This is a genomic window from Streptomyces sp. NPDC048521 (assembly GCF_043199855.1).
Classification (GTDB): domain Bacteria; phylum Actinomycetota; class Actinomycetes; order Streptomycetales; family Streptomycetaceae; genus Streptomyces.
The window spans coordinates 160,924-272,929 of record NZ_JBICWR010000004.1; the positions used below are offsets into that span (position 1 = coordinate 160,924).

Consider the following 112,006-nt stretch of genomic DNA (forward strand, 5'->3'; position numbering starts at 1 on the left):
GCGAGCCCCGCGATGGAAGGGGCCCGGGAGGCGATGGAGGCGGTGCGGGCGGCCGGCGGCCGGACGATGGTGGTCACCGCGAAGTACGAGCCGAACGCCAAGCTGCACCTGGCCCACCTGGGCATCGAGCCGGACGTGGTCGTGGGCGACCTGTGGGCCGAGGGGAAGGCGCGGGCGCTGCGCGAGCACGGCGCCGGCGTGTACGTCGGCGACCACACCGGTGACGTGCGCGGCGCCCGTACGGCCGGGGCGCTGTCGGTGGCCGTGGCGACCGGGCCCTGCCCCGCGGACGAGCTGCGCGCGGCCGGCGCGGACGTGGTCCTGGACGACCTCGCCGCCTTCCCGCGGTGGCTGGCCGGTTACCGGGAGGCGCCCCGCGCCTGATTCCGTCCGGCGACGACCGACCGGAGGACACCCGCGCCGGCGACGAGGAAACCGACGGCCATGAGCATGCTCAGACCGAACATGTACGTCGGAAAAGGCTTCGCACCGAGGAACAGCGGGGCCACCGTGACGAGGGTGGCCACGGCCCCGATGAAGAAGACGACGGCACCGGCGCGGATCAGTCGGTCACCGGGTGCGGCGGAATTCGTTTGGGTTTTGTCACGCACCGGACCAGGGTAGTTCCCTGCGCGAGAGAACAACCGGGGGACGTCTTGTCACCCGCCCCAAGACCGTTAGCCTTGGTAGCGCTTGGTATCGGCGGGTCGTGGTCGACCCGCTCTCGTGCTATCAAGAGCAGTTTCCGAGCAGTTTTCCCGACGAGTACGAGGACGAGGACAGACGTGCCTACCGGCAAGGTCAAGTGGTTCAACAGCGAGAAGGGCTTCGGCTTCCTCTCCCGCGACGACGGCGGTGACGTCTTCGTCCATTCCTCGGTTCTCCCCGCCGGAGTCGAAGCGCTCAAGCCCGGGCAGCGTGTGGAGTTCGGTGTCGTCGCCGGTCAGCGCGGCGACCAGGCGCTCTCGGTGACCGTGCTCGACCCGACGCCGTCGGTCGCCGCCGCCCAGCGCAAGAAGCCGGACGAGCTGGCCTCGATCGTGCAGGACCTGACGACCCTTCTCGAGAACATCACGCCGATGCTCGAGAAGGGCCGCTACCCGGACAAGGCCTCCGGCAAGAAGATCGCCGGTCTGCTCCGCGCGGTCGCCGACCAGCTGGACGTCTGAGGCGCGCGGCACGGGAGAGCGAACGCGTTCGGTCCGTCCTACGGGAAGGCGAGCGCCGTCGGGCCGAGGGGCGGTACGAGCCCCTCGGCCGCCGCACGGGTGAGCAGCCCGCGGACGGCCGCGTACCCGTCCTCGCCGAGGTCGGCGGTGAACTCGTTGACGTACAGCCCGATGTGCTGCTCGGCGACGGCCGGGTCCATCTCCTGCGCGTGCTCCATGACGTACGGCCGGGAGACCTCGGGGTCGTCCCAGGCGGCCCGTACGGAGGCCCGGAGGGACTCGGCGAGCCGGTCCAGGGTGTCGGTGCCCAGCGAGCGCTTGGCGATGATCGCGCCCAGCGGGATCGGCAGCCCGGTGGTCCGCTCCCAGTGCTCGCCCATGTCGGCGAGCTTGTGCAGCCCGTAGTTCTGATAGGTGAACCGGGCCTCGTGGATGACCAGTCCGGCGTCCACCTTGCCGTCCCGCACGGCCGGCATAATCTCGTGGAACGGCATCACGACGATCTCGCCGACCCCGCCCGGCACCATGTCCGCGGCCCAGAGACGGAACAGCAGGTACGCGGTCGACCTCTCGCTCGGTACCGCGACCGTGCGCCCCGTCAGCTCCGCACCGGGCTCCCGGGTGAGCACCAGCGGCCCGCAGCCCCGCCCCAGCGCACCGCCGCACGGCAGCAGCGCGTACTCGTCGAGGACGTACGGCAGGACGGCGTACGACACCTTCAGTACGTCGAACTCGCCGCGCTCGGCCATGCCGTTGGTGAGGTCGATGTCGGCGAAGGTCACGTCCAGCGCGGGGGCGCCGGGGACGCGGCCGTGGGCGAGGGCGTCGAAGACGAAGGTGTCGTTCGGGCAGGGCGAGTACGCGATCTGCAGGGCCTGCTGCTCACTGGTCGTCATGCGGGTTCCAACTCTCCAATGCGGGCGCGAGCTTCCCGAAGGCCTCGGCGAGGGCGGTGAGGGCGTCGCCGATGCGCCAGGCGGCGCGGTCGCGCGGGCCGACCGGGTTGGAGATCGCGCGGATCTCCAGCACGGGCACCCCGTGCGCGGCGGCCGCCTCCGCCACCCCGAACCCCTCCATGCCCTCGGCGAGCGCGCGGGGGTGCCGGGCGCGCAGCCCGGCGGCGCGGGCGGCGGTACCGGTGACGGTGGAGACGGTCAGGACGGTGCCGGTGCGGGCGCCGGTGGCCTCGGACACGACCCGTACGAGTGATTCCGGTGGCCGGTGGGTGACGGTCCCGAAGCCCAGTTCGGTGACCGGGAGGAAGCCCTCGGCGGTCTCGGCGCCCAGATCGGCCACGGTGATCGCGTCGGCGACGACGAGCGAGCCGAGCGGCGCCTCGGGAGCGAAGCCGCCGCCGATCCCGGCCGAGACGACCAGGCCGTACGGCGTGCCGTCCAGCGCGGCGGCGGTGAGGGCTGTGGCGGTGGAGGCGGCGGCGAGGGCCGGGCCGACGCCGGCGGCGAGCAGATCACAGCCCGCGCCGGTACGGCGGAGCAGGACGCCCGGCAGACGCACGTCCTCGGCCGCCCCGGGGAACGCCCGTGCCACCGCGTCCCGTTCGGCGGGGACCGCGGTGGCCACGAGGACCTGCACGGGGGCCGTGATCAGGCCTTCTTCAGCTTGAACGACCAGAAGCCCTTGGCACCCTTCTCACCCATCTGGATGGAGACGGTGTTGCTGTTGCCCTGGGTGCCGTACTGGGCGTTGAAGAAGGCGCTGCCGGGGATGGTGCGGTAGGTCTTCTTGCTGGCGTCGGTGAACTGGCGGCCGTTCACCAGGATGATCCAGCCGCTGTCCGCGATCTTCGGGTCGACACCGAAGCGGACCGTCTCGTCCTGGTCGACCTTGATCGACTTGGCGTCCTCGGCCTTCCCCTGGCACTTCTCCAGCGACTTGGCGTCCAGCTTCTTGCCGTCGTTGTAGCAGAGCGCCTCGGCGTTGACCGAGCTCTGGCCGACGGTGATCGTCGCGACGGGCGTCGGCTTGTCGCAGGCCGACAGGACGAGCAGTCCGGCGGAAACGGCGCCGGCGGCGGCGACGGCGCGGCGGCGTCGCACAGCGGATTGCAGCGTGGTCATGGCCGAAGGCTATCGGGCGCCCGGAGCCGTCGGCCCACGTGGGGTGCGGCGTGCCCGGTTCGTTACGCCAGGTGTGCCCGTGGCGGGGGAGGCGGTGTCCGGTTCGTCACGCCACCCCTGCCCGGGGCCGGCCGCCGTGCCGGGCCGAGGCGAGGAGCCCTCTCAGGGTGGCCAGCCAGCCGACGGCCACGAACACGGCGCCCACCAGCAGGCCGACGGTGCCGTTGAGTGGCATCACGATGCCGACCGCGCCGCCGAACACCCAGGCCATCTGCAGCAGTGTCTCCGAGCGCGCGAAGGCGGAGGTGCGCACCAGCTCCGGCACGTCCCGCTGGATCAGCGCGTCCAGCGCCAGCTTGGCCAGCGCCTGCGCGAATCCGGCGACGGCGGCGAGGCAGGCCACCAGGAACGCGCCGAAGAGCACGGCGGCCACGACCGCCGTCCCGAGCACCACCGCGACGACGGTCGCGATGATGATCTCCGGGGCGCGTGATCTCAGCCACGCCCCCACGGCCGTGCCGAGTGCGTTGCCCGCACCGGCCGCGACACCCACTATCCCCAGCGAGACCGCCGCGCTCTCCCCGGTCAGCGGGTGCTCGCGCAGCAGGAAAGCGAGGAAGAAGATCAGGAAGCCGGACAGGCAGCGCAGGGACGCGTTGGCGCCGAGCGCGTGCGTGACGGCGGGCCCCACGGTCCGCAGCCCCGGCCGCTTGACCTGCTTGCGATGCGGACCGTGCAGATGCTGCTCGTCGGCCGCGAGCAGCGCCACGTCCTCGCCCTTGGCCGAGTCCACCTTGGGGGGCAGGGAGAACGACAGGAACGTTCCCGCCACGAAGATCACGAAGGCGCCGTAGAGCGGCCAGGGATCACCGAGGGCGTGCAGCCCCGCCCCGATCGGCGCGGCGGCACCGGTGGCCAGGAGGCCGGCCAGGGTGACCCGGGAGTTGGCCTTCACCAGCGAGAACCGGGGCGGCAGCAGCCGCGGCACGACGGCACTGCGCACCACCCCGTACGCCTTGGACGCCACGAGCACGCCCAGCGCGGCCGGGTACAGCTGCAGGCTCCCGCTCGCCACGGCCCCCGAGATGATCAGCGCGAGCAGCGCCCGCGCCAGCATCGCCCCGGCCATCGCGGCGCGCCGCCCGTGCGGCAGCCGGTCGAGGAGGGGGCCGATGACGGGGGCGAGGACGGTGAAGGGCGCCATGGTGATGGCGAGGTAGAGGGCGACCCGCCCCCGCGCCTCGTCGGTGGGCACGGAGAAGAACACCGTGGACGCGAGCGCCACGGTGACCATCACGTCCCCCGCGCCGTTCACCGCGTGCAACTCGATCAGCTTGCCCAGCCCCGACTCTCCCGCGCCATGGGCGTGCGTGGCCTTGCGGATGCCCCGCGCGGCACCGGTGACGGGCAGGTGCAGGGCACGGCCGACGGACCGGACGGCACCGCCGACCCGGCTCGCACCGCCCCCCCGAACCTGACGCCTGTCCGTGGTTGCCACGTCGTTCATAGTGCCCCGAGATGCCTCCGGATAGTGCGGATCCGGCACGTATGGCGGCGAACCGTGCGAAGATCCGGGGCTCTCACCGCCCACGGTCCTGGGCGGGTGGGGCGGAAAGAATGCCGCGGGAAGGCAACGAATCGCGTTCGGTGTAGCGTGCGTGTCTCAGCCATAACGCAGAATGGATGGCAGAGGTGCGCCCGAGCGCGCGGAGGCAGACGTCGATGCGGTCCCCAGGTCCGCTCCGTCGGCCAACCCGCCGGAGGCAGCCGCACTCGATGAGACGGCGTAGGAGAGAAGCGATACCTGTGAGCGCAGCGACAACGCGAAGCCGCACCCCCGACCGCCTGTGCGCCGAGGCCGTCGACCTCGCCCGCGCCGCCGCCGAGGAGGCCGCCGCGCCGGGAGTGGTCGGCGAGCACGCCGGCCTGGTCTCGGAGGGCGACCGCGTTGTCACGCACTTCTTCGAGTGCAAGGAGCTGGGCTACCGGGGCTGGCGCTGGGCGGTGACGGTGGCCCGCGCTTCCCGCGCCAAGGTCGTCACCCTCGACGAGGTGGTCCTCCTCCCCGGCCCCGACGCCCTCCTCGCCCCGGAGTGGGTCCCGTGGAGCGAGCGCCTGCGCCCCGGCGACCTCGGCCCCGGTGATCTGCTCCCCACCGACCAGGACGACCTGCGCCTGGAGCCCGGCTACACCGGCGAGGACGAGCCCGCGCCGAACTCGGTGGTGTCCGAGGAGCTGGCGGAGCTGGCGGAGGCGGAGGACGCCGACGTCACCCCCGGCGCTCCCGCCGCCCAGCCGACGACGCCCACCCGGGGCACGATCGCCGCCGTCGCCGAGGAACTCGGCATGCGCCGGGCCCGGGTCCTGTCCCGCTACGGGCTGCACGTCGCCGCCGACCGCTGGGAGGACGCGTTCGGCGCCAAGACCCCGATGGCCCAGGCGGCCCCGGCCACCTGTGTGACCTGCGGCTTCCTCGCCCCGATCGGTGGCTCCCTCGGCCAGGCCTTCGGCGTCTGCGCGAACGAGTTCTCCCCGGCGGACGGCCGCGTGGTCTCGCTCGCCTACGGCTGCGGTGGCCACTCGGAGGCGGCGGTCATGCCGAAGCCGCCCCAGCCGGCCCCGCCGGTCATCGACGAGACGAGGGTCGATCCCTTCCCCCTCCGCCCCGCGCGCGACTCGGGCTCGGTCCCGGAGGCGGGCGACGACGAAACGGCCGAACTCGGACATTCCTAGCTAGGTCTGTCTGGCCATTCGCGTCGTCGCCCGTAGGGGCGGCAGACGGGAATGGTCGGACAGGCCCTGGTCCCGGGCTGTCCTGGCGCGCCGCGCGGAGGGTGTCACGCGCGCCGGCCGGACGCGGCCCCCGCCGTACGCCCGCGCGCGCCGACCGACTGCCAGAACGCGACGAGGGCACCGGCCGTCTCCGCCGGGCGGTCCACGTTCGGTGAGTGGCCGGCGCCGTCGATGACGGCCCGGTCGGCGGCGAGGCGTACGGCCATCTCGTCCTGCCAGGGAACGGGCCAGGCGTAGTCGTCGCTGCCGGACAGGACCAGCTTGGGCAGGGGTACGGCGGCCAGTTCCGCCACCCGGTCCGGTTCCGTGACGAGCCGGCGGCCGGTCGCGGTCAGCTGCTGGGGCACGGTGTTCAGCCAGCGGCGGTGCAGGAACGCGGCTACCTCGGCGGGGAGTTCGCCCGACCCGTGGTCCTCCTTCCGCATCTCCTGCCACAGGGCCTCCTTGCCGAGCAGCGGCAGCCAGTCGATGAGCAACCGGACCCGTTTGCGCTGCTCCGGCCGGACGGCGGCCGGACCCGAACCCATCAAGGTGAGGGAGGTCCAGGGGAGGGGAGGCGCGCTGGAGAGGACGGCCGCGCGGGCGATGAGCGCGCCCATGGAGTGGCCCACCAGGTGCAGCGGCGCCGCCGCGAGCGCCGCCGTCTGAGCCAGCACGTCGGCGGCCAGTTCGTGCTGGGCGTAGGCGTCCTCGTCGGCGGGGCCCGGGGTCTCGTGCTGGCCGCGCCCGTCCACGGCGACCGCCCGGTACCCGGCCGCGCCCAGGTGCCGCAGCAAGGGGAGGAAGTCCTCCTTGCTGCCGAGGAAACCGGGTACGAGCAGCACCGTGCCCGTCCGCTCCACCTCCTCGGGCGGGGCGCAGTCCAGGACCGTGAAGGGGCCGCGGTCGGTCTCCAGGCGGCGCACGCGCGTCCGTGGGGGCAGGCAGAGGCTCGGCGGTCGGCTCATGGGGGCGAGGCTACGGGAGCGGCGGGTTGCGTCCCGCCCCCCGCCGGGTGCTCAACTCCCCTCGCTTTGCCTCTTGTTCGGTTGTCCCGCCGGACCGGGTGCCCGCCGTACCCGGGTGAGGAAGGCCTGTACCGGGCGCAGGTCCTGGTGCGGGACGAGGGCGGTGACCAGCCGGTGGACGTAGTCCCGGGCCCGGCTGGAGTCGACCTGCTGGAGGATGTCCACCGAGCGGTGCCCCAGGGCGAGGCTCTGTTCCAGGTCCCCGGCCGCCAGATGGGCGGTGGCGACCACCGCGAGCCGCATGCCCACCGATCGGGTGAACGCGTTCGGTGCCGTCGCGGACGCCTGTTCGTGCCAGGCGAAGCAGGCCCGGGGGTTGCCGAGGTCGCGGTGGATCTCGGCCGCGTCGGCGGCGAGGCGGGCGTGCGTGAAGAAGTCGATCCACTCGGGTGCGTCGCCGGGAGGAGCCGTGTCGAGCAGGTGCTCGGCGGCCGCGAGCGAGGCCCCGGCGGCCCGTGCGTCGCTGGCGCGGGCATGGGCGCGGGCCTCGACGAGCCGGGTGAACGCGATCACCCGGGTGCTCGCGTGGCGCCCGGCCTCGGCGAGCGCGCCGTGGGCCAGGTCGAGGGCGGTGGCCGGACGGCCGTACAGGGTGGCGTGCAGCGCCATGGTGGTCAGGACGTAGGCCGACGTGTCGGGGTCGTCCGCCGCGCGGGCCCAGTACAGGGCGCGGTCGAGGTGGCGGCGGGCGGCGGTGTGCCGCCCGGTGTCGAGCGCGGCCCACCCGGCCAGGCGGGCCAGTTCGGCGCTGACCGCGCACAGCTCGCGTTCCCGGCTCGCGGTGAGCGGCCGGCCGAACAGCGGCAGCGCCCACTGGTCGAGCAGATGGGCCGCCGCCTGCGCCTGTGCGCTGCCGCCGCCGTGGCGGGAGTCGCCGTGCCGGACGGCCGCGACGGCCCGGTGCAGGGCCGCCACCTCCTCCCGGCCGACCCGTCGGCGGCCCCAGGGCCCGGCCCCGGGGTGCCCGGGGCCCGCGGCGTCGGCGGCGTCGGCGGGGAGGGCGGGGACGGCCGGGGGCAGGGCGGCGGCGAGCAGGCCGCCGCCCGCCGCGGAGAGGATGACTCGGCGGTTCATGGGGTGACCTCCGATCGCAAGCCGTGCTCGCCGGGCACGGAGTGCGGGGCGGCTCAGGCGGCCATGGCCAGATGCTGGGCCAGGTCCCGTACGTCGTTCAGGTACGCCACCACGGCCGGCTCGCGGCGCCAGGGCGCGAGCGACTCGGTGTAGATCTTCAGGTAGTCGAGGCCGCGGACGCTCTGCAGCCGGGTGAACAGCCGCAGCGACTCCCCGCCCAGCCGCAGCGATTGCTCCAGTTCCCCCGCCTGGGCGTGGGCGGTCGCCAGGACGGACAGGCGGATGCCGCGCGAGCGCGCGTAGGCGTCCCCCGGCATCGCGCCCAGTGCGTGCCAGGCGAAGGTGGCCCGGGGCTGCCCCAGATCGCGGAAGATCTCCGTGGCGTCGGTGACGATCCGCTGGCGGGAGAAGAACTCGATCCAGGTGCGCTCCCCGGCCCCCTCGGCCGTGCCGCGCTCCTGGAGGCGTTCGGCCGTGGCCAGGCACGAGGCCGCTGCCCGCGCGTCCTTCTGCCGGGCGTGGGCGCGCGCCTCGATGAGCTTGGCGAACCCCAGCACGCGCGGATCGGCGGCGGGGACGCGCTCGTAGGCGCCCTGGGCCATGTCGATGGCCTGGGAGCTGAAGCCGCGCATCAGCGCCTGCATGGCCATGGTGGTCAGCACGTACGAGCCGAGGTGGATGTCGCTGCCCGCCTTGGCCAGCCGCAGCGCCTGGATGAAGTGCCGCTGGGCGACCTGGTGCTGGCCGGCGTCGAAGGCGGTCCAGCCGGCGAGCCGCGCCATCTCGGCGGTCACCGAGAACAGTTCCCGCCCGTCGCGCTCGGAGTACCGCCCGCCGAGCAGTGGGGTGACCCGTTCGTACAGGTAGGCGGAGAGCGACTGGGACTTCCAGGTCGCCCCGCCGAACCGGGAGTCCCACAGCCGGGCGGAGTCGGCCGCCGCCCGGAGTTCCTGGATGTGCGAGGGGCCCACGACGATGCGGCCGGCCGGGGGTGACAGGGGCTCGGTCGGGTTGACCAGCCACCGGGTCACGGGTCCCGAGAAGGCCGAGACGACGAAGGGCGAGCTGGCGAGGAAGGTCCGCCGGTTCAAGGTGCTCCAATACGACGAGGCTTCGGTGATCGCGTCGCGCTGGCCCCTCGGGAAGTCCAGACCGGAGTCCTGGTCCAGATGGCCGGGCCGGTCCATGCCGATCTCTTCCAGTCCGACCGGCCTGCCCAGCCCTTCGGACAGGACCTCGCACAGGTGCCGTGACACGGGCCAGCGCGGCCGCACACCGCGCCGGCACCAGTTGGCCACGGACGTGTGGGTGTATTCGCTGGTGATTCCGTGTGACTGGCAGATCTGGTTGAGGCGATGGGCGACTCTCTTGTGACTCATTCCGGATTCCATGATCAGGCTTTCCAGCCTGACATTGCGCTGCGGACGTAATTTCTTCTCCGCTGTCACATCGGTCACGCACGCCACCTCCTCCGAGGGCCGACTACGCTCGAACACCAGCATAGTGGCGGGGAGTTGGCATGAGCGTCGACCGCGATGCATGAGCCCCCCCATGAGCCCTGCCGACGGTCGGCCGGTGTCTGATCTCCTGATGAAAAGCCCGCGAAGGCTGACGGGAAATGACCGGCCGAGGAAATGGAGGGAAGGGCGGATGAACGAGCGAAGTGGAGCGTTCCGGGGAGCGCGGAAGAACAGGAAGTGGAATTCCGATCGCATGCGGCGCCGGGCGGTGTGCGCGGCTCGGTGGGCCGCCGCGGTGCTGTGCGCCTTTGTGCCCCTGGCCGGCCAGCTGCCCTCCCCCCTGCTGCCGGCGCCGCTGCTCAACGCCCTGGCCCTGCTCACCGCGCTGCCCGTACTCCTGCCGTCCGGCGGCGAGCGCTCACCGCGTGGCGACCGGGCACCGGAGGGCGACCGGGCGCCGTGCCGAGGGCCCCGCCGGGTACGCCCGATGCACCGCGCGTACCACTCCGGCCGCTGCCCCGGCCCGAGCGCACGGCGCCCCGCGGCCACCCGGCGCCCCCGCCCCGGCCGTCCTCCGCTGCACCGCACCCCCGGCCCCGGGCGGCCCGTGCGCAGGCAGGCGTCCGCGGCCGCCCGCGCTGTACCTTCGTCCTCACGTCGATGAGGAGAGTTAACGTGAGCAGCAAGTTCGTGCGGCCGGCGGCCGAGGGTGCCGATCCCTTCGGGACGGCCCGTCTGCGCCGCGGTGTCCTCGACGCCTGGGCCATCAGCCCCGCCCGGTTCCGCGAGGACGCCAACGCCGAGGAAGACCTGGTCCTGGGCGGCTACCGGGACCGGCTCGTGGTCGAGCTGGCCCAGAACGCCGCCGACGCCGCCGCCCGCGCGGGAACGCCGGGGCGGCTGCGGCTCACCCTCCGCGACGGCGTGCTGGTCGCCGCGAACACCGGTGCCCCGCTGGACGCGGCCGGCGTCGAGTCGCTGTCCACGCTGCGGGCCTCCGCCAAACGGGACACCGAGACCACGCAGGGTGCCGTCGGCCGGTTCGGTGTCGGATTCGCCGCCGTGCTCGCCGTCACCGACGAGCCCGCTGTCGTCGGGCGGCACGGTGGGGTGCGCTGGTCCCTGGCCGAGGCGCGCGAACTGGCCGCCGGCACCGCCCGGCACAGCCCCGGTCTCGGCGACGAGATCCGGCGGCGGGACGGCCATGTGCCGCTGCTCCGGCTGCCGTTCGCCGCCGAGGGCACCGCCCCGGAACCGTACGACACCGCCGTCATCCTGCCGCTGCGGGACGCGGCCGCCACCGACCTCGCCGAGCGGCTGCTGAACGCCGTGGACGACGCCCTGCTCCTCGCCCTGCCGGGACTGGAGGAGGTCGTCGTCGAGGTCGACGGCGAAGCGCCGCGCACCCTTCGGCGCCGGAGCGAGGGCGCCGTCACCGTCGTGCAGGACTCGCGGGACGGGACCACCCGGTGGCGTACCGCCTCCGCGCACGGGCCGCTCACGCCCGACCTGCTCGCCGACCGGCCGGTGGAGGAGCGCCTGCGTCCGCACTGGTCGGTGACCTGGGCCGTGCCGGAGGACGAGGGCGGGCGCCCGCTGCGGCCGCGTACCACCCCGGTCGTGCACGCGCCCACGCCCAGCGACGAGCCGCTCGGCGTTCCCGCTCTCCTCATCGCCTCCTTCCCCCTCGACACCACCCGCCGGCACGCGGCGCCCGGACCGCTCACCGACTTCCTGGTGCAGCGCGCGGCCGACGCCTACACCGAACTGCTCGCCGGCTGGCGGCCGGTGACGGACGGGGCCATCGACCTCGTCCCCGGGCCGCTGGGCAAGGGCGAGCTGGACGGGGCCCTGCGGCAGGCGATCCTGGAGCGGCTGCCGCGTACCGCGTTCCTGCCGCCGGCCGTCGAGGCCAAGGGAGAGGACGAGCTGCCCGAGGCGCTGCGGCCCAGGGACGCGGAGGTCGTGGAGGGCGCCGGGGCGGACACCGTGCGGGTGCTCGCCGAGGTGCTGCCCACCCTCCTGCCCGCCGGCCTCGAGCGGCGCGCCGAATTGCGCACCCTCGGCGTCGCCCGGTTGCCGCTCGCGGACGCCGTCGACCGGCTCGCCGGTCTGGAGAAGGACCCCGGCTGGTGGTGGCGGCTCTACGACAGCCTCGCCGGGGTCGACCCGGACCGGCTGTCCGGGTTGCCGGTGCCGCTCGCGGACGGGAGGACGACCATCGGGCCCCGGCAGGTGCTGCTGCCCATGCCGGACGGCGCCCGCATCGACCTGGACGTCCTCGGGCGGCTCGGGCTGAAGGTCGCCCACGAGGAGGCCACGCACCCGCTGCTGGAGAAGCTGGGGGCGCTGCCCGCGACTCCGCGCGCGGTGCTGACCACCCCGCAGGTGCGGGCCGCCGTGGCCGCCTCCCTGGACGAGGGGGGCGGGATCGGCTGGGAGGAGGACGCACCGGACGCCGAGGAGCTGGCCGACACCGTGCTGTCGCTCGTCCGCGATGCCGGTCTGGAACCCGGTGACGAGCCGTGGCTGGGCGCCCTCGCCCTGCCCGACGAGGACGGGGAGCCGGCCCCGGCGGGTGAACTCGTCCTCCCCGGCAGCCCCTTCGCGCGGGTGATCCGCGAGGGGGAACTGGCCTGCGTGGACGCCGACCTGGCGGAGAAGTGGGGCGAGCAGCCGCTGACCGCCTGCGGGGTGCTCGCCGACTTCGCGCTGGTCCGCGCCACCGACGTCGTCCTCGACCCGGACGAACTGGAGCCCCGGGAGGGCGACTTCGCCGAGCCGGACGACGCGGGGTTGCTGGACGCCGTGGACGTGTGGTGCGAGGACATCCTGGACCGGTTCCCGGACAGCCCGGTACCGCCGGTCGCCACGGAACTCGTCGCCGTCCGCGACCTGGACCTCGTCGACGACGAGCACTGGCCCGAGGCCCTCGCGCTGCTCGCCCGGCCGCCGCTGCGCGACGCCCTCACCCAGACCGTGCGCATCCTGCTGCACGACGGCACGCACGAGGTCGTACGGCCGTACACCGCGTGGTGGCTGCGCGGCCACCCGGTCCTCGACGGCCGTCGTCCCGCCGGTCTCCTCGCGGCCGGCGGCGACCCGCTCCTGCGCGGTCTGTACGACGAGGCCGACGCCACCGGGTTCGAGGACGAGCAGGTGCTGCGGGCGCTCGGGGTGCGCACCTCCGTCGACGCCCTGCTGGACGAGCCGGGCGGCGCGGCCGAGCTGCTGGACCGGCTCGCCGACCCGGAGCGGACGGTCACGCCCGCCCAACTGCACGGCCTGTACGGCGCCTTGGCCGAGCTGGATCCGGAGCGGGTGACCCTGCCGGACGAGCTGCGGGCCGTGGTCGACGGGCGGGTGGAGGTCGTGGACGCCGCCGACGCGGTCGTGGTCGACTCGCCCGATCTGCTGCCGTTCACCGCCGGGGTGGCGCTGCTGCCGGTCCGGCCGTCCCGGGCCGCCGAGCTGGCCGAGCTGTTCCAGGTGCGGCGGCTCAGCGAGTCCGTCACCGGCGAGGTGCACTCCGAGGGCACCGAGCACGACGTACCGGACGCGGTGCGGGTGCTGCTCGGGCCGCGGACGCCGCGGACGTACGTCGAGCACGACGAACTGGTCGTGGACGGTGTGGAGATCGACTGGCGGCTGACCGACGACGGTGTGCTGCACGCGGCCACGCTGGAAGGGGTCGCCGCGGGCCTGGCCTGGGCGGCGGGGCAGTGGCCGCGCCGCTTCGAGGTCGCCGCGCTGCTGGAGGACCCGTCGCGGACGGAGGAGTTGGCGCGGGATCGATGGTTCGACTGAGGACCGTTTCTCCAGAAGTTCATCACTGAATCTTCAAATTCCGTACAACCGTTCCCCTGCGTGCCGCGTCTGATCATCCGGAGTCGGCTGACTCCGCTCTCACTACGCACGCAGGGGAACACATGCGCATCCGAGCCTTCGTCGCCGTCGTCGGCGGCGCTCTGGCCCTGTCCGCCCTCGCCGTGCCGGCCGCGCAGGCCGACGGCAGCCAGGGCGACACCAAGATCACCAAGGTCGTCGTGGACGGTGACAACAAGGTGTCCATCGGCACGACCTACGCGGTGACCGTCAAGGTCAGTGTGACGGCCACGGACAACTCCGGTATCAAGGGTGCCGACGAGTTCGCCCTCTTCGGCCCGGACAACGGGTTCGAGACGACCGGCAAGCCCACCTGCACCACGGTCAACGCCACCACCGCGACCTGCACCGCCTCGGTGAAGATCGACCCGAAGACCGACTACCTCACCAACAAGAGCGCCGGCACCTGGTACGTGGACGCGTGGGTCGACGCCAAGGACGACGACTTCGTCTGGAAGGAGAAGGCCGGCTCCTTCTCGTTCCAGCGCGCCGCCAAGCTCACCACCAACGCCGCGCCCGAGCCGGTGAAGAAGGGCAAGACCGTCACCGTCACCGGTGCCCTCACCCGCGCCAACTGGGAGTCGCTCAAGTACGGCGGCTACGGCTCGCAGTCGGTCAAGCTCCAGTTCAAGAAGAAGGGCGCCGGCGCCTACACCACGCTGAAGACGGTCAAGGCGGACTCCAAGGGCAACCTCAAGACCACGACGACCGCGACGGCCGACGGCTACTACCGCTTCTCCTTCGCGGGCACCTCGACCACCGCGGCGGTCAGCTCCACCGCCGACTTCGTCGACGTGCAGTAAGTGGCACCCCTCGGCCACGGGAGCGCACGCCGCTCCCGTGGCCGGAACGTTTCCTCTCGTTTGCGTCACGAGATCGCCTCACCTGCGCAAGGGAACGGCAATCCGGTTCTAAAATCTGGCCGAGATCGGCTCTTGCCGTACAACCAGCCCCCTGTCTCGCGGATCTGATCGCGGGGGTCGACCGACTCCACGATCACTTCTCCCTCCAGGGGAACGCACATGCGCATACGTGCCACCGTGGCCGCCGTCTCCGGCGCCCTGGCTCTCACCGCCTTCGCCGTCCCGGCCGCGCACGCCACCGGGTCCAGCGGCACGCCGTACACCATGGACGCCAGCTTCTCGAACCTCAAGATCGCCTCGGCGATCAAGGTCGGCACGACCAACAAGGTCAGCACCACGTACAGCTTCACGCTGACCCACGGCTCGGACGTCGACGTCACCGCGTCCGACTTCTACAGCGACGCCTACCTCTACCGCGGCTCCTTCGACGACCCGAGCAAGACGCTCGACGGCGACAACCCCGCCACCTGCAAGGTCGTCACGTCGACCACCGCCACCTGCACCGGCACCGTGGACCTCCACCCGGCCGATGGCCAACTGAAGAACGCCGACACCGGTAGCTGGTCGGTCGCCGCCGAGGCCATCGCCTTCAACGGCCAGGACCCGGAGAACCCCGATTGGAGCAAGATCGGCTTCAAGGACCAGGGCGGCCTGGCCACCACCCGGCTGCAGCGCTACTCCAAGCTGACCGCCAACGCGGGCCCGGAGCCGGTCGCCAAGGGCAAGACCGTCACCACCACCGGAAAGCTGACCCGCGCCAACTGGGAGGACAACCTCTACCACGGCTACACCGGCCAGTCGGTCAAGCTGCAGTTCAAGAAGGCGGGCTCGACGACCGCTTACACCACCGTTAAGACGGTCACCTCCGACTCGTACGGCAATGTGAAGGCCACCGCCACCGCCACGTACGACGGCTACTGGCGCCTGAGCTTCGCGGGCACCTCGACCACCCCGGCGGTCACCTCCACGGCCGACTACGTCGACGTGCGCTGAGGAAGCGCCCTCAGCGCAGCACCCGGCGGTCGACCCGTTTCCACAGGAACTCCAGGGCGGCCGCCGCCACCACGGCCACTCCCACCGCCGTCCACGGCATCGTGACGCCGACCAGCTTGAGCGCGAAGAAGCTCTGCAGGGCCGGTACCGCGAGGACGAGCAGGAAGGCCACGGCCATCGCGGCGACCAGGGCCACCCGCCACCAGGTGTAGGGGCGGGCGATGATCGCCAGGACCCACATGGAGATCAGGAACAGGGTCAGGGTGGCCGCGCTGGTCTCGGCGTCCAGGGCGCCGGGGCCGGTGTAGTGGTGGCGGGCGATCAGGTACGTCGCGAAGGTCGCCGCGCCCGCCACCACTCCGCCGGGGATCGAGTACCGCATCACCCGGCGCACGAAGTGGGGTCTCGCCCGCTCCTTGTTGGGGGCGAGGGCCAGGAAGAAGGCCGGGACGCCGATGGTGAGGGTGGACAGCAGGGTCAGGTGCCGCGGCAGGAAGGGATACTCGACCTGCCAGCACACGACGAGCACCGCCAGCAGCACCGAGTAGACGGTCTTCACCAGGAACAGCGTCGCCACGCGGGTGATGTTGCCGATCACCCGGCGGCCCTCGCCCACCACCGACGGCAGGCTCGTGAAGCTGTTGTCCAGCAGCACGATCTGCGCCACCGCGCGGGTCGCCTCCGAGCCCGAGCCCATGGCCACGCCGATGTCGGCGTCCTTCAGCGCGAGCACGTCGTTCACGCCGTCGCCGGTCATCGCGACGGTGTGCCCGTGCGACTGCAGCGCGCCGACCATCTCCCGCTTCTGCTGCGGGCTGACCCGCCCGAACACCGTCCCCGCGTCCAGCGCGTCCGCCATGCCGGCCCGGTCGGCGGGCAGCCGCCGCGCGTCCACCGGCGTACCGTCCAGGCCCAGCTTCGCGGCGACCGCGCCGACCGACACCGCGTTGTCGCCGGAGATCACCTTGGCGCGGACGTCCTGCTCCGCGAAGTAGCGCAGGGTGTCGGACGCGTCGGGCCGCAGCCGCTGTTCCAGGGCGACGAGGGCGGTGGGGCGGGCGCCCCGGGCCGGCTCGGGGTCGTCCAGGTCGCGGTGCGTGCGGGCCAGCAGCAGGACCCGCAGACCCTGCTCGTTGAGGCGCTCGGTTTCGGCCAGGGCCGGGTCGTCGGGGGTGAGGAGGACGTCGGGGGCGCCCAGCAGCCAGGTGCTGGTCTCGCCGTCGCCCTCGCTGAACGCGGCACCGCTGTACTTGCGGGCGGAGGAGAAGGGGAGCGACTCGACGCAGCGCCAGTCCTCACTGTCGGGGTAGGCGTCGATGATCGCCTGCAGGGAGGCGTTGGGACGCGGGTCCGACTCGCCGAGGGCGCCGAGCACCCGGCGTATGTAGGTCTCGTCGGTGCCGTCCAGCGCGCGCATCTCGGTGACGTCCATGCCGCCCTCGGTGAGCGTGCCGGTCTTGTCCAGGCAGACGGTGTCGACGCGGGCGAGCCCCTCGATCGCCGGCAGCTCCTGCACGAGGCACTGCTGCCGGCCCAGCCGGATGACCCCGATGGCGAAGGCGACGGAGGTGAGGAGCACCAGCCCCTCCGGGACCATCGGGACGATCCCGCCGACGGTGCGGGCCACGGCGTCCTTCAGGTCGTCGTTCTTCACCACGAGCTGGGTGACGACCAGGCCGATCGCGGCCGGGACCATCATCCAGGTGACGTACTTGAGGATCGTGGAGATGCCGGTGCGCAGCTCGGAGTGGACGAGGGTGAAGCGGGAGGCCTCTTCGGCGAGCTGGGCGGCGTAGGCCTCGCGGCCGACCTTGGTGGCCTGGAAGGCGCCGCCGCCCGCGACCACGAAGCTGCCCGACATGACCGGGTCGCCGGGGCGTTTGACGACGGGGTCGGCCTCGCCGGTGAGCAGTGACTCGTCGATCTCCAGGCCCTCGGCCTCCGCGCACACCCCGTCGACGACGATCTTGTCACCGGGGCCGATCTCTATGAGGTCGTCGAGCACGATCTCGCTGGTGGCCACCTCGGTGGCGACCCCGTCGCGCCGTACCGTCGGCCGGGCCTCCCCGATCACCGCGAGCGAGTCGAGGGTCTGCTTGGCGCGCCACTCCTGGACGATGCCGATGCCGGTGTTGGCGAGGATCACGAAGCCGAACAGGCTGTCCTGGATCGGCGCGACGAACAGCATGATCAGCCAGAGGACCCCGATGATCGCGTTGAACCGGGTGAAGACGTTCGCGCGGACGATCTCGCCCAGCGACCGGCTGCTGCGCGCCGGCACGTCGTTGACCTGCCCGCGCGAACGCCGCTCCGCCACTTCGGCGCCGGTGAGCCCTGCCGGCCGGCTCCGGGGCAGGGCCACGGGGTGCACGGGGTCGAGCTCGGCACCCGCGTCGATATGGGTCATGCATTCGACGGTACGTGCGGATCTGCCCGTTCACCTGCCGAGCAGAGCCGATTTCCGACCTGGGGAGGAGGGGAGTCCTGCCCTGGTTGTACGGCTACTTCGCCGACGCCGCCTTCAGTGCCGCGTCGCGCTTGATCGCCGCGTCCCGCTTCCGCACGTACCAGATGCCGATCAGTCCCAGTCCGCCCCCGGCCAGGCAGGTCCACAGCCACCACGCGCGGTCGTGGTCCGCGAACCAGCCGTAGAAGGGGAGCTGGACGAGGAAGAGGACGAACCACACGATCGTGCCGCCGGTGATGGTGGCGACCACGGGGCCCTCCAGGGGCTCCGGCGCCTCGTGCTCGGGGGTCCACTTAGCCATGCGCACAGCTTAAGCGTCCCGCCTGTCTACGCGCGGAGATAGCGATCTGGCACTCATACGTTCATACTGAAACCGTTTGTCTTTGACCACTTCTGATCGTATGAAAGTCCAACGAGGCTCGGGGGAACCCCGTTGGTGATGAGGTCTCGCATGTCCACCTCGGCACCTGCCAAGGTCCCCACCCCCGAAAAGCCGGGCGGGGCGCCCGCCTACGGCGCCCTCGACCGCTTCTTCAAGATCTCCGAGCGCGGCAGCTCCCTCGCCCGTGAGGTCCGCGGCGGTTTCGCGACGTTCTTCGCGATGGCCTACATCATCGTGCTGAACCCGATCATCCTCAGCAGCGCGAAGGACATGTACGGCCACCACCTGGACAACGGCCAGCTGGTGACGGCGACGGCGCTGACGGCCGCGTTCACCACGCTGCTGATGGGCGTCATCGGCAACGTGCCGATCGCGCTCGCCGCCGGACTCGGCGTCAACTCCGTCGTGGCGCTCCAGCTGGCGCCCCGGATGAGCTGGCCGGACGCCATGGGCATGGTCGTGCTGGCCGGTTTCGTGGTGATGCTGCTGGTCGCCACGGGTCTGCGCGAGCGCGTGATGAACGCCGTGCCGTTCGGCCTGCGCAAGGCGATCTCCATCGGTATCGGCCTGTTCATCATGCTGATCGGCCTGGTCGACTCCGGCTTCGTCACCCGTATGCCGGACGCCGCCCAGACCACCGTCCCGCTCCAGCTCGGCGTGGGCGGTCACCTCAACGGCTGGCCTGTGCTGATCTTCGTCCTGGGCGCGCTGCTCACCTTCGCGCTGATCGTCCGCAAGGTGCCGGGCGCCATCCTGATCTCGATCGTCGGCATGACCGTCCTCGCGGTGATCATCAACGCGCTCGCCACGATCCCGTCCTGGGGCCTGACGGTCCCGAAGTGGCCGGGCAACCCGGTGGCCACGCCCGACTTCGGCCTGGTCGGCCAGGTCAGCCTCTTCGGCGGGTTCTCCAAGGTCGGCGTGCTGACCGGCATCCTCTTCGTCTTCACGGTCCTGCTGTCCTGCTTCTTCGACGCCATGGGCACGATCATGGGCATCAGCGACGAGGCCAAGCTGACCGACGCCCAGGGCTACATGCCGGGCATCAACAAGGTCCTCTTCGTCGACGGCCTCGCGGTCGCGGCGGGCGGCGCCAGCTCCTCCTCGGCCACCACCGCGTTCGTGGAGTCCACGGCGGGCGTCGGCGAGGGTGCCCGTACGGGCCTCGCGAACGTCGTCACCGGCGCCCTCTTCGCGGTGGCGCTCTTCCTCACCCCGGTCGCCACGATGGTCCCCTCCCAGGCGGCCACCCCGGCGCTGGTCGCGGTCGGCTTCCTGATCCTGTCGAACTCCATCAAGGAGATCGACTGGGCGGACTACACGATCGCGATCCCGGCCTTCGTGACGATGCTGATGATGCCGTTCACCTACTCGATCACCAACGGCATCGGCATGGGCTTCATCACCTTCACGGTGCTGCGCCTGGCCGCCGGACGGGCCCGGGAGATCCCGGTCGCGATGTACGTCGTCTCGGCGGTCTTCGCCTTCTACTACCTGATGCCGGCCCTGGGCCTGACCTGAGCCGTCTTCGTCCACGGCGTCACGTGACGCCGTAGAACCTCTCCGTCTCCTCGACGGCGGTCTGGAACCGCTCGTCGAAGTCGTCCCGGATGAGCGTGCGGACCACATAGTCCTGCACGCTCATTCCTCTTTTCGCCGCGTGGTGCCGGAGCCTTTCGAGCAGCTCCCCGTCTATCCGCAGGCTGAGCACACTGGTCCCCATGCGTACGAGGGTCGCCACATCCGGCCACCCGACGCGTCACTTTCCGGAACCGACTCACCCATACGGGTGATCAAAGGGTTCAGTGGCCAGGATCACGGGCACCACGCGCGCGTCGACTGGTCTTTAGCGAGGGTAATGAGTTAGGCTAAAGAACATGCCGGACCTTACCCATGGCGACGACGCGGCCGCCGTGAACGCTCTCCGCTCCGCCGTGATGCGGTTGTCCCGTCGGCTCAAGCACCAGCGGGTCGACGAGTCGCTGAGCCCCACCGAGATGTCGGTGCTCGGCACCCTGGCCCGCTGCGGCACCGCCACCCCGGGCGAACTGGCCCGCAAGGAGCACGTCCAGCCGCCGTCGATGACCCGCATCGTCGCGCTGCTCGAAGCCAAGGGGCTGGTCCGGCTGGAGCCGCACCCGGAGGACCGGCGCCAGAAGGTCGTCACCCAGACGGAGCAGGCCGAGGCCATGCTCGAGGAGAGCCGCCGCAAGCGCAACGCGTTCCTGGCGGGCCTCGTCGAGGGCCTCGACGAGGACGAGTGGGCCAAACTGCGCGCCGCCGCCCCCGTGCTGGAGAAGCTCGCACACCTGTAAGCAGGCCACCAGAGGAGGCGAACCCTTTTGAGTACGGGATCCGGAGCACCTTCCGCCCCCGCACCGTCCACTCCTACCACCCCCACCTCCCGCAAGTCCTCGATGTTCAGCTCGCTGAGGATCCGGAACTACCGCCTTTTCTTCCTCGGCCAGGTCGTCTCCAACACCGGCACCTGGATGCAGCGCATCGCCCAGGACTGGCTCGTCCTCAGCCTCACCGGGTCCTCCGCGGCCGTCGGCATCACGACGGCCCTGCAGTTCCTGCCGATGCTGCTGTTCGGCCTCTACGGCGGTGTCCTCGTGGACCGCCTGCCCAAGCGGCCCACGCTGCTGGTCACCCAGGCGTCGATGGCCGTCACGGGCCTCGCCCTCGCCTTCCTGACCCTCTCCGGGCACGTCCAGGTCTGGCACGTCTACGTCGCCGCCTTCGCCGTCGGCCTCGCCACGGTCGTCGACAACCCGGCCCGGCAGTCCTTCGTCTCCGAGATGGTCGGCCCCGAGCAGTTGCAGAACGCGGTCAGCCTGAACTCCGCGAACTTCCAGTCGGCCCGCCTGATCGGCCCCGCCGTCGCCGGTCTGATGATCACCGGCGTGGGCACCGGCTGGGCGTTCCTCGCCAACGGCCTGTCCTTCGCCGCGCCCATCGCCGGCCTGCTCCTGATGCGCGCCCGCGAACTGCACGTGGTCGAGCGCGCGCCGCGCGGCAAGGGCCAGCTCCGCGAGGGCCTGGACTACGTGGCGAAGCGGCCGGAGCTGATCTGGCCGATCGTCCTCGTCGGCTTCATCGGCACCTTCGGCTTCAACTTCCCGGTGTGGCTGTCGGCCTACGCGGACGACGTCTTCCACTCCGGCGCCGGCTCCTACAGCCTCTTCAACACCCTGATGGCCGTCGGCTCCCTGGGCGGTGCCCTGCTGGCCGCCCGGCGCGGCACGGCCCGGCTGCGCGTCCTGATCGCCGCCGCGGTGGCCTTCGGCACGCTGGAGATCGTCGCCGCGGTGGCGCCGTCGTACTGGCTGTTCGCGCTGCTGATGGTCCCGATCGGCGTCTTCGGCCTCACGGTGAACGTCACCGCGAACACCGCCGTGCAGATGGCCACCGACCCGGCCATGCGCGGCCGGGTGATGGCCCTGTTCATGATGGTGTTCATGGGCGGTACGCCGCTGGGCGCACCGGTGGTCGGCTGGATCACCGACACCTATGGAGCCCGGGTCGGGTTCGCCCTGGGCGGCATCGTCTCCGCCGCGGCCGCGGCCGCCATCGGCCTGGTCCTCGCCCGCATCGGCGGCCTGCGCCTGGCGGTGGGCTGGCACCACGGCCACCCGCAGGTCCGCTTCGTGCCGAGGGAACGGGAGCAGCTGGCGACGGCGGCGTGATCCGCCCGGCCGGAGGGTCCGCTACAGGACCCTCCGGGCCAGCACCTGCCCCGGCCACTTGTCCTCGCCGTAGGCGTAGGGCTCGGTCCGGATGAAACCGTTGCGCTCGTAGTACGCGATCAGCTTGCCGTCGTCGCCCGCGTAGCAGTCCACGCGCAGCAGGGAGATTCCCGCCTCCCGGGTCACCTGGGCCACGTGGGCGAGCAGCGCGGCACCGGCGCCCCGGCCCTTGAAACGGCGGTCGGTGGCGAACAGGTGGATGAACCGCTCGGGTTCGTCGGCGGGCTCCAGATAGGGGCCGGGACCCGTGCTGAGGGTGAGCGTGGCCGCCGGGGTGCCGTCTATCTCGGCGAAGTACGGCGTGCCCGAGGCGGCGTACCGGTGCACCAGCTCCACGGCCCGGGGGTTGCCCGACCAGGGCTCCGTGCCCCACTGCCGGGTGCGCCCCTGTGAGACCAGCCACTCCACGGCGCTGTCGAGCATGCCGAGGATCAGGGGGGCGTCGTCGGGGCCGCCTGCGCGGATGGTGATCGTCATGCGGCCCATCATGCCCGCGCCCGTCTGCGAAGGTGAAGGCATGAGACTCTTCGCCGCGGTGCTCCCTCCGGAGCATGCCGTCCACGAACTCGCCGTCGAGGTCGCCGAGTTGAAGAGGTTGCCCGGTGCGGAGCGGCTGCGCTGGACCAACCGCCCGGGCTGGCACTTCACGCTCGCCTTCTTCGGTGAGGTCGCCGACGACCTCGTACCGGACCTCTCCGACCGCCTGGCCCGCGCGGCCCGCCGCACCGCACCCTTCACCCTGGCGCTCTGCGGCGGCGGTCAGTTCGGGCACGGCAAGGCCCTGTGGACGGGGGCCTCGGGCGAGGTCGACACGCTGCGGCTGCTGGCCGACCGGGCGGAGGCGGCCGCGCGGAAGGCCGGGGTGCCGATGGGGGAGCACCGGCGGTACAAGGCCCACCTGACGGTGGCGCGGAGCCGGGACTCGTTCGACGTACGGCCGTATGTCGATCTGCTGCACCGGTTCACCGGCCGGACCTGGACGGTGAGCGAGCTCGTGCTGGTGCGCAGCAATCTGCCGCGGTCCGGCCTGCCCGGCGAGCAGCCCCGCTACGAGGCGGTCGCTCGCTGGGCGCTCGGCGCGGGCAGCTAGGCTCGATGGCGTGGACCCGAAGACGCGGAACCGGATCATGGCCGGTGTGCTTGTGCTGATGTTTGCGGTGGTGGCCTTGGCTGCCGCCGTCAGGTAGCGGTGTGCGGGCTGTGCGCCCGAGGGGCGGGGGCCGTGACCCGAGTGGCGGCCGCGGGCCCGGCCGGCCGGGCCCGCTGTTCCCCGCGCCCCTGAGGGGCGCCGACTCCTCCCGGTGTCACCAGGCGAAGGCCTCCGGGGACGGGCCCGGTCCGGGGAAGATCTCGTCCAGGCCGGCCAGCAGTTCCCCGCTCAGCTCCAGCTCCACGGCCCTGAGTGCCGACTCCAGCTGCTCGGCGGTGCGCGGGCCGACGATCGGGCCGGTCACGCCGGGGCGCGTCAGCAGCCATGCCAGAGCGGCCTCGCCGGGCTCCACGCCGTGCTTGTCGAGCAGATCCTCGTAGGACTGGATCCGCGCGCGGGTGTCGGGGTCGGCGAGGGCGTCGGTGGCCCGCCCGGAGGCGCGGCGACCGCCCTCCACCTGCTTCTTGATCAAACCGCCGAGCACACCTCCGTGCAGCGGCGACCACGGGATGACACCGAGTCCGTAGTCCTGCGCGGCCGGGATGACCTCCATCTCGGCGCGGCGCTCGGCGAGGTTGTACAGGCACTGCTCACTGACCAGGCCGATGGTGCCGCCGCGGCGGGCCGCGGCCTCGTTGGCCTGGGCGATCTTGTAGCCGGGGAAGTTGGAGGACCCGACGTAGAGGATCTTCCCCTGCTGGACGAGGACGTCGATGGCCTGCCAGATCTCCTCGAAGGGGGTGTTCCGGTCGATGTGGTGGAACTGGTAGAGGTCTATGTAGTCGGTCCGCAGCCGCTTCAGGCTGGCGTCCACGGCCCGCCGGATGTTCAGCGCGGAGAGCTTGTCGTGGTTGGGCCAGGCCTCGCCGTCGGCGCCCATGTTGCCGTAGACCTTGGTGGCGAGCACGACCTTGTCGCGCCGCTCGCCGCCCTTGGCGAACCAGTTGCCGATGATGGACTCGGTGCGCCCCTTGTTCTCACCCCAGCCGTACACGTTGGCGGTGTCGAAGAAGTTGATGCCGGCGTCCAGCGCCGCGTCCATGATCGCGTGGCTGTCGGCTTCGTCGGTCTGCGGCCCGAAGTTCATCGTCCCGAGGACGAGTCGACTGACCTTGAGTCCCGTGCGTCCCAGCTGCGTGTACTTCATGGTCCTCTAGCCAACGGCTTGGAGTGCGCTCTATGCAAGCGGTTGCGGGAAGGTGCGCGGTGACCGCCCGACGCCTCGTCAGAGGCGTGTCGTAGGGTTCGCGGAGCTTCATCGGCCCTTGGGAGACTCGCGTGCCTGCTCGTGCCCGGCTCTGTGCCACCGTTCCCGCGCTGCTGCCCTCGTCGGAGGCGGACCTGCCGGAGGTGTTCGGCCTGCCGGGCCGCCGGCTGCTCGCCCAGCGCGGCGACAGCGCACTCGTGGTCCAGGCACTGGACGACGCCCTCGTACCGTCGGGGGGAAGCGTGCGGGTGCCCGCGCCCTGGCCCCGGCGGCGCGGGACGTGGGCGGTGGCACCGGACGCGAGCCTGGCCGTGTTCGCGGGGGTGCACGCGGTGCGGGCGGTGGAGCCGTCGGGGGCGACGCGGTGGGAGGTCCGGCACGGCTGCTGGTACGGCGCCTGCCGGGAACTGCACGAGTCCTACGAGGAGTACGCCGACAGCAAGGACCACCGCTACCCGGAGGGCGGCTCGGCCGGTTTCTCGGTGGACGGCACATTCGTCTGGGCGCATGTGCGCGGACCGCTGGCGGCAGGGGAGTTGGGCCCGGACGTGGTCGACGAGTGGCTGCTGCTGGACGCCACGGACGGGCGGGTGCTCGGGCGGGCCGACGCCGGGGCCGCGGCGGCGGGCAGCTTCCATCTGCCGCACCCGTCGGATCCGCGGCAGATGGGGCTGAGCATCGGGGAGGGGCAGGACGGGGCGCCGCTGCGCTGGGGGCGCTGGGACGGGCGGACCCTGGCCGTCGAGTACGTCGAGGGCGATCTGACGCTGATGAGTGTGAGTCCCTCGGGGGAGCGGCTGATGACCGTGACCCACGACCAGGACGCGCTGGCCGTCCGTGACACCGGCGGTTCGGTCCTGGAGGGTCTGGAGTGGGCCGCCGGGACCGCCGTCCCCCGGCATCCGGACGCCGAGCCCGACAACGACGAGGCGCTGCCCTACTGGGACTGGGCGGGAGGCTTCGTCGACGAGACGACCCTGGTCGGCTCGACCGTCGAGGGCGACGAGGAGTGGGGCGAGGGGCGGCACTGGATCATCGACACGTCGGGGGCGCGTACACCGGTCGAGGTCACCTATCCGGTCACCGTCGGCCCGCAGCCCCCCACCGCCCTGGGCGACGGCACCTGGATCACCCCGGCGAAGTCCGGAGAGGCCCTGTACGTGTGGGCGCTGGACTAGGCCCTGTCGTCACACTCCCGTCCGACCTCGGCGACGAACTCGACGTCCTGGTACCGCCAGTGCCCGGCAGCCGTCTTCTCGGCGCCCTCGGCCATCACCGTGACGTCGGGGGCGAAGCCGTTGAGGTGGCCCGGGTAGTCGCAGCCGCGTACGGCTGTCCGAGCCCCCACGCCTCCCGCATCGCCTCCGCGAACGCCTCCGCGATCCGGTGCTCCCCGCTCGCGTTGGGATGCGTGCCGTCGTAGGTGTCGGTGTGGATGTCGTACGACTGCGGCGGTGAGGCGAGCAGGATCGGGGAGCGGGGCTCGTCCAGGTCGGCCACCGTCTTGGCGAGCAGGATGTTGAAGTGGTCCACCTGGGCGGCGAAGGCCTCGTCCGCCTGGGCCCGGATGTTGGGGATCACCGGCAGTAGCACCATGCGGATGCGCGGCTGGGCCTCCCGGGCGGCGGCGATGAAGGCCCGCACGTTCTCCGCCGTCTGCTCGGCGTTCGTGTAGAAACCCAGGTCGATCAGGCCGAGCGAGACCAGCAGAACATCGACGCGGTGGGCCCGTATCGCGTCGCCGACCAAGGGGGCCATGTGCAGCCAGCCCTCGCCCCAGCCCGCCAGATGGGCGCGCGGGAAGTCGGGGTCGGCGTAGGCGAGGGACGTCGGGGCGTCGGCCGTCTTGTCGTACAGCTCCTCGCGCGGACCGACGAAGGTGAAGGGCCCCCCGTACGTCACGCGCAGGTGCTGCCACAGCCGGTGACGCCAGGTGTGTTCGCCCGCGCTCCCGATCGTCATGGAGTCACCTACGGGCATGAACCTGAGCATCCGCTCATGATGGACGATCACCGGCGCGCATGGGGTGTGAGGCCGACCACGTCCCGCGAACCACCGGCGGTGATGGCAATCTTGGGGGCATGCGTCGATCGTTCGCCGTTCTCGCCGGGGTGCTGCTCGCCGGTGCCTGCGCGCTGCCCGCCTCCGCCGCCGACGGTGACGGCGACCAGGGGTTCGTCATCAAGGACCCGCGGATAACCGAGTCCAGCGGGCTCGCCGCCTCCCACCTCCACCCGGGTGTCTACTGGACGCACAACGACAGTGACGACGGGCCGTACCTCTACGCCGTGGACAGCCGGACCGGCAGGACCGTCGCCCGGCTGACGCTGCGCGGCATCGGGGCCCCGCGCGACGTCGAGGCCATCTCGATCGGGCCGCACAACGAGATCTACGTCGGCGACATCGGCGACAACCTCGGCGGCAGGTGGCCGTACGTGTGGATCTACCGGCTGCCCGAGCCGAAGGTCCTGAAGGACGAGACGGTCACCGCGACGCAGTACGTCGTGAAGTACGAGAACGGGCCGCGGGACGCCGAGTCGCTGCTCGTCCATCCGAAGACCGGGCGCGTCTACATCGTCGACAAGAAGGAGGACGGCGGGCACCTGTACGAGGGCCCGGCGAGCCTGTCCACCTCCGGCGCGAACATCTTCAGGCCGATCGCCGCCGTCGACCTCTGGGCCACCGACGCCGCGTTCTCCCCGGACGGGCAACAGCTCGCCGTACGCGGCTACTTCGGCGGCATCTACTACGACTGGAACGGCGGCCGCATCCAGCGCAAGGGCCGCCTGGACGTGCCGTTGCAGGGGCAGGGGGAGTCCCTGTCGTACTCCGCCGACGGGACGAAGCTGATGTACGGCAGCGAGGGCGCGGGCAGCCCCGTGCAGGCGGAGGAGGCGCCGGACCGGCCCGCCGCACAGTCGCCCTCGGGGGAGGGTGGTGCCGGCTCCGCCGGCGACAAGGCCGGCAGCGCGAGCCTGAAGGTCGGCGCCGTCGTGCTCGCCGTCGGCGCGGCCGCCCTCTTCGGGGTGCGGCGGCTGCGGCGCAGGGGATGACGGGCCCGGCGCGCTCAGTGGGTCACTTCCGGCGCCCGGGCGCCGGGCAGGCCGTCGTGCGGCCACCATGTCCCGCCCGGCGGCGGCCTTGACCGCGACGGGCGTCCGGGTCGGCCGATGCGGTCGCCACCGGCAGGACGACGGTGCCGGCCAGGGCGCTCGCCAGGGCCGCGGTGGCGGAACGCGCGAAGGGCGCCCGGCGAGCACCGGGCGCCCTTCGTGGTCGTGGCGGAGACGACTACAGCTTCTCGATCACGTAGTCGATGCACTTCGTCAGCGCCTCGACGTCCGCCGGGTCGATCGCCGGGAACATCGCGATGCGCAGCTGGTTGCGGCCGAGCTTGCGGTACGGCTCGGTGTCCACGATGCCGTTGGCGCGCAGCACCTTGGCGACGGCGGCCGCGTCGATCTCGTCCGAGAAGTCGATCGTGCCGATGACCTGCGAGCGCTTGGCCGGGTCCGAGACGAACGGGGTCGCGTACTTCGACTCCTCCGCCCAGCTGTACAGGCGGGTCGAGGAGTCCTTCGTGCGGGCCGTGGAGAAGGCCAGACCGCCCTGGCCGTTGAGCCACTCGAGCTGCTCGCCCAGCAGGAAGAGGGTGGCGAGGGCCGGGGTGTTGTACGTCTGGTTCTTGCGGGAGTTGTCGATCGCCGTCGGCAGCGAGAAGAACTCCGGGACGTGCCGGCCGGAGGCGTGGATCCGCTCGGCGCGCTCGATCGCGGCCGGGGAGAAGACGCCGATCCACAGGCCGCCGTCGGAGGCGAAGGACTTCTGCGGGGCGAAGTAGTAGACGTCGGTCTCGGCGACGTCGACCGGGAGGCCGCCCGCGCCCGAGGTGGCGTCCACCAGGACGAGCGCGCCCTCGTCGGCGCCGGCCACGCGCCGGATCGGCATGGCGACACCGGTGGAGGTCTCGTTGTGGGTGAAGGCGTAGACGTCGACACCCGCCTCGGCCTGTGCCTCCGGGTGGGTGCCGGGGTCGGCGGCGATGACGGTGGGCTCGGCCAGCCACGGGGCGAGCTTGGCCGCCTTGGCGAACTTGGAGGAGAACTCGCCGAAGCTGAGGTGCTGGGACTTGTTCTCGATCAGACCGTGGGTGGCGATGTCCCAGAAGGCGGTGGAGCCGCCGTTGCCGAGGATCACCTCGTAGCCCTCGGGCAGGGAGAACAGCTCGGAGATGCCCTCGCGGACCCTGCCGACCAGGTTCTTCACGGGCGCCTGGCGGTGGGAGGTACCCAGGAGGGACGTACCGGTGGCGGCGAGGGCGTCCAGCGCCTCGGTGCGCACCTTGGAGGGGCCCGCGCCGAAGCGTCCGTCGGCGGGCTTGATGTCAGCGGGGATCTGGATGTCGGCCACGGAATGGAGGTTAGCCGGTGGGGTGAACCGGGGTGGACCCGTGTCCGTCCGATGAGACGAGATCGCCGAGCCGTGGACTTGTGAGGTCGTACGACGATATGTGCGGAGCTGTGGAAAAGTCGCTGTGACTGTCCGTGACCGGATGCATCCTGGACGCATGACAGATCTTGCGGGCGAACTGCGCAGGGCCGTCCGGGGTGACGTCGGCTTCGACGTCACCGCCCGGGCGCTGGTCACCATGGACGCGTCCAACTACCGGCGTGTCCCCCTGGGCGTGGTGGCCCCCCGGGACGCCGACGACGTGGCGGCCGCACTCGAGGTGTGCCGGGCGCGCGGGGTGCCGGTGGTGGCGCGCGGCGGGGGCACGTCGATCGCCGGGCAGGCGACCGGCACGGGCGTCGTGCTGGACTTCACCCGGCACATGACCGGCCTGCTGGAGCTGGACCCGGGCACGCGCACGGCCGTCGTGCAGCCCGGACTCGTCCTCGACCGGCTCCAGGAGGCCGCCGCACCGCACGGGCTGCGGTTCGGCCCGGACCCGTCGACGCACAGCCGGTGCACGCTCGGCGGAATGATCGGCAACAACGCGTGCGGCTCCCACTCGGTCGCCTGGGGGACGACCGCGGACAGCGTGCGCGAGCTGTCCGTCGTCACCGCGCGCGGGCAGCGGCTGCGGCTCGGGCAGGGCTGGGCCGGTGCCCCGGACGGCCTGCGCGCACTGGCGGAGGGCGAGCTGGCCCGCCTGCGCACAGGGTTCCCGGACCTGCCCCGCCGCATCTCCGGGTACGCCCTGGACGCCCTGCTCCCCGAGAAGGGCGCGGACGTCGCCCGCTCCTTCTGCGGCTCGGAGGGCACCCTCGGCATCCTGACCGAGGCGGTCGTACGGCTGGTGGAGGCCCCCCGCGCGCGTGCCCTCGCGGTGCTGGCGTACGCCGACGAGAGCGCGGCCGCCGAAGCGGCCGCGGGGCTTCTGGCGCACGGGCCGCTGACGGTGGAGGGCATGGCGGCCGACCTGGTGCGCTCGCCGGCCGGGCTGCCGAGGGGCGGTGCCTGGCTGTTCGTGGAGACCGGCGGGGAGTCGGCCCCGCAGGCACGCGCGCGTGCGGAGCGGATCGTGCGCGCGGCCGATGTCGTCGACTCCCTGGTGGTGACGGACGCGGCCGCCCAGCGGGCGCTGTGGCGCATCCGGGAGGACGCGAGCGGCACGGCGACCCGCATGCCCGACGGCACGGAGGCCTGGCCCGGCTGGGAGGACTGCGCGGTACCGCCCGCCCGGCTCGGTGCCTACCTGCGCGACTTCCGCGCGCTGCTGTCGGCCCACGGCCTGCGGGGCACTCCGTACGGCCACTTCGGCGACGGCTGCATCCACGTCCGCATCGACTTCGACCTGCTCACCGAGGCCGGTGTCGGCCGCTTCCGCCGCTTCTCCGAGGACCTCGCCGACCTGGTGGTGGCGCACGGCGGTTCGCTGTCCGGGGAGCACGGTGACGGGCAGGCCCGCGCGGAGCTGCTGCCCCGCATGTACGGCGCGGAGACGGTGGCCCTCTTCGAGCGCGCCAAGGCGGTCTGGGACCCCGACGACCTGCTCAACCCCGGCATGCTGGTCCGCCCGGCGCCGCTCGACGCCGACCTCCGCTTCTCCGTCCTGCCCCGCCGCCCGGTCGACGTGGCGTTCGGCTACCCGGCCGACGGCGGCGACTTCCGCGCGGCCGTCCGCCGCTGCGTCGGCGTCGCCAAGTGCCGTACGACCACGGCGCCCGGCCCCGCCGTGATGTGCCCCTCCTTCCGGGCGACCGGCGAGGAGGAGCACTCCACCCGCGGCCGGGCCCGGCTGCTGCACGAGATGCTCGCGGGCGACCTGGTCACCGACGGCTGGCGGTCCACGGAGGTCCGCGACGCCCTCGACCTCTGCCTGTCCTGCAAGGGCTGCCGCTCGGACTGCCCGGTCGGCGTCGACATGGCCACCTACAAGGCGGAGTTCCTGCACCACCACTACGCCGGCCGCCGCCGTCCCGCCGCCCACCACAGCATGGGCGGACTGCCGGAGTGGCTGCGCTGGGTGGCCCGCACGCGTACGGCTCCGCTGCTCAACGCCCTCGCCCGGGTGCGGCCGTTGGCGCACGCCGCGAAACACCTGGGCGGAATCGCCCCGGAGCGGCCGCTGCCCCGACTGGCGACCCAGACCTTCACCGGCTGGTGGCGCGGCAGGAAGCCCGTCGACGGCCCCGGGGACCTGGTCGTGCTGTGGCCGGACACCTTTACCGAGCATCTGTCCCCGTCCGTCGGCCGGGCCGCCGTCCGCGTGCTGGAGGCCGCCGGGCTGCGGGTGGCGCTTCCGCCGACGCTGGTCGCGCGCGGGGGAGCGATCGGGGACGGCAGGTCGAGGGCGGCCACCGCGCTGCTGACCGCCCGCCGGGCCCGGGTCTGCTGCGGACTGACCTACGTCTCCACCGGCCGGCTCGACCGCGCCCGTGCGGTCCTGCGCCGCACCCTGGACCTGATGGAGCCGGTGCTGCGCGCCGGGGTCCCGGTCGTCGTCCTGGAGCCGAGCTGTGCCGCGGCCCTGCGCACCGACCTGCCCGAGCTGCTGCACGACGACCCCCGCGCGGCCCGGCTGGCCTCGGCGGTCCTCACCTTCGCCGAAGTCCTGGAGCGGCACGCCCCCGACTGGGTCCCGCCCGCCGTCGACCGCCCGGTCGCCGGCCAGACCCATTGCCACCAGCACGCGGTGCTCGGCGACGCCCCCGACCGGCGACTGCGTGAGTCCGCGGGCCTCACCGGCGACCTGAGCGGAGGCTGCTGCGGACTGGCGGGCAACTTCGGTTTCGAGAAGGGCCACTTCGAGGTGTCACGGGCCTGCGCGGAGGAACACCTCCTGCCGTCGGTCCGGGAAGCACCGGAGGGGGCGGTGGTCCTCGCGGACGGCTTCTCCTGCCGGACACAGCTGGAGCAGTTGGCGGGGGTACGGGGACACCATCTGGCGGAGGTGCTGGCGCAGGCGCTGGACGCGGAAGCACAGCGAGCGGGGGAGTGACGTGACCGAGGAGGCCGAGGCGACGGAGAAGACCGAGGGGCGCGAGCAGCCGCAGGAGCCCTGGAAGCCCCGGGAGCCCGGACAGACCCGGGAGCCCGAGTGGGTCCGGGAGGCCGAGTGGGCTCAGGGGGCCGAGGGATACGCCCGAGTGGCCGTCCTGTCCGACATCCACGGCGTGCTGCCCGCTTTGGAAGCCGTGCTGGCGGAGCCCGAGGTGGTCGCGGCCGACCGGATCGTCCTCACCGGGGACATCACGGCGGGCCCGCAACCGGCCGAGGTGCTCGAGCTGTTGCGGGCGCAGGGCGATCGGGTGCTGTGGGTCGGCGGGAACGCGGACCGGGAGCTGGTGGAGTACCGGCGGGGCGAGCGGATGGAGATCCCCGACCCCATCGGCCCCTTCGCGGCCCGGTCACTCACCGAGGAGCAGGTGGACTTCCTCGCCGCGCTGCCCAAGACGCTCACCCTGCGCGTGCGCGGCCTCGGCACGGTCCTGTTCTGCCACGCCACCCCGCGCGACGACGAGGAGCTGGTGCTGGTCGACTCCCGCCCCGACCGCTGGGCCGAGGTCTTCACCGGCCTGGCCCCCGGCGTCGGCACGGTGGTCTGCGGCCACACCCACATGCCCTACGTCCGGCTGGCCCACGGCCGCCTGGTGGTCAACCCCGGCAGCGTCGGCATGCCCTACGGCCGGCCGGGCGCCCACTGGTGCCTCCTCGGGCCCGGCGCCGATCTGCGCGTGACGTCCTACGACCGAGCGGCGGCGGTCGCCCGGCTGGTCAGGGAGAGCGGTTACCCGGACATCGCCGAGTGGGCCGACTACTTCCTGCACGCGCGGGCGACCGACACGGAGGTGCTGGCGGCGTGGGGGCCGAAGGACGGGCGGGGGTGATTCGTAGGGTGAGATGACCCACGATCACCAAGGAGACCCGCGTATGAGCCTCACCCTCCGGCCGATCAGCCGTGCCGAGCATCTCGCCTTCGTGGACAGCCGTCCCTCGGCCAGCCATCTGCAAGTGCCGTCGTGGGGGGATGTGAAGCCCGACTGGCAGGCGGAGAGCCTGGGGTGGTTCGAGGCGGACGGGCGGCTCGTCGGGGTGGGGCTGGTGCTGCTGCGGCCGGTGCCGAAGCTGAAGCGGTACCTGGCCTATCTGCCCGAGGGCCCGGTCATCGACTGGGACGCCCCCGGCCTGGAGCGCTGGCTCGAGCCGATGCTGGCCCATCTCAAGAGCCGGGGCGCCTTCTCGGTGAAGATGGGGCCGCCGGTGGTGGCGCGGCGGTGGAGCCCCGAGACGGTCAAGGCCGCGATCGCCGATCCGGACGCGCACCGGTTGGGGGACGTGCCGCCGACGTCGTACGAGCAGGGGGCCCTCGACCTGGCCGACCGGCTGCGCCGGATGGGCTGGCGGCAGAGCGACTCCGGCGGGGAGGACGGCTTCGCCGCCGGACAGCCCCGGTACGTGTGCCAGGTGCCGCTCGCCGGACGGTCGTCGGAGGACCTGCGGCGCGGGCTCAACCAGCAGTGGCGGCGCAACATCAAGAAGGCCGAGAAGGCGGGCGTGAAGATCGTCCGCGGCGGTCACGAGGATCTGCCGGTCTTCTACGACCTCTACACCGAGACCGCCGAGCGGGACCGGTTCATCCCGCGTCCGCTGCCGTACTTCCAGCGGATGTGGACCGCGCTCACCGCCGAACACCCCGACCGGATGCGGCTGTACCTCGCCCACCACGACGGGGAGGTGCTCGCCGCGGCCACGATGCTGATCGTCGGCGGGCACGTCTGGTACTCCTACGGGGCCTCCACCGACCGCAAGCGCGAGGTGCAGCCCAACAACGCGATGCAGTGGCGCATGATGTGCGACGCCCATGAGCTGGGCGCCCACGTCTACGACTTCCGGGGCATCACCGACACCCTGGAGGAGTCGAACCACCTGCTCGGCCTGCTCCGCTTCAAGGTGGGCGCGGGCGGTGAGGCCGTGGAGTACGTGGGGGAGTGGGACTTCCCGCTGAACCGGTTGCTGCACAAGGCACTCGACCTCTACATGGCCCGCCGCTAAGGCCGTACCGGCCCGAGCGGCGCGGGCAGGTCCACGTCTCCGAGTTCCTCCTGCGCTTCTACGACCCGGACGAGGGCGCGGGGCGTCTCACCATCCAGGACAGCTACATAATGGGTTCACACTCCTGACGGGGTCTACTACCCTGGACTCGGAAGTACATCTAGATGAACATGACCTGATCCCGAGCCAGCCCCAGGACCGCCTCGTGAGCACCCCCAGCCCCGCCGCACCCTCGACGCAGCACGCACCCGCATCCCCGGAGGGTGCCCCGCGCGGCCTCGGCTCGCTCGGCCCCGTCGGGCTGGTGCTGGCCGGTGGTGTGTCGGTGCAGTTCGGTGGGGCCCTCGCGGTGACGCTGATGCCCCGGGCCGGCGCGCTCGGGGTGGTGGCCCTGCGGCTGCTCGCGGCGGCCGTGGTCCTCCTGCTGGTGTGCCGTCCCAAGCTGCGTGGGCACTCCCGCACCGACTGGGGCACGGTGATCGTGTTCGGCATCGCCATGGGCGCGATGAACGGCCTCTTCTACGAGGCGGTCGCCCGTATCCCGCTGGGCCTCGCGGTCACCCTCGAGGTCCTCGGCCCGCTGGCTCTGTCCGTCCTGGCCTCGCGCCGTGCCATCAACGCGCTCTGGGCCGGCCTCGCGCTCGCGGGCGTCTTCCTGCTCGGCGGCGGAGGCTTCAGCGACCTCGATCCCGTCGGTGTCGCCTGTGCCCTGGGGGCCGGCGCCATGTGGGCGGCCTATATCGTCTTCAGCGCCCGTACGGGCCGCCGCTTCCCGCAGGCGGACGGCCTGGCGTTGGCCATGGCGATCGCGGCCCTGCTCTTCCTCCCCATCGGCATCGCCGCGGCGGGCACCCGCTTGCTGAACCCCACCACCGTCGCCCTCGGCTCGGCGGTGGCCCTGCTCTCCTCGGTCCTGCCCTACACCCTCGAGCTCCTGGCACTGCGCCGGCTGCCCGCCTCCACCTTCGCCGTCCTGATGAGCCTGGAGCCGGCTCTCGCGGCGACGGCCGGTTTCCTGATCCTCGGCCAGGCCCTGTCCATGACGGAGGCCGCCGCGATCGCTCTGGTCATCATGGCGAGCATCGGCGCGGTGCGGACGCAGGTGGGGCGGGGGAAGGTGCCGGCCCAGGCCCCGGAGGCCTGACGCACGCGCGACGGGGCGGGACCAGCCGACGGGCCGCGGCCGAGATCAATCCCCCGGCTTCTCCCACACCGACACGTGCTGCCGGCTCTCGCTCGTGAAGGGTTCCCGGCTCCAGCCGCCCCACCGCTCGCGCAGCCGTAGCCCCGCGAGCCGGGCCATCAGATCGAGTTCCGCCGGCCACACGTACCGGAACGGGACCGCCAGGTGCGTACCCCGGCCGTCCACGACCTTCACGTGGTGCGAGGTGACCGACTGCGTCGCCACGTCGTACAGGTCGAAACCGAGCCGCCCGCCGTCCACGCGGAACGGCACCGCGTCCTGGCCGGGCGGCAGCCGGCGCAGATCGGGCACGCCGACCTCGACGACGAAGCAGCCGCCGGGCGCCAGATGCCCCGCGGCATTGCGGAAGCAGTCCACCTGGGCGTCCTGCGAGGTCAGGTTCATGACCGTGTTGTAGACCAGGTAGGCGACGGAGAAGACGCCGTCCACCTTCGTGGTCGCGAAGTCCCCGATCGCCACCCCGATCGCGTCACCGCCCGGCTTGGCCCGCAGCCGCTCCACCATCGCCCGGGACAGGTCGATCCCGTGCACCTCGACCCCGCGCCCCGCCAACGGCAACGCGATGCGCCCGGTACCGACGCCCAGCTCCAGCGCCCGCCCACCCTCACCCGCCAGCTCCGCCAGAAACCCGACGGCGGGCTCCACGATCCGCGGATCGAACATCTCCCCGGACGACTCGTCGTACCGCGCCGCCACAGCTTCCCCGAAGTAACCGTCCTCATCGAGCATCGACCGACGGTACTGCGGCCGTGCCCGCGGCGCCGCCCGATTTTCCGCCGGGCCACGAGTCCGCCCGGCACGCTGACGGTCAGCGCTTGACCGACTCCACGAAGGCCGACCAGGCGGCGGTGGGGAAGCGGAGGACCGGGCCGTGCTGGTTCTTGGAGTCGCGGACCGCCATGCCGGGGGTGAGGGATGCGACCTCTACGCACTCGCCGCCGCTGCTGCCGCTGTACGACGACTTATGCCACCGCGCACGCGTCAGGTCCGGCTTGCTCCCCATAGCGTTCCTCCATCACGCGGGCGATCAGGGCCGCCGATTCCCTCGGGGAGAGGGCTTCGGCCTGCAGGCGAGCGTAACCGACGGAACGCTCCTTGATGACCTGCGGATTGGCCGTCATGTGACCCGAGTCGTAGCTCTCGCTGTAGTAGACGTCGGGGTGATCTGCGAAGCGCAGGAGCGTGAAAGAGCCCATCAGGCCCGTGTGCTGGCCGACCGAGAACGGTAACACCTGCAGCTCCATCCACGGTTTCCCGAACAGCCCCAGCAAGTGGCCGAGTTGCTCCCGCATGACCTCCCGTCCGCCGACCTCCCGATGCAGCACGGCCTCGTCCAGCACCGCCCACAGCACAGGCGGCTGTTCTCGCTCGAGGATGCGCTGGCGTTCCAGCCGTGCTGCCACCATCTCGTCCAGTCGCTCCCCCTGCTCGATGCCGAGAACGGCCCGCGCGTAGGACTCCGTCTGGAGAAGGCCGTACACCAGCTGGCACTGGTACGTGGAGATGTACGTCGCCTGGGTCTCCATCTCGGCGACCGGCTGGAACCAACCGGGCAACTGGCTCCGCAGAACCATCCCCACCAGCCGCGAGAACAACCCGTCCGTCCCCAGCGCCGCGTCCAACCGCTCGGAGAAATCCCGCTGCGGCACCCTCGCCGCCGTCTCGATCTGCCCGATCAGCGACCCCGTGCAGAACACGATCGACCCCAGCTGCGCCAAGGTAAGGCCGGCTGCTTCCCTGGCCCTGCGCAGTTCGTAGCCGTAGTAGTCCAAGGGCGACGCACTCGGGTCCAGTTCACGACTCCGCACATCAACCACCTCCCAATCACCGACAGTAGCGAAAAGAGTGCGCACTGGAGTCGCTTTCAGGAACCCCGCCCTGCACATCCCGCGCCCCTCCGTCACACTCCTGAAAGGGGGCCCGAACGGGGCGAAGCCGGACGGAAGGCGGATCCGATGACCGACGCTCGTGACACCACCCCCCGCCCCCTGAGAATCGGCGTCCGCGGTCGGGCCGTGCTCGCCGACCCCCGGCTCAATCGCGGTACGGCGTTCACCGGGGAGCAGCGCCGGGCCCTGGAGCTGGTCGGACTGATCCCGCCCCGTGTGCTCACCCAGGACGAACAGGCGGAGCGTGCCTACGGGCAGTTCCGGGAGCAGAGCGGCGACCTGGCCAAGAGCGTCTATCTGACCGCCTTGCACGATCGCAACGAGGTGCTGTTCTACCGGCTTGTCGGCGACCACCTCGAAGAGATGCTGCCCATCGTCTACACCCCCACCGTGGGCACGGCGATCCGCCGCTACAGCTTCGAGTTCCGCCGTCCGCGCGGCGTCTACCTCTCCGTCGACGCTGCCGAGGACATCGAGCGCTCCCTGCGGGCGAGCGGGCCGGCCGGCGATGACGTCGACCTGATCGTGGCCACCGACGGGGAGGGCATCCTCGGCATCGGCGACTGGGGTGTCGGCGGCATCGACATCGCCGTCGGGAAGCTGGCCGTCTACACGGCCGCCTCCGGCATCGACCCGCGCCGCACCCTGCCGGTCATGCTCGACGTCGGCACCAACCGTCAGGAACTCCTCGACAACCCCCTCTACCTCGGCAACCGGCACCCCCGCGTCGACCGCGACACCTACGACGCCTTCATCGACGCCTACGTCACCACCGCGACGAAACTGTTCCCGAACGCCCTGCTGCACTGGGAGGACTTCGGCACCGCCAACGCCCGCCGTATCCTCGACCGTTACCGCGACCAGGTCTGCACCTTCAACGACGACATCCAGGGCACCGGCGCCGTCAACCTCGCGGCCGTCCTCTCCGGTGTGCGTGCCGCCGGGGTGCCCCTGCCCGAGCACCGGATCGTGGTCTTCGGCGCGGGTACGGCCGGTATCGGTGTCGCCGACCAGCTCCGGGACGCCCTCGTCGCCGAGGGGTTGTCCGCCGAGAAGGCCATCGGCCGCCTCTGGTGCGTCGACCGCTACGGCCTGCTCACCGGCGACCAGGGCGACAAGCTGCGCGACTTCCAGGTGCCCTACGCCCGCCCGGTGGACGAGGTCGCCGACTGGCGGCGCGACGAGAACCTGCCCGGCATCCCCCTCGACGAGGTGGTCCGGCGGGTCCGTCCCACCGTCCTCATCGGCACCTCGGGCCAGGGCGGCGCCTTCGCGGAGGGAATCGTCCGCGAGATGGCGCGGCACACCGAGCGCCCGATCATCCTGCCCATGTCCAACCCGACCGAACTCGCCGAGGCCACCCCGGCCGATCTGCTCGACTGGACCGACGGCAAGGCCCTGGTCGCCACCGGCAGCCCGTTCGACCCGGTGGAGCGGGGCGGTACGACGTACGAGATCGGCCAGGCGAACAACGCCCTGGTCTTCCCCGGCCTCGGTCTCGGTGCGATCGTCGCCCGCGCCTCCCGGGTCACCGACCGCATGCTCCGGGCGGCGGCGGACGCGGTGGCCCGGCGTACCGACGACACGGACGTCGCCCGGCTCAACGCGCCGGTCCTGCCGCCCGTCCGCGATCTGCGCGGCACCTCGGAGGCGGTCGCCTTGGCCGTGGCCCGGACGGCGGTGGAGGAGGGGGTGGCGCGGGCCGGCCTGGACGACGTCGAGGCGGCGGTGCGCGCGGCGCGGTGGGAGCCGGTGTATCCGCCGGTGGAAGCGGTGTGACGGCCCGCAGGGCGGAGGGCGTCACCGGTCGGCGCCGGCCGGGTTCGGGCACGTGCCCCCGAAATTAATGCAAGCACGCTTGATTGTTTCTTGCTCCGCTGCCATGCTCCCCCCATGTCCGACCCGACGCCCGTCTTCGACGACCTGCGTGAGGAAAGCGAACAACTCGGCCTGCTGGTAGCCGAGTTGAGCGAGGAGCAGTGGACGCTCGCGACGCCCGCGCCACGCTGGACCATCGCCCACCAGATCGCCCATCTGCACTGGACCGACAAGGCCGCACTGCTGGCCGTCACGGACGAGGCCGGTTTCCAGGAGGCCGTCGAGAAGGCGCTCGCCGCGCCCGGCACCTTCGTGGACGACGGCGCCGAGGAAGGCGCCCGGCTCCGGCCCGCCGAACTGCTGGCCCGGTGGCGGGAGGGCCGGACCGCGCTCGACAGGGCGCTGCGGGCGGCACCGAGCGGCACCCGGTTCCCCTGGTTCGGGCCACCCATGTCGGCCGCCTCTATGGCCACGGGCCGGCTCATGGAGACCTGGGCCCACGGCCAGGATGTAGCGGACGCCCTGGGTGTGGTGCGCCCATCCACCGACCGGCTCCGTCATGTGGTCCGCATCGGTGTGCGGGCGCGGGACTTCGCCTTCGGGGTGCGCGGTCTGCCCGTGCCGGCCGAGGAGTTCCGCGTCGAAGTCACCGCACCGTCCGGCGCGTTGTGGGCCTACGGCCCGGCCGACGCCCCCCAGCGCGTCACCGGCCCCGCCCTCGACTTCTGCCTGCTGGTCACCCAGCGCGCCCACCGAGCCGACCTCGCCGTACGCGCCGAGGGCCCCGACGCCGACCGCTGGCTCGACATCGCCCAGGCCTTCGCGGGCCCACCCGGCACCGGCCGCCCGCCGAAGGAGGGCACCCGGTGAACCCGTTGCGCATCGGCAACTTCTCCGGCTTCTACGGCGACCGCTTCGACGCCCTGCGCGAGATGCTCACCGGCGGTGAGGTCGACGTCCTCACCGGCGACTACCTCGCCGAACTCACCATGCTGATCCTCGCCCGCGACCGGCTGAAGGATCCCTCGGCCGGATACGCCCGCACCTTCCTGCGCCAGCTGGAGGACTGCCTCGGCCTCGCCCACGAGCGCGGGGTGCGGATCGTCACCAACGCGGGCGGCCTGAACCCGGCCGGACTCGCCGGCGCCGTCAGGGAGTCGGCCGAGCGGCTCGGCATCCCCGTACGCGTCGCGCACGTCGAGGGAGACGACCTGACCGCCGGGCACCCCGGGACCCTCGCCGCCCACGCCTACCTCGGCGGCTTCGGCATCGCCGCGTGCCTGCGGGCGGGCGCGGACGTGGTCGTCACCGGGCGCGTGACGGACGCGTCCCTGGTCACCGGACCCGCCGCCGCCCACTTCGGCTGGCAGCCGGGGGAGTACGACCGGCTCGCCGGTGCCGTCGTCGCCGGGCACGTGCTGGAGTGCGGGCCGCAGGCGACCGGCGGGAACTACTCCTTCTTCCGCGAGGGCGACGTACGCCGCCCCGGCTTCCCGCTCGCCGAGATCCACGCCGACGGCAGCAGCGTGATCACCAAGCACCCCGGCACCGGCGGCTTCGTGGACGTCGGCACGGTCACCGCCCAGCTGCTCTACGAGACCGGCGGCGCCCGGTACGCCGGTCCTGATGTCACCGCCCGGCTGGACACCGTACGGCTGGGCCAGGACGGGCCGGACCGGGTGCGGATCGAGGGCGTGCGCGGGGAGGCTCCGCCGCCGACGCTCAAGGTCGGGCTCAACCGGCTCGGCGGCTTCCGCAACGAGGTGGTCTTCGTCCTCACCGGACTCGACATCGAGGCCAAGGCGGACCTGGTCCGCGCTCAGCTGGCCGACGCGCTCGCCAAGTCGCCGCCCACCGAGGTGCGGTGGGACCTGGTGCGCACCGACCGCGCCGACGCCGACACCGAGGAGACCGCGAGCGCCCTGCTGCGGCTCGTCGTACGGGACCCGGACGAGCGGGTCGTCGGGCGGGCGCTGAGCGGGGCCGCCGTGGAGCTGGCGCTGGCCGGCTACCCCGGCTTCCATGTGCTGTCCCCACCCGGGAAAGGCGCCCCTTATGGGGTCTTCGAGGATGTGTACGTGCCCCATGGAGGCGTCGACCATAGGGCCGTCCTCCATGACGGACGCCGTGTCCCCGTACCGCCGCCCCAGCAGACGCGCACCCTGGACGACGTACCGCAGCCGCCCCTGCCCGACCCCCTCCCGCCCGGACCGACCCGGCGCGCCCCCCTCGGGCTGGTCGCCGGTGCCCGCAGCGGGGACAAGGGCGGGAACGCCAACGTAGGGGTGTGGGCGCGGTCGGACGACGCGTGGCGGTGGCTCGCCCACGAGCTGACCGCCGAGCGGTTCCGGCAGCTGATCCCCGAGAGCCGGGACCTGCCCGTCACCCGGCACCCGCTGCCGAACCTGCGCGCCCTCAACTTCGTCGTGGAGGGGATCGTCGGCGCGGGCGTCGCCGCCCGGCACCGCTTCGACCCGCAGGCCAAGGCCCTCGGCGAATGGCTGCGCTCCCGCCACCTGGACATCCCGGAGGCCCTGTTGTGACCGTTCTCGAGACGGCCCTGGACACCCACCGCCCCGACTACCGGGCCAACCGCGAGAGCATGCTCGCCAAGCTCGCCGAGCTGGAGGCCGAGCACGCCAAGGCGCTCGCGGGCGGCGGCGAGAAGTACGTCGCCCGGCACCGCGAACGCGGCAAGCTGCTCGCCCGCGAGCGCATCGAGCTGCTCCTCGACCCGGACACCCCGTTCCTGGAACTGTCCCCGCTCGCCGCCTGGGGCAGCGACTACACCGTGGGCGCCTCCCTGGTCACCGGCATCGGCGTGGTCGAGGGCGTGGAGTGCCTGATCACCGCCAACGACCCGACCGTGCGCGGCGGCGCCAGCAACCCGTGGAGCCTGAAGAAGGCCCTGCGCGCCAACGACATCGCCCTCGCCAACCGGCTGCCCTGCATCAGCCTGGTGGAGTCCGGCGGCGCCGACCTGCCCTCCCAGAAGGAGATCTTCATCCCGGGCGGCGCCATCTTCCGCGACCTCACCCGGCTGTCCGCCGCCGGCATCCCGACCGTCGCCGTCGTCTTCGGCAACTCCACCGCCGGCGGCGCGTACATCCCCGGCATGTCCGACCACGTGATCATGGTCAAGGAGCGCGCGAAGGTGTTCCTCGGCGGGCCCCCGCTGGTGAAGATGGCCACCGGCGAGGAGAGCGACGACGAGTCCCTGGGCGGCGCGGAGATGCACGCGCGCGTGTCGGGCCTCGCCGACTACTTCGCCGTGGACGAGCGGGACGCGCTGCGGCAGGCGCGCCGCGTGGTCGCGCGCCTCAACCACCGCAAGGCGTATCCGGACCCCGGGCCCGCGGCACCGCCCGAGCACGACCCGGAGGAACTCCTCGGCATCGTCCCCGGCGATCTGAAGATCCCCTTCGACCCGCGCGAGGTCATCGCCCGGATCGTCGACGCCTCCGACTTCGACGAGTTCAAGCCGCTGTACGGAACGAGCCTGGCCACCGGCTGGGCGAGCCTGCACGGCTACCCCGTCGGCATCCTGGCCAACGCCCAGGGGGTCCTCTTCAGCGAGGAGTCCCAGAAGGCCGCCCAGTTCATCCAGCTCGCCAACCAGCGCGACATCCCGCTGCTCTTCCTGCACAACACCACCGGCTACATGGTCGGCAAGGAGTACGAGCAGGGCGGGATCATCAAGCACGGCGCGATGATGATCAACGCGGTCAGCAACAGCCGCGTGCCCCATCTGTCCGTGCTCATGGGAGCGTCGTACGGCGCCGGGCACTACGGCATGTGCGGCCGCGCGTACGACCCCCGCTTCCTGTTCGCCTGGCCCAGCGCCAAGTCCGCCGTCATGGGCCCGCAGCAGCTCGCGGGCGTGCTGTCCATCGTCGCCCGGCAGTCGGCGGCGGCGAAGGGGAAGCCGTACGACGACGACGCGGACGCGGCCCTGCGCGCCATGGTGGAGCAGCAGATCGAGTCCGAGTCGCTGCCGATGTTCCTGTCCGGGCGGCTGTACGACGACGGCGTCATCGACCCGCGCGACACCCGCACCGTCCTCGGCCTGTGCCTGTCCGCCCTGCACACCGCGCCCTACGAGGGCGCGCGCGGCGGCTTCGGCGTCTTCCGGATGTGAGGGACCACGTGATTTCGACTGTGCTCGTCGCCAACCGGGGCGAGATCGCCTGCCGGATCTTCCGCACCTGCGCCGAGTCGGGCATCCGGACCGTCGCCGTGCACTCGGACGCGGACGAGAACGCCCTCCACGCGCGCGTGGCCGACCTGGCGGTACGGCTGCCGGGCGCGGCGCCCGCGGAGACGTACCTGCGCGGCGACCTGATCGTGAAGGCCGCCCTGTCCGCGGGCGCGGACGCCGTGCACCCCGGCTACGGCTTCCTCTCCGAGAACCCCGGCTTCGCCCGCGCCGTCCTCGACGCCGGCCTGACCTGGATCGGCCCGCCCCCGCAAGCCATCGAGGCGATGGCGTCCAAGACCCGCGCCAAGCAGTTGATGGGCCTCGCGCCCCTCGACGAGGCCGAGGTCACCGAGGCCGACCTGCCGGTCCTGGTGAAGGCGGCCGCGGGCGGCGGAGGGCGCGGGATGCGGATCGTGCGCCGCCTGGACGAGCTGCCCGCCGCACTGGAGGGCGCGCGCGCCGAGGCCGCGAGCGCCTTCGGCGACGGCGAGGTCTTCGTGGAGCCGTACATCGAGCACGGCCGCCACGTCGAAGTGCAGATCCTCGCCGACACCCACGGCACGATCTGGCCGCTCGGCACCCGCGACTGCTCCCTCCAGCGCCGCCACCAGAAGGTCATCGAGGAAGCCCCCGCGCCGGGCCTGCCGGCCGCCCTCACCGAGGAGCTGTACGCGCTGGCCGTACGCGCCGCCCGCTCCGTCTCCTACGTCGGCGCCGGCACCGTCGAGTTCCTGGTCGCCGACGGCCGCGCGCACTTCCTGGAGATGAACACCCGCCTCCAGGTCGAACACCCCGTCACCGAGGCGGTGTTCGGCATCGACCTGGTGGCCGAACAGATCCGCGTCGCGGAAGGCCGCCCGCTGGACCCCGAGCCACCACGCCCGCGTGGCCATGCGATCGAGGCCCGCCTGTACGCCGAGGACCCCGCCCGCGACTGGGCCCCGCAGACCGGCACCCTGCACCGCCTCGCCGTACCGGCCGGCGTCCGCCTGGACACCGGCTACACCGACGGCGACCCCATCGGCGTCCACTACGATCCGATGCTCGCCAAGGTCGTCGCCCACGCCCCCACCCGCGCGGAGGCCATCCGCAGACTCGCCGGAGCCCTCGAGACGGCCGCGATCCACGGCCCGGTCACCAACCGCGACCTGCTGGCTCGCTCCCTGCGGCACGAGGAGTTCACGTCCGCCCGCATGGACACCGGCTTCTACGACCGCCACCTGCCCGAGCTCAGCGCACCGGCCACCGACCCCCACGCGCCCCTCGCCGCCGCCCTCGCTGACGCCCACGGCCGCTCCCGCTTCGGCGGCTGGCGCAACGTGCCCTCGCAACCCCAGGTGAAGCGGTACGCGCTGGCGGGCGAGGAGCACGAGGTCCACTACCGGCACACCCGGCAGGGCCTCACGGCCGACGGCGTCCGGGTCGTGCACGCGGACGCGCGTCTGGTGATCCTCGAAGTGGACGGCGTCCGGCGCCGGTACGACGTCGCACGCTACGGCGACCAGGTCCACGTCAACGCCACCCGACTCACCGCCCTGCCCCGCTTCCCCGCCCCGACCGCCCAGCTCGCGCCGGGCTCCCTGCTCGCGCCGATGCCCGGCACGGTCGTCCGCATCGCCGAGGGCCTCACCGAGGGGAACCCCGTCACGGCCGGACAGCCACTGATCTGGCTGGAGGCGATGAAGATGCAGCACCAGATCTCGGCGCCGGTCACCGGCCGGCTGACGGCCCTGCACGCCACACCTGGGCAGCAGGTGGAGCCGGGAACACTGCTCGCCGTCGTGCAGGAACCCTCTTCCTAGGAGCCCCATGTCTCCCGTCATCGAAACCGAAGAGCACACAGCCCTCCGCTCCGCCGTGGCGGCCCTCGGCAAACGCTACGGCCGCGACTACCTGGTCCAGGCCGTCGCCGAAGGAAAGCCGCCCGCCGAACTCTGGTCCGAGGCGGGCAAACTCGGCTACCTCGGCGTCAACCTCCCCGAGGAGTACGGAGGCGGGGGCGGCGGCATCATGGAACTCTCCATCGTCCTCGAGGAGTTGGGCGCCACCGGCTCCCCCCTCCTCATGCTGATCGTCTCCCCGGCCATCTGCGGCACAGTGATCTCGCGCTTCGGCACCGAGGCCCAGAAACAGCAGTGGCTACCCGGAATCGCCGACGGCACCCGCCTCATGGCCTTCGGCATCACCGAACCCGACGCCGGCTCCAACAGCCACCGCATCACCACCACCGCCCGCAAGGACGGCACCGACTGGCTCCTCACCGGCCGCAAGGTCTTCATCTCCGGTGTCGACATGGCCGACGCCGTCCTGATCGTCGGCCGCACCGAGGACGCCCGCACCGGACGCCTCAAGCCCTGCCTGTTCATCGTCCCGACGGACGCCGAGGGCTTCCACAAGCGTCCGATCGACATGGAACTCAACGCTGCCGAGAAGCAGTTCGAGCTGGTCCTGGACGACGTACGGCTGCCCGCGGACGCGCTCGTCGGTGGGGGCCCCTCCCATGCTTTCGGCAGTGGGGGAGAGGACGCCGGTCTGCTGCAACTGTTCGCCGGCCTCAATCCCGAGCGGATCATGACGGCCGCGTTCGCCATCGGCATGGGCCGCTACGCGCTCTCCAAAGCCATCGAGTACGCCCGCGACCGCACCGTCTGGAAGGCCCCCATCGGCGCCCACCAGGCCATCGCCCACCCCCTCGCGCAGGCGCACATCGACCTGGAGCTGGCCCGGTTGATGATGCAGAAGGCGGCCCATCTCTACGACGCCGGCGACGACATCGGCGCGGGCGAGGCCGCCAACATGGCCAAGTACGCGGCCGGGGAGGCCTGTGTGAGGGCCGTCGACCAGGCCGTGCACACCCTCGGCGGCAACGGGCTCACCCGCGAGTTCGGGCTCGCCTCGTTGATAACGGCCGCGCGCGTGGCTCGTATCGCACCGGTGAGCCGGGAGATGATTCTCAACTACGTCTCCCACCAGACCCTGGGTCTGCCCAAGTCGTACTGAGCGCCCTGCGCGAGGAGGAACCGTGTTCCGCAGCGAGTACGCAGACGTTCCGCCCGTAGAACTCCCCATCCACGAGGCCGTCCTGGGCCGGGCCGCCGAGTTCGGCGCGCAGCCCGCGCTGATCGACGGCACGGACGGCACCACCCTCACGTACGAGCAGGTGGACCGGTTCCACCGGCGCGTCGCCGCCGCGTTCGCCGAGGCGGGCGTCCGCAAGGGCGACGTCCTCGCCCTGCACAGCCCCAACACGATCGCCTTCCCGACCGCCTTCTACGCGGCCACGCGCGCGGGTGCCACCGTCACCACGGTGCACCCGCTCGCCACGCCGGAGGAGTTCGCCAAGCAGCTCGGCGACAGCGCGGCCCGCTGGATCGTCACCGTCTCCCCGCTGCTGGAGTCCGCCCGCCGGGCCGCCGAACTCGCCGGCGGAGTACGGGAGATCTTCGTGTGCGACAGCGCACCCGGACACCGCTCCCTGATCGACCTGCTCGCCACCACCGCCCCCGAACCGCGCGTCGCCATCGACCCGGCCCAGGACATCGCCGCGCTGCCGTACTCCTCCGGCACCACCGGCACCCCCAAGGGCGTGATGCTCACCCACCGGCAGATCGCCACCAACCTCGCCCAGCTGGACCCCGCCGTCCCGGCCGGCCCCGGCGACCGCATCCTCGCCGTCCTGCCGTTCTTCCACATCTACGGCCTGACCGCCCTCATGAACGCCCCTCTGCGCAAGGGCGCCACGGTGGTCGTGCTGCCCCGCTTCGACCTGGAGACGTTCCTCGCCGCGATCGAGACCCACCGCATCACCGGCCTGTACGTCGCCCCACCGATCGTCCTCGCCCTCGCCAAGCACCCGTCCGTCACCCGCTACGACCTCTCCTCGCTGCGGTACGTCATCAGCGCCGCCGCCCCGCTGGACGCACGACTCGCCCTCGCCTGCTCCGAACGCCTCGGCCTGCCCCCGATCGGCCAGGCCTACGGCATGACCGAGCTGTCACCCGGCACCCACGTCGTCCCCCTCGACCACCTGGACCGGGCCCCGGCCGGCACGGTCGGCAGGCTCATCGCCGGCACCGAGATGCGGATCGTCTCCCTGGACGACCCCGACAAGGACCTCGGCACCGGCGAGGCCGGCGAGATCCTGATCCGCGGCCCCCAGGTGATGCGGGGCTACCTCGGCCGCCCCGACGCCACCGCCGCCATGATCGACACCGACGGCTGGCTGCACACCGGGGACATCGGCCGGATCGACGCCGACGGCTGGCTGTACGTCGTCGACCGGGTCAAGGAACTCATCAAGTACAAGGGCTTCCAGGTGGCCCCCGCCGAACTGGAGGCCCTGCTGCTCACCCACCCCGGCATCGCCGACTCCGCCGTCATCGGCGCCTACGACGAGGACGGCAACGAGGTCCCGCACGCCTTCGTCGTCCGCCGTCCCACCGCCGACGACCTGACCGGGAACGAGATCATGCGGTACGTCGCCGAACGCGTCACCCCCTACAAACGCGTCCGCCGGGTCACCTTCATCGACACCGTGCCCCGCGCCGCCTCCGGCAAGATCCTGCGCCGACAGCTCAGGGAGCACACGTGACCGCACTGATCGGACGCACGCGCGCGCGTGCCGTGGAAACCCTCAGCCTCGACTCCACCGGCACCCGCAACGCCCTCTCCGCGGCACTCGTCACCGCACTCGCCGAAGCCCTGACCGACTGCGCGAAGGACCCGGACGTACGAGCCGTCGTCCTCACCCACACCGGCACCACCTTCTGCGCCGGCGCCGACCTGCGCGACCCGCCCCACCCGGACGCCCTGGTCGGCCTGCTGCGGCAGATCGTGGAGCTGCCCCGGCCCGTCGTAGCCCGGATCACCGGACACGTCCGCGCGGGCGGCCTCGGCCTGCTCGCCGCCTGCGACATCGCCGCCGCCTCCACCGAAGCCACCTTCGCCTTCACCGAGGTCCGCATCGGAGTGGCCCCCGCGGTGATCTCCCTCCCGGTGCTCCCGCGCGCCGACCCCCGCGCCCTGGCCCGCTACTACCTCACCGGCGAACGCTTCGGCCCCGCCGAAGCCGTCCGCCTGGGCCTGCTCACGACCACCGCCGACGACGTCGACGAAGCCCTCGCCCCCGTCCTGGACGGCCTGCGCCGCTCCTCCCCCCAGGCCCTGGCCGAGACGAAACAGCTGCTCACGGCTAGGGTGCTGGAGACGTTCGACCGGGACGCGGCGGAGCTGACCGCCCTCTCGGCCCGGCTGTTCTCCTCCGACCACGCCCGGGAGGGGATGACGGCCTTTCTGGAAAGACGGGATGCGGCATGGGTGGTGTGAGTACGGCGGAACGCGACCGCGTACCCAAGCAGGACCGCAGCCGGGCCACCCGGCAGCGGCTCCTGGAGGCCGCCGTGGCCTGCCTCGCCGAGCACGGCTGGGCAGGCTCCACGGTCTCCGTCGTCGCTGAACGCGCCGGCGTCTCGAGGGGCGCCGCCCAGCACCACTTCCCGACCCGCGAGGACCTGTTCACCGCGGCCGTCGAGCACGTCGCCGAGGAACGCTCCACCGCGCTCAGGGCCCTGTTCCCGGAGGGTGCCGCCGACCGCCGCGCCGTCGTCGCCGCCCTCGTCGCCCTCTACACCGGCCCCCTCTTCCGGGCCGCCCTGCACCTGTGGGTCGCCGCCTCCGACGAGGAGCAGCTGCGCGGCCGGGTGACCGAGCTGGAGGCCCGCGTCGGCCGCGAGACCCACCGCATCGCCGTCGACCTGCTCGGCGCCGACGAGTCACGCCCCGGCGTCCGCGAGACCGTCCAGGGCCTCCTGGACATGGCCCGCGGACTCGGCCTCGCCAACCTCCTCACCGACGACACCGTCCGCCGCGAGCGGGTCGTCGCCCAGTGGGCCGCGCTGCTGGACGACGCGCTCGGCTGAGCCGCTGTCAGTGTCACCGGCTACGGTTTCCGTCCATGGGGGATCACTTCCAGACGATCGTCGACCTCGACGCCACGGCCGCGGACGCGCCGCGGCTCGCCGAGCGCGTCCTCGACCGGCTGGTGGCCGAGGGCATCGTGCTGGCCGAGCGCACCGACTGCGTCCTCGGGCAGCCGCTCGGTCATCCGCCCGGCCCGCGCTGGGACAAGGCGGTGAACCCGCTGGACGCGGACGGCAAGCCGTACGACGGCCTGGCCGTGCACACCGGGCGCACCGTCTTCCACGGCGGCCAGGGCGAAGCCGAATGGGCCCGCTGCCCGCGCTGCACGGCCACCACCCGCCTGTGCACCGAGGAGTGGGAGCGCATCGAAGCGGCCTGGACACCCTTCGACCAGGCCATGGACCTCTGGTACACGACGGGCGCCGCCGACGTCGACTGCCCCGCCTGCGCCGCCCGGATCCCCCTGCCGGACTGGACCTGGGCCGCCGACTACTGGGCCTTCGGCTACCTGGGCCTCGAGTTCTGGAACTGGCCCGAGTTCACCGGCGAGTTCCGCGCGCTGGTCGCCGAGGCACTGGGCGGGCACCGCACGACGTACGTCTGGGGCAAGTTCTGACCTCCGCGACCCCCATGGCGGGGCAGTGAACGGGGCCACAGGCGTATCCCGCGTCGCGCAGTACCCTTGGCGCATGCTTGTGATGCTCGTCCGCCGCCGCCACGTGGACTACGTGCGCGTCACGAGCACGGGCTGTCGGCGCTTCTCCGCCTGACCCAGCCCCCTGTCTCTCCCTTTCTTCACCCTTTCCGGCATCCGGGGGCCGCCCCACCCCTCGGCGGTCACCCCTGCCCCGTACACCCTGCGGACGCACCATGACCACGCACAGCGCGACGACCCCGTCGTACGACCAGCTCCCGATCATCGACCTGTCGGCCGCGGACCGCGGCCCCCGGGCCCGCGCCCTGCTCCACACCCGACTGCACCGCGCCGCCCACGACGTCGGCTTCTTCCAGCTCGTCGGACACGGCGTGACCCAGGCCGAGACCGACGCGCTGCTCACCGCCATGCGCGCCTTCTTCGCCCTTCCCGAAGCCGACCGACTCGCCCTCGACAACGTGGGCTCCCCGCACTTCCGCGGCTACACCCGCACCGGCGACGAACGCACCGGCGGCGCCCGCGACTGGCGCGACCAGCTCGACATAGGCGCCGAACGCCCCGCCCGTGTCCCCGGCCCCGGCGAGCCCCCGTACTGGTGGCTGCAGGGCCCCAACCAGTGGCCGGCCGCCCTCCCCGGACTGCGCACGGCGGCGCTGGCCTGGATCGACCGGCTGAGCGCGGTGGCCGACCGCCTCCTCCACGAACTCCTCACCGCCATCGGCGCCCCGGCCGACTTCTACGACCCGGTCTTCGGCGCCCACGCCCACCCGCACCTCAAGCTCGTCCGCTACCCCGGCAGCGCGGGCGACGGCACCGACCAGGGCGTGGGCGCCCACAAGGACTACGGCTTCCTGACCCTGCTGCTGCAGGATTCCGTCGGCGGCCTCCAGGTCCAGCGCGAGGACGGCCTCTTCCACGACGTACCGCCCATCCAGGGCGCCTTCGTGGTCAACCTCGGCGAACTGCTGGAGGTGGCGACCGACGGCTACCTGCTCGCCACCAACCACCGCGTGGTCAGCCCACCCGGAGCGACGGAACGCTTCTCGGTCCCGTTCTTCTACAACCCCCGCCTGGACGCGAGGATCGAGCCGCTGCCGTTCCCGCACGCGTCGGCCGCTCCCGGTGTCACCGACGACCCGTCGAACCCGTTGTTCGCCGAGTACGGCTACAACGAACTCAAGGGCAAGCTCAGGGCACATCCGCTGGTGGCACAGCGGCACCACGGGCAGCTGCTGACATCGGCGTGATCGACTCCCCAGGGGCGCGGGCACCTGCGTGACCAGCCACAGCAGCCGCCCGCGCTCCGCACGCGCCCCTTCAGTGGGCGATGTCCGCGTACCCCGAGATGTCCTCCGGCCGACGCGGCCCCGGCCCCACATACCGCGCGGACGGCCGCACCAGCCGCCCCGTCCGCTTCTGCTCGAGAATGTGCGCCGACCACCCGGCCGTACGGGCACACGTGAACATCGACGTGAACATGTGCGCCGGCACCTCGGCGAAGTCCAGCATGATCGCCGCCCAGAACTCCACGTTGGTCGCCAGCACCCGATCCGGCCGCCGATTGTGCAGCTCCTCCAGCGCCGCCTTCTCCAGCGCCTCCGCGATCTCGTACCTCGGCGCGCCCAGTTCCCGCGCCGTACGCCGCAGCACGCGCGCCCGTGGGTCCTCGGCCCGGTACACCCGGTGCCCGAAGCCCATCAGCCGCTCACCCCGGTCCAGGGCCCGCTTGACGTAGGCCTCCGCGTCCCCCGTGCGCTCGATCTCCTCGATCATCCCGAGCACCCGGGAGGGCGCACCGCCGTGCAGCGGCCCGGACATCGCACCGACCGCACCCGACAGTGCCGCGGCGACGTCCGCACCGGTGGAGGCGATGACCCGCGCGGTGAAGGTCGACGCGTTCATCCCGTGCTCGGCGGCGGACGTCCAGTACGCGTCCACGGCGGCGACATGCTTCGGGTCCGGCTCACCGCGCCAGCGGATCATGAACCGCTCCACGACCGACTGCGCCTTGTCGATCTCCCGCTGCGGCACCATCGGCAGCCCCTGCCCGCGCGCGGACTGGGCGACGTAGGACAGCGCCATGACGGCGGCCCGGGCGAGGTCCGCGCGAGCCTGCTCGGCGTCGATGTCGAGCAGCGGTTTCAGGCCCCACACCGGGGCGAGCATGGCCAGCGCCGACTGCACGTCCACGCGGATGTCACCGGAGTGCACCGGGATCGGGAACGGCTCGGCGGGCGGCAGACCGGGGTTGAAGGCGCCGTCGACCAGCAGACCCCACACGTTCCCGAAGGAGACGTGCCCGACCAGGTCCTCGATGTCGACGCCCCGGTAGCGTAGGGCACCGCCCTCCTTGTCGGGTTCGGCGATCTCCGTCTCGAACGCGACGACTCCTTCGAGCCCGGGTACGAAATCGGACATCAGGCGGCTCCTCATGATGATGTCGGCGGCGGTCACCCCGGTGATGCCCCGATCGTCCGGTGGTCACCCAATCCGCAAGGGGAACCAGCACGATAACCCCCGGTGCCACGGTTGGGGAGACCACGCGACACTGAGTGCCAGGGGTGTTCGATACGGCAGGATGACCGCGTGACCGACCGCGAACCCCTCCTTGACCCCGTCCTCGACCCCGCCGCCATGCGCAAGCAGTACCGGGCCGAGGGTCTCACCGAACGGGACCTCGCCACGCACCCGATGGACCAGTTCGCCCGCTGGTTCGAGGACGCCGCCCGCGCGGCCCTCCACGGCACGGTCTACGAACCCAACGCGATGGTCGTCTCGACCGTGGACGCCGCGGGCCGCCCCAGCTCGCGCACGGTCCTGATGAAGCACTTCGACACCGACGGCTTCGTCTTCTACACCAACTACGACTCCCGCAAGGCCCGCGACCTGGCGGAGAACCCGCGCGTCTCGCTGCTCTTCCCCTGGCACCCGCTCGCCCGCCAGGTCATCGTCACCGGCACCGCCCGCCGCACCGGCCGCGACGAGACCGCCGCCTACTTCCGCACCCGCCCGCACGGCTCCCAACTGGGCGCCTGGGCCAGCGCCCAGTCCACGGTGATCGCCTCCCGCACCGAACTGGACGCCGCCTACGCCGACCTCGAAGCCCGCTACCCCGAGGGCGAGCAGGTTCCGGTCCCGCCGCACTGGGGCGGCTTCCGCATCGCCCCCGAGACGATCGAGTTCTGGCAGGGCCGCCACAACCGCCTCCACGACCGCCTGCGCTACGTCGCCCAGCAGGACGGCACCTGGGAGGTGGAGCGACTCTGCCCGTGACACCGACCGGGGCCGGGAGGACGGACCGGTTCAGGCCGCGCCACCCTGCTCCGGCCCACCTCCGGCACCGTCCGCGTCGACGGCCTCGACACCGTCCGCGACGCCCGCGCCGTACGCCGCCGCATCAACCTCATCGCCGGCGGCGAACGCATGGTCTACACCCGCATGACCGGCCGCGAGAACCTCTGGTACTTCGCCCAGCTCTACGACGTACCCAGGCGCCGGGTGACACCCCGCATCGACGACCTGCTCGCCCTCGTCGGCCTCACCGACGCCGCCGACACCATGGTCGAGCGCTACTCCCGCGGCATGACCCAGCGCCTCGCCATCGCCCGCGGCCTCATCAACGACCCCGCCTACCTGCTCCTCGACGAACCCACCCTCGGCCTGGACGCCCCCATCGCCCGTGACCTGCGCCGTGTCGTCGCCCGCCTGGCCGCGGAAGGCACCGGAGTCCTGCTCACCTCCCACTACCTGGCAGAGGTCGAGGAACTCTGCTCCCACGTCTACGTCATCGCCGACGGCCGCCACGTCGCCGCAGGCAGCCCGGCCGACCTCAAGACCGCCACCGGCAGCCACGCCACGGTCCGCGTCACCGTCCCCAACCCGTCCCCGGCCGTGGCCGACGTGGCGGCCCGCTTCGGCGCCACCCGCACCCCCACCGACGACGGCGGCGAGATCCTGACCCTCCGCCACCCCGACGACATCGCGGGCCCCCTCGCCGCGGCCGTCCTCGGGGCCGGCGGCTCCATCACCGCACTCGACATCACCGAGGCGAGCCTGGAAGACGCCATCCTGACGTTGACGGACCGCACGACGCACACCGCGGCGGTACCGGCATGAGCACCCTGCGCCCCGCCCTGCGCATCTTCCCCGCCGAAGCCCTGAAGCAGCACCGCCGCCTGTTCGGCCGGCCCCTCGTGGTCTTCTCCATGCTGATCTGGCCGATCCTGCAACTGGCGACGACGTACTTCACCCTCCGCCCGGTGGCCACCGCGTCCGCGGCCGCGGCCCACTGGCCCCTGTCGGCGGACCCCCACCGGCTCCTGGCGTTCCTCGCCACCGGCACCCTCGCCTACGCCTTCTTCTTCTCCCTGGTCCAGTCGGCCCGGCACCTGTCCTTCGAACGCACCACAGGCACCCTGGAACTGCTCTTCCTGTCCCCGGCCGGCCGCCTCACCCTGATGCTCGCCAACGGCGCCGGCGCCCTCGTCCAGAACGCCTGGCTGCTGACCTGCTTCACCGCGGCGGCCCTGCTCGGCTTCGGCACGCTGTCCGTGGCGGCCTGGTGGATGTACGCAGTCGTGATCCTCGCCCTCCTCGTCCCGGCGGTCGCCTGGGGTGCCTTCCTCAACAGCCTCCTGGTCTTCTCCCGCGACTCGGCGTTCCTCTACACGCTCCTCGACGAACCCCTCTGGTTCGTCAGCGCGGTCCGCCTCCCCGCGTTCGCCCTGCCGACGGCCGTACGTGTCCTCGGTACGGCCTTCCCCCTGACCGGCAGCCTGGTAGCGGTCCGCGGCGCCCTCCTGGACGCCGAGCCACTGTCCGAACTGGCGCCCACCCTGACCTGGCTGACCGCCCTGAGCGCCCTGCTCCTGGCAGCAGCGGCAGTGATCCTGCGCCTCGGAGAGGCCCGCTCGCAGCGCACGGGCAGGCTGACGCTGATCTGAGGGCGGCGAACGAATCCGAGGTGAAACGCAGACGACCCGCGAGCTCGGGTCCTCCACCTCTCGGCGGAGAAGCCGGCCGGACGTACCGGCGAGCTCGCGGGTCGGGTGACTGCGTTGGATTAGGCCGGCCGCGTGTGACTCGCCCACGCTGGTCCGGCACCGCACAGGCTGTGGTGACGGGCCGCTAGCCCGCAGCCACCTCGCGCGTCCGGGTTTCACTCATTTACCCGATCACCTCCTTTCTCACGTGCCGCCAGCCTAAGAAGCCGCCGGGGAGGACTCAACTGTTTTTTTCGGGAACGCCGAGACGGCCGACCGACGAACCTCGGTAATGCCGAACAGGCAGGCGCCCTGGATGGTAGGGGTGCTCGTGTGACTGATCTCCGGATGGTGGTCGTCGAAGGCGACGACATGCTCGAACAGTGGCGCCACGTGCACAACGTCGTCGTGCCGCCTGCGGCGATGTCGTGGGGGGAGGCCCGGGAGCGGCAGGGGCGGTATCGGCTGGCGAATGCGTATCTCGGGGACGTGCTCGTCGGATGCTCCACGGTGCGGCCGCCGGTGGGGGAGGAGGGTGTGGCCACCGTCATCGCGCGCGTGCTGCCCGAGTTCCGGGGGCAGGGGATCGGAACGGCGTTGTACGAGAACGGGCTGGCGCACGCGCGCGTGCTGGGTGCCGAGGTGATCGAGACGTGTGTGCTGGCGGCGAACGAGGACGGGCTGCGGTTCGCCGTGCGGTGTGGGTTCGCGGAGGTCGAGCGGTACGTGCTGGACGGGGAGCGGGACGAGTGGGTGGACCTGCGGCTGCGGCCGGCGGACGGTGGGCATTGATTCCGGCGAACTTGCGGGAACATGATGTGTGCTGCGTCACGTTCCAGTTGAATGAAGACCAGTGAGCGAACCGAGCGCCTACGTGCGCGGACGCAGCCTCCAGGGGGTCCAGGTGAGTGCTTCCCGGCGGAGTGGGACCACGGACGAGCTGGGGCCGGACGAGCCCGGTGAGTCCGGGGGCTCCGACCTGCTCGCCGCGCTGCTGGACGGCATGGACGCGGCTCTGTGCGCGTTCGATGCCGACGGGGTGGTGACCCATTGGAACCGGGAGGCCGAGCGGATCCTCGGGTGGACCGCCGCCGAGGCCGTCGGGCGGCACGGATTCGCCGGGTGGGCGGTGCGCAGCGCCGACGCCGAGGAGGTGCAGGCCCGGCTGATGTCCGCGATGACCGCGCCGGGGCGGCAGGTGCACGAGTTCGCGCTGGTGACGAAGGACGGCGGGCGGGTGCTCGTACGGACGCAGTCCGCCGCCGTACGCGGGCCCGACGGGAAACCGGCGGGTGTGTACTGCGCGTTCAGTGAGGTGCACGCGCAGATCGACCTGGAGCGGTCGATCGCGCTGAGCGAGGCGTTGTTCGAGGACGCGGCGTGGGGTGTCGTGCTCGTCGACGCGGATCTGCGGCCCGCCGTGGTGAACGCGCATGCCGCCCGTGCGCTGGGCATCAGGCGTACGTCCGTGCTGGGGCGGCCGCTCGGTGAGTTGCTCGCGCAGGGCGTGGAGGAGTTGGAGGCCGCGCTCACGCATGTGCTGGCCGAGGGTGCGCCGCCCGCGCCCGCCGAGATGTGGGTGACGGTGCGCACGCCGGAGGGTGAGAAGCGGCGGTGCTGGCGGAGCGGGTTCCTGCGGCTGGCCTCGCCGCTCGCGGAGGAACCGGTGCCGCTCGGGGTCGGCTGGCTCTTCCATGACGTCACCGAGGCCAAGCAGGCGGAGCAGGAGGCGGCCCTGCTGCGGTTCCGCACGAACCAGTTGCATCGCGCTGCCCGTGCCGCCGGGGAGTGCGAGGACCCGGCGGAGGCGGCCACCGTCCACCTGGACTTCGCCCTCGCCGGCTTCGCCGACCACGCGCTCGTCGACCGGGTGGCGGGCGCCGCGGGCGCCTCGGGTACGGAAGGCGAGCAGGCGCCGGGTCCGGTACGGCTGGTACGGCTCGCCGCCACGCCCGCCGGAGCGCCGGGGCCGAGTCTGCTCACGGGTGCGGCCGGGTTGCCCGTGCGGTACGAGGAGGGGCATCCGGCGCTGCAGTGCGTCGAGCGGGCCGGGACGGTGCGGGCGGACGCCGGGTCGGTCGCGACGGAGCGGGCGCGGGAGTGGGCGTTGGAGCGGCAGTGGCCGGCGGACGCGGTGCACGCGCTGTGCGCGGTACTGCGCAGCCGGGGGCGGACGCTGGGGGTCGTGACGTTTCTGCGGGCAGCGGGGCGGAGCCGGTTCGAGCGGGCGGACTCGATGTACGCGGAGGATGTGGCGGCCCGCATCGCGACGGCGCTGGACCTGGCGGGGGCCCTGGAGCGGGAGTAGGACCGGGCGTGGGTGGTCCGGGGCAGGGGCGAGCCACGTCAGCCCGCCACGGAGGAACCCGCCGGAACCCGGCCCACTCCGCGGCCGACCCCGCCACCCCCCCACCCCGCACCAGGCCTGCCGGAGCCGTAACGGCTCTGACGGCCGGCCCCCGCCCCACGGGGTGCGACGGCCCGAGGTCGCGTTCTCGGCGGGTCGGACGGCGCGTTACCGGCGGTAGAAGATCCGGTCGCCGTACTCCCGCATCACCCGGTCGTTCCACTCGTGGCCGCCGTCGACGTTGCCGGAGCGCAGGAGCGGGGGCTCGACGCCGCGGTCGGCCAGGGTCGCCGCGGTGGTGGCCATGACGGCCTGCATCAGGGCTGTGGTGACGACGGTGGAGGCGGGGGCGAAGGGTGCCGGGATGGTGTCGAGGGTCAGTTCCGCGTCGCCGACCGCGATCTTCGAGTCCAGGACGATGTCGCAGTGGTCCTTCAGGAAGGTGCCCGAGGCGTGCCGGGACTTGGTCTGCGAGGTGTAGGCGACCGAGGTCACGCCGATGACCTTCACGCCGAGGGCACGGGCGTTCAGGGCCATCTCCACGGGCAGGGCGTTGCGGCCGGAGAGGGAGATGATCACGAGGGCGTCGCCGGCGCGGACAGGTGAGGTGTCGAGGACGGCGCTGGCGAGGCCGTCGACGCGTTCGAGGGCGGAGCCGAGGGTGGCGGGGGTGACGTCGACGCCGACGACGCCGGGAACGGCCAGCAGGTTCATCAGGGCGAGACCGCCCGCGCGGTAGACGACGTCCTGGGCGGCCAGGGAGGAGTGCCCGGCGCCGAAGGCGAACAGGCGGCCGCCGGCGGTGACGGTGTCGGCGAGCAGGGTGCCGGCCGCGGCGATGGCCTCGGCCTCCTCCTCGCGGACCCGTTGCAGCAGGCCGATGGCGGCGTCGAAGAACAGGTCGGCAGGCGTGCCGTCGCTCATGCGGTGCCCCTTCACAGCGTCTGTGTCGTGGATCACCGTGAGGTCTGGACCAGTGCGGTGTCAATACGGCCGGGGTTCCCGGGCGCCGGTGTCGACCGGGTGAGCAGCGGGTGAGCACCCCGAAGGGCGCGGGGACCTGCCCGATCAGCCACGATGGACCCGCGGCCGGGAACGCCCGCACCCACCGGGACGACCGCCCCGCACTCACCGGGACGACCGCCGCTCCCGCGCCGCAGGCCCCCGTTTTCCCGGTACCGCCCGCTTGTCAGTGGGATCCGGCAGAATTGGTGCCAGGGCCAGCGCACGCGGCCGGGCTTCCGGCAGAGGTAATCGAGGGGCACGTATGTCCGGACTGATCGACACCACGGAGATGTATCTCCGCACCATCCTCGAGCTCGAAGAGGAAGGCGTCGTCCCCATGCGCGCCCGCATCGCGGAGCGGCTCGACCAGAGCGGGCCGACGGTGAGCCAGACGGTGGCGCGGATGGAGCGCGACGGCCTGGTCTCGGTGGCCAGTGACCGCCATCTGGAGCTGACCGACGAGGGCCGCCGGCTGGCCACGCGCGTGATGCGCAAGCACCGCCTCGCCGAGTGTCTCCTCGTCGACGTGATCGGCCTGGAGTGGGAGCAGGTGCACGCGGAGGCGTGTCGCTGGGAGCATGTGATGAGCGAGGCCGTCGAGCGGCGCGTGCTGGAGCTGCTGCGGCACCCGACCGAGTCGCCGTACGGCAACCCGATCCCGGGCCTGGAGGAGCTGGGCGAGAAGGACGGGGCCGATCCGTTCCTGGACGAGGGCATGGTCTCGCTGGCCGACCTGGATCCGGGTGCGGACGGGAAGACGGTCGTCGTCCGCCGTATCGGCGAGCCGATCCAGACCGACGCGCAGCTGATGTACACGCTGCGGCGGGCGGGTGTGCAGCCCGGTTCCGTGGTGAGCGTGACGGAGTCGGCCGGTGGGGTGCTGGTGGGCAGCGGCGGTGAGGCGGCCGAGCTGGAGGCGGACGTCGCCTCGCACGTGTTCGTCGCCAAGCGCTGACAGGCGAGGGCCCCGGCGCCGTGTGGCGCCGGGGCCTGTCCTCCCCTGTGCTGACCCGGAGCCCCGAGCTCTCAGGGTCATCCCCCTCGGACCGTTTTCCCCGAGCGGTCCGCCTCCCGCCAGAAAGATCCCCTCGGTGGCGGCGATCATTCCTCGAGGGGTGTCACTCGAATGAGGGGTGTTGCCCGCAGAGACAGTATTTTCGAATACCTATTCGATAGTCTGCGGCGGCAGTGCGACGGCAGAACACCGGTACGAGTCAGGCGGAGCTGGGGGGTGCCAGGCCCATGGCACGGCGTATCGACGTGACAGGAGCGGGCGGCGTGCGACTGGCCGCCTGGGAATTCGCCGACCCACCGAAGAGGGACCCGGACCACACGGACCCGGGGTCCGCCACCCCCGGTGTGCTGTTACTCCACGGCCTGATGGGCCGTGCCTCCCACTGGGCCGCCATCGCCCGCCGCCTCGCCGGACGCCACCGTGCCGTCGCCCTGGACCAGCGCGGTCACGGCCAGAGCGACAAGCCTCCACGGGCCGCCTACACGCGCGAGGCCTACGTCGAGGACGCCGAGGCCGCCATCGAGCAGCTCGGCCTCGCCCCCGCCGTCCTCATCGGCCACGCCATGGGCGCGCTGACCGCCTGGCAGCTCGCCGCCAAACGCCCCGACCTGGTGCGCGGTCTGGTCATCTGTGACATGCGGGCCTCCGCGCTCGGCGCCGCCTCGCAGCGCGAGTGGGCCGACTGGTTCCGGTCCTGGCCCGTCCCCTTCGCCACGCTCGCCGACGTCCGCAAGTGGTTCGGCGAGGACGACCCCTGGGTGGAGCGGCCCAACCCCTCCCGCGGCGCGTTCTACGCCGAGGTGATGCACGAGTGCGCCGACGGCTGGCGCCCGGTGTTCGACCCGGAGCAGATGCTCGCCTCCCGCGAGACGTGGGTGTACGACGCGCACTGGGAGGAACTGGCCCAGGTCCGCTGCCCCGCGCTGGTCGTGCGGGGCCTGGACGGCGAACTGGGCCGCGCCGAGGCGCAGGAGATGGTGCGGGTGCTGCCCCGGGGCGAGTACGCCGAGATGGCCGACGCCGGTCATCTCGCGCACTACGACCTGCCGGAGGCCTGGCGGGGAGTGGTCGAACCGTTTCTCGATGCGGTGCTCGGGGAGTGAGCGCGGTCTCGTCCGCCGGATGCGGTGTGCCGGCGGACGGCGGACGGCGGCCGGAGAGCGGCTTGTCGCGTCGTTCCCCGTGCAACTGGGGGAACCCGCGGCGAGAACGTGCCCCTATCCCTTGCTCACCGCGGTCAGGATCTCCGGTAGGCGGGACGCCGTTCGCGGGGCCGCCAGCCGGAGGCCCAGCACGGTGAGCGCCGCCCCGTACCCCGCGCCCACCGGCAGCAGCAGCCAGGTCCAGGTGTCGCCGCTCGGGCTGACGTGGAGCCCGATGGTGAGGGCGATGACGGGGGCGCACAGCAGGGCTGCCGCGACCATGCCGCCGAAGATGGAGATCCAGGCGAGGCCCGCCTGCCCGGGGACGACGTTCTTGTGGCCCTCCTGAGGGATGGAGTACGGGAAGCGGGCCGAGGTCCACGCGCCGGTCGCCAGCATCGCCCCGAGCAGCGCGAAGGACAGGCCCAGTACCTCCGGCAGCCGCGCCCAGGTGCCCAGCAGCGCTGTCGTCAGCACCGTCACGAGGACGGCGTAGGGGAGGGTGACCAGCAGCAGGGCCAGGGCCCGGCCGCGCAGTTCGGCGTAGGCGTCGCGTGCCGAGGAGATGGTCGTGGCCACCATCCAGAACGCGGAGGTGTCCTGCCCGAACTGGTTGTACATCTGGATGCCGAGCATCCCGGCGGCGAAGCACGCGAAGTAGATCGACCCGGTGCCCTGCACGGCGTTGAACACCGGCACGATCAGCCCGATGGCCAGCGAGGTCACCCACGCGGCCTTGGTCTTGGGATCGCGCCAGATGTAGCGCAGGCTGCGTTCCATGACCGTGCCCGTGCGCCCGCCCGGCAGCAGCCGCGCGGCGGAGGAGGCGCGGTTCCGCGTCCCGGCATCGGCAGCCCGCAGCGTGGACCCGTCGGGCGCGGTCATCAGCCGGGTCAGGCTCCGTGCCCAGGCCACCACCAGCAGCCCCAGGGCGGCCGTCGCGACGGCGAGTCGGGCGGCCGCGGTGCCGTACGAGCCCTCGCTCGCCGCCCGTACGGCTCCCACCGCCGACGCCGGCGGCACCCAGGACAACACGTCCGCGACGGGCCGCAAGGGCCCCAGCCCGGACGAACCCAGCCGCTGCGCGGCGAAGTTGACCAGTTGGGCGCCGATCGCGATCACCAGCCCGCTCAGCACGGCCAGATCGCGGCCCTTCCTGCTGGTCAGCAGCCGTACGTTGGCGGCGGCGACGGCCCGCGCCAACCCCACGCAGACCAGCAGGGCCAGGGCGACGGCGACGACCGCGACGACGTACCCCGCCGGGCCGTGCGCCAGTGACAGCGCACAGCCCGCGAGGACCAGCAGCGTGAACAGGGGGCCGATGCCGACCAGGGAGGCCGCGAGCAGGGCCCGGACCAGCGGCCGGGGGTGCAGCGGCAGCAGCACCAGCCGGGTCGGGTCCAGGGTCTCGTCGCCGGTCGGGAAGAACAACGGCAGTACCGCCCAGCCCAGCGCCAGTACGGCCGTGCCGATCACGGCCACCACGTCGGCGTTCGCCTGCCCGCGCAGCAGGAGCAGCCCCAGCAGTTGCGACAGCGCGAACAGGATCGCGAGGACGGCCGAGGCGGCGAACGCGGCCCGCCGGCCGCCCGACTGCCGCAGCCCGTTCCTCAGCAGCGACAGCTTCAGCCGTACGAGGGTGGAGGCCGGGCTCGTCATCGGGCCGCCCCGCCGCCCAGCCAGTCCAGATCGGAGCCGGTGTCCCGGCCGTTCGCGCCGACCAGCTCCAGGAACGCCCCGTGCAGGGTGGGGTGCGCCCCGCGCACCTCGGCCGGCGTCCCCGTCGCGCGGATGCGGCCCGCCGCCATCACCGCGACCCAGTCGCACAGCGACTCGACCAGCTCCATGACGTGGGAGGAGAAGACGACGGTGGCGCCGGAGGCCGTGTACCGCTCCAGCACGCCCCGGATGGTCTGTGCGGACACCGGATCGACACCCTCGAACGGTTCGTCCAGGAAGAGCACTTCGGGATTGTGGAGGAGGGCCGCGGCGAGTCCGATCTTCTTGCGCATGCCGGTCGAGTAGTCGACGACGAGCTTGTGCCGGGCACCGGCCAGGTCGAGCACGTCCAGCAGCTGTGCGGCCCGTTTGTCGACCTCGGCCCCCGGCAGCCCGCGCAGCCGCCCCGCGTAGGCGAGCAGCTCCCGCCCGGAGAGCCGCTCGAACAGCCGCAGCCCCTCGGGCAGCACCCCGATCCGTGCCTTGACGGCCACCGGATCCCGCCACACGTCGTGCCCGACGACCTCCACGGTCCCCTCATCGGGCCGCAGCAGCCCGGTGACCATGGAGAGGGTGGTGGTCTTCCCGGCCCCATTGGGTCCGACCAGCCCGATGAACTTCCCGGCCGGCAGCTCCAGATCGATTCCCCCGACAGCCACGTGCTGCCCGAACCGCTTCCAGAGCCCCCGCACCCGTACGGCAGCTTCGGTCATGCATGAACAGTACGGTGAGGGCGGGTCCCTCGGGGCGCGGGAGACCGCGCACGTCAGCGATCCCGACCGCAGGCGTAGGCCAGCGGCGAGATCAACTCCTCGGCATCCGGCAACCAGCGGTTCGCCGGCGTCGGCCGACAAGCCCACTGCACGGCGCCACGGGAGCCGAACCGGGTCGGGGGAGCCGCCACGTACGCCCCCTCGCCCAAGGCCACCAGATCCAGCGACGACAGCGACCAACCCAACGTGCGCAGCAGCTCGGGCACCTTCACCGACGCCCCCGGCAACACGAAGAAGTGCATGCGCCGGTCAGGGGTGAGGGTCACCGGCCCGAGGGTCAGCTCCCTCCGCTCCATACGGGCCAGCGCCAGAAAGCCGGCGCTCTCCGGGACGGACAACGCGTCGAAGGTCCGCCCCGTCGGCAGCAGGATCGACGCCGTCGGCTGCTTGTGCCACATCCGGCGGGCGACGGTCGCACTGCCGGTCGCCTGGGTCGCCCAGTCGGGGCGCGCGGGGTGCGCACCCGGCGCAGGGCAGGTGGCGTCACCGCACGAGCAGCGCTGCGTCCCGTCGACGGCTTCCAGCCAGGTGCCCGGGAACACGTCCCAGTGCCGTTCCTCGGCATAGCGTACGGCGGTCTCCAGCAGCGACTCCCCGCGCTGCTGCGGGATCTGACCGGCAATCTGAGTGTTCGGGGCGCCCGCGATCGTCTCTTCCACGATCCACTCAACTCCCGGGCTCACCTGGAGTTACGGCCGTAGCGCGCGCGGGGGAGGAGCATCGATTCGGCAGTCGGGGCGCATGGGTGCACGGGCGGGGGCGCGCGGGAGGAAGCAGGGCGTGGGTGGGGTAACCAGGGGTGGGGTGGCATCAGCCTGTACCCCGGCAAACCGCACATGTCACGCATTGACGGTATGTCAGCTGGGCAGTGATCTTCCCGAACGGATCATGCCGGCCGGATCCTTCCGGCCGGAACGTCCCGACCGGATCTTCCCGGCCGGAACTTCACGCTCCAGGGGTTCGCAGGGGGTAGCACATGGCCGCAAGGCCTCTCGTGGCGAGGCAGCCGAACGAACGGCTGCAGGCACTCATCCAGGAAGCGGGGTGCTCGAACGCCGGGTTGGCCCGGCGGGTCAACATGTGCGGCGCCGAGCACGGTCTCGACCTGCGCTACGACAAGACGTCCGTGGCCCGCTGGCTGCGCGGCCAGCAGCCACGGGGCCGGGCACCGGCGATCATCGCCGAGGCGCTCGGGCGCAAGCTCGGCCGCACGGTCACGATCGACGAGATCGGCATGGCCAACGGCAAGAACCTCGCCTCGGGGGTCGGTCTCCAGTTCTCGCCGACGGTACTGGGGGCCATCGAGCAGGTCTGCGAGCTGTGGCGCAGCGACGTGGGGCGCCGGGACTTCCTGTCCGGCTCCTCCGTCGCCGCCTCGGCGCTGGTCGAGCCCAGCCGCGACTGGCTGATCTCGGCGCCGGACGCCCAGGTGGCACGGCAGGCGGGCCCCCGTGTGGGCCACTCCGACGTGGCGGCCGTACGGTCCATGACCCAGGCGCTGACGGACCTCGACCACCAGTACGGCAGCGGGCATGTGCGCCCGGTCGTCGTGCACTACCTCAACAGCGTCGTCTCCGGACTGCTCGCGGGCTCCTACCGGGAGGTGGTCGGCCGTGAACTCTTCGCCGCCGTCGCCCGGTTGACCGAGCTGGCCGGGTACATGGCCGTCGACACCGGCCAACCCGCCCTGGCCCAGCGGTACTACATCCAGTCGCTGCGGCTGGCGCAGGCCGCCGGGGACCGCGGCTACGGCGGTTACGTCCTCGCCGCGTCCATGAGCCACCTCGCCGCGCAGCTCGGCAACCCGCGCGAGATCGCCCAGTTGGCGCGGGCGGCGCAGGAGGGGGCGCGCGGGCATGTGACCCCCCGTGTCGAGGCGATGTTCCACGTGGCCGAGGCGCGCGGGCACGCCCTGCTCGGCGACGCGCGCGCGGCGCAGGCGGCCGGCGGCCGGGCGGTCGCGGCGATGGAAGGGGCGGACGCGTCCTCCGGTGACGACCCGGTGTGGATCGCGCACTTCGACGAGGCCTATCTCGCGGACGAGTTGGCGCACTGCCACCGGGATCTCGGGCAGGCGGAGGCGGCGGCCCGGTACGCCGAGCAGTCGCTGGCCGGGCATCCCGAGTCCCGCGCCCGCCGGCGTGCCATCGGTTATGTGCTGCTCGCCACGGCCCAGGTGCAGCAGCGCGAGATCGAACTGGCCTGCAGCACCGGTCTGAAGGCGGTGGAGCTGCTGGGGACGCTCCGTTCCAACCGGGGCGCCGAGTACCTGGAGGACCTCCAGCAGCGGCTCGAGCCGTTCCGGGACGAGGCGGTGGTACGGGAGTTCGGCGCGCGCGTCGACCTTCCGCAGGCCGCCTGAACAGCCGGCCGCCCGAACACTCGCCCCGCGATTGCGTGAACGTGAGGGGAACGGCATCCGGGTGTGCGCGGGCTGCCAGGAAACAGCGCGTCGCGGGGCAGTTTTGTTACTGCTGTCACAGGGAAGAAGATCGCGCCCTGAGCTGCGTGGCACCCGGCTCGGGGGACCCGGTAGCGTGAGCCGACGATTCACAAGGTCCCCCATTAGTAGGAGTCCCGGTGACGCAGAGTGGACAGGGCGAGGAGCCCTCGGCGCGGCCCGCGCGCGAAGGCATCGTGCTGCCCTCCGACGGAGGCGAGCCCCTGCTGCCGGGCATGACCGGAGCGCCCGACTCCGCCGCCCCCGCCGGCGGGCAGGCCTGGGGCGGTTCGTGGGGCCCCGACCAGCAGACCCCCCAGCCGGGCCAGGGCTGGCCCCCGGCGGCGGCCCCGCAGTGGGGTGCCCCGGGCAGCCAGGACCAGCAGCCGGCGCCCGCCGCCGGCCCCGGCCCGCTGCCCCCGGAGGGCGCTCCGGCACCGTCGTACGGCGGCCAGACGCCCGCCTACGGCCCCGGCGGCCAGGAACCGCAGTACGGCGGCCAGGCGCCCGCCTACGGCTCCGGCGGTCAGGACCCGCAGTACGGCGGCATGCAGCCCCCGTACGGCGCGCCCGACCCGTACCAGCAGCAGCACCAGCAGCAGTACCCGGCCCCGGCCGCGCCGCTGCCGCCCGCCGTGCCGGACGGGCAACCGGGCGCGAGCGCCCCACTGCCCCCGACGGCCGACGGAGCCACCCAGTACATCCCGCCGGTGCCCGCCGCCGCGGACGAGGGCGCGACCCAGTACATACCGCCCGTCCAGGCGGCCGCGGACGGTGCCACCCAGTACATCCCGCCGGTGGCGCCCGGCGCCCTGCCGCAGCAATCCGCCGGTGAGCAGCCGCGGTACCTCGGCCACGCGCCCCAGCAGGCGGCGCCCGCGCACCCCGACGCGGAGGCCACGCAGTACATCCCGCCCTACGCCGCCCAGGCCCAGGGCGGCGACCGGCAGCCGCCGGCCGAGTTCGACAACCTCTTCCGCAGCGGTCCCGCGGGCGGCGACGGCCCGGCCGGGGCCACCCAGCAGCTCCCGCGCGTCGAGCAGCCGGACGCCTACGCGGACCGGCCGCAGTCGGCGTACGGCCGGCCGCAGTCGTCGTACAGCCCGGCGCAGACCTCCTACGGTCCGGGGCAGGACGACGACGGGCGGCGCGGGGGCGGCCGGTCGCGGGTGCCGCTGATCGCGGCCGTCGGGGTCGGCATCGTCGTCCTCGGCGTGGGGGCCGGCGCGCTGCTCAGCAGTGGGGGCGGCAAGGACCGGACGGACGACGGCAAGACGGTCGCCGCCGCGTCGTCGGCCACCCAGAACTCCGCCTCGCCGACCGCCGACCCCGCACGGCAGCAGGCGGTCGCGCTGGACAAGCTGCTCGCCGACAGCGGCAGCAGCCGTGCCTCGGTGATCCAGGCGGTGGCCGACGTCAGGCGGTGCGACAACCTCGACCAGGCCGCCTCCAGCCTGCGCGACGCGGCCAAGCAGCGCAGCCAGCTGGTCACCCGGCTCGGCAAGCTGTCCGTGGACAAGCTGCCGGCCAACGCCGACCTGACCGCCGCCCTGACCAAGGCCTGGCAGGCGTCCGCCGCGGCCGACAATCACTACGCGGCCTGGGCCGGCCAGGTCAAGGGCCACAAGGGCTGCAAGAAGGGCCACGCCCGCACCACCGGCGAGAGGCAGGCCGGCGACCGGGAGAGCGGCACCGCCAGCGCGCAGAAGGCGAAGGCGGCGTCGCTGTGGAACGCGATCGCGTCGAAGTACGGCCTGACCCAGCGCCAGCCCACCCAGCTGTGACGGGCTGACGGCCGGGTGACCCGGGGGGACGTGGACGTGCGGCTCACCGCACGTCCGCGGTCTCCAGCGTCCGGGTCATGTCGGTGATCCCGTTGCTGCCGCCGATGCCCTTGCCGGCCGCGACCAGCTTGCCGTCCCGCACCACCTGGAGGGTCACGTTCGCGTTGACCAGCCGCGGGAAGCCGACCGCGGCGAGCTTGCTCTCGTAGGGCCAGTGCAGGGTCGGGGTGAGGCCGCCGGTGGAGACCCGCAGGCCGTCGTCGAGGGTGCGGCGCACGGTGTCGGCGCTCACCTCGCCCGCGCCGATCTTCTCCAGCACGGCCCGGAGCACGGTGTAGGCGATCCAGGTGGTCTGCACCCCGGCGTCCGCGGGGTCGATCCGGTTGTCGCCGAAGGCCTCCTCGTTGATCACCTTCTTCATCGCGTTCCAGCGCGCGTCGGAGGCCGGCGGGTACCAGCCGGTGATGTACGCCCCCTCGTACGGCCCGGACGCCCCGCCGGTCGCGTTGATCACCGTCTGGTCGACGCTGCCGAGCACGGTCGCCGTGCGCACCTCGGGGTAGTTCTCCCGGGCCCGCCGGAAGGAGTCCATGAAGGTGTCGGTGCGGTCCCCGAGCGAGGGCACCACGCAGCCCTTCCGGGTCACGTCCGCGGTCGCCCGGCGCAGCGCCTGCTCGGCCTGGCTGCCGTACTCGGTGGCGTCCTCGGCGGCCAGCTGGTCGCCGGCGTCCGGGTGCCCGCCCGCCTTGAGCCCCGAGTCGAGCATGACGGGCAGCTCGTCCCCCGCGATGCTGTCGGGGCGCACCAGGACGACGTCGCCGCAGGTGTCCGCGAGGGCCCTGCCCAGGCCGGCCAGGAGGGCGGGCTGGCCGCCGTTGACCGGGTACGACATCGAGCCGGTGAACTCGTCGTTGGTGACGCCGTAGCCGCCGATGTACGGGATGCCCGCGCCTTCCAGCGGGGCGAGGTAGGAGTCGGCGAACTGGCTGTAGGAGCCGACGACCGCGACCACGCCCTCGGCCTCCGCGCGCCGGGCGCACTTCGCAGCTCCCACGCTGTCGTTGTGGTCGTTGCAGGTCAGGACCTCGAGCCGGTGGCCGTTGATGCCGCCGTGGGAGTCGATCCACTTCGCGTAGGCGCGGGCCATGGCGGGCATGCCCGGCTTGTTGGTGGCGTCGGTGTCCTGCGGTGCCCAGGTCATCACCTTGATCGGGTCATCCCCGGAGCCCCCGGCGGCACCGGGGATGACCCCGCATCCAGCGGTGAACGACGCACACAGGGCCAGGGCACCCGCGGCCAGGACGGTGCCCCTGACGGGCCGGGAGAGTGCGGGAGGGAAGGTGTTGCGGAAGCGTCGCCTGCCGGTCATGCACACGCACGATTCCCTCACACCGCCAACCCGAGAGTGACTCTGGGTCAACGAAAGGTGACAGCGGGGTGAATTACAGGGCCCGGTGAGTCCCGTGTCGTGAAGAACGTACGATCGATGACCGTGCAAGGTTCGGAGAACTCTTCCCGTCGCGGCCGCCGCTCCTCCACCATGGGCGGCATGCCCTTGAACGACATGCCGTGGTGGCGGTGGCGCAGCAACGTGCGCTCGGCGCTGCACATGCTCTCCGACCCGGTGTTCCAGCGGGACGTCTGGCTGGCCGGCGTGGACGGGTACGGCGACGTCACCGACGCCGTGTACCGGCTGGTGGAGGACACCTGGCTGGACAACTGGTCGGCGGAGAAGTACGTCGGCACGATATTCCGGGACTCGCAGGAGGCGGCGCTCGTCGACACCGCCGTACTGCGGGTGCTGCGCATCGTGCACCAGGTCGGCCCGGACGCGCCGGTCGCCGCGTACCTCGACCACCACGGGTGGCCCGAGGCGGTGCGGGCGGCGCGGGACGCGCATCTGCGCCTCGCGGCGAGTGACGGTGACGACCCGGACGCCCCGCCGCGGAGTCTGGAAGTGCTGCAGATCATGACCAGGTCCGCGTAGCGGACGGCGGCCCGTGGCGCGGGGCCGGTATGGGACCCTGTAGTGCATGAACGAGCAGTCCGAGACCGCCCCGGCCGACCAGTACGTCCTCACCCTGTCCTGTCCGGACAAAAAGGGCATCGTGCACGCCGTGTCCAGCTATCTGTTCATGACCGGCTGCAACATCGAGGACAGCCAGCAGTTCGGCGACCACGACACGGGACTGTTCTTCATGCGCGTCCACTTCTCGGCCGAGGCGCCGGTGACGGTGGACAAGCTGCGGGCGAGCTTCGCCGCGATCGGTGACTCCTTCCGCATGGACTGGCAGATCCACCGGGCCGACGCGAGGATGCGCATCCTGCTGATGGTCAGCAAGTTCGGGCACTGCCTGAACGACCTGCTGTTCCGGGCCCGGATCGGTGCGCTGCCCGTGGAGATCGTGGGCGTGGTCTCGAACCACACCGACTTCCAGGAGCTGGTGGGCTCCTACAACATTCCGTTCCACCACATTCCGGTGACGAAGGACACCAAGCCGGACGGTGAGGCGAAGCTGCTGGAGATCGTGGGCGAGGAGAAGGTCGAACTGGTCGTCCTCGCCCGCTACATGCAGGTCCTCTCGGACGACCTGTGCAAGCAGCTCAGCGGCCGGATCATCAACATCCACCACTCCTTCCTGCCGAGCTTCAAGGGCGCGAAGCCGTACCACCAGGCGCATGCGCGGGGTGTGAAGCTGATCGGTGCGACGGCGCACTACGTCACCGCGGACCTCGACGAGGGGCCGATCATCGAGCAGGAGGTCGAGCGGGTGGGCCACGATGTGACGCCGGACCAGCTGGTCGCCGTCGGGCGCGATGTGGAGTGCCAGGCGCTGGCGCGCGCGGTGAAGTGGCATGCGGAGCGGCGCATCCTGCTCAACGGCCGGCGTACGGTGGTGTTCGCCTGAGGGCGGAGCGGCTCGTCCGGTGCGCGCGGCCGCGGTGCGCGGGCCGATCGCGCAGGCGCCCGCGCCTCTTCGGGGCGCTCGCCGGCCGGCTACATCCGGCTCAGCCCCGCCGCCGCGAACAGCACGTCCCTGATGGCCTGGCGGTCGCCGTCCTGGCCCGCCGCGGCCTCCTGAGGAGGGATGTGGCCCGCCGCCAGCCGGCAGAACTCCACGCCGTCCAGGGCGACATGGGCCACCTCGAAGTCCGTGGAGCCCACCGCCGCCGGTGAGTCCAGCGGGATCAGCCACTCGCCGCCCGCCGCGCCCTCGATCTCCAGCCGCAGACTGCGCCCCGGCGTACCCGCGCTGACGAGGTGCGGGGTCGAACCGGGCGCGGACAGCCCCGCCCGGCGCCGCTCGGCGAGCGCGGCCGGCAGCATGCGGGCCGCGAGGTCGATCATCCGGTTCAGATGGCGCGGCGCGGGCGGCTCGTACGGATAGTCCACCGCCTCCGCGATGTCCTCGGCGTGCACCCAGCACTCGAAGGCGCGGTCCAGCATCGCGTCGTGCAGCGGGAGTTCGAAGTCGCCGTACGAGACCGTGAGTCCGCCCGCGTGGCCGCCCGTGAACGACACCGTCCGCACCAGGCCGTGGCTCAGCTCCCGCCAGGGTGCCCGCACCGAGCGGGTGGGCGGGAAGTGGGAGGCCCGCCAGAACGCCTCGGTGCGCCCGGCCGGGCCCACCGCCTCCTTCTCCGCCGCCTCGGCGACCTCGGCCAGCGGGTCCTCCAGGCCGAGCGCGGCCGCGATCAGCCCGTCCACCGACAGCAGGTGCGCGATCACGCCGGCGACGGTCGTACGACGGCTCGTCGGGGTGTCGGCCTCGAACCACCGCAGCCGCACCGGCGCATGCCACTCCGCGTCCCCGAAGTCCTGCAGCAGCGCGTCGAGGCGCGCGGTCTCCGCGTCGTACGGTGCCGCCCAGCCGGGTACCGGGATGCGCGGCGGCCGGCGGTCCAGACAGCTCTCCAGGACGCGCGTGCGCAGGCCGGGGTGCAGGTCCAGGCTCTCCGGCTGGTGCAGCAGGCCGACCGCCTCGCGCAGCCGGCGGGCCTCGTCGGCGCAGCTTCCGCAGGCGCCCAGGTGCTCCTCCACGGCGGCCGTCTCCGCCACCGAGCAGGCGGCCAGCGCCCAGGCGCCGAGGAGCGACTTCAGGACGTCGTGCGACAGGTCGAGCGGCACGGGCGCGAGGTCTCCCGGATCGGCGAGGTGAGGCAGCGGGAGCCCGCCGTCCTCGACGGAGGCGCGGGGCATCGGTATGCGCGGCGGCCCGACCGGATCGGATCCGCCGGTTCCGTGCGGTACGTCCCCGGAGCCGGCACCCCCGCCGTCGCCGAGGTGCTCCCTCGCACCCCGGCCCCCGGGACCCCCGTACCCCTCGGCCGGCCGTCCCTGCGCCTCGTGGCCGTCGTGCTCGTCGGGTGCCTCGAACCGTCCCGCCCCGCTCACACCGCACCCCCGTATCCCGGAGGGGTCCCGGCGTCGTGGGCGGTGGAGAGCAGTTGCAGGCCGAGGCGGAGCCGGCGGCGGGCCTCGTCCTCGGTGACGCCGAGGTCGGTGGCGGTCTGGCGGTAGTCGCGGCGCTGGAAGTAGGCCAGTTCCAGGGCGGCGCGCAGCGGGGCGGGCATGGAGTGGACGATGTAGTCGGCGCGGGCCGCGACCGAGGCGCGGCGCACCGTGCGCTCCAGTTCCTCGGTGGAGCCGCCGTCCCCGCCGGGGAGCGCGGCGGTCTCGCTGTCGCGCAGCCGCTGCACGGCGAGCCGGTGGGTCACGGCGGCGATCCAGGAGCGCAGGGGGCCCTGCCGGGGGTCGTAGGTCTCGGGGTGTTCCCAGACGTGGGCGAAGACTTCGCGGGTCACGGTGTCGGCGGCCTGCTCGTCGCCGAGGACGCGGTGGGCGAGGCTGTGCACGAGTGAGGCGAACCGGTCGTACAGCTCGCCGAGGGCGGCCGCCTCGCCGCGGGCCAGCCGCTGCTGCATCTTGCGGTCCCAGCGGGGCGGTACGTCCTTCTTGGTCATGCGGTCCCCTCCCCTCACCCGTGTCCGGCCCGTCCAGCGTGTCGGTGCTGTCCTCTCGAATGTAGTCGGCACGTCTGACAGCGCACGCCCCTTTGTGTCAATGTGCGCCCCCCGAAGCGCCGCAGGTGATAGTGCCCTCTTCACACAAACTTCACGCAAGGCGCGTGCATCTTTGATCGAACAGGATCGATAGTGACCGAAACAAGCCCCTTGCCGACCGCCCGCCGTTTGTCACGCTACGTTTCAGGGAACGGCCGCTGGGCAGCCGCGCGGAAAGAAGCGTAGGAACTGCTTCCGTTTCCGGGTGGTTCCGGGAGTTCCGGCGAGCGGAGGGGCGTGGCCGTGGCATTCAAGGTGACCGGCGCAGAACAGGGCGAGTGGGCCGTGCTCCAGGTCTCCGGGGAACTGGACCTGATGACCTCGCCGGTGCTGCGGCAACGGGTGCACGACGTCGTCGCCGAGGGCCACCACAGCCTCGTCGTGGACCTCTCCGACGTGTTCTTCTGCGACTCCAGCGGAGTCGGCGTCCTCATCGCCTCCCGCCGGCTGATCCGATCCTGCCAGGGCCGGCTGCGGCTGATCCTGCCCGACCGGGGCGCCGACGACGGCTCGCACGTCAACCGCGTGCTCGGCGCGCTCGGCGTCCGCCGCCTCTTCGACGTCCGTCCCGACCTCGACTCCGCGACCACGGACGAGGCGGGCCCGCTCTCGGCCTGAGGGCCGCGGGCCTCCTCGCGACAAAGACACGCCGCTGTCGCGAAAATCCCCCGGTCTCGGCACAACCATCGGTTTTCCGCCGTCCGGCGGCCGCCCACGTCGTACGCTCCCTGCCAGATCGACCCACGCATAGGTAAGGCGGCCCGAACAGACATGGTCAGCACCGAGTACGAGCGCAGGATCGCAGCCCGGTTCGCCACCTTCGACCAGGACGGCAACGGCTACATCGACCGCGCGGACTTCAACGCGGCGGCCAAGGCGCTGCTCGCCGAGTTCACCGTGACCGCCCGCTCCGACAAGGGCCAGGCGCTGTACGCGGGCGCGGAGGCCTTCTGGCAGGGCATGGCCGGCATCGCGGACCGGGACGGCGACCAGCGCATCACCCGCGAGGAGTTCGTCACCGGCGCGGTCAAGCGGCTGCGCGACAACCCCGACCGTTTCGCCGAGATCGCCCGCCCCTTCCTGCACGCGGCCCTGGCGGTGGCGGACACGGACGGGGACGGCCACATCACCGTCGCCGACGCCGCACGCGTGCTGCGGGTCCTGCGCGCACCGGAGGCCGTCGCCGAGGCGACCGCGGCGGCCCTCGACACCGACGGCGACGGCAGGATCGGCGAACCGGACGTCGTCCCGGCGTTCGCCCGCTACTTCACGGTCCCCGAGTAGCGCTCCCGCAGGGGTGAAAGCCGCCGGTCCGGCCGCGCAACACGCCCGGGCCCGCGAGCAGTTCGGAAAGCCGATCGGGGCCTTGCAGGCCGTCAAACACCTGTGCGCGGACCTGCCGGTACACGCCGGGACCGCGCGCGCCGCCGTCTACGCGGCCTCCGTCACCGCCGACATCGCCGCCGCCCGGCTGCTCGCCGACGCGGCCGCCGCGCGCGGCGCCCGCGACCGCATCCAGGGGCACTCGGTACGGGTTTCACCTGGGAAGCGGACGTGCACCTGCACCTGAGACGGGCCCGGGTGCGGGGCCCGGCGCGGCGGTGGCGCTACGCAGGGTGAGCAGACTCTCGCCGCACGACTGGCGGCGTGAGCGGTCCGATGCGTTCTGTGCCGCGCCGCCGGAAAAGCCATGGCCCAAGATGTCGCGGATCGTGGCGTGGTGGCGTCACGGAGCGTCGATACCGGGTTGTGTCCTTCGCGTGACTCGTCACGGACTGGAGTCGGGCGTCCGCTCCGGTACCTTGTGTGGGATGCGAGTGGCTGCGAGCACGAGCCGTGCCGGTGGTGCCCCTGGGGTGGTGCCGGTCCGCGCGGTGCGCGCCGTTGTTCGCGGGGCGGTCAGGGCCTCTGCCTCCGCCTGTTCGACTCCCCGGCACGAGCGTCGCACAGTATGCCGCACGCGTACTCCTTCGCGCTGGAATATGCCCGAAGCGCTTGTTGGGGTGACTGTACGTCAACCATGCTGTCGCGTAAGGGAATCACGTTCCGTGACCCTTGCTCTGGCCGTTGTTCTGGCCATGCAGAAAATGGCTACGATCGTGGCCCTCGTCGTGCTGATCGTCACGGCCCGCGCCGTGGCGTCCGGGTGGCGTCGGGCCATGTGTCCGCCGGTTCGGATGGTGTGAGCGGTGCAGGTGCTTCAAGTGCAGCTGGAGATCCGACCCGACCCCGCGGAGGTGGGGCGGGCCAGGAGGTGGGCCCGCTCGCGGCTCGCCGGGGCGGGGATAGAGGCCGACGAGCCGTTGGTCGAGACACTGATCCTGCTCGTCTCCGAGCTGGTGACGAACGCCGTGGTGCACACCGGCCGACCGGCCGTGCTGCGGCTCTCCCTGCCGGGCCCGCCGGCCCCGGCCGCCCCGTCGGCCACGGTGCGCGTGGAGGTGGCCGACACCAGTTCCCGCGCCCCCGTGCCGCGGTGCGCCGGCGGTGACGCCACCGGTGGCCGGGGCCTGGCCCTGGTGGACTGCCTGGCCGACCGCTGGGGCTGGAGCCCCGAGGGCGCCGGCAAGAGCATCTGGTGCGAACTGGACCGCTGTTCGAAGCCCCGGCAGAGCGCGGCGATGGCGTACGGGGGCGGACTGTCCGCGTACGAGGGCCTCGCCTTCGAAGCGGTGTAACCCCTCGGTGCGCGGGTGCGCCGGGGGTGCATCCGTGCGCGGGCGCCGTGAACAGGGCATACGTGACAAATCCCCGTTCCGGCGTTGACGATACGCGTCCGTCTGATCACGCTGGTGGGCGTCGATTCGCCGTGAGGGGACGGCGAGGGCCCGGGTGACGACGGTCCTCGCCGAGTGTGGGTCGCACCGGTCGGCGGCGCGTGCGCACGAGGGTTGGGGGGAAGGCGCGCCACCGGCCGGTTCAGTCGGGGGAGTTCTGAGCGGCCGGTACTGCCGCAGCGATCCGGTCCGGCTTCAGGGGATCGCCGCCGGCACCACCGGGGTCCCCGTCGCGCCGACGAACGGCTCGGCATCGCCGACAGCCGAAGGCGTACGCCGCTCTTGTCCACAGGCTGTGGACAACTCTTCGAGATTCCGGTTCCCGCCCTGGGGCATCCCCACCTCCACCGGGTCCATGGCGTGCACCGGCAGCCACAGATTCCCGATCTCGGTCGGAAACGTCTCAAAAGCGGCGTGCGCCTACTGCGTGGAGGACGTCGACAGGGCGCGCGCGGACGCGGCGGCGGGCCGCGTGGCACGGGCGGTCCCGACGTTCTGGACGCCGCTCGCCGCCGCCCGGAAGGTCCGCCGGTACGCCGTCGGCGTCACCCCGAGCGCCTGCTGAAGATGCTGCCGCATCGACTGGGCCGTGCCGAAGCCCGCGTCCCGGGCCACCTGGTCCATGGACAGGTCGGTGGACTCCAGCAGGTGCCGGGCGCGTTCCACACGCTGCTGGGTGAGCCACTGGCCGGGGCTGATGCCGACCTCCTCGCGGAACCGGCGGGTGAAGGTACGCACCGACATGGCCTCCTGCTCGGCCATGTCCCGCAACTGGATCGGCTCGTGCAGGCGGCCCAGCGCCCAGGTGCGCGCGGCGGTCGTCGTGGCCAACTGCGGGTCCGGGAGCGGGCGGTGGATGTACTGGGCCTGGCCGCCGTCGCGGTGGGGCGGTACGACCGTGAGCCGGGCGACGTCGTTGGCGACGGCCGTACCGAAGTCGCGGCGGACCATGTGCAGGCACAGGTCGATGCCGGCGGCCACCCCCGCCGAGGTCAGCACGTCCCCGTCGTCGACGAACAGCACGTCCGCGTCCACCTTGACCCGCGGGAACATCCGCTGGAAACGGTCGGCGTCGGCCCAGTGCGTGGTCGCCGGGCGGCCGTCGAGGGCGCCGGTGGCGGCCAGGACGTAGACGCCGGTGCAGATGGAGGCGAGCCGGGTGCCGGGGCGGACGTGCGCCAGGGCGGCGGCCAGTTCGTCGGTCAGCCGGCCCTCCTCGTAGACCGGGCCGAGTTCGTACGACGCCGGGACGATCACCGTGTCGGCGTCTGCCAGCGCCTCCGGCCCGTACCGCACGTGCACGGCGAAGTCGGCGTCCGTCTCGACCGGTCCGGGCGGCCGTACCGAACAGGTCACGACCTCGTACAGCAGCCGTCCCTCCGCGTCCCTGGGGCGGCCGAAGATGCGGTGCGGGATGCCCAGTTCGAAGGGCAGCAGCCCGTCGAGGGCGAGGACGGCGACCCGGTGCGGACGGAGAGCCTCAGCGACAGCCATGGCCCGATCCTAGCGAATGCTGTCCTTCGGGCCACTCGCTGGAGAGGCCGTCAGGCTGGAGGCTTTTGACGTGACTCAGACAACCCCAGCCGCAGCCCCCGTCCAGGCCCCGCCCGCCCGGCGCCGCCGTGTGCACCGCGCCTGGTTCGTCGCCGCCGTCACCTTCGTCACGATCATCGGCGCGGCCGCCTTCCGCTCCCTGCCCGGCCTGCTCATCGACCCCCTGCACCAGGAGTTCGGCTGGTCGCGCGGCACGATCGGCGCGGCCGTCTCCCTCAATCTCGCGCTCTACGGCCTCACCGCCCCCTTCGCGGCCGCGCTGATGGACCGCTTCGGCATCCGTCGGGTGGTCGCGGTCGCGCTGACCGTGATCGCCGTCGGCTCCGGCCTGACGGTGTGGATGACGGCGGCCTGGCAGCTGTGGCTGTGCTGGGGACTGCTGGTCGGTCTCGGCTCGGGGTCGATGGCCCTCGCCTTCGCCGCCACGGTCACCAACCGCTGGTTCACCGAGCGGCGCGGCCTGGTCAGCGGCATCCTCACCGCCGCCTCCGCCTCCGGCCAGCTGATCTTCCTGCCGCTGCTGTCCTGGATCGTCGAGCACCACCGCTGGCGCCCCGCCGCCGTCACGGTCGCCCTGGCCGCCCTCGCCGTGGTTCCCTTCGTCTGGATCCTGCTGCGCGACCATCCCGCCGACATCGGCGAGAAGCCGTACGGTGCCGGGGAGTTCGTGCCGAAGCCGCCCCCGGTCACCGGCGCCGCCCGCCGCACGCTCACGGTCCTGTCCTCCGCCGTCCGCACGGGCACCTTCTGGCTGCTCGCCGGCACCTTCGCGATCTGCGGTGCCTCCACCAACGGCCTGATCCAGACCCACTTCGTGCCCGCCGAGCACGACCACGGCATGCCCGTCACGACGGCGGCCTCGCTGCTCGCGGTCATCGGCGTGTTCGACGTGGTCGGCACGATCGCCTCCGGCTGGTTCACCGACCGCTTCGAACCGCGCCGCCTGCTCGCCGTCTACTACGCCCTGCGCGGCATCTCCCTGCTGTTCCTGCCGATGCTGCTGGGCCCCGCCGTCCATCCGCCGATGCTCTTCTTCATCGTCTTCTACGGCCTCGACTGGGTGGCCACCGTCCCGCCGACCCTGGCGCTGTGCCGCGAGCAGTACGGCGAGGACAGCGCCATCGTCTTCGGCTGGGTGCTCGCCTCCCACCAGCTCGGCGCGGCCCTCGTCGCCTACCTGGGCGGCCTCGCCCGCGACGTCTTCGGCTCCTACGACGTGGTCTGGTACGCCTCCGGCACGCTGTGCGCGGCGGCGGCCCTGATGGCCCTGGTGATCCGCCGCACCCCGGCGACCCCGCTGCCCGCCGTGGCCTGAACCCGCCCGGCACGCAGGGGGGCTCGTCCCGGTGGCGGTCGGCAGTGCGCCGACCGCCGGCTCAGGCGGCGCCGAGCCGGGCGAACCGCCCCCGATGGAAGAGCCGCGGTGCGCCCGGCCCCTGCGCGCCGAGGGCAGGCGAGGCCGGCGGGGGAGTCCGCGGCGTCGGCGGGCGGTGCGTGATCACGGTGACGCCGGTCGCGAAGACCCCCGGCAGCCGCCGGGACTCACCCCGGTCCACGGGGTGCCCGCTCGTCCTCCCGGACGCACCGCGACTCCGGCCCCGGCAACGCCTCCACGGGCCCCGGCCCCGGACGGCGGCCGCTGCCGCCCCTGCGCGTCCCCTCACGCCAACTGAGCTGACAGCACGTCACACAGCATCGACGACCGCGAAGGTGCCGGGCGGGCTAGCCCAGACGCTTCGCCACCGCCTTGGCGATCCTCCTGGCGTCCAGCGCCATCTCCCGCAACATGCCACTGATGGGGTTGGTGAACCCGGTGAAGTACAGGCCCGGTGCCTGGCCCGGCGTACGGCCGCCGCGCACCACCGGCCTGCCGCGTTCGTCCAGCACCCCCAGATGCCCGACCAGCCCCTCCAGCGCCCGGACGTACCCCGTGGCCGCGATCACCGCGTCCGGCGAGAGGCGGCTGCCGTCGGCGAGGACCACCTTCCCGTCCTCGAACGCCTCGACGGCGGCCACGATCTCCACCTTCCCCTGGCGTACGGCGTCGACGAGGCCGACGTCCTGGACCGGGATGGCGCCCTGCCGCACCCTGCTGTACAGGCCGGTGTCCGGGCGCGGCAGCCCGTGCGCGGACAGGTCCGGGGTGCTGATCCGGCCCACCGGACCGGCGAGCCGGTCCACGAGCCGCACCGGCAGCCGCCGTACCAGCACGCCCGTGTACTGGGCGGCCCAGCCGAAGGTCGACCGGCGCAGGATGTGCGGAACGGTACGCACGGCCAGCCGCACCCGCGCGGCCCCGCCCTCCACCAGGTCCACGGCGATCTCCGCGCCGGTGTTGCCGATGCCGACGACGAGCACGTCCCGGCCGGCGTACGGCTCGGCGTTGCGGTACTCGCCGGCGTGCCGGAACTCCCCGCGGTACGCCTCCCGGCCGGGCCAGTCGGGGATGCGCGGGGTGTGGTTGTGGCCGGTGGCGACGACCACCGCGCTGCCCGTCAGCTCCCGCCCGCCGGAGGCGTGCAGCAGCCAGCCCGTGCCGTCCTCGGTCCGCTCGACGCGGTGGACCTCCACCCCGGTGACGATCTCCAGCTCATGGTGCTCGGCGTACTTCTCCAGGTACCGCACCACGTCGTCGCGGGACACCCAGCGCCCGAACCTCCGGGGCATCGCCAGGCCCGGCAGTGCGGACAGCCGCCGGGTGGTGTGGAGACGGAGCCGGTCGTAGTGCCCGCGCCACGAGGCGCCCACCTGGTCGGTCTTCTCCAGCACCACGGCCCGTATGCCCCGCGCCCGCAGCGCGTACGCGGCGGCCAGGCCGCCCGGACCGGCGCCGATGACGTAGACCGGGCGGTCCGCGGGGGTCGGTGAGAGGTGCAGGGAGGCGGAACGGAAGGCTGCCATGAGCGGGAGCGTAATCACACACCCGCTTGATGGGTCTCGGTCAAGACCGGAATTGGTTGCGGATTGATCACGTGTCCCCTGCACAGCGGCCGTGTTCGACCCGACGGAGGTCCGGGACGATGACGGAGCCGGTGGACTGCGCGGACGGCGACTTGGTGGCGGGGATGCCGCTCAGCACGCGGTTCCGCGACGGAAAACCGGTGTTCGGTCCGGGAGCCGGCCACGGATCATGACCGTATGCGTCCTGAGAACTGGCATCTGACCGAAGACCTCGACGACTTCCTCGCCCGCGCGGGCGACTTCCTGCGCTCCCGCCCGGCCCTGCACACGGTGCCGCTGACGGTGACGGACGCACTCCGCCGCCGTGGCCTGTACCTCTACGGCGACGAACCGCCCCTGTTCGGCACCCTGGAGGCGCCGGACGGCACCGTACGAGCGGCACTGCTGCACACGCCGCCGCACGCCGTCCACGTCACGCCGCTCACCCCGCAGGAGGCCGACGCGCTGTCCGCCCGGCTCGTCGAACTGGGCCACCCCGTTTTGGGGGTCGCCGGGGAACGGGACACCGCCATGGCCTTCACGCAGGCCTGGCAGCGCCGCACCGGCACGCCCGGCGCGATCCACCAACGCCAACGCCTCTACCGCCTGGCCGAGTTGACGGTGCCCGACCCGAGGCCGGAGGGCCGTGCGCGGATCGCGGGACCGGAGGACCGGGAGCTGCTGATCCGCTGGTACGGGGAGTTCAAGGACGCGGTGGGACAGCGCGCCGGGGACCCCGCCGAATGGGCCGACGCCCGCCTCGCCTACGGCGGCGTCACCCTCTGGGAGACCCTCGACGGCACGCCCGTCTCCCTGGCCGGAGTGACCCCGCAGACCGCCGGCCAGGTCCGGATCGCCCCGGTGTACACCCCGGCCGCCCTCCGCGGCCGCGGGTACGCGGGCGCGGTCACGGCAGAGGTGAGCCGGGCCGCGCGGGAGTCCGGCGTACCGGAGATCCTCCTCTTCACGGACCTGGCCAACCCGACGAGCAACGCCCTGTACCGGCGCATCGGCTACCGGGACGTCGCGGACTTCACGGTGTGGGAATTCGGGGGGTGAGGGCAGAGCCCCGGCCGGGCCCCCTCACGGCCACAACAACGCCCTGCTCCAGCCGAACTCCGTGCTCCGGTACTCCAGGCGTACGTGCTGCCGGTGCGGGTCGCCCTGGAAGAACTCCACCGTCTCCGGGTGCAGCCGGTACAGGGTCCAGGTCGGGGACGGCTCGGCCGGGTTCTCGCGGGCCCGCTCCCAGGCCGCTTCCGACACCCGCCGCAGCTCCTGCAGCGAGGGCAGCTCCTCGCTCTGCCGCCCGGTCAGCGCCGCCGCCAGAGCACCCGTGGACCGCGCGTGCAGGTCGGCCTGGCTCTCCTCCGAGGGCGCCGACGTGACCGGCCCGCGGACCCGGACCTGGCGCCCCAGCACCGGCCAGTAGAAGGCCAGGGCGGCGTACGGGTGCGCGCTCAGGGCCCGGCCCTTGCGGCTCGTGGCGTGCGTGGCGAAGGACCAGCCGTCCGCGTCGGCACCGTGCAGCATCACGATCCGTACGTCCGGCTCGCCCCCCTCGTCCACCGTCGCCAGCGACATCGTGTGCGGCTCCGGCTGCCCCGCCGCCACCGCCTCCGCGAACCAGCTCGTGAACAACGCCAGCGGCGTGGGAGGGGCCGTGTCCGGGTCGAAGCGGCGCAGCTCCGTCGTCCCGGGCGCCCAGACCCGCAGCGACCGGAGCAGCTTGTGGAGATCTTGTTGTGCCATGGGGCGAGTATCACCCCGGACCGCCCGGATCGGCCGACGGCACCCGCGTGCCGCACCTCCCGAGCCCCTCCTCCCGGCCCCGGCACCAGGAGGAAGAGGCCGCCCCTTCCGGGGTGTTGGGCCGACAGGCCACCGCCGTCCGTGGTCACCGGCAGGCCAGCGCCCCACACCGGCAGGCGACAGACGCAGCCTGCCGGTCGGCGTCAGCGGGGCATTACGGTGGGAGACGAGGGCCTCCTGGCGGTCGGCGGTAGATGTCGTAATCCACACCGAACCCAGCAGGCCCTCGCCCTTGCAAGCATCCAGCACGCGTGTCACCAGCGTCCCGGGACACCACAGCTAGAACGTCGCCAGCCGCTCCACCAGCAGGAACGCGCCGATTCCCAGCATCGCCGCGCCCGAGGTGCGGGTCACCGCCCGGGCTGCCGTCGGGCGGGCCGCGAGCAGGACGCGGGCCAGGACGCCGACGGTGAGGTAGACGGCCGCGCAAGCCGCCATGTGGAGCAGGCCGAGGGCCGCCGTCTGGGCGGGTACGGGCAGGTGGGTGCCCCGCAGGGTGAGGAACTGGGGGAGCACGGAGAGGTAGAGCAGCAGGCCCTTGGGGTTCAGGCCGCTGATCGTCGCCCCGCGCAGGAAGAGCCGCCCGGCGGGCGGGGGCGCGTCCGCCGCACCGGGGACGGCCGGGCGGCGCAGCACCGACCAGCCCAGCCACAGCAGGTATCCCGCGCCCGCCACCGTCAGGGCCGTCAGCAGCCGGGGCGAGCCCGCCACCAGGACCGCGAGTCCCGCCGTCGCGAGGGCCGTGTGCAGGGCGTACCCGCAGACCAGGCCCGCCACCGCGCGCGGTACGGAGCTGCCGCGCAGGGCGGTCGCGATGACGTACGCCCAGTCGGCGCCCGGTACGCACACCAGCAGCAGGTCCAGGGCGAGGAAGGAGAAGAGCAGTCCCGAGTCCATGCTGGGGACATTAGGCGCGATTGACCCGAAAGTGTTCCTGAAGTTTGCCCGTGATCGCGACTTCTGAGCAATTATCTGTCTCATGGACGACGTGGACCGGAAAATCCTTGCCGAGCTCCAGCAGGACGGGCGGCTGACCGTGACCGAGCTGGCCGCCCGGGTGCGCCTGAGCGTCTCGCCCTGCCACCGGCGGCTGCGCGAACTGGAGCGCTCCGGTGCCATCCAGGGCTACCGGGCGGTGGTGGACGCGGCGGCGCTCGGCCTGACCTTCGAGGCGCTGGTCTTCGTGTCCATGCGGCAGGAGGACCGGGACACGGTCGCCGAGTTCGAGCGCGCGGTCAGCGAACTGGATCACGTGCTGGACGCCCAGCGGCTGTTCGGCGAGCCCGACTATCTGCTGCGGGTCGCCACCGCCGACCTCGCCGCCTTCCAGCGGCTGTACGACGAGCGCCTCGCGACCCTGCCGGGGGTGCAGCGGCTGACCTCGACGCTGGTGATGAAGCACGTGGTCCGGGACCGGCCGCTGCCCGCATAGCAGCGCAGGCGGTGGTTCACGTCCGGTGAACCACCGCCTGCCAGACAGGACTTGGGACCTAGAAAAAAGGGGGGCTACTTGCTCGGCTTCTTGCCGGTCACGCCCAGGTGGACCAACAGCGCCAGATTCGGCTTCAGTTCGGCCTGCTTCACCCCCCAGGACGAGAAACCCTTCTGGTGTGCCGCCACCGCCGCGAGCATCGCGACCAGCGCACCGGCCACCGCCGCCGGGTTCACGTCCTTGTCGACCCTGCCCTTGGACTGCAGTTCCGTGATGGAGTCCGCCAGGGAGTTGTTGACCGAGTTCAGGATCTTCATGCGGATCTTGTAGAACCGTTTGTCCCCCTCGGCCGCACCGAGGTCGACCACGCGCAGGATGGCGTCGTTCTTGCGCCAGAACTCCAGGAAACCGTCCACGAGTTCCTGCGCGGTCTGCCAGCCCGCCTTGCCGGCCCAGGTGCGCCCTTCGAGGAGTTCGGTCAACCCGGCGCCCTCGGCCGCCATTTGCTCGGCGATCTCCAGGACGGCGCCCTCGACGTCCGGGAAGTACTGGTAAAAGGTCGCGGGCGAAGTGCCCGCCTTCCGGGCGACATCGATGACCTTGACGTCCCGGTAGGGGGAGGAGCTGAGCATCTCGCTGAGGCAGTCGAGCAGCTTCTGCCGGGTCGCCTGCCCACGCCGACCGGCCACGCGGCCGTCGACGGTACGCACTTGTCCTGTCATGTCGTCAGCTTACCGAGGGGTGATCGGAGCGCGATTTGGCCGACTGCAAATGGGGTGCACGGGTGCTCCGGGGGTGGTGTGCCTGGTCTGCGGGGTGCGCGCGGCCCGGTTACTTTGACGACATGGCCGAAAACAGGGCATCCGGAAACGAAGAGGCGTATGGGGAAGGCGTCCCCTGCTGGGTGGACGCCCAGCTGTCCGACGTCGAGGCGGGCAAGCGCTTCTACGGTGAGCTTTTCGGGTGGTCCTTCCAGGAGGCGTACGGCTCCTCGGTGTGGGCCCGGCTGGGCGACGACCGCGTCGCCTCGCTCGCCCCCAAGACGGACGGTCGTATGCCCACCGTCTGGACGGTCTCGTTCGCGACCTCGGACGCAGCGGCCCTCGCCCGGCGGATCACGGCGGCCGGCGGGCAGGTGGTCATGGCCCCGTTCCCGGTGGGCGACCTCGGCACCGCCGCCCTCGCCGCCGACCCCGAGGGCGCGGTGTTCGGTCTGTGGCAGGCGGGCACCCACCCCGGCTTCGGGCGCCGGCGCGAGCCGAACACCTTCGTCTGGGCCGAGCTGTACACCCGGGACACCGCCGCCGCCAACGCCTTCTACGGCGACCTCTTCCACGACGCCCTGTTCGGCACCGGCGCCGAGCCCGACTTCGGCCGCGCGGACGTCACCGACGTCTTCCCCGCCGAGATGCCCCCGCACTTCCTCACCCACTTCCGGGTCACGGACCTGGAGGACGCCCTCGGGGCCGTGCGGCGGCTGGACGGACGGGTGCAGGCGCCACCCTTCGAGACGTCGTACGGACGAGTGGCCGTCGTCACCGACAATCAGGGGGCGTCGTTCGCACTGCTGCAGCGGTGATCCGTCTGCTTTGACGGAAGACACCCCGATTTGTCACCGGGTTCGCAACCAGCCGCCCGGCCAGGAAGAATCGGGGTGCGTGCCGCCATGGCGGTGCGGTGGTGAGACGCTGCACTTCGGTCGCGTACATATGGGGTGGCGCGGCTCGTACGGGGAGGTGGCAGGCAAGTGGTGGATCAGCTGACGCAGCACGATCCGCGGCGGATCGGGCCGTTCGAGGTGCTGGGCCGGCTGGGCGCCGGCGGCATGGGGCTGGTCTATCTCGCGCGCTCGGCGTCCGGCCGGCGCGTGGCGATCAAGACGGTGCGCACCGAGCTGGCCGAGGACCAGCTCTTCCGGGTGCGCTTCACCCGCGAGGTGGAGGCGGCCCGCGCGGTCTCCGGGTTCTACACGGCGGCCGTGGTCGACGCCGACCCGCGCGCCGCCGTGCCCTGGCTCGCCACCGCCTATGTCCCCGCGCCCTCGCTCGAGGAGATAGTGAACGAGTGCGGGCCGCTCCCGGCCCAGGCCGTACGCTGGCTCGCGGCGGGCGTCGCGGAGGCCCTGCAGTCCATCCACGGTGCCGGGCTGGTCCACCGCGACCTCAAGCCCTCCAACGTGCTCGTGGTCGAGGACGGCCCCCGGGTGATCGACTTCGGCATCGCCTCCGGCGTCTCGAACACCCGTCTGACGATGACGAACGTCGCCGTCGGCACCCCCGCCTACATGTCCCCCGAGCAGGCCAAGGACTCCCGCAGCGTCACCGGCGCCAGCGACGTCTTCTCGCTCGGCTCCACCCTGGTCTTCGCGGCCACCGGCCACCCGCCCTTCCACGGCGCCAACCCGGTCGAGACGGTCTTCATGCTGCTGCGCGAGGGCCCGGACCTCACCGGCCTGCCGGACGAGCTGCGCCCGCTCATCGAGGCCTGTATGCAGATGGAGGCCACCGGCCGGCCCACCCCGGCCGACCTCCAGGCCCAGCTCGCCCCCCACCTCTTCGGCTCCGGCTCCGACGACAGCGGCACCGCCTCCGCCTGGCTGCCCGAGAAGGCCGTCGGCCTCATCGAGTCCCGCCGCGGCGGCCGCCCCGCGGCCAAGCCCGCCCCCACCGCGCCCGGCCCCCGCAGCGGCGGCCGCGCGGCCGTACCCCCGCCGCCCCCCTACGACCCCCCGGTCCCGCCCGCCCCGGTGCCGGCCGGCGCCCCCGACACCGGACCGGTCCGGCTGGCCGGCGCCCAAGTGCCCATTGGTCCCGGCCCCCGGGTCGCCGACGCCCGGGCGGCCGCCGTCAAGGCACCCCCGCCGGAGGCCGGCCTGGTCGCCAACTGGTCCCGCCCGCGCCCGGGGGTGACCGGCGCCGACTCCGCGGTGGCGCCCGCCCCGCCCGCGCCGCCGGAGACGGCGAGCGGCTGGCGCCCCTGGCGGTTCCGCATGTCCAACGACGTCTGGGGCACCCCGTCGGTCGACGGCGACCTCGTCTACGTCACCTCCTTCGAGGTGCACGCCCTGGACGTGGGCACCGGCCGCCGCCGCTTCAAGACACGGGACGTCGCCTGGTCGATGGCCGTGGCGGACGGCCGTATCCACGCCTCCGACGGCCCCACCCTGTTCGCCCTGGACGCCCGCGAGGGCACCGACCTGTGGCGGCTGTCCACGGACGCCTGGGTGTACTCCCTGACCGCCGACCGTGGCACGGTCGTCACCGGCACCCGCGGCGGCGGCGTCCAGGCCTGGGAGGCCGCGGGCGGCCAGAAGCTGTGGGAGATCACCGGCTGCCAGACCGACTTCGAGTCCCCCGAGGCCGGCCCCCTCGTCCACGACGGCACCGTCTACGTCTGGCAGGACGCCCGGCTGCGCGCCCTGGAGGCCCGCACCGGCGAGGAGCGCTGGTCGTACCCGATCGGCGACGCGGCCTCCTGCGGCGGCGTCCCGGTCCGTCTGGCCCCGGCGTCCGACGGCTACGTCTACGTCTCCGCCGGCACCCGCGTCCTCGCCATCGAGGTGGCGAGCGGCATGGTGCGCTGGCACTTCGAGGCCCCGGCGGTCTTCCTGAGCCCGCCGACCTTCGCCCCCGGCCCGGCCGTCACCGGCGGCGGCGTCTACCTCGCCGACTACCTCGGCACGGTCTACGCCCTCGACGCCACCGACGGCCGCGACCGCTGGCGCATCGCCACCGAGGCCCGCTCCTCCGTCGAACCGGTCCTGGTGGCCGCCGGCCACGTCCACGTCGGCAGCGGCAAGGGCCTCTACACCCTGGACGCGGTCACCGGCACGCCCAAGTGGCGCTTCCAGGCGGGCGGTGACGTCGTGGGCGCCCCCGCGGTGGCCGAGGGCCGCATCCACTTCGGCTCCACCGACCACCTGCTGTACACCCTGAAGGCCGACGACGGCCGACTGCGCTGGAAGCTGGCCACCGGCGGCGAGATCACCGGCTCCCCGGTGGTCAAGGACGGCGTGGTGTACGCCTGCAGCAAGGACCGGTGCGTGTACGCGCTGGACGCCGAGAAGGGCACGGGCACGGCACGGACCACGTGAGTGCGTGACGGCCGTCGCACCGGTCGCACGGAAGGGCTTGGGACGGCGGCCGTCCCAGGGCCGACGCTACCTCCGGCGCCGGGCACCCGCCAGGGGGGTGACCGGTGGCTACAGTGATGGCATGCCCATGCATGCACGGACGCGCACGCTCAGGTTCACGGCCGTACTGGCCTTCGTGGTCCTCGGCCTCACCGGTTTCTCGACCGGCCGGCACCACGGCAGCCACCGTGGCGGGGGCGGTGGGGGCGGGTGCAGCAGCTCCCACCAGGACCACGACACGTCGTCCTCGTCCACCTCGGGCGGCGGTTCGTACGGCGACGACATCTACGGCAGCGGCGGCACGAGCACGAGCGGCGGTACCGGCGGGAGCCACTACAACCGGCGCCCGACCCACCGGGCCACCTCCACCCCGTCCGGCGGCAGCGGCAAGCCGCTCAAGGACGGGACGGCGAGGCTGATCAGCTGTGCGACCGAGAAGAAGCCGTATGCGACGGTCGAGATCACGAACCCGAACAACCGCGAGGCCGAGTTCCAGGCCCGGGTCACCTTCTACGACGACGAGGGCACCCAGATCCTCGACAACGCCTCCTACACGGTCACGGTGCCCGCGAAGGGCCGGGCGACCACCCACGTGACGGTCGGCGAACGCCTCCTGCTGAAGGTCGACCACTGCGAGAGCAACCCGAAGGCCGAGGCCAGACCCTGACGCACCCGGTACTCCCTCGGTGAAGTCCGTACGGGCGCTGCGCGCAACGCGAGCGGAGAGGTACTGAAGGGGGAGCCGAGGGGGAGGGAATGACCTGCCCGGCGCCGATAAGTTGCCGTGGGGCCGCCCGCTTCTCCGCCAGTGTCGTGCTTCCGCGAGCCGAGTAAAGGGCGCGTTCCGCGTCGCCTTCGGCGATGGCCCTCCGGGCCACCCTTGACTCGCCTCACTCCAGCACGGGTGAGAAGCGAGCGGACGGCCCGGAAAGGCGGTGGCCCCGACCGGCACCGGGCCCTCGAGTGGGCCTGCAACGCGCCGTCAGCGGGGGCGCGGTCTCGCCTCGCCTGCACGCCGGGTGAGCGAAGCGGCTTGCGGCCCGGTGGGGTGGGCCAAGCGGCTTGCGGTCGGTGGGGTGGTGCGCAGTCTCGCCTCGCGTGCACGCCGGGTGGGATCGGCGGCGAGCGGCTGGCGGGCGGGGGCATGGGGTGTCACGCAGTAGCGCCCCATCAGTCCCACAGATCACACGGGGACGGCTACTGGCGGATTTGAGCCACCCCACCGGCCGGCCCGCCTCCAGACCTGCCCCGCCTCTTGGCCCAAATCCGCCAGTCACCGTCGAAAGGGGCAGGGACGAGGCTCCCGGGGACTCTCCGGGACGGCCGCAAGCCGCTTGTCCGACCCGGCGTGCCTGCGAGGTGAGACCGCGCCCGCCCCACTGGGCCGGGAGCCGCCGACCCACCCGGCGTGCCTGCGAGGCGAGACCGCGCACCCCCACCGGCCGCAAGCCGCTTGTCCGACCCGGCGTGCCTGCGAGGTGAGACCGCGTCCCCGCTGACGGCATGCTGCCGGCCCCCCCGAGGGCCCGGTGCCGGTCTGGGCCACCGCCTTTCCGGGCCGCTCGCTCGCTTCTTGCCCGGGCTGGAGCGGGTCGGGTCAAGGGTGGGCGGAGGCCCATCGCCGAAGGCGACGCGCAGCGCCCTTGAGGCGGGCCGCGGAAGCACGACACTGGCCGAGAAGCGAGCGGCCAAGCGGTCACGTGGAATCGCCGGTGAGAGAAGCCAGCGTGGCCCGGATCTCCGCGACCATGTAGGCAGGCCGCCGGAAAACGTCCTCGGCGGTGAAGCGGAGGAGGCCGCGGATCTCGGGGCAGCGGAGGAGCTGGTTGTAGCGGGCGATGTCCCTGCGGTGGGCTTCACGGGTGCCGTGGTAGGCGTACCCTTCGATCTCCACCCCCAGCCCTGCCGCCCGGAAGAGGAAGTCGACGATGCGGCGACTGCCGTCCGGGGTGCGTAGCTCGGCTTGGCTCTCGGGGCGCAGACCGGCGTCGTACATGCGCAGTCGGGCCACGGTCTCGGCGGGGGAGCCGGCGAGCGGATCGGTCAGCCTCAGCCAGTTCCGGGCCTGGGCCGAGCCGTGCGAGGCCGTCTCCAGCGCGGCGGCGATCTCGTCCCTCCGGACCAGTGGCGCGCGTCGGACCCGTCCGACCCTGCGGTACGTCAGGGCCGAGTCCACGGCGACGACCGCCTCGTCCCTGGGGCCGCGTCGGAGGAGGTCGGCGAGCGTGCGGGTGGGGATGGTGAGCCGTAGCCCCTGCCTTTCCGCCACGTCACTTCTGCCGAGCGGCATCCGGTGCACGCGCACGCCGCTGCCGAGGCGGTGGATGCTGAGGTGAGGGTCGATGAAGTCCAGCGGTGCCTCGCGGTTACCGCCGAGCAGCTCGATCCGCCAGAGGGCAGCCGCTGAACCGTGGCTCACGACGAACCGGGGTACGCGAAGCTGGACGGCTCGGAGGTGAGTGAGCAGGTCCGGGTCGCGCCCCGGCTCGGCCCAGGCGCCGTGGCGGAGTTGCGTCCAACCCTCCGCCCGCAGCGCGCGCGTCAGGCTGCGCCTGGGCCAGCCGGCCTCTACGGCGCGTGAGGTGAGGAGGACGCCTCTGTCCGCCAGCGCCCTCAAGTCCGTTCGCTCCACAAGCGCAAGATCGCAGAATCCGTGAACTGCCGCTTGCCCTGTGGACAACGGGCCAGGGCCAGTCCTTCAGAAGTCGAGGAAGGTGCGCGGACAGGGACGGCGCCGGGGAGTCCGTGGGCGACTTCCACGGTGACCTCGATGGTGGGACACGACGAGGGGCCGAGCTTTCGCCCGGCCCCTCGGAGACGTGCTGCCGTGTCACGCCATGTGGCTGTCCTGCGGGGTGACGACTGTGGCCTGGCTGTTGTCCAAGGTTGTGGCCACCGTGACTCTGTTCCTCGGCGGCACCGAGCTCCTGAGGCTGGAGTTGTTCGATCGGCTCGAACAGTTCCCGCCGAGAACGGCTTGGATCTTGTGCCGAACACACCTCGGCCGCGGCGGCTCCCCTCCCGCGCCGCCGCGGCCGATCCCCGTCGGGATGTAGGTCGTTACTTGCCGTCGAGGTCCAGCGCGGGCGGCACCGGTGCGTGGCTGTCGAGCGTGGTGACGGATTCCTCGCCCGGCGTAGGTGCGTGACTGTCGTCCGTGGTGGCCGGCTTGTCCGCGATGGGCGGAGCAGGCGCGTGGCTGTCCAGCGTCGTGATGTCCTCTTCGGTGGTCTTGGCTTCGCTCATGGCTGGGACCTCCCCTGGGGGTTCGTGCAACTGAGATGGGAACGCTCGCCCGGCAACTCCCCCGTGTGCCGCCGAGCGAGCGTTCTGGGGCCGTTCACCTTATCTGTGAGGCCCGTTCCGATCCGTCTGCCCCCCGACGCGACGGGTCGATGCGATGAGGATGGCAGGGCGTCATAAACGTTCGATGAACGCCTTCGGCCGCCAGGTCAGGCTGCCGCGACGGGATGGAGCAGGCGGTGTACTTCCCTGGCCTCGTCCGCTTCCGAGGCCTCGTGGATGTTGAGCGCCTCGCGCCAACAGGCGCGAGCACGGTCCACCTGCCCAAGGGCATCGAGGGATTTGCCCAGGAGCGTCAGCACATTGGCGCGCATCCAGTCCCCGCCGATACACCCGGTACTGAGCGCCTGCTCTGCGTGCAGGGCCGCCTGGGTTGCCCTGCGTGCGGAGAGGTGAACCTGGGCGATGCGAAAGTGGGTAGTGCCTTCCCAGAGGCGCTGTCGGTTGTCGACGAAGATGCGTAGTGCTTCGGTGAGTTGCTCCAACGCCTCGGCGTCGCGACCCGTATGGCTCAGGGCGATACCCAAGGCGTATCTCGCGTTCGCGAGCCTTACCGTCAGCCCCAACTCGTCGTAGATGGCGATGCCCTGCTGGACGAGTTCGATGCCTGCTGATGCGCGGCCCATGGAGACGAGTACGCGAGAGAGGTTGCAAAGGGCGCTGGCCTCACCCGGCCTGTTGTCGTCCTCGCGGAAGGCGTGGATGGCTTTGAGGAGATGTGCTTCACCGGCCGCGTGGTCATTTCTGCAGATGGCGATGATGCCCAGCTCGTTCGGCGCGTTCGCGCACGTCCACGGGTCGCCTGCTGTCCTGCCCAGTTCGATGGCCTGTGCGGCTTGGACTGCTGCTTCGTCGAACTGACCGGATTTGATGAGGACTTGGGTGAGTGTGACACGGGCCCGCCCGGCTGCGAGGGCATCACCCAGAGCGTCAGCGGCGTTTCGGACCGCCCGGGTGGCTGTTTCGTAGACGAGTGAGCTGGCACCAGATTCCGCCAGGTCCTTCGCAGCCAGTAGAAGGTCAACTCCTCGTCGGAGATTCTCCTGTGCGAGGGACTGTTGCACACAGGCGAGTATGCAGGCAGCCTCGGTGTGCAGCCAATCCAATGCCTTCCCGTCGTCACTGAACGTCTGACCGGCCTGCTCAGTGACCTCAAGATGCTCCACGGTCCGGTCCCCCGGCCGCTCGGTCGCATAGACCCGCGCCGCCGTAGCCAGATAGAAGTCCAGCAACCGGGACATGGCCGCCTCCCGCTCGCTGGGCGGCCACTCGTCCCTCTCCGCGCAGGACCGTGCGTACAGCCGGACCAGGTCGTGGAACCGGTAGCGCCCAGGTGCCGCCGATTCCAGCAGCGACGTGTCCACCAGGGACTCCAGCAGGTCCTCCGTGTCCTCCGCGGGCAGGTCCAGGACCGCTGCCGCGGCTGCCAAGGAGATGTCCGGGCCGTCCGCCAGGCCCAGGAGGCGGAAGGCCCTCGCCTGGGCCGGTTCCAGCTGGCCGTAGCCCAGCTCGAAGGTCGCCTTGACCGCCAGATCCCCGGCCTGCAGTTCGTCCAGGCGGCGCCGCTCGTCCGCCAGCTTCGCCGCCAGCACCGACACCGTCCAGGTGCGGCGGGCCGCCAGGCGGGAGGCGGCGATGCGGATCGCCAGGGGGAGGAAGCCGCAGGCGGCGACCACGTCCAGGGCGGCCTCGCGTTCCGCCGCCACCCGCTCCTCGCCCACGATCTTCGTGAAGAGGGAGAGGGCCTCGTCGGGGGACAGCACGTCCAGGTCGACCAGGTGGGCCCCGGCGAGGTCCAGCATCCGGACGCGGGAGGTCACCAGGGCGGCGCAGCCCTCCGTGCCGGGGAGCAGGGGCCGTACCTGGGCCGCGTCCTTCGCGTTGTCCAGCAGGACCAGGACCCGGCGGCCGTCCAGGACCGAGCGGTACAGCGCCGAGCGTTCCTCCAGGGAGTCGGGGATCGCCGTGTCCGGTGTGCCCAGCGCCCGCAGGAACGAACCCAGCACCGTCTCCGGTTCCGCCGGGCGGGGGCCCGCGCCCTGCAGGTCCACGTAGAGCTGGCCGTCGGGGAAGGCGGGCCGTGCCCGGTGGGCCACGTGGACCGCCAGGGTCGTCTTGCCGACGCCGCCGATGCCGGCCAGCGCCGAGACCGCCATCACCCGGCCCTCGGCCTCGGACGCCGAGGACAGCACCTCGCTCAGCTCGCTCACGACGGTGGCGCGGCCGGTGAAGTCGGGGACGGAGGCGGGTAGCTGGGCCGGGCGGACGGGGGCCGCGGCCGGTTCGGCCGCGGGAGCGGAGGGCTCGGCGAGCGCCGGGTCGGCCTGGAGGATGCGCTGCTGCAACTCCCGCAGGCCCGGCCGCGGGTCCACGCCCAGTTCCTCGGCCAGCAGGCGGCGCGTGTCGGCGTAGACGGCGAGTGCCTCGGCCTGGCGGCCGCTGCGGTACAGGGCGAGCATCAGCAGCTCGCGGAGGCGTTCACGCAGGGGGTGTGCCGCTGTCAGGGCCGTCAGTTCGGAGACGGCCTCCGCGTGGCAGCCCTGGTCCAGGTCCATGTCCAGGCGGGATTCCAGCAGGCCCAGGCGCCACTCCTCCAGCCTGGCCCGCTGTGCCTCGGCGTACGGGCCGGGTACGCCGGCCAGGGGTTCGCCGTCCCACAGGGCCAGGGCGCGGTTCAGGACCTCACGGGCGTGGCACAGGTCCCCGGCCGCGCGCGCCTTCTCCGCCTCGGCCGACAGTTCCTGGGCGACCGCCAGGTCCAGGGCGCTCTCGCCCGGTGAACGCACCGCGTAGCCGCCGGACTCGCTCACCAGGACGCCGGGGTCGAGGATCTTGCGGAGCCGGGAGGCGTAGGTGCGCAGCGCCGCCAGCGCCTGGGACGGCGGCTCGGCGCCCCACAGCGCGTCGATCAGTTCCGCCGCCGTGGCCGTACGGCCCTCCCGCAGCAGCAGGGCGGCCAGCAGGGCGCGCTGCTGGGGGGATCCCGTGTTCAGCGCGACCTGGCCGCGCCAGGCCCGCACCGGACCGAGCACGCTGAAGCGCAGCGCCTCCGACTCAGCGTCGGCGCCGGTCCCGGCCATGGTCACGGAGCCGGAACGCCGCTGCTCAGGCACTCGCGGCACACCGTCCATGGGTTCGTCCCCCTCGGCATCACGAACAACCCCGTCAGTTTGCCTTGTTCGGGGCGGTTGCGTCAGCCGTGGGAGACGCCGATCACAGGGCGGCGTGCGTCGGTGCACAAGGTCCTCACACCCTCTTCGCATCCGGTGCCGGTCACACCGTAGATGACGGTTCGTCAAAGAGGGGCTTCCGTACGCGTTGTGGAGCACTCGCCTCGTGTTGGCCGGGCTGAGCATCGGCGCCCCGGTACGCCTGGTGCGGCGGCCCCGGCTCAGTCCGTCAGGTCCACCCGTACCGTCAGCAGGTCCGTGCCGAACGCCCGTACCGCCGCGCTGTTGAAGCGGGGCAGGGCGCGCAGCCGGGCCACGGCGTCGTCGTCGGGGAGGAGGTGGGCGGTGCCGTGGTGCCAGCGGCCGGCGATACGGACGCGGACCCTGGGGTCGGCCTGGATGTTGCGCACGTACTGCGACCGGTGGCCGAACTCCGAGACGAGCCAGAACGAGTCCCCGACCCGGCGCCCGCCCACCGGTGTCCGCCGGGGCTCACCGGAGGTGCGGCCGGTGGTCTCGAGGAGGGTCTGGAAGGGCAGGCGCCGGTTGAGCGGATTGGCCAGGTGCCGCTGGAAGCGGGTCACGATGCGGTGCTTGCGGTCGGCCCGGTCTGACATGTCTCTGACTCCCTGCTCCCGCCGGGCACGGACGGCGCCCCGCGTGGAGGCTGTGTCGGGCCCGTGCGGGGCGTGTGTGACGGAAACGTGCGTACGACTGCCTCGTGTTAGCCTCCCCCGCGGTCATGATCCGACGCAACGGGGGAGCGCGATGGGGGCGTCTTCGGACGGCTACACGGTCAGGTCCGGCATGTCCGGGCCGGCGAAGGAACTGGACGGCGCGGGCGACGACGCGGGACACATCCGCGAGGCGATCTGCCCCGCCCGGTGCTACACGCAGGACGCGCTGGGCGGCTCGGAGTCGGCGGCGGCGTTCAACGCCTTCGCCTCGGCCTGGGAGGCGGACGCGACCACGCTGCAGTCGGCGCTGCACGAACTGGCGGGCAAGGTCCGCCTCGCCAAGGGCGCGTACGGCGGCAGCGACCACGCCGTCGGGACCCGGGCCGCGTCCGTGTCCGTCGGTGGGAACGGCCTCACCACGATGCCGACGCCCGCCGAGAACGGCGTCTCCACGATGCCGGCGTACGCCGACCGCCCGTCGGCCCTGTCGACCTACTGAGGACGGGCCGATGACGGGATTCCTCGGTCCGCTGAACTCCCCCGCCGCGCGCCGCTCCTGGCTGGCCGGCCTGTGCGAGAGCATTCCCAAGGCCGGGAGCAAGAACGATCTGCTGGACCAGATCGACGGCGCGCTCTTCGTGTCCGCGCCGGACGGTGACACGGCGACGCTCGAATCGCTGAGCAAGCGCTACCGCGGCCAGGTCGACAAGGCCGGAGATCTGCACGACCGCGTGAACAAGGTGGCCCGCAAGGGACTGCCGGAGGTCTGGGTCGGCGACACCAGCGTCCTCGCCTCCGATGCGGTGGGCGCCGCCGCCCGGGCCGCGACGAAGATGGCCGAGGCGTTCCAGGGCGGCGCGAAGGCGCTGCTCACGCTGGCCGACGCGCTCGGGCACGCGCAGCGGCAGGATGCCGACGGCCGCGCCAAGATGGAGCAGGCGAAGCAGCGGCTCGGCGGCGAGGACGGCTTCTTCGACCGCATGGTGGAGACCGACGAGGAGAAGGCGGACCTCGCGGCGGCCCGGACCGTCGCCGCCGCCGGGGTCGACCTGATGCACAAGGCCGCCGTCGCCGCGGACGACGCCGTCCGTGCCGCGGCCCGGGACCTGAACAAGTGGGCGGCCGAGGCGCGCGCCGGGAAGATGCACACGGACGACCTGTCCGCGGTCGACCGGCTGATGCTCGCCGACACCAGCGGGGCGGCCGGCGCGGCCGACTACAACGAGATCCTCACCGCCAACGACCTGGAGCGCTCGGGCCGGGCCATGGAGAAGCTCTCGCCGGCCGACCGGGCCCGGATGGAGCGGCTCCTGGCGGATGCGTCGTCCCCGCAGGAGAAGGCGTACCTCATGAAGGCCCTCGCCGCGGGCCACGACGTCCACGACATCGAGACGTTCGGCGGGAAGATCCACGGCAAGGACCCGGCCTGGCTGCAGCAGCACCTGACGCCGATCGTCACCCGGGGGGACAGCCTCGAGGACGAGGGGACGGATCCCGGCAGCGGCGCCAACGTCAACACCGACCTGCAGAGCTTCCGCTCCCAGCAGTGGGCCCAGGGCGGCGACGGCAGCGAGGGCACCTGTGTCGCCTCGTCCACGGTCACCGCCCGCGCCATGGTCGACCCCGTCTACGCCCTCTCGCTCACCGGCGGACCCAGCGGGCAGGAGAACGACCCGGCCGCCTTCCGGCGGCGCCTGGTGGACGAACAGCACCGGGTGCACCAGGAGGGCGGCGGCGGCGCCAACTGGAACGGCATGGGTCTGGAGGGAAAGACCGAGGTCGTCAACAAGGAGATCAGCCCGGAGACCGGAAGCTCGTACGAGCTGCGCGAGGTCCGGGACGCGGACGCGCGGCGCAACGTCCTGCCGGACATCGAGAAGGCGGTCGCGGAGGGCAGACCGGTGCCCATCGGCGTCGAGGGCTACGACGACAAGGGCGAGCGGTCCGGCCACGCCATGATGATCGTCGGCCAGGAGGGCGACAAGCTGCAGATCTACAACCCGTGGGGCCAGACCACATGGGTCAGCGAGGACGACTTCGTCAACGGCGGCATGGCGAAGGCCAGCAACAACGGACTGCCCGGCGCGTACGCCGTGCACCTGCCCCAGGACTGAGAACAATGCGACCGACCATGACCTCACGGGCACCGCTCCTCGGCCCGGCCGCCCTCGCCTGCCTGCTCGCCCTCACCGGCTGCGGCGCGGAGAGCGGGACCGGTACACCCGGCGTGACCGCCACGTCCGGTGGGACGGCCACGTCCCGTGGGACCGCCACTCCCGGTGGGACCGCCGGCGCCGAGTACGGCACCGGGAGCCGGGACATCACCGTCGAGCCGGGCAAGCGGTTCTCCCTCACCGTCCCCGCCGCCCCGACGCTGGGCCAGGACTGGTACCTCACCGACCCGAAGCCGGACACGGCCGTGCTGGAGTACCGGGGCAAGCGGAAGAACAACGACGGCAGCGACGCCGACGGCAGCACCGGCGGCACCCAGTCCTTCGACTTCACCGCCCTGGCGAAGGGCAAGGCCACCGTGCGGCTGCTGTACTGCCCCCTGTACACGTGCACCGGCCCCGGCCCCGGCGACCGCTCCACCCTGTCCCCCACCCCCGACGGCACGGCGTCCCCGTCCCCGTACCCCACCGCGACCGGCACCCCCGACGCGCACGCCGCCTTCTACGTCTTCACGATCACCGTCCGCTGACCCGGACCGGAATCGAGGCCCTCATGCCCCCTGCCCCCGACAGCCGCACCGACGACGAGGTCCTGGCCGCCACCGACGTCACCCTGCTGCTCCGCTACGGCCTGACCCAGGACTCGTTCCGCACCGCCCTGTTCGGTGACGGTGCCGTCGCGGCCGCGGTCACCCTCGACCGGCTCGGGGTGCTGCCGCGCTCGCTGGTGTTCGTCGCCGAGATCGTCCGGGCCGGCGGGCTGGCGTACGCCGCCCAGCTGCCCGAGCCGCTGCCCTCCCCGGAGCCGGCGGCCGTGCTGCGCGACTGGCTGAGCGGCGCCGCCCAGACCGCCGCCACACCGGAGGCCGAGACCTGGGCGGCCCGCTGGCTGGACGCCGTGGCCGAGATCATCGCCCTGCGCCGCGCCACCCGCGAAGAGACTTCCTAGGCAGCCCGCCCGGTACGACCGACCACCTCACCGGCCCAGGAACACCGGGTTGGTGAAGGCCGCCATCGCCCCCGGCACCGGCCCGGCCGCCGTCTCGTGCCGCAGCTCGGCGCGCACGTACGCCGCGCGGGCCGCCGTCGTACGCCACTCCACCGTGCCCGCGCCCGACACCGGCAGCGGATCGCCGGTGAACGCCACGCCCTGGTCGGTGACGAAGCGGACCGAGCAGCGCGGGGCGCCCGAGACCCCCAGGCGGACGGTCAGCGGAGTGTCGGCGGGGACCGCCAACCGTTCGCCGATGCCCGCCTGTTCACCGCCGTCGGCGGTCACGGTGAAGGCCAGGGAGACGGTGCTCGACTCGGCCACGTAGGAGCGGCCGGCCCGGAGGCCGTCCAGGATCGCCTCCCGGGTCAGATCGTCGGCCAGGACGACCGTCTGGGGATGGCCGACCACGTCCGGGGCGCGATGGGCGTCGCTGTCGCCCATCGCCGCAAGCCACGCCCTGTCCTCGCGTACCGAGGCGACGAGCAGTCCGTCCCAGGCGGCCAGGGTCACTTCGTCGTCGGGCGTCCACAGGCCGTTCCACACCTCGACCGCGTCCGCCTCGGCGAACCCGAACTTCCAGGCGCAGCCGACGCAGCCGGCGTGCGGATGGGCCGGTACGACCAGACCGCCGGCGCGGCGGATCTCCCGGGCGAAGTGGGCCCAGCGGTGGTCCCGGGCCCGGTACCGCCAGTCGACGAAGGTGCCCGGCTCGATCCCGAGGGCCAGTACGTGACCGTTCCTGGTGGTGACCTCCTCGCCGAGCAGCACCAGCAGGTCCTCGCCCGCCGCGTCGGCCCAATGGGCGTGCGAGGACGTGGTGTTGTGGTCGGAGCTGTTGATGAAGTCGAGTCCGGCGGCGCGTGCGAGCGCGGCGATCTCGGCCGGGGTGCGGCGGCCGTCGGAGTGCCAGGAGTGCAGATGGCAGTCGCCCCGGTACCAGTCCCGGCCCCGGCCGGTGGCGCGCGCGGGCGGATACACCGGCACCGGTGTCTTCCCGGCCTGCCCCTCGGTCAGGGTGACCGTCACCTCGTACGACAGCCCCTGCGGCGCCACCGTGTAGGGGCCGAGGGCGATGTGCCAGGTGCCGGGGTGCAGCGGTCCGGGGAGGTAGCCGGGCGTCGCCTCGTCCGCCCGCACGAAGAACTCCGCCCGGGCACCCCCCGACCAGCCCCGGAACCCCCGCCCGCCCAGTTCGATCCCCCGCTCGTCGAAGAGTCCGACGTCCAGCGCGTTGCCGGGGGTGCCGGGCGGGACGGACGGCCTGTCGTAGGTGTAGGCGACTGTCAACCCGGTGGTGCCGGGCGGCACTTCGAAGGGCAGGTACACATAGTCCGGTGAGCCCGGTGGGAGGGTGCCGCGCAACGTCGTCACACCTCCACGGTAGGCGCCCCTCAGCGGCTGGGGAACTGCGCGGCCGGCCAGGGACGAGCCTCCGCACGAACCGCATGCCACCGACCAGTCGGTATGGACAGTTCGCGCCGCACCCGGTACAGATGCCCCATGCGCCTCGCCGTCACGATCTTCCTCACCGACGAGACAGTCACCCCCACCCGCCTCGCCCGCGAACTCGAGCAGCGCGGCTACGCCGGCCTCTACCTGCCCGAGCACACCCACATCCCCGTCGAGCGGGCCACCCCGTACCCGGCCGGCGGTGACCTGCCGCGCGAGTACGGCCGTACCCTCGACCCCTTCGTCGCGCTCGGCCAGGCCGCGGCCGTCACCGAGCGCCTCGGCCTCGGCACCGGGATCACCCTGCCGGCCCAGCACGACCCGATCGCCCTCGCCAAGCAGATCGCCACCCTCGACCACCTGTCCGGCGGGCGCTTCACCTTCGGCCTCGGCTTCGGCTGGAACGTGGAGGAGGCCGACGACCACGGGGTGGAGTGGCGCACCCGGCGGGAGCTGGTCCGGGACCGGGTGCGGCTCATGCAGGCGCTGTGGTCCGGGGAACCGGCCGCCTACGCGGGGGAGTTCGGGAGCGTGCGGGCCAGCCACGCGTACCCGAAGCCGGTGCGGAAGCCGCGCGGGCCGGTGGTCGGCCCCCGCACGCTGGTCGGCGGGACCGCCGGGCCCAAGCTGTTCGCGCACATCGCCGAGTACGCCGACGGCTGGCTGCCGATCGGCGGCCGGGGCCTGACCGAGTCGCTCCCCGTGCTGCGCTCGGTGTGGGCGGACGCGGGCCGTGACCCCGCCGGTCTCCAGGTGGTCCCGTACGCGGTCCGGCCCACCCCGGGCAAGCTCGCCCACTACGCCGAGCTGGGCATCGAGGAGGTCGTCCTCCAGCTGCCGCCGGCCCGGGAGGCGGAGGTGCTGCGGGTGCTGGACGCTTACGCGGTGTTCCTGTAGCCGGAGGACCGGCGCGCCCCTCGGGGCCCCCGACCTCGCTGAACCGGTGGATCCCGAACGTATGCTCAAGGAATGACGACTTCCGCGACCACCGGAACCGGGCCGACCGACAACTCCATGCGTCGCGCCCTCAAACGTGCCCGGGACGGCGTCGCCCTCGACGTCGGCGAGGCGGCGGTGCTGCTCCAGGCCCGCGGTGAGGCTCTCACCGACCTCGCCGCGTCCGCCGCCCGGGTGCGGGACGCGGGCCTGGAGGCGGCCGGCAGGCCCGGCGTCATCACCTACTCGAAGAGCGTGTTCATCCCGCTCACCCGGCTGTGCCGGGACAAGTGCCACTACTGCACGTTCGTCACCGTCCCCGGCAAGCTGCGCCGGGCGGGGCACGGGATGTTCATGTCCCCGGACGAGGTGCTCGACATCGCCCGCAAGGGCGCCGCCCTCGGCTGCAAGGAAGCGCTGATCACCCTCGGTGACAAGCCCGAGGACCGTTGGCCGGAGGCGCGGGAGTGGCTGGACGCGCACGGCTACGACGACACCATCGCCTACGTCCGCGCCGTCTCCATCCGCATCCTGGAGGAGACGGGCCTGCTGCCCCACCTCAACCCGGGCGTCATGTCCTGGACGGACTTCCAGCGGCTGAAGCCCGTCGCCCCGTCCATGGGCATGATGCTGGAGACGACCGCGACCCGGCTCTGGTCCGAGCCCGGCGGCCCGCACCACGGCTCCCCGGACAAGGAACCCGCCGTGCGCCTGCGGGTGTTGGAGGACGCGGGCCGCTCCTCCGTGCCCTTCACCTCCGGCCTGCTCATCGGCATCGGCGAGACGTACGAGGAGCGCGCGGAGTCCCTCTTCGCCCTCCGCAAGGTCTCCCGCGCCTACCACGGCATCCAGGAACTGATCATCCAGAACTTCCGCGCCAAGCCGGACACGGCGATGCGCGGCATGCCGGACGCCGAACTGGACGACCTGGTCGCCACGGTGGCCGTGGCCCGGCACATCATGGGCCCCGCGGCGTGCCTGCAGGCGCCGCCCAACCTGGTCGACAGCGAGTACGAGCGGCTGATCGGCGCCGGCATCGACGACTGGGGCGGGGTCTCGCCGCTGACCATCGACCACGTCAACCCCGAGCGTCCCTGGCCGCAGATCGAGGAGCTGGCGGCGAAGTCGGCGGCAGCGGGCTTCGCACTGCGCGAACGCCTCTGCGTCTACCCGGAGTTCGTCCGTCGCGGCGAGCCCTGGCTGGACCCCCGGCTGCGTCCGCACGTCAGCGCGCTGGCCGACCCGGAGACGGGCCTGGCCCGCGCCGAGGCGCTCCCGGTGGGCCTGCCGTGGCAGGAGCCGGATGAGGCCTTCGTGCCGACGGGCCGTACGGACCTGCACCGCACCATCGACACCGAGGGCCGCACCGCCGACCGCCGCGACGACTTCGACGAGGTGTACGGCGACTGGGAGGCCCTGCGCGAGGCGGCCGCCCCCGGCATGGCGCCGGAGCGCATCGACACGGACGTACGGCAGGCCCTGCGCACCGCGGCCGACGATCCGACGAAGCTGTCGGACGCCGAGGCCCTGGCCCTCCTGCACGCGGACGGCCCGGCGCTGGACGCCCTGTGCGCGGTCGCCGACGACGTGCGCAGGTCGGCCGTCGGCGAGGACGTCACCTACATCGTCACCCGCAACATCAACTTCACCAACGTCTGCTACACCGGCTGCCGCTTCTGCGCCTTCGCCCAGCGCCGCACGGACGCCGACGCCTACACCCTCTCGCTTGAGCAGGTGGCGGACCGCGCCCAGCAGGCCTGGGACGTGGGCGCGGTCGAGGTCTGCATGCAGGGCGGCATCCACCCCGACCTGCCGGGCACGGCGTACTTCGACATCGCGAAGGCGGTCAAGAAGCGCGTCCCCGGCATGCACGTCCACGCCTTCTCACCGATGGAGGTGGTGAACGGCGCGACCAGGACCGGCCTGTCGATCCGCGAATGGCTGACCGCGGCGAAGGAAGCCGGCCTGGACTCCGTCCCCGGTACGGCGGCGGAGATCCTGGACGACGAGGTCCGCTGGGTGCTGACCAAGGGCAAGCTGCCCACGGCCACCTGGATCGAGGTGATCAGGACGGCCCACGAGCTGGGCATCCGCTCCTCCTCGACGATGATGTACGGCCATGTGGACCAGCCCCGCCACTGGCTCGGCCACCTGCGCACGCTCGCCGGGATCCAGCGCGAGACGGGCGGCTTCACGGAGTTCGTCACGCTCCCGTTCATCCACACGAACGCGCCGGTGTACCTGGCGGGGATCGCCCGCCCGGGCCCGACGACGAGGGACAACCGCGCGGTCACGGCGATGGCCCGGCTCCTGCTGCACCCCTGGATCCCGAACATCCAGACGAGCTGGGTCAAACTGGGCACGGAGGGGGCGGCGGAGATGCTTCGCTCCGGCGCGAACGACCTCGGTGGAACGCTGATGGAGGAGACGATCTCCCGTATGGCGGGCTCCTCCTACGGCTCGTACAAGTCGATCCGTGACCTGGTCGCGGTGGCCGAAGCGGCCGGCCGCCCGGCGCGGCCGCGCACCACGCTCTACGGCGAGGTCCCCGAGGAGCGGCAGCGGGCGGCCGCGGCGTCCGACGGGCACCTGCCGGATCTGCTACCGGTCCTGGACTGAGTACGATGATCCGACCCCCGATCCCGTCCGGGGCCCCGTAGCGGAGGAGATGCGTACCCGTGGCTGCCCGACTGCCCTCGTGGGCCTGGGTCACCGGTCTGACAGCGGGAGCGACCGCCGCCGTGATCGCCCTCGCCGTCCAGGCGGACCACGGGTCGCAACCCACGGCCGCGACCGCCAGGCCCAGCGCCTCGGCGTCGGCGGGCGCGCACGCGTCGGCGACACCGAAGCCGCCGGCGGCCCCCGTGCTGCCGGAGGAGTCCGGGACGGGCCGCCGGATCGTCTACTCGATCGGTGCGAAGCGGGTCTGGCTGGTCGACGCGACCGGCAGGCCGACCCGCACGTTCACGGCCTGGCCGGGCACGGTGAGTCCGCAGCCGGGCAGCTACTCGATCACCCTGCGGCGCCAGTCCTTCAAGGGTTCGGACGGCGTCGAGATCGAGCACATCATGTACTTCACCGTGGTGCAGGGCGTGGACATAGCCTTCTCCAACGCCCTCGACGGCACCTCGCCGCCGCCCGCGAACGGCAAGAAGCTGGGCGGCATCCGCCTCCACAAGGAGGACGGAGCCGCACTGTGGTCCTTCGGGGATCAGGGCACCAAGGTGGCGGTGGTCGACTAGGCGTCGCGCCGCTCGCCGCCCGGCAACTGGTTGACGATCAGGGCGACCCCGCTGAGCAGGAACACCCGGGTGGCCGCGTCCAGCCCGTTCCACGTCTTCGACTGCCACATGGCGAACCACTCACCGCCGATCGCGATGAACCCGGCACCGAAGAGCAGCAACAGCATCAGCAGCCCGTAGGTGGACCACCGCCGGGCACGGTCGTGGTCGTGGTCCCGCCGCGCCCAGAGCCAGGTCCCCCAGATCAGTACGAGCGCCGCCACCGTCTCCCACACGATGATCAGGACGTAGGCGGTGTCCTGCAGGCCGGTGCTCGTGACGGCCCGCCACATCAGGTCGTCGTCCTCGAACGTCGTGTCCATCGCCAGTACGTGCCGTACGAACTGCTGGTTCGTCCCGAAGTCGGTGATGTTCCCGAGGGCGACCAGGGCTATGTACAGGGCGAGTATGCCGGTGAGCACACCGGCGGCGAGCCGGAGGCCGGTGTGGCGGGTGGGGGTGGTGGTCATGGCTGGATTCTCCCCGACGAACGCCGCCTCCTCCCACGCGCATTGAGCCAGAATGCTCGGTACGGCCGGCCTCGCCCCGGCCCCCGGTCTCAGTGCCCCACCGCATCCCCCGTCACCACCGGCCGGACCTTCGTCAGCATCAACTGCAGGAACTGGTCGGGTTCGCGGAACGAAGCGAAGTGGCTCGCACCGGTGATGAGGGCGAAGTCCTTCACCGGGGCCGTGACGTCCTCGTAGAAGCGGTGGGCCGGTTCCGGCGGGGTGAGGACGTCGCTGTCGCCCTGGAAGAGGAAGAAGGGGAGGCGGAAGGCGGTGCCCTCGGCCCGTTCGTCGATCGTCGTCGCCTGCGGGCCCAGCTGCTCGGAGAAGGTCATGCCCTTCAGGTACGCGCGCAGGTCGCGCAGGGTGTGCAGGGGGGAGAACCACAGGGAGCGGATGACGACCGTCTTCATCGTGTCGTAGGTCAGCGGGTCGGTCGTGACCACGGTCTTCGCGTACTGCGACCACGCGTGCGCCGACCACGCGGAACGGTCCGGCCCCAGCGCGGCCACCTTCGCCCGCTCCTTCCTCTTGCCGGCCTTCTCCAGCCGGGCGAGCAGCGCCTCGTAGGAGGTGGTGTCCCGGCCGCCGTCGATGATGTTCTGGTCCGTGCCGACGTAAGCCGAGTACAGCTCGGGGTGGTCGCGGGCCAGGCGGAGGCCGGTGACCGTGCCGAAGCTGTTGGCGACCAGGAGGAGCTGGGCGACGCCGAGGCGGCTGCGGAGGTGGGCCGTCACCTCCAGGGCGTCCTCGTGGAGGCGGTCGAGGGTCATCTCGCCCTGGCCCGCCGGGCCGCCCGCCGCAAAGGTCCGGCCGGCGCCGCGCATGTCCCAGCGGACGATCGTGAAGTGCCGCTCCCAGGCACGGGTGCGCGGGGCGAAGACGAGGTTGGAGGCGCCGGGGCCGCCGTGGATCTCCAGGATCACGGGGTTCGCCAGGTCCTCGCCGCGGATCGAGATCCACTGGTCGATGCCGCCGATGCGGACGTACCCGGACTCGTCGATGCCGTGCGGGGTGGTGATGCGCAGCTTCTCGGCGTGGGCGCGGCGTTTGAGCGCCCGGTAGGTGAGCAGCATGGGTCCCCCTAAACTGTTTATGCCGTCATCAGTTGTGTTTACGGTATATACAGTTGTTGGGCGGAGTCAACGGGCTGCGCCGGAGCGGAGTGGAGGGGCCCCATGGCAGGACGTGGCAAGGAGCAGGACGGGAGCCGTGATCCACGGGCGAGCCTCGCGCTGCTGTGGGGCGAGCAGGAGCAGCCCACCCGTGGGCCCAAGCCGAAGCTGAGCCCGCAGCGCATCGCCGCGGCCGCCGCCGAACTGGCCGACGCGGAGGGGCTGGACGCCGTGTCCATGAACAAGGTCGCCGGCGGCTTCGGCGTCTCCGCCATGGCGCTGTACCGGTACGTCCCCGGCAAGACCGAACTCGTCGAGCTGATGGTGGAGTCCGTGCTGGCCGAGGGCCCGGACCTGTCCGGAGTGCCGGACGGCGACTGGCGCGCGGCCGTGCGGGAGTGGACGCGGCAGTGCGCGCGGGTCTACGCCGCCCACCCGTGGCTGCTCGGCGCCACCGCCATGCGCCGGCAGATCATGGGTCCGTGTCAGCTGCGCTGGCTGGACGCGGCCCTCGCCGCACTGGAACCCACCGGTCTCGGCGGTGCCGGGCGCCACCGGGTCTTCCTGCTGTTGATCGGACTCGTCCGCAACCTCGCCCAGCAGCACAGCGACCACGAGGAGGAGCGGGAGGAGGAGTGGAACCGGCTCGCCGGTGAACTGCTCGCCCGGCACGCCGACCGCTTCCCCGCCCTCACCAAGGCCGTCGCCGAGGGCGCCTTCGAGCCGGACGGCACCGATCCGCTCGAGTTCGGGCTCGACCGGATCCTGGACGGAGTCGAAGCGCTCGTCGCCGGTCACGAGCGACGCGGAAGTACTGGGCGGGAATGACCCGTCAGGGCTGGTTTGCCCCAGTGAACGGACCGTTCGCGGTCGATTACAGTGCCTAGCGTCGTACGGACGGTCGGTGCCGTGGGAGGTCTGGTGGGTGCGACATCCGGCGCCGTCTGGGGCCGTGCCGAACAGCAGGATTTCCGCAGCAGGGTGCGCGGCGCCCTGCTCGGCTCCGCCGTGGGCGACGCGCTGGGCGGCCCGGCGGACGCACTGTCCCTGGAGGAGATCCGGGCGGCCTACGGCCCCGAGGGGCTGCTCGACCTCGCCTTCGGGCACGGGCGGCGGGGCACGGTCACCCACCACACCCAGCTGACCCTGTTCACCGTGGACGGGCTGATACGTGCCCAGGTGCGCCGCGACACCGGAGCCTGGCATCCGCCGACCGATGTGCACCGGGCGTATCTGCGCTGGGCGGCCACCCAACGGGACTGGGGGCCGGACGAACGCCGCAAGGACGACGGCTGGCTGGCGCGCGAGGAGTGGCTGTACGCACGCCGCGAGCCGACCCGCGCGCTGCTCCTCGGCCTCGGCGACGAGACCATGGGCACGCTGGAGCAGCCGAAGAACCCCGGGGAACTGGGACCGGAGGCCGTCGCCCGCTCGGCGCCCTTCGGGCTGCTGGTCGGCTGGGAGCCGCAGCTCGTCGTGCAGCTGGCGGTGGAGTGCGCCGCCCAGACCCACGGTCACCCCCTCGCCTACCTGTCGGCGGGTGCGTACGCCGTCATCGTGCACGCGCTGGCTCGCGGGGAGAGCCTGGACGGTGCCGTGCAGCGGGCCCTCGCGCTGCTCGCCGCCCGCCCCGGCCACCAGCCCGTCTCCGACGCCCTCCAGCACGCCCTGGGCGCGGTGCGGCAGGGAATGCCGTCGCCGACGCGGGTGGAGGAGCTGGCGGGTGACGGTACGGCGGACGGTCTGCTGGCGGCCTCCGTGTACTGCGCGCTGGTGGGGGAGGACGTACGGCACGGGCTGTGCCTGGCCGTCAACCAGAGCGGCCCCTCGGCCGCGGCGGGCGCCCTCACCGGCGGCCTCCTCGGCGCCCTGCACGGCGAGACGGCCCTTCCGCCCGCCTGGCTGGCCGAACTGGAGGGCCGCCCGACGATGCTGGAACTGGCCGACGACTTCGCGATGGAGATGACCCAGGGCCCCGCGTTGCACGGACCGGCGGGCTCGTCCCCGGGGTGGCTGGCCCGGTACCCGAGGGCCTGACGCGACCGGGGGCGGGACGCGGCTCAGCGGCGCCCCGCCCCGGCTCTCAGGCCCGCACGCTCAAGTTGTTGATCAACTGGCGGATTACAGGGCCTGGTTGGGCGCCCCCACGATGTCGTCGCCCGCCGCGGCCGGTACCGGGACCGCCGCCCCTGCCTCCCCGTCCGTGTTGACGCGCTCGATGATGGCCAGCCGCTCCGGCGTGTCCTCCGGCCTCAGGTAGCCGATGAGGATGTACAGGACCAGGGAGACCGCGAGCGGCACCGAGACCTGGTACTGGAGCGGGACGCCACCGTCGACGTTCCAGTTGATGGGGTAGTTGACCAGCCAGAAGGCCAGCAGACCCGCCGCCCAGCTGGTGAGCGCCGCCGTCGGTCCGGAGCGGCGGAACGGGCGGAGCAGGCCGAGCATCATCGGGATCGCGATCGGGCCCATCAGACCGGCCACCCACTTGATGACGACCGTGATGATGTCCTTGAACGCGGGGGAGTTGACCTGGGTCGCGACCGCCATCGACAGGCCGAGGAAGACGACCGTGGTCACCCGGGCCGCGATCAGTCCCGAGCGCTCGCCCCACGCCCGCGCCCGCGCCGACAGCACCGGCGCCACGTCACGCGTGAACACCGCCGCGATCGCGTTGGCGTCGGAGGAGCACATGGCCATGGTGTGCGAGAAGAAGCCGACGATGACCAGGCCCAACAGGCCGTGCGGAAGCAGCTGTTCGGTCATCAGAGCGTAGGAGTCCGAGCCGTCCGGCTTCTGCGCGTGGACCAGGAGCGGTGACATCCACATCGGGAAGAAGAGGACCACCGGCCAGACCAGCCACAAGGCCGCCGACAGCCGGGCCGAGCGCTCGGCCTGGTACGGGCTGCTCGTCGCCATGTAGCGCTGGGCCTGGTTGAGCATGCCGCCGTTGTACTCGAAGAGCTTGATGAAGAGGAAGGCGAGGAGGAACACCGTGCCGTAAGGGCCGACCAGCGGCTTGCCGTGGCCGTGCAGCGCGGGCTCGTCCCAGGCGCCGAAGAAGCCGATGTTCTTGTCGCTGAGCTTCACCACGACCGCGACGAACATCGAGATGCCGGCCAGCAACTGGATGACGAACTGGCCGAGTTCGGTCAGCGCGTCCGCCCACAGACCGCCGATCGTGCAGTAGACGGCGGTGATCGCGCCGGTGATGAGGATGCCCTGGTTCAGCGAGACGCCGGTGAACACCGACAACAGGGTGGCGATCGCCGCCCACTTGGCGCCCACGTCCACGATCTTCAGCAGCATGCCGGACCAGGCGAGCGCCTGCTGGGTGTGGAGGTTGTAGCGGTTCTTCAGGTACTCCAGCGGGGAGGCCACATGGAGCCGGGAGCGCAGTCGGTTGATGCGCGGCGCGAACAGCTTCGAGCCGATGGCGATGCCGAGCGCGATGGGGAAGGACCAGGTGATGAAGGAGGTGACGCCGTAGGTGTAGGCGATTCCCGCGTACCCCGTGAACATCACCGCGCTGTAGCCCGACATGTGGTGCGAGATGCCGGAGAGCCACCAGGGCATCTTGCCCCCGGCCGTGAAGAAGTCGGAGACATTGTCCACGCGCTTGTGCGACCAGACGCCGATCGCGACCATCACACCGAAGTAGCCGATGAGCACGGCCCAGTCGAGACCGTTCATGTGTCCCCTTCCAGGGTTCGCAGCCAAGGTCAGGCATGTGAACTCTGGTTTCGAACATGGACACAGGGCAAGGAAGCGGTAAGTCAAGAGCGGGTAAAATTGTTCGTCGTAGTGACCTGTGTTCACATGAATGAACGGTCGCAAGCGGCTTCAAGGCCTCGGGTCAGGACTTTGCGCACGTCACCCGGGCGTGCGCCGCTGTGGACTGCTGTCGCCCGCGCCCCCTCCGAGGCGAGAAACGCCGCCACGTTCCGGGGCACGGACACGTACGTGACCGAGCCGTGGCTGACCGTCTAGGGCGAGCGGGTGGGAGAGCTCACTTCAGCTCGTCGGGGCACGGAGTACCGCGCGGCAACTGGTACGGCGCGGCCAGCCGGTACGTCCCGGCCCTCGGCGCGAGCAACACCGTCCACTTGTCCCCGTTCGCGTCCTCCGAGGTCTCCATCAGACACCCGTTGACGTTGTCGTACGACTTCGGCGTCCCGGCAGCCCGGTGCTTCGAGGCCTCGGTCTCCTGCGGAGCCTTCAGGCTCTTGCCGTGCTCGTCGACCACGCTCAGCCACGGCGAGTACGGGATCCGGATCAGGATCCGCCCGGCCTTGCTCACCTCGAGGGTCATCTCGCCCTGCTCGGCACGGTCCACCACAGCGTTGGGCTCGGCGAGCGGCGCCGGATCGGTCACCTTGAACAGCTGCCAGTTCGCGTCGCCCCAGACCTGCGTCAGATACGGCATCCCGCGCTGCAGCAGCTGCCGCTCACGCTGGCCGCCGTCCCCGTCCAGGTTGTCCTTGGGCAGCACCACGTAGTGCACGGCCCAGCGCTGGAGCCACTCGTGGTAGTTCGCCGAGTTGAGCGTGTCGTCGTAGAAGAGCGGGTTGCGCTCCATGTCGGCCTGCCGGTTCCAGCCGCGCGCCAGGTTGACGTACGGCGCGAGCGCGGAGGCCTCCCGGTGCGAGCGCGCCGGGACCACCTCGACGCGGCCCTTCTCGGCGCCGACCTTCTGCAGCTCGTTGACCAGCGGGGCGAGCTCCCGGGCCCAGGACGCGGCCGGGGTGGTGTGCATGATGTCGTCCACCGACTTGAAGCCGATCCAGCCGACGAAGCCGAGGAACGCCAGCACGGTCAGATACCACTTGCGCGACTTCGGCACCGTGTACGGCAGCGCCGCGATCAGCGTCGCACCCGCGAACAGCATCGGCAGCCGCGAGATGTTCGACCCGATCTGCGAGCTGATCAGCCACACCAGGACGACCCCGACGCTGTAGACGGCGGCCGTCAGCCGGACGGTCACCCACTCCTTGGGCACCAGGAACAGGCACAGCAGGCCGTACAGCAGCGGCAGTACCACCGAGCCGAACCCCATCGGCTGGGTGCCTGAGAACGGGAACAGCCAGGCCGACACGGCGACCACGGCCGACGGCGCGAGGCCCAGCGCCCAGGCGCCCGGCCGCCGCTTCTGCAGGAACAGCGCGGCCGCGACCAGGCCCACGAACAGCCCGGCGACCGGCGACGCCATCGTGGCGAGCGCGGCCAGCGGAGCGGCGACCAGGGCCTTCGCCCAGCGTTTGTGCCGCCACCGGTACGGCCAGCAGAAGACGGCCGCGACCGCGCCGAGCGCGAACATCGTGCCGAGCCCGAACGTCACCCGCCCGGAGATCGCGTTGGCCAGGAACGCGAGGACACCGGCGAGCGAGGCCCACAGCGGGTTCTTCACCGCCCGGCTGCGGATCAGGACCAGCGTCAGCAGGCCCGCCGACACCGTCCCGGCGATCATCATCGTCGTACGGACGCCGAGGACCGACATCAGATACGGCGACACCACGCTGTACGACACCGGGTGCATGCCCCCGTACCAGGCGAGGTTGTACGCCGAGTCGGGGTGCCGGCCGACGAACTCCGCCCAGGCGTCCTGCGCCGCGAGATCGCCACCACTGTTCGCGAACGTGAAGAACCAGATGATGTGCAGCACGCCCGAGAGCGCGGTGAAGGACAGCACGGGGTGCAGCAGGAACCGCTGCCTAAGGGGTTCCAGGGCGGCGAGAAGACGCGCGAGTCCGCCGGTGCGGTGTGCCGCGTCACGGTCGCCACGGTCGTCGTGCTGACCGTGCGTACTGTCCTTGACGTCCGTGTCCGTCGTGGACAGGCGTATTCGCGGGCCGGATCCCGGGCCCGGATCGGCGTCGTCGGCGCGTGTCGGCTCCGCTGTGGCCACCTCAGGCACTCCCCGTGTCCCGTCTTCTGTTCTCGGCCGCGTCCCTCGGTGTTACCGGCCGCTTCTCGTCCAGTTCCCGGCCGTGTCCCGTGACCGGCGAGCTGCCCCGTTTCGTGACGCTAGCACGCACCCCGCCACGGGGCTCCCGGGTGGGGCTCCGTCGACGGGGTGCGCGGGCGGGACGAGGCGGTGGGATCAGCCCAGCCGGGTCAGCTTGGCACCGAAACCGGGCTCGGCCAGATCCTCCCGCAGGGCCACCGGAACCTTCACCGCACCGGGCGAACCGTCACCCACGGTGAGCGTGCCCACCTTGGTACCGGCCTTCGCGGTGTGCGGCACCGGGTCGGAGGCGAAGGACAGCTTCACCTTCAGACCGGACCAGCCGACGGCGGAGACGTCCTTGGTGAGCACGACCGGGGTCCGGCCGCCGAGCCGGTCGTCCACGTAGCCGACCACGTCGCCCTTCTTCAGGATCTTCGACGAGGTCAGCGCGGACTGGGCGGCGAGCAGCGCGGTCTCGCTGACCGCGTTCGCCGTGCCGAGGATCGGCGTCTTGTGCTGGCCGAGGATCGCGCCGACGATCGTGACCGTCTGCCCGCCGACCTGCTTGCGGGAGGCGAAGAGCAGGTTGCCGCCCGCCGCGGTGGTGGTGCCGGTCTTGATGCCGATCGCGCCGATGCGGTACGGCAGCGCGTTGAAGTTGGGCCAGTTCTGCCCGGAGGGGTCCGTCCAGCTGGCCGCGCTGGTGATGGCGACCAGGGCCGGGACCTTGACGACCGCGCGGCCGAGCTTCACCTGGTCCTCGGCCGTGGAGACGGTCGTCTCCTTCAGGCCCGAGGGATCGGTGTACGTCGTGCCGGTCATCCCCAGTTCCTTGGCGGTGGCGTTCATCTTCTTGACGAACGCCGCCTCCGAGCCCGCGTCCCAGCGCGCGAGCAGCCGCGCGATGTTGTTGGCGGAAGGGATCATGACGGCCGACAGGGCCTGCTTCTCGGTGAGGTGGTCACCGGCCTTGACGGTGTTGAGCGTGGACTCGCCGCCCTTGTCGTAGCCGCCCTCCTTCTCCGCCGTCGGGTCGACCTTGATCTTCGGGCCCTCCTGCCCCGGCTTCAGCGGGTGCTCCCTGAGGATGATGTACGCGGTCATGGTCTTGGCGACCGAGCCGATGGCCACGGGCGTCTGCTTGCCGAAGCGGCCCATCGTGCCGACGCCGTCCACGTCCACCCAGCCCTGGCCCTCGCCCGGCCACGGCAGCCGCAGCTTGCCGCCGTCGAACGTGTAGCTGTCCTCGGCGGTGAGCGCGAGGGTGGGGGACGGCAGCGGGCGGAGGGCCTGGACGACCGCGAAGACGATCGCCAGGAGCAGGACCAGGGGGGTCCAGATCTTGACCCGGCGCATGAGGGTGCGGACCGGGGTCACCGGGGGCGGCGGCGTGTTCGTCAGCTCCGCCAGCAGGTCCAGCGGGGGCTTGGGCGGGAGGGGCTGCTGGGTGGTGCGCTCGGGGCCGACCTGGGGGACGGGGGTGGTGGCGTCGGGCTGGGGCCTCACGGCCGGTCGCAGGTCGTTCTTCAGCGCGACGAATGTGCTGGTGCGTTCGCTGTCGGACTCGGGGGCCTTCGGGGGCTTCGGGGTGCCGTCCAGCTTGAGCATGGTCGTCGGCTGGTCGACCTCGGGCTTCTTCGGGCGTACGGCCTTGAAGACGGTGGTCGGCTGGTCGACGTGCGCGGTTGCCTCCGGCTTCGTCGCCGGTGCCGCCTCGGCTTCGCCTTCGGCGTCCGTGTTCCCACCGGCACCACCCGCGCGGCTCTCGTCGTCGGCGGCGGGTGCCCCCTGCGGGGCGCCCTCGCCGTCGGCGGCCTCCGACCCGCCACCGGCTCCCTCGGCCTCGGCTTCGCCGGCGTCCCCCTGAACGCCGCCCTCGTCCGCGCCGGCCTCGGCATCCACCTCGGCCTCCGAGCCCGACCCCGGCTTCATGTCGACGTCAGCCTTCGCGTCGGCGTCAGCGTTGGCGCCGGCATCGGCCTTCGCGTCGGGGTCAGCCTTCGCGCCCGCGTCGGGGTCAGCCTTCGTGCCCGCGGCATCCTTCGCGTCCGACTTGGGCTTCGCCCCCGAGTCGGCCT

Annotated in this window: 97 protein-coding genes and 3 pseudogenes (1 of these 100 cut by a window edge); 57 read left to right on the top strand and 43 right to left on the bottom strand. The window is 72.4% G+C overall.

The annotated features are described in order from the left end of the window. On the top strand, positions 1 to 384 hold the 3' portion of the coding sequence (locus ACGFRF_RS11690) for an HAD family hydrolase (RefSeq protein ID WP_393738655.1). Its footprint begins 246 nt before the window's first position; the window shows 384 of its 630 coding nt (coding positions 247-630); the start codon falls outside the window, past its left edge; its stop codon occupies positions 382 to 384. Here ACGFRF_RS11690 and ACGFRF_RS11695 read toward each other — a convergent pair. Continuing rightward, positions 360 to 611, bottom strand: coding sequence for a hypothetical protein (locus ACGFRF_RS11695; RefSeq protein WP_393738657.1), 252 nt, complete (start codon positions 609 to 611; stop codon positions 360 to 362). The two genes, ACGFRF_RS11690 and ACGFRF_RS11695, sit on opposite strands and share 25 nt — an antisense overlap. A 174-nt stretch (positions 612 to 785) precedes the next feature. Between ACGFRF_RS11695 and ACGFRF_RS11700 the strand changes: the two genes are divergently transcribed. Then, positions 786 to 1,169, top strand: coding sequence for a cold-shock protein (locus ACGFRF_RS11700; RefSeq protein ID WP_393738659.1), 384 nt, complete (start codon positions 786 to 788; stop codon positions 1,167 to 1,169). A gap of 38 nt (positions 1,170 to 1,207) precedes the next feature. Here the strand turns inward: ACGFRF_RS11700 and ACGFRF_RS11705 are convergent, their stop codons facing one another. The 4 genes from ACGFRF_RS11705 to ACGFRF_RS11720 form a co-directional block, all read right to left on the bottom strand. Next, on the bottom strand, positions 1,208 to 2,065 hold the full coding sequence (locus ACGFRF_RS11705; RefSeq protein ID WP_393738661.1) for a 1,4-dihydroxy-6-naphthoate synthase: 858 nt from the start codon (positions 2,063 to 2,065) through the stop codon (positions 1,208 to 1,210). Next, positions 2,052 to 2,750, bottom strand: coding sequence for a futalosine hydrolase (locus ACGFRF_RS11710; RefSeq protein ID WP_393739339.1), 699 nt, complete (start codon positions 2,748 to 2,750; stop codon positions 2,052 to 2,054). Before ACGFRF_RS11710 ends, ACGFRF_RS11705 begins: the two co-directional genes overlap by 14 nt. A 23-nt stretch (positions 2,751 to 2,773) precedes the next feature. Continuing rightward, positions 2,774 to 3,247, bottom strand: a complete 474-nt coding sequence (locus ACGFRF_RS11715) for a DUF2771 domain-containing protein (RefSeq protein ID WP_393738663.1) — start codon at positions 3,245 to 3,247, stop codon at positions 2,774 to 2,776. Positions 3,248 to 3,353: 106 nt separating this feature from the next. Then, positions 3,354 to 4,754 (bottom strand): MFS transporter, encoded by a 1,401-nt coding sequence (locus tag ACGFRF_RS11720; protein ID WP_393738665.1) that lies wholly within the window; start codon positions 4,752 to 4,754, stop codon positions 3,354 to 3,356. A 299-nt stretch (positions 4,755 to 5,053) separates the two neighbouring features. On the opposite strand from ACGFRF_RS11720, the gene ACGFRF_RS11725 reads away from it, so the two are divergent. Continuing rightward, complete coding sequence (locus tag ACGFRF_RS11725) at positions 5,054 to 5,980, top strand: DUF3027 domain-containing protein (protein WP_393738667.1); 927 nt, start codon at positions 5,054 to 5,056, stop codon at positions 5,978 to 5,980. Positions 5,981 to 6,084: 104 nt separating this feature from the next. Here the strand turns inward: ACGFRF_RS11725 and ACGFRF_RS11730 are convergent, their stop codons facing one another. The 3 genes from ACGFRF_RS11730 to ACGFRF_RS11740 are packed head-to-tail and all read right to left on the bottom strand — an operon-like array spanning position 6,085 to position 9,500. Then, positions 6,085 to 6,987, bottom strand: coding sequence for an alpha/beta fold hydrolase (locus ACGFRF_RS11730; protein WP_393738669.1), 903 nt, complete (start codon positions 6,985 to 6,987; stop codon positions 6,085 to 6,087). 51 nt (positions 6,988 to 7,038) lie between these two features. Then, positions 7,039 to 8,121 (bottom strand): sporulation protein, encoded by a 1,083-nt coding sequence (locus ACGFRF_RS11735; protein WP_393738671.1) that lies wholly within the window; start codon positions 8,119 to 8,121, stop codon positions 7,039 to 7,041. 53 nt (positions 8,122 to 8,174) lie between these two features. Continuing rightward, on the bottom strand, positions 8,175 to 9,500 hold the full coding sequence (locus ACGFRF_RS11740) for a sporulation protein (RefSeq protein ID WP_393738673.1): 1,326 nt from the start codon (positions 9,498 to 9,500) through the stop codon (positions 8,175 to 8,177). A 741-nt stretch (positions 9,501 to 10,241) separates the two neighbouring features. Between ACGFRF_RS11740 and ACGFRF_RS11745 the strand changes: the two genes are divergently transcribed. The 3 genes from ACGFRF_RS11745 (at position 10,242) to ACGFRF_RS11755 (ending at position 15,322) form a co-directional block, all read left to right on the top strand. After that, on the top strand, positions 10,242 to 13,388 hold the full coding sequence (locus ACGFRF_RS11745) for a sacsin N-terminal ATP-binding-like domain-containing protein (RefSeq protein ID WP_393738675.1): 3,147 nt from the start codon (positions 10,242 to 10,244) through the stop codon (positions 13,386 to 13,388). A 122-nt stretch (positions 13,389 to 13,510) separates the two neighbouring features. Continuing rightward, on the top strand, positions 13,511 to 14,269 hold the full coding sequence (locus ACGFRF_RS11750; RefSeq protein ID WP_393738677.1) for a calcium-binding protein: 759 nt from the start codon (positions 13,511 to 13,513) through the stop codon (positions 14,267 to 14,269). Between the two features lie 219 nt (positions 14,270 to 14,488). Next, the gene (locus ACGFRF_RS11755; RefSeq protein WP_393738679.1) at positions 14,489 to 15,322 is read left to right on the top strand and encodes a hypothetical protein; all 834 of its coding nucleotides are present in this window, start codon (positions 14,489 to 14,491) and stop codon (positions 15,320 to 15,322) included. A gap of 10 nt (positions 15,323 to 15,332) precedes the next feature. Here the strand turns inward: ACGFRF_RS11755 and ACGFRF_RS11760 are convergent, their stop codons facing one another. Together ACGFRF_RS11760 and ACGFRF_RS11765 are read right to left on the bottom strand one after the other, a co-directional pair. Continuing rightward, entirely contained in the window at positions 15,333 to 17,729 is a 2,397-nt protein-coding gene (locus tag ACGFRF_RS11760) for an HAD-IC family P-type ATPase (RefSeq protein ID WP_393738681.1), read from the bottom strand. A gap of 94 nt (positions 17,730 to 17,823) precedes the next feature. Continuing rightward, positions 17,824 to 18,090, bottom strand: coding sequence for a DUF2530 domain-containing protein (locus ACGFRF_RS11765; RefSeq protein ID WP_393738683.1), 267 nt, complete (start codon positions 18,088 to 18,090; stop codon positions 17,824 to 17,826). Positions 18,091 to 18,240: 150 nt separating this feature from the next. On the opposite strand from ACGFRF_RS11765, the gene ACGFRF_RS11770 reads away from it, so the two are divergent. Beyond that, the gene (locus tag ACGFRF_RS11770) at positions 18,241 to 19,692 is read left to right on the top strand and encodes an NCS2 family permease (RefSeq protein WP_393738685.1); all 1,452 of its coding nucleotides are present in this window, start codon (positions 18,241 to 18,243) and stop codon (positions 19,690 to 19,692) included. 19 nt (positions 19,693 to 19,711) lie between these two features. Here the strand turns inward: ACGFRF_RS11770 and ACGFRF_RS11775 are convergent, their stop codons facing one another. Then, positions 19,712 to 19,894 (bottom strand): ribbon-helix-helix protein, CopG family, encoded by a 183-nt coding sequence (locus ACGFRF_RS11775; protein ID WP_053658239.1) that lies wholly within the window; start codon positions 19,892 to 19,894, stop codon positions 19,712 to 19,714. A gap of 154 nt (positions 19,895 to 20,048) precedes the next feature. Here ACGFRF_RS11775 and ACGFRF_RS11780 point away from each other — a divergent pair, with 154 nt between their 5' ends. Both ACGFRF_RS11780 and ACGFRF_RS11785 read left to right on the top strand, forming a co-directional pair. Beyond that, the gene (locus ACGFRF_RS11780) at positions 20,049 to 20,486 is read left to right on the top strand and encodes a MarR family winged helix-turn-helix transcriptional regulator (protein WP_393738687.1); all 438 of its coding nucleotides are present in this window, start codon (positions 20,049 to 20,051) and stop codon (positions 20,484 to 20,486) included. A 27-nt stretch (positions 20,487 to 20,513) separates the two neighbouring features. Further along, positions 20,514 to 21,860, top strand: a complete 1,347-nt coding sequence (locus tag ACGFRF_RS11785; protein WP_393738689.1) for an MFS transporter — start codon at positions 20,514 to 20,516, stop codon at positions 21,858 to 21,860. 21 nt (positions 21,861 to 21,881) lie between these two features. Here ACGFRF_RS11785 and ACGFRF_RS11790 read toward each other — a convergent pair whose 3' ends face one another. Then, complete coding sequence (locus ACGFRF_RS11790; RefSeq protein ID WP_393738691.1) at positions 21,882 to 22,397, bottom strand: GNAT family N-acetyltransferase; 516 nt, start codon at positions 22,395 to 22,397, stop codon at positions 21,882 to 21,884. A 40-nt stretch (positions 22,398 to 22,437) separates the two neighbouring features. Here ACGFRF_RS11790 and thpR point away from each other — a divergent pair, with 40 nt between their 5' ends. Next, positions 22,438 to 23,010 carry an RNA 2',3'-cyclic phosphodiesterase gene (gene thpR / locus ACGFRF_RS11795; RefSeq protein WP_393738693.1) on the top strand — a complete coding sequence of 191 codons (573 nt, stop codon included), beginning with the start codon at positions 22,438 to 22,440 and terminating at the stop codon, positions 23,008 to 23,010. A 214-nt stretch (positions 23,011 to 23,224) separates the two neighbouring features. Here the strand turns inward: thpR and ACGFRF_RS11800 are convergent, their stop codons facing one another. Further along, on the bottom strand, positions 23,225 to 24,217 hold the full coding sequence (locus ACGFRF_RS11800) for an aldo/keto reductase (protein ID WP_393738695.1): 993 nt from the start codon (positions 24,215 to 24,217) through the stop codon (positions 23,225 to 23,227). A gap of 131 nt (positions 24,218 to 24,348) precedes the next feature. Here ACGFRF_RS11800 and ACGFRF_RS11805 point away from each other — a divergent pair, with 131 nt between their 5' ends. Next, entirely contained in the window at positions 24,349 to 25,455 is a 1,107-nt protein-coding gene (locus tag ACGFRF_RS11805) for a hypothetical protein (protein ID WP_393738697.1), read from the top strand. Between the two features lie 23 nt (positions 25,456 to 25,478). Here the strand turns inward: ACGFRF_RS11805 and ACGFRF_RS11810 are convergent. Together ACGFRF_RS11810 and ACGFRF_RS11815 are read right to left on the bottom strand one after the other, a co-directional pair. After that, positions 25,479 to 25,595, bottom strand: a pseudogene (locus ACGFRF_RS11810) (Uma2 family endonuclease); the annotation flags it as partial. After that, entirely contained in the window at positions 25,550 to 26,269 is a 720-nt protein-coding gene (locus ACGFRF_RS11815) for a GDSL-type esterase/lipase family protein (protein ID WP_393738699.1), read from the bottom strand. The gene ACGFRF_RS11815 and the pseudogene ACGFRF_RS11810, both read right to left, overlap by 46 nt. Positions 26,270 to 26,358: 89 nt before the next feature. Here ACGFRF_RS11815 and ACGFRF_RS11820 point away from each other — a divergent pair, with 89 nt between their 5' ends. Continuing rightward, positions 26,359 to 27,330, top strand: a complete 972-nt coding sequence (locus tag ACGFRF_RS11820; RefSeq protein WP_393738701.1) for a WD40 repeat domain-containing protein — start codon at positions 26,359 to 26,361, stop codon at positions 27,328 to 27,330. Positions 27,331 to 27,568: 238 nt separating this feature from the next. Here the strand turns inward: ACGFRF_RS11820 and serC are convergent, their stop codons facing one another. Beyond that, on the bottom strand, positions 27,569 to 28,687 hold the full coding sequence (gene serC / locus ACGFRF_RS11825; RefSeq protein ID WP_393738703.1) for a phosphoserine transaminase: 1,119 nt from the start codon (positions 28,685 to 28,687) through the stop codon (positions 27,569 to 27,571). 157 nt (positions 28,688 to 28,844) lie between these two features. Between serC and ACGFRF_RS11830 the strand changes: the two genes are divergently transcribed. The 4 genes from ACGFRF_RS11830 (at position 28,845) to ACGFRF_RS11845 (ending at position 34,919) form a co-directional block, all read left to right on the top strand. After that, on the top strand, positions 28,845 to 31,721 hold the full coding sequence (locus tag ACGFRF_RS11830) for an FAD-binding and (Fe-S)-binding domain-containing protein (RefSeq protein ID WP_393738705.1): 2,877 nt from the start codon (positions 28,845 to 28,847) through the stop codon (positions 31,719 to 31,721). 148 nt (positions 31,722 to 31,869) lie between these two features. After that, the gene (locus ACGFRF_RS11835) at positions 31,870 to 32,610 is read left to right on the top strand and encodes a metallophosphoesterase family protein (RefSeq protein WP_393739341.1); all 741 of its coding nucleotides are present in this window, start codon (positions 31,870 to 31,872) and stop codon (positions 32,608 to 32,610) included. A 43-nt stretch (positions 32,611 to 32,653) separates the two neighbouring features. After that, entirely contained in the window at positions 32,654 to 33,775 is a 1,122-nt protein-coding gene (locus tag ACGFRF_RS11840; RefSeq protein WP_393738707.1) for a lipid II:glycine glycyltransferase FemX, read from the top strand. 205 nt (positions 33,776 to 33,980) lie between these two features. After that, complete coding sequence (locus ACGFRF_RS11845) at positions 33,981 to 34,919, top strand: DMT family transporter (RefSeq protein ID WP_393738709.1); 939 nt, start codon at positions 33,981 to 33,983, stop codon at positions 34,917 to 34,919. A gap of 45 nt (positions 34,920 to 34,964) precedes the next feature. On the opposite strand, the gene ACGFRF_RS11850 is transcribed toward ACGFRF_RS11845, so the two are convergent. The 3 genes from ACGFRF_RS11850 to ACGFRF_RS11860 all read right to left on the bottom strand — a co-directional run bounded on the left by ACGFRF_RS11850 (position 34,965) and on the right by ACGFRF_RS11860 (position 36,751). Continuing rightward, positions 34,965 to 35,708, bottom strand: a complete 744-nt coding sequence (locus tag ACGFRF_RS11850) for a class I SAM-dependent DNA methyltransferase (RefSeq protein ID WP_393738711.1) — start codon at positions 35,706 to 35,708, stop codon at positions 34,965 to 34,967. Between the two features lie 79 nt (positions 35,709 to 35,787). Beyond that, positions 35,788 to 35,982 carry a DUF397 domain-containing protein gene (locus ACGFRF_RS11855; RefSeq protein WP_393738713.1) on the bottom strand — a complete coding sequence of 65 codons (195 nt, stop codon included), beginning with the start codon at positions 35,980 to 35,982 and terminating at the stop codon, positions 35,788 to 35,790. Further along, complete coding sequence (locus tag ACGFRF_RS11860) at positions 35,942 to 36,751, bottom strand: helix-turn-helix domain-containing protein (protein ID WP_393738715.1); 810 nt, start codon at positions 36,749 to 36,751, stop codon at positions 35,942 to 35,944. The genes ACGFRF_RS11855 and ACGFRF_RS11860 overlap by 41 nt, the downstream gene beginning before the upstream one ends. 183 nt (positions 36,752 to 36,934) lie before the next feature. Between ACGFRF_RS11860 and ACGFRF_RS11865 the strand changes: the two genes are divergently transcribed. The 11 genes from ACGFRF_RS11865 to ACGFRF_RS11915 all read left to right on the top strand — a co-directional run bounded on the left by ACGFRF_RS11865 (position 36,935) and on the right by ACGFRF_RS11915 (position 50,705). After that, positions 36,935 to 38,647, top strand: coding sequence for an NAD-dependent malic enzyme (locus tag ACGFRF_RS11865; RefSeq protein ID WP_393738717.1), 1,713 nt, complete (start codon positions 36,935 to 36,937; stop codon positions 38,645 to 38,647). 114 nt (positions 38,648 to 38,761) lie between these two features. Continuing rightward, positions 38,762 to 39,556 (top strand): TIGR03084 family metal-binding protein, encoded by a 795-nt coding sequence (locus tag ACGFRF_RS11870; RefSeq protein ID WP_393738719.1) that lies wholly within the window; start codon positions 38,762 to 38,764, stop codon positions 39,554 to 39,556. Beyond that, positions 39,553 to 41,229 (top strand): acyclic terpene utilization AtuA family protein, encoded by a 1,677-nt coding sequence (locus ACGFRF_RS11875; RefSeq protein WP_393738721.1) that lies wholly within the window; start codon positions 39,553 to 39,555, stop codon positions 41,227 to 41,229. Before ACGFRF_RS11870 ends, ACGFRF_RS11875 begins: the two co-directional genes overlap by 4 nt. Next, positions 41,226 to 42,824 (top strand): acyl-CoA carboxylase subunit beta, encoded by a 1,599-nt coding sequence (locus ACGFRF_RS11880; RefSeq protein WP_393738723.1) that lies wholly within the window; start codon positions 41,226 to 41,228, stop codon positions 42,822 to 42,824. Before ACGFRF_RS11875 ends, ACGFRF_RS11880 begins: the two co-directional genes overlap by 4 nt. Before the next feature lie 8 nt (positions 42,825 to 42,832). Next, complete coding sequence (locus tag ACGFRF_RS11885) at positions 42,833 to 44,686, top strand: acetyl/propionyl/methylcrotonyl-CoA carboxylase subunit alpha (RefSeq protein WP_393738725.1); 1,854 nt, start codon at positions 42,833 to 42,835, stop codon at positions 44,684 to 44,686. 7 nt (positions 44,687 to 44,693) lie between these two features. After that, positions 44,694 to 45,884 carry an acyl-CoA dehydrogenase family protein gene (locus ACGFRF_RS11890; protein WP_393738727.1) on the top strand — a complete coding sequence of 397 codons (1,191 nt, stop codon included), beginning with the start codon at positions 44,694 to 44,696 and terminating at the stop codon, positions 45,882 to 45,884. A gap of 22 nt (positions 45,885 to 45,906) precedes the next feature. Next, positions 45,907 to 47,475, top strand: coding sequence for a 4-coumarate--CoA ligase family protein (locus ACGFRF_RS11895; RefSeq protein ID WP_393738729.1), 1,569 nt, complete (start codon positions 45,907 to 45,909; stop codon positions 47,473 to 47,475). After that, a complete protein-coding gene (locus tag ACGFRF_RS11900; RefSeq protein WP_393738731.1) occupies positions 47,472 to 48,209 on the top strand; it encodes an enoyl-CoA hydratase family protein in 738 nt (245 codons plus the stop codon). The genes ACGFRF_RS11895 and ACGFRF_RS11900 overlap by 4 nt, the downstream gene beginning before the upstream one ends. Beyond that, entirely contained in the window at positions 48,197 to 48,802 is a 606-nt protein-coding gene (locus tag ACGFRF_RS11905; RefSeq protein ID WP_393738733.1) for a TetR/AcrR family transcriptional regulator, read from the top strand. Before ACGFRF_RS11900 ends, ACGFRF_RS11905 begins: the two co-directional genes overlap by 13 nt. A gap of 35 nt (positions 48,803 to 48,837) precedes the next feature. Further along, a complete protein-coding gene (locus ACGFRF_RS11910) occupies positions 48,838 to 49,419 on the top strand; it encodes a hypothetical protein (RefSeq protein ID WP_393738735.1) in 582 nt (193 codons plus the stop codon). Between the two features lie 254 nt (positions 49,420 to 49,673). Then, positions 49,674 to 50,705, top strand: a complete 1,032-nt coding sequence (locus ACGFRF_RS11915; RefSeq protein WP_393738736.1) for an isopenicillin N synthase family dioxygenase — start codon at positions 49,674 to 49,676, stop codon at positions 50,703 to 50,705. A 70-nt stretch (positions 50,706 to 50,775) separates the two neighbouring features. Here ACGFRF_RS11915 and ACGFRF_RS11920 read toward each other — a convergent pair whose 3' ends face one another. Beyond that, positions 50,776 to 51,876, bottom strand: coding sequence for a citrate synthase 2 (locus ACGFRF_RS11920; protein WP_393738738.1), 1,101 nt, complete (start codon positions 51,874 to 51,876; stop codon positions 50,776 to 50,778). 168 nt (positions 51,877 to 52,044) lie between these two features. On the opposite strand from ACGFRF_RS11920, the gene pdxH reads away from it, so the two are divergent. The 5 genes and pseudogenes from pdxH (at position 52,045) to ACGFRF_RS11945 (ending at position 56,748) form a co-directional block, all read left to right on the top strand. After that, positions 52,045 to 52,731, top strand: coding sequence for a pyridoxamine 5'-phosphate oxidase (gene pdxH, locus ACGFRF_RS11925; RefSeq protein WP_393738740.1), 687 nt, complete (start codon positions 52,045 to 52,047; stop codon positions 52,729 to 52,731). Positions 52,732 to 52,761: 30 nt separating this feature from the next. Continuing rightward, positions 52,762 to 53,574 (top strand): annotated as a pseudogene (locus ACGFRF_RS11930) (ABC transporter ATP-binding protein); the annotation flags it as partial. Next, positions 53,571 to 54,401 carry an ABC transporter permease gene (locus ACGFRF_RS11935; protein WP_393738742.1) on the top strand — a complete coding sequence of 277 codons (831 nt, stop codon included), beginning with the start codon at positions 53,571 to 53,573 and terminating at the stop codon, positions 54,399 to 54,401. The pseudogene ACGFRF_RS11930 and the gene ACGFRF_RS11935, both read left to right, overlap by 4 nt. A gap of 411 nt (positions 54,402 to 54,812) precedes the next feature. Continuing rightward, positions 54,813 to 55,232, top strand: coding sequence for a GNAT family N-acetyltransferase (locus ACGFRF_RS11940; protein ID WP_393739343.1), 420 nt, complete (start codon positions 54,813 to 54,815; stop codon positions 55,230 to 55,232). A 112-nt stretch (positions 55,233 to 55,344) separates the two neighbouring features. Then, complete coding sequence (locus ACGFRF_RS11945; protein ID WP_393739345.1) at positions 55,345 to 56,748, top strand: PAS domain S-box protein; 1,404 nt, start codon at positions 55,345 to 55,347, stop codon at positions 56,746 to 56,748. 207 nt (positions 56,749 to 56,955) lie between these two features. On the opposite strand, the gene ACGFRF_RS11950 is transcribed toward ACGFRF_RS11945, so the two are convergent. Then, on the bottom strand, positions 56,956 to 57,711 hold the full coding sequence (locus tag ACGFRF_RS11950; protein ID WP_393738744.1) for an SIS domain-containing protein: 756 nt from the start codon (positions 57,709 to 57,711) through the stop codon (positions 56,956 to 56,958). Between the two features lie 343 nt (positions 57,712 to 58,054). Between ACGFRF_RS11950 and ACGFRF_RS11955 the strand changes: the two genes are divergently transcribed. Both ACGFRF_RS11955 and ACGFRF_RS11960 read left to right on the top strand, forming a co-directional pair. Beyond that, positions 58,055 to 58,747 carry a metal-dependent transcriptional regulator gene (locus ACGFRF_RS11955; RefSeq protein ID WP_123976148.1) on the top strand — a complete coding sequence of 231 codons (693 nt, stop codon included), beginning with the start codon at positions 58,055 to 58,057 and terminating at the stop codon, positions 58,745 to 58,747. 287 nt (positions 58,748 to 59,034) lie between these two features. Then, positions 59,035 to 59,910, top strand: coding sequence for an alpha/beta fold hydrolase (locus ACGFRF_RS11960; protein ID WP_393738746.1), 876 nt, complete (start codon positions 59,035 to 59,037; stop codon positions 59,908 to 59,910). Positions 59,911 to 60,024: 114 nt separating this feature from the next. Here the strand turns inward: ACGFRF_RS11960 and ACGFRF_RS11965 are convergent, their stop codons facing one another. The 3 genes from ACGFRF_RS11965 to ACGFRF_RS11975 are packed head-to-tail and all read right to left on the bottom strand — an operon-like array spanning position 60,025 to position 63,100. Then, complete coding sequence (locus ACGFRF_RS11965) at positions 60,025 to 61,608, bottom strand: transporter (RefSeq protein ID WP_393738748.1); 1,584 nt, start codon at positions 61,606 to 61,608, stop codon at positions 60,025 to 60,027. Continuing rightward, a complete protein-coding gene (locus tag ACGFRF_RS11970) occupies positions 61,605 to 62,381 on the bottom strand; it encodes an ABC transporter ATP-binding protein (protein WP_393738750.1) in 777 nt (258 codons plus the stop codon). Before ACGFRF_RS11970 ends, ACGFRF_RS11965 begins: the two co-directional genes overlap by 4 nt. 53 nt (positions 62,382 to 62,434) lie before the next feature. Next, positions 62,435 to 63,100: a bifunctional DNA primase/polymerase gene (locus tag ACGFRF_RS11975; protein WP_393738752.1), complete on the bottom strand. Its 666-nt coding sequence runs from the start codon at positions 63,098 to 63,100 to the stop codon at positions 62,435 to 62,437. A gap of 317 nt (positions 63,101 to 63,417) precedes the next feature. Between ACGFRF_RS11975 and ACGFRF_RS11980 the strand changes: the two genes are divergently transcribed. Both ACGFRF_RS11980 and ACGFRF_RS11985 read left to right on the top strand, forming a co-directional pair. Further along, positions 63,418 to 64,803: a transcriptional regulator gene (locus ACGFRF_RS11980; protein WP_393738754.1), complete on the top strand. Its 1,386-nt coding sequence runs from the start codon at positions 63,418 to 63,420 to the stop codon at positions 64,801 to 64,803. 218 nt (positions 64,804 to 65,021) lie between these two features. Continuing rightward, on the top strand, positions 65,022 to 66,665 hold the full coding sequence (locus ACGFRF_RS11985; protein ID WP_393738756.1) for a hypothetical protein: 1,644 nt from the start codon (positions 65,022 to 65,024) through the stop codon (positions 66,663 to 66,665). 43 nt (positions 66,666 to 66,708) lie between these two features. Here the strand turns inward: ACGFRF_RS11985 and ACGFRF_RS11990 are convergent, their stop codons facing one another. Beyond that, positions 66,709 to 68,034 carry an ABC transporter substrate-binding protein gene (locus tag ACGFRF_RS11990; RefSeq protein ID WP_393738758.1) on the bottom strand — a complete coding sequence of 442 codons (1,326 nt, stop codon included), beginning with the start codon at positions 68,032 to 68,034 and terminating at the stop codon, positions 66,709 to 66,711. A gap of 117 nt (positions 68,035 to 68,151) precedes the next feature. Here ACGFRF_RS11990 and ACGFRF_RS11995 point away from each other — a divergent pair, with 117 nt between their 5' ends. After that, on the top strand, positions 68,152 to 68,652 hold the full coding sequence (locus tag ACGFRF_RS11995) for a hypothetical protein (RefSeq protein WP_393738760.1): 501 nt from the start codon (positions 68,152 to 68,154) through the stop codon (positions 68,650 to 68,652). A gap of 46 nt (positions 68,653 to 68,698) precedes the next feature. Then, complete coding sequence (gene purU, locus ACGFRF_RS12000) at positions 68,699 to 69,574, top strand: formyltetrahydrofolate deformylase (protein WP_393738761.1); 876 nt, start codon at positions 68,699 to 68,701, stop codon at positions 69,572 to 69,574. 89 nt (positions 69,575 to 69,663) lie between these two features. Here the strand turns inward: purU and ACGFRF_RS12005 are convergent, their stop codons facing one another. Together ACGFRF_RS12005 and ACGFRF_RS12010 are read right to left on the bottom strand one after the other, a co-directional pair. Continuing rightward, on the bottom strand, positions 69,664 to 71,061 hold the full coding sequence (locus ACGFRF_RS12005; protein ID WP_393738763.1) for a maleylpyruvate isomerase N-terminal domain-containing protein: 1,398 nt from the start codon (positions 71,059 to 71,061) through the stop codon (positions 69,664 to 69,666). After that, positions 71,058 to 71,630 (bottom strand): sigma-70 family RNA polymerase sigma factor, encoded by a 573-nt coding sequence (locus ACGFRF_RS12010; RefSeq protein ID WP_393738765.1) that lies wholly within the window; start codon positions 71,628 to 71,630, stop codon positions 71,058 to 71,060. Before ACGFRF_RS12010 ends, ACGFRF_RS12005 begins: the two co-directional genes overlap by 4 nt. 336 nt (positions 71,631 to 71,966) lie before the next feature. Here ACGFRF_RS12010 and ACGFRF_RS12015 point away from each other — a divergent pair, with 336 nt between their 5' ends. The 4 genes from ACGFRF_RS12015 (at position 71,967) to ACGFRF_RS12030 (ending at position 74,407) form a co-directional block, all read left to right on the top strand. Beyond that, on the top strand, positions 71,967 to 72,347 hold the full coding sequence (locus ACGFRF_RS12015) for an STAS domain-containing protein (protein WP_393738767.1): 381 nt from the start codon (positions 71,967 to 71,969) through the stop codon (positions 72,345 to 72,347). 153 nt (positions 72,348 to 72,500) lie between these two features. Next, a complete protein-coding gene (locus ACGFRF_RS12020; protein WP_393738769.1) occupies positions 72,501 to 73,013 on the top strand; it encodes an EF-hand domain-containing protein in 513 nt (170 codons plus the stop codon). Positions 73,014 to 73,095: 82 nt separating this feature from the next. After that, entirely contained in the window at positions 73,096 to 73,299 is a 204-nt protein-coding gene (locus ACGFRF_RS12025) for a hypothetical protein (RefSeq protein ID WP_393738771.1), read from the top strand. A gap of 634 nt (positions 73,300 to 73,933) precedes the next feature. Then, positions 73,934 to 74,407: an ATP-binding protein gene (locus ACGFRF_RS12030; protein ID WP_393739347.1), complete on the top strand. Its 474-nt coding sequence runs from the start codon at positions 73,934 to 73,936 to the stop codon at positions 74,405 to 74,407. Positions 74,408 to 74,701: 294 nt separating this feature from the next. Here the strand turns inward: ACGFRF_RS12030 and ACGFRF_RS12035 are convergent. Beyond that, positions 74,702 to 74,914, bottom strand: a pseudogene (locus ACGFRF_RS12035) (cyclase family protein); the annotation flags it as partial. A gap of 12 nt (positions 74,915 to 74,926) precedes the next feature. Further along, positions 74,927 to 76,000, bottom strand: a complete 1,074-nt coding sequence (locus tag ACGFRF_RS12040) for a GlxA family transcriptional regulator (protein WP_393738773.1) — start codon at positions 75,998 to 76,000, stop codon at positions 74,927 to 74,929. Between the two features lie 70 nt (positions 76,001 to 76,070). Here ACGFRF_RS12040 and ACGFRF_RS12045 point away from each other — a divergent pair, with 70 nt between their 5' ends. Further along, positions 76,071 to 77,375 carry an MFS transporter gene (locus ACGFRF_RS12045; protein ID WP_393738775.1) on the top strand — a complete coding sequence of 435 codons (1,305 nt, stop codon included), beginning with the start codon at positions 76,071 to 76,073 and terminating at the stop codon, positions 77,373 to 77,375. A gap of 407 nt (positions 77,376 to 77,782) precedes the next feature. Here ACGFRF_RS12045 and ACGFRF_RS12050 read toward each other — a convergent pair whose 3' ends face one another. Beyond that, positions 77,783 to 78,961: a flavin-containing monooxygenase gene (locus ACGFRF_RS12050; RefSeq protein ID WP_393738777.1), complete on the bottom strand. Its 1,179-nt coding sequence runs from the start codon at positions 78,959 to 78,961 to the stop codon at positions 77,783 to 77,785. Between the two features lie 237 nt (positions 78,962 to 79,198). On the opposite strand from ACGFRF_RS12050, the gene ACGFRF_RS12055 reads away from it, so the two are divergent. Further along, positions 79,199 to 80,059, top strand: a complete 861-nt coding sequence (locus ACGFRF_RS12055; protein ID WP_393738779.1) for a GNAT family N-acetyltransferase — start codon at positions 79,199 to 79,201, stop codon at positions 80,057 to 80,059. 24 nt (positions 80,060 to 80,083) lie between these two features. Here the strand turns inward: ACGFRF_RS12055 and ACGFRF_RS12060 are convergent, their stop codons facing one another. Further along, positions 80,084 to 80,752 carry a pyridoxal 5'-phosphate synthase gene (locus ACGFRF_RS12060; protein ID WP_393738781.1) on the bottom strand — a complete coding sequence of 223 codons (669 nt, stop codon included), beginning with the start codon at positions 80,750 to 80,752 and terminating at the stop codon, positions 80,084 to 80,086. A 339-nt stretch (positions 80,753 to 81,091) separates the two neighbouring features. Further along, positions 81,092 to 81,709, bottom strand: a complete 618-nt coding sequence (locus tag ACGFRF_RS12065; RefSeq protein WP_393738783.1) for a LysE family translocator — start codon at positions 81,707 to 81,709, stop codon at positions 81,092 to 81,094. Positions 81,710 to 81,791: 82 nt separating this feature from the next. Here ACGFRF_RS12065 and ACGFRF_RS12070 point away from each other — a divergent pair, with 82 nt between their 5' ends. Next, on the top strand, positions 81,792 to 82,244 hold the full coding sequence (locus tag ACGFRF_RS12070; RefSeq protein WP_393738785.1) for an Lrp/AsnC family transcriptional regulator: 453 nt from the start codon (positions 81,792 to 81,794) through the stop codon (positions 82,242 to 82,244). Between the two features lie 74 nt (positions 82,245 to 82,318). Here ACGFRF_RS12070 and ACGFRF_RS12075 read toward each other — a convergent pair whose 3' ends face one another. Further along, complete coding sequence (locus tag ACGFRF_RS12075; protein ID WP_393738787.1) at positions 82,319 to 82,966, bottom strand: TetR family transcriptional regulator; 648 nt, start codon at positions 82,964 to 82,966, stop codon at positions 82,319 to 82,321. Between the two features lie 122 nt (positions 82,967 to 83,088). Here ACGFRF_RS12075 and ACGFRF_RS12080 point away from each other — a divergent pair, with 122 nt between their 5' ends. The 3 genes from ACGFRF_RS12080 to ACGFRF_RS12090 all read left to right on the top strand — a co-directional run bounded on the left by ACGFRF_RS12080 (position 83,089) and on the right by ACGFRF_RS12090 (position 87,043). Beyond that, entirely contained in the window at positions 83,089 to 83,823 is a 735-nt protein-coding gene (locus ACGFRF_RS12080) for a VOC family protein (protein ID WP_393738789.1), read from the top strand. Between the two features lie 168 nt (positions 83,824 to 83,991). Beyond that, positions 83,992 to 86,337 (top strand): PQQ-binding-like beta-propeller repeat protein, encoded by a 2,346-nt coding sequence (locus ACGFRF_RS12085; protein ID WP_393738791.1) that lies wholly within the window; start codon positions 83,992 to 83,994, stop codon positions 86,335 to 86,337. Positions 86,338 to 86,458: 121 nt separating this feature from the next. Next, positions 86,459 to 87,043, top strand: coding sequence for a hypothetical protein (locus tag ACGFRF_RS12090; protein ID WP_393738793.1), 585 nt, complete (start codon positions 86,459 to 86,461; stop codon positions 87,041 to 87,043). Positions 87,044 to 88,072: 1,029 nt separating this feature from the next. Here ACGFRF_RS12090 and ACGFRF_RS12095 read toward each other — a convergent pair. The 4 genes from ACGFRF_RS12095 to ACGFRF_RS12110 all read right to left on the bottom strand — a co-directional run bounded on the left by ACGFRF_RS12095 (position 88,073) and on the right by ACGFRF_RS12110 (position 93,466). Next, complete coding sequence (locus ACGFRF_RS12095; RefSeq protein ID WP_393738795.1) at positions 88,073 to 88,795, bottom strand: endonuclease domain-containing protein; 723 nt, start codon at positions 88,793 to 88,795, stop codon at positions 88,073 to 88,075. A gap of 641 nt (positions 88,796 to 89,436) precedes the next feature. Further along, complete coding sequence (locus tag ACGFRF_RS12100; RefSeq protein ID WP_393738797.1) at positions 89,437 to 89,622, bottom strand: sigma-like protein; 186 nt, start codon at positions 89,620 to 89,622, stop codon at positions 89,437 to 89,439. A 206-nt stretch (positions 89,623 to 89,828) separates the two neighbouring features. Next, on the bottom strand, positions 89,829 to 92,810 hold the full coding sequence (locus tag ACGFRF_RS12105) for a BTAD domain-containing putative transcriptional regulator (RefSeq protein ID WP_393738798.1): 2,982 nt from the start codon (positions 92,808 to 92,810) through the stop codon (positions 89,829 to 89,831). Between the two features lie 260 nt (positions 92,811 to 93,070). Further along, on the bottom strand, positions 93,071 to 93,466 hold the full coding sequence (locus ACGFRF_RS12110; RefSeq protein ID WP_393738800.1) for a nitroreductase family deazaflavin-dependent oxidoreductase: 396 nt from the start codon (positions 93,464 to 93,466) through the stop codon (positions 93,071 to 93,073). Positions 93,467 to 93,617: 151 nt separating this feature from the next. Here ACGFRF_RS12110 and ACGFRF_RS12115 point away from each other — a divergent pair, with 151 nt between their 5' ends. Genes ACGFRF_RS12115 through ACGFRF_RS12130 form a run of 4 tightly spaced genes read left to right on the top strand, consistent with a single transcriptional unit; the run spans position 93,618 to position 96,646 of the window. After that, positions 93,618 to 94,025, top strand: coding sequence for a hypothetical protein (locus tag ACGFRF_RS12115; protein ID WP_393738801.1), 408 nt, complete (start codon positions 93,618 to 93,620; stop codon positions 94,023 to 94,025). A gap of 10 nt (positions 94,026 to 94,035) precedes the next feature. Then, a complete protein-coding gene (locus tag ACGFRF_RS12120) occupies positions 94,036 to 95,640 on the top strand; it encodes a peptidoglycan-binding protein (protein ID WP_393738802.1) in 1,605 nt (534 codons plus the stop codon). 17 nt (positions 95,641 to 95,657) lie between these two features. Next, positions 95,658 to 96,227, top strand: coding sequence for a protease inhibitor I42 family protein (locus ACGFRF_RS12125; RefSeq protein ID WP_393738804.1), 570 nt, complete (start codon positions 95,658 to 95,660; stop codon positions 96,225 to 96,227). Positions 96,228 to 96,250: 23 nt separating this feature from the next. Continuing rightward, positions 96,251 to 96,646, top strand: a complete 396-nt coding sequence (locus ACGFRF_RS12130) for a hypothetical protein (protein WP_393738806.1) — start codon at positions 96,251 to 96,253, stop codon at positions 96,644 to 96,646. 27 nt (positions 96,647 to 96,673) lie between these two features. Here the strand turns inward: ACGFRF_RS12130 and ACGFRF_RS12135 are convergent, their stop codons facing one another. Continuing rightward, the gene (locus ACGFRF_RS12135; protein WP_393738808.1) at positions 96,674 to 98,062 is read right to left on the bottom strand and encodes a CehA/McbA family metallohydrolase; all 1,389 of its coding nucleotides are present in this window, start codon (positions 98,060 to 98,062) and stop codon (positions 96,674 to 96,676) included. Positions 98,063 to 98,191: 129 nt separating this feature from the next. On the opposite strand from ACGFRF_RS12135, the gene ACGFRF_RS12140 reads away from it, so the two are divergent. From ACGFRF_RS12140 to ACGFRF_RS12150, 3 genes are all read left to right on the top strand, one after another. Further along, positions 98,192 to 99,037, top strand: coding sequence for an LLM class F420-dependent oxidoreductase (locus tag ACGFRF_RS12140; protein ID WP_393738810.1), 846 nt, complete (start codon positions 98,192 to 98,194; stop codon positions 99,035 to 99,037). Positions 99,038 to 99,109: 72 nt separating this feature from the next. Further along, positions 99,110 to 101,695: a bifunctional FO biosynthesis protein CofGH gene (locus ACGFRF_RS12145; protein ID WP_393738812.1), complete on the top strand. Its 2,586-nt coding sequence runs from the start codon at positions 99,110 to 99,112 to the stop codon at positions 101,693 to 101,695. A gap of 59 nt (positions 101,696 to 101,754) precedes the next feature. Continuing rightward, positions 101,755 to 102,318 carry a hypothetical protein gene (locus ACGFRF_RS12150; protein ID WP_393738814.1) on the top strand — a complete coding sequence of 188 codons (564 nt, stop codon included), beginning with the start codon at positions 101,755 to 101,757 and terminating at the stop codon, positions 102,316 to 102,318. On the opposite strand, the gene ACGFRF_RS12155 is transcribed toward ACGFRF_RS12150, so the two are convergent. Continuing rightward, entirely contained in the window at positions 102,315 to 102,827 is a 513-nt protein-coding gene (locus tag ACGFRF_RS12155) for a DUF2165 domain-containing protein (protein ID WP_393738816.1), read from the bottom strand. The two genes, ACGFRF_RS12150 and ACGFRF_RS12155, sit on opposite strands and share 4 nt — an antisense overlap. Before the next feature lie 89 nt (positions 102,828 to 102,916). Continuing rightward, a complete protein-coding gene (locus ACGFRF_RS12160) occupies positions 102,917 to 103,942 on the bottom strand; it encodes an alpha/beta fold hydrolase (protein ID WP_393738818.1) in 1,026 nt (341 codons plus the stop codon). Between the two features lie 102 nt (positions 103,943 to 104,044). Between ACGFRF_RS12160 and ACGFRF_RS12165 the strand changes: the two genes are divergently transcribed. Continuing rightward, the gene (locus ACGFRF_RS12165; protein ID WP_393738820.1) at positions 104,045 to 104,809 is read left to right on the top strand and encodes a TetR/AcrR family transcriptional regulator; all 765 of its coding nucleotides are present in this window, start codon (positions 104,045 to 104,047) and stop codon (positions 104,807 to 104,809) included. Positions 104,810 to 104,902: 93 nt separating this feature from the next. Next, entirely contained in the window at positions 104,903 to 106,018 is a 1,116-nt protein-coding gene (locus tag ACGFRF_RS12170) for an ADP-ribosylglycohydrolase family protein (protein ID WP_393738822.1), read from the top strand. Positions 106,019 to 106,102: 84 nt separating this feature from the next. Here ACGFRF_RS12170 and ACGFRF_RS12175 read toward each other — a convergent pair whose 3' ends face one another. The 3 genes from ACGFRF_RS12175 to ACGFRF_RS12185 all read right to left on the bottom strand — a co-directional run. Beyond that, positions 106,103 to 107,674: a sodium:solute symporter family protein gene (locus tag ACGFRF_RS12175; RefSeq protein WP_393738824.1), complete on the bottom strand. Its 1,572-nt coding sequence runs from the start codon at positions 107,672 to 107,674 to the stop codon at positions 106,103 to 106,105. 316 nt (positions 107,675 to 107,990) lie between these two features. Next, the gene (locus tag ACGFRF_RS12180) at positions 107,991 to 109,886 is read right to left on the bottom strand and encodes an MFS transporter (RefSeq protein ID WP_393738826.1); all 1,896 of its coding nucleotides are present in this window, start codon (positions 109,884 to 109,886) and stop codon (positions 107,991 to 107,993) included. Positions 109,887 to 110,081: 195 nt separating this feature from the next. Further along, on the bottom strand, positions 110,082 to 112,006 hold a 1,925-nt coding region (locus ACGFRF_RS12185; protein WP_393738828.1), incomplete at its 5' end, for a D-alanyl-D-alanine carboxypeptidase.

What these genes read in the sequence shown, in the direction of transcription:
- ACGFRF_RS11870 (WP_393738719.1), top strand. Translation starts at nt 38,762, where the DNA reads ATGTCCGACCCGACGCCCGTCTTCGACGACCTGCGTGAGGAAAGCGAA.
- ACGFRF_RS11775 (WP_053658239.1), bottom strand. Translation starts at nt 19,894, where the DNA reads ATGGGGACCAGTGTGCTCAGCCTGCGGATAGACGGGGAGCTGCTCGAA.
- ACGFRF_RS11840 (WP_393738707.1), top strand. Translation starts at nt 32,654, where the DNA reads ATGAGCCTCACCCTCCGGCCGATCAGCCGTGCCGAGCATCTCGCCTTC.
- ACGFRF_RS11770 (WP_393738685.1), top strand. Translation starts at nt 18,241, where the DNA reads ATGTCCACCTCGGCACCTGCCAAGGTCCCCACCCCCGAAAAGCCGGGC.
- ACGFRF_RS11940 (WP_393739343.1), top strand. Translation starts at nt 54,813, where the DNA reads ATGCTCGAACAGTGGCGCCACGTGCACAACGTCGTCGTGCCGCCTGCG.
- ACGFRF_RS11990 (WP_393738758.1), bottom strand. Translation starts at nt 68,034, where the DNA reads ATGACCGGCAGGCGACGCTTCCGCAACACCTTCCCTCCCGCACTCTCC.
- ACGFRF_RS11755 (WP_393738679.1), top strand. Translation starts at nt 14,489, where the DNA reads ATGCGCATACGTGCCACCGTGGCCGCCGTCTCCGGCGCCCTGGCTCTC.
- ACGFRF_RS11965 (WP_393738748.1), bottom strand. Translation starts at nt 61,608, where the DNA reads ATGACGAGCCCGGCCTCCACCCTCGTACGGCTGAAGCTGTCGCTGCTG.
- ACGFRF_RS11750 (WP_393738677.1), top strand. Translation starts at nt 13,511, where the DNA reads ATGCGCATCCGAGCCTTCGTCGCCGTCGTCGGCGGCGCTCTGGCCCTG.
- ACGFRF_RS11800 (WP_393738695.1), bottom strand. Translation starts at nt 24,217, where the DNA reads ATGAAGTACACGCAGCTGGGACGCACGGGACTCAAGGTCAGTCGACTC.
- ACGFRF_RS12105 (WP_393738798.1), bottom strand. Translation starts at nt 92,810, where the DNA reads ATGGACGGTGTGCCGCGAGTGCCTGAGCAGCGGCGTTCCGGCTCCGTG.
- ACGFRF_RS12115 (WP_393738801.1), top strand. Translation starts at nt 93,618, where the DNA reads ATGGGGGCGTCTTCGGACGGCTACACGGTCAGGTCCGGCATGTCCGGG.
- ACGFRF_RS11820 (WP_393738701.1), top strand. Translation starts at nt 26,359, where the DNA reads ATGCGTCGATCGTTCGCCGTTCTCGCCGGGGTGCTGCTCGCCGGTGCC.
- ACGFRF_RS11730 (WP_393738669.1), bottom strand. Translation starts at nt 6,987, where the DNA reads ATGAGCCGACCGCCGAGCCTCTGCCTGCCCCCACGGACGCGCGTGCGC.
- ACGFRF_RS12065 (WP_393738783.1), bottom strand. Translation starts at nt 81,709, where the DNA reads ATGGACTCGGGACTGCTCTTCTCCTTCCTCGCCCTGGACCTGCTGCTG.
- ACGFRF_RS11745 (WP_393738675.1), top strand. Translation starts at nt 10,242, where the DNA reads ATGAGGAGAGTTAACGTGAGCAGCAAGTTCGTGCGGCCGGCGGCCGAG.
- ACGFRF_RS12125 (WP_393738804.1), top strand. Translation starts at nt 95,658, where the DNA reads ATGACCTCACGGGCACCGCTCCTCGGCCCGGCCGCCCTCGCCTGCCTG.
- ACGFRF_RS12140 (WP_393738810.1), top strand. Translation starts at nt 98,192, where the DNA reads ATGCGCCTCGCCGTCACGATCTTCCTCACCGACGAGACAGTCACCCCC.
- ACGFRF_RS11995 (WP_393738760.1), top strand. Translation starts at nt 68,152, where the DNA reads ATGACCGTGCAAGGTTCGGAGAACTCTTCCCGTCGCGGCCGCCGCTCC.
- ACGFRF_RS12165 (WP_393738820.1), top strand. Translation starts at nt 104,045, where the DNA reads ATGGCAGGACGTGGCAAGGAGCAGGACGGGAGCCGTGATCCACGGGCG.
- ACGFRF_RS11715 (WP_393738663.1), bottom strand. Translation starts at nt 3,247, where the DNA reads ATGACCACGCTGCAATCCGCTGTGCGACGCCGCCGCGCCGTCGCCGCC.
- ACGFRF_RS11970 (WP_393738750.1), bottom strand. Translation starts at nt 62,381, where the DNA reads ATGACCGAAGCTGCCGTACGGGTGCGGGGGCTCTGGAAGCGGTTCGGG.
- thpR (WP_393738693.1), top strand. Translation starts at nt 22,438, where the DNA reads ATGAGACTCTTCGCCGCGGTGCTCCCTCCGGAGCATGCCGTCCACGAA.
- ACGFRF_RS12050 (WP_393738777.1), bottom strand. Translation starts at nt 78,961, where the DNA reads ATGGCAGCCTTCCGTTCCGCCTCCCTGCACCTCTCACCGACCCCCGCG.
- ACGFRF_RS11740 (WP_393738673.1), bottom strand. Translation starts at nt 9,500, where the DNA reads ATGAGTCACAAGAGAGTCGCCCATCGCCTCAACCAGATCTGCCAGTCA.
- ACGFRF_RS11760 (WP_393738681.1), bottom strand. Translation starts at nt 17,729, where the DNA reads ATGACCCATATCGACGCGGGTGCCGAGCTCGACCCCGTGCACCCCGTG.
- ACGFRF_RS11780 (WP_393738687.1), top strand. Translation starts at nt 20,049, where the DNA reads ATGCCGGACCTTACCCATGGCGACGACGCGGCCGCCGTGAACGCTCTC.
- ACGFRF_RS11980 (WP_393738754.1), top strand. Translation starts at nt 63,418, where the DNA reads ATGGCCGCAAGGCCTCTCGTGGCGAGGCAGCCGAACGAACGGCTGCAG.
- ACGFRF_RS11910 (WP_393738735.1), top strand. Translation starts at nt 48,838, where the DNA reads ATGGGGGATCACTTCCAGACGATCGTCGACCTCGACGCCACGGCCGCG.
- purU (WP_393738761.1), top strand. Translation starts at nt 68,699, where the DNA reads ATGAACGAGCAGTCCGAGACCGCCCCGGCCGACCAGTACGTCCTCACC.
- ACGFRF_RS11705 (WP_393738661.1), bottom strand. Translation starts at nt 2,065, where the DNA reads ATGACGACCAGTGAGCAGCAGGCCCTGCAGATCGCGTACTCGCCCTGC.
- ACGFRF_RS12100 (WP_393738797.1), bottom strand. Translation starts at nt 89,622, where the DNA reads ATGAGCGAAGCCAAGACCACCGAAGAGGACATCACGACGCTGGACAGC.
- ACGFRF_RS12155 (WP_393738816.1), bottom strand. Translation starts at nt 102,827, where the DNA reads ATGACCACCACCCCCACCCGCCACACCGGCCTCCGGCTCGCCGCCGGT.
- ACGFRF_RS11920 (WP_393738738.1), bottom strand. Translation starts at nt 51,876, where the DNA reads ATGTCCGATTTCGTACCCGGGCTCGAAGGAGTCGTCGCGTTCGAGACG.
- ACGFRF_RS11735 (WP_393738671.1), bottom strand. Translation starts at nt 8,121, where the DNA reads ATGAACCGCCGAGTCATCCTCTCCGCGGCGGGCGGCGGCCTGCTCGCC.
- ACGFRF_RS12020 (WP_393738769.1), top strand. Translation starts at nt 72,501, where the DNA reads ATGGTCAGCACCGAGTACGAGCGCAGGATCGCAGCCCGGTTCGCCACC.
- ACGFRF_RS11865 (WP_393738717.1), top strand. Translation starts at nt 36,935, where the DNA reads ATGACCGACGCTCGTGACACCACCCCCCGCCCCCTGAGAATCGGCGTC.
- ACGFRF_RS11915 (WP_393738736.1), top strand. Translation starts at nt 49,674, where the DNA reads ATGACCACGCACAGCGCGACGACCCCGTCGTACGACCAGCTCCCGATC.
- ACGFRF_RS11850 (WP_393738711.1), bottom strand. Translation starts at nt 35,708, where the DNA reads ATGCTCGATGAGGACGGTTACTTCGGGGAAGCTGTGGCGGCGCGGTAC.
- ACGFRF_RS11720 (WP_393738665.1), bottom strand. Translation starts at nt 4,754, where the DNA reads ATGAACGACGTGGCAACCACGGACAGGCGTCAGGTTCGGGGGGGCGGT.
- ACGFRF_RS12055 (WP_393738779.1), top strand. Translation starts at nt 79,199, where the DNA reads ATGCGTCCTGAGAACTGGCATCTGACCGAAGACCTCGACGACTTCCTC.
- ACGFRF_RS12070 (WP_393738785.1), top strand. Translation starts at nt 81,792, where the DNA reads ATGGACGACGTGGACCGGAAAATCCTTGCCGAGCTCCAGCAGGACGGG.
- ACGFRF_RS12080 (WP_393738789.1), top strand. Translation starts at nt 83,089, where the DNA reads ATGGCCGAAAACAGGGCATCCGGAAACGAAGAGGCGTATGGGGAAGGC.
- ACGFRF_RS12040 (WP_393738773.1), bottom strand. Translation starts at nt 76,000, where the DNA reads ATGGCTGTCGCTGAGGCTCTCCGTCCGCACCGGGTCGCCGTCCTCGCC.
- ACGFRF_RS11905 (WP_393738733.1), top strand. Translation starts at nt 48,197, where the DNA reads ATGGGTGGTGTGAGTACGGCGGAACGCGACCGCGTACCCAAGCAGGAC.
- ACGFRF_RS11935 (WP_393738742.1), top strand. Translation starts at nt 53,571, where the DNA reads ATGAGCACCCTGCGCCCCGCCCTGCGCATCTTCCCCGCCGAAGCCCTG.
- ACGFRF_RS12060 (WP_393738781.1), bottom strand. Translation starts at nt 80,752, where the DNA reads ATGGCACAACAAGATCTCCACAAGCTGCTCCGGTCGCTGCGGGTCTGG.
- ACGFRF_RS12160 (WP_393738818.1), bottom strand. Translation starts at nt 103,942, where the DNA reads ATGCTGCTCACCTACCGGGCGCTCAAACGCCGCGCCCACGCCGAGAAG.
- ACGFRF_RS12120 (WP_393738802.1), top strand. Translation starts at nt 94,036, where the DNA reads ATGACGGGATTCCTCGGTCCGCTGAACTCCCCCGCCGCGCGCCGCTCC.
- ACGFRF_RS12130 (WP_393738806.1), top strand. Translation starts at nt 96,251, where the DNA reads ATGCCCCCTGCCCCCGACAGCCGCACCGACGACGAGGTCCTGGCCGCC.
- ACGFRF_RS11830 (WP_393738705.1), top strand. Translation starts at nt 28,845, where the DNA reads ATGACAGATCTTGCGGGCGAACTGCGCAGGGCCGTCCGGGGTGACGTC.
- ACGFRF_RS11890 (WP_393738727.1), top strand. Translation starts at nt 44,694, where the DNA reads ATGTCTCCCGTCATCGAAACCGAAGAGCACACAGCCCTCCGCTCCGCC.
- ACGFRF_RS12010 (WP_393738765.1), bottom strand. Translation starts at nt 71,630, where the DNA reads ATGACCAAGAAGGACGTACCGCCCCGCTGGGACCGCAAGATGCAGCAG.
- ACGFRF_RS11855 (WP_393738713.1), bottom strand. Translation starts at nt 35,982, where the DNA reads ATGGGGAGCAAGCCGGACCTGACGCGTGCGCGGTGGCATAAGTCGTCG.
- ACGFRF_RS11815 (WP_393738699.1), bottom strand. Translation starts at nt 26,269, where the DNA reads ATGCTCAGGTTCATGCCCGTAGGTGACTCCATGACGATCGGGAGCGCG.
- ACGFRF_RS11950 (WP_393738744.1), bottom strand. Translation starts at nt 57,711, where the DNA reads ATGAGCGACGGCACGCCTGCCGACCTGTTCTTCGACGCCGCCATCGGC.
- ACGFRF_RS12075 (WP_393738787.1), bottom strand. Translation starts at nt 82,966, where the DNA reads ATGACAGGACAAGTGCGTACCGTCGACGGCCGCGTGGCCGGTCGGCGT.
- ACGFRF_RS12175 (WP_393738824.1), bottom strand. Translation starts at nt 107,674, where the DNA reads ATGAACGGTCTCGACTGGGCCGTGCTCATCGGCTACTTCGGTGTGATG.
- ACGFRF_RS12110 (WP_393738800.1), bottom strand. Translation starts at nt 93,466, where the DNA reads ATGTCAGACCGGGCCGACCGCAAGCACCGCATCGTGACCCGCTTCCAG.
- ACGFRF_RS12090 (WP_393738793.1), top strand. Translation starts at nt 86,459, where the DNA reads ATGCCCATGCATGCACGGACGCGCACGCTCAGGTTCACGGCCGTACTG.
- ACGFRF_RS11960 (WP_393738746.1), top strand. Translation starts at nt 59,035, where the DNA reads ATGGCACGGCGTATCGACGTGACAGGAGCGGGCGGCGTGCGACTGGCC.
- ACGFRF_RS12145 (WP_393738812.1), top strand. Translation starts at nt 99,110, where the DNA reads ATGACGACTTCCGCGACCACCGGAACCGGGCCGACCGACAACTCCATG.
- ACGFRF_RS11765 (WP_393738683.1), bottom strand. Translation starts at nt 18,090, where the DNA reads ATGGCTAAGTGGACCCCCGAGCACGAGGCGCCGGAGCCCCTGGAGGGC.
- ACGFRF_RS11790 (WP_393738691.1), bottom strand. Translation starts at nt 22,397, where the DNA reads ATGACGATCACCATCCGCGCAGGCGGCCCCGACGACGCCCCCCTGATC.
- ACGFRF_RS11955 (WP_123976148.1), top strand. Translation starts at nt 58,055, where the DNA reads ATGTCCGGACTGATCGACACCACGGAGATGTATCTCCGCACCATCCTC.